The sequence below is a fragment of the Pantoea sp. y20 genome (assembly GCF_054903455.1).
In genome coordinates this window covers 2,763,409-2,878,751 of record NZ_CM142816.1, presented here as the reverse complement: position 1 = coordinate 2,878,751, position 115,343 = coordinate 2,763,409, and the positions used below count along the sequence as shown (strand labels likewise).

95 protein-coding genes and 1 tRNA gene (2 of these 96 only partly in view) are annotated in these 115,343 nt (G+C 54.7%); 52 read left to right on the top strand and 44 right to left on the bottom strand.

Annotated features, from left to right (window positions below; translation table 11 throughout):
- From ACYAC5_RS13385 to ACYAC5_RS13320, 14 genes are all read left to right on the top strand, one after another.
- A protein-coding gene (locus ACYAC5_RS13385) for an NADH-quinone oxidoreductase subunit A (RefSeq protein ID WP_007889316.1) crosses the window boundary here: on the top strand, positions 1-133 show its end. Its footprint begins 311 nt before the window's first position; only the last 133 of its 444 coding nucleotides appear in the window; its start codon lies beyond the left edge, outside the window; the stop codon is at positions 131-133.
- A gap of 15 nt (positions 134-148) precedes the next feature.
- Positions 149-829, top strand: coding sequence for a NuoB/complex I 20 kDa subunit family protein (locus ACYAC5_RS13380; protein WP_008105151.1), 681 nt, complete (start codon positions 149-151; stop codon positions 827-829).
- Between the two features lie 116 nt (positions 830-945).
- On the top strand, positions 946-2,745 hold the full coding sequence (gene nuoC / locus ACYAC5_RS13375; RefSeq protein ID WP_008105149.1) for an NADH-quinone oxidoreductase subunit C/D: 1,800 nt from the start codon (positions 946-948) through the stop codon (positions 2,743-2,745).
- 2 nt (positions 2,746-2,747) lie between these two features.
- The gene (gene nuoE / locus ACYAC5_RS13370) at positions 2,748-3,263 is read left to right on the top strand and encodes an NADH-quinone oxidoreductase subunit NuoE (protein WP_101763655.1); all 516 of its coding nucleotides are present in this window, start codon (positions 2,748-2,750) and stop codon (positions 3,261-3,263) included.
- Between the two features lie 2 nt (positions 3,264-3,265).
- Complete coding sequence (nuoF, locus tag ACYAC5_RS13365; protein WP_176519213.1) at positions 3,266-4,606, top strand: NADH-quinone oxidoreductase subunit NuoF; 1,341 nt, start codon at positions 3,266-3,268, stop codon at positions 4,604-4,606.
- A gap of 103 nt (positions 4,607-4,709) precedes the next feature.
- Positions 4,710-7,433, top strand: coding sequence for an NADH-quinone oxidoreductase subunit NuoG (gene nuoG / locus ACYAC5_RS13360; protein ID WP_462061904.1), 2,724 nt, complete (start codon positions 4,710-4,712; stop codon positions 7,431-7,433).
- On the top strand, positions 7,430-8,407 hold the full coding sequence (nuoH, locus tag ACYAC5_RS13355; RefSeq protein ID WP_008105140.1) for an NADH-quinone oxidoreductase subunit NuoH: 978 nt from the start codon (positions 7,430-7,432) through the stop codon (positions 8,405-8,407). The genes nuoG and nuoH overlap by 4 nt, the downstream gene beginning before the upstream one ends.
- A gap of 11 nt (positions 8,408-8,418) precedes the next feature.
- On the top strand, positions 8,419-8,961 hold the full coding sequence (nuoI, locus tag ACYAC5_RS13350) for an NADH-quinone oxidoreductase subunit NuoI (RefSeq protein WP_007889332.1): 543 nt from the start codon (positions 8,419-8,421) through the stop codon (positions 8,959-8,961).
- A 10-nt stretch (positions 8,962-8,971) separates the two neighbouring features.
- A complete protein-coding gene (gene nuoJ, locus ACYAC5_RS13345) occupies positions 8,972-9,523 on the top strand; it encodes an NADH-quinone oxidoreductase subunit J (protein WP_008105138.1) in 552 nt (183 codons plus the stop codon).
- Positions 9,520-9,822 (top strand): NADH-quinone oxidoreductase subunit NuoK, encoded by a 303-nt coding sequence (gene nuoK / locus ACYAC5_RS13340; protein WP_007889334.1) that lies wholly within the window; start codon positions 9,520-9,522, stop codon positions 9,820-9,822. Before nuoJ ends, nuoK begins: the two co-directional genes overlap by 4 nt.
- Positions 9,819-11,654, top strand: coding sequence for an NADH-quinone oxidoreductase subunit L (nuoL, locus tag ACYAC5_RS13335; protein WP_137386193.1), 1,836 nt, complete (start codon positions 9,819-9,821; stop codon positions 11,652-11,654). Before nuoK ends, nuoL begins: the two co-directional genes overlap by 4 nt.
- 84 nt (positions 11,655-11,738) lie before the next feature.
- Positions 11,739-13,259, top strand: coding sequence for an NADH-quinone oxidoreductase subunit M (gene nuoM / locus ACYAC5_RS13330; protein ID WP_101763660.1), 1,521 nt, complete (start codon positions 11,739-11,741; stop codon positions 13,257-13,259).
- 6 nt (positions 13,260-13,265) lie between these two features.
- The gene (nuoN, locus tag ACYAC5_RS13325) at positions 13,266-14,723 is read left to right on the top strand and encodes an NADH-quinone oxidoreductase subunit NuoN (RefSeq protein WP_008105131.1); all 1,458 of its coding nucleotides are present in this window, start codon (positions 13,266-13,268) and stop codon (positions 14,721-14,723) included.
- A 189-nt stretch (positions 14,724-14,912) separates the two neighbouring features.
- A complete protein-coding gene (locus ACYAC5_RS13320) occupies positions 14,913-15,365 on the top strand; it encodes a GNAT family N-acetyltransferase (protein ID WP_309833849.1) in 453 nt (150 codons plus the stop codon).
- Between the two features lie 29 nt (positions 15,366-15,394).
- Here ACYAC5_RS13320 and ACYAC5_RS13315 read toward each other — a convergent pair whose 3' ends face one another.
- Positions 15,395-17,053, bottom strand: coding sequence for a glucan biosynthesis protein D (locus ACYAC5_RS13315; protein WP_101763662.1), 1,659 nt, complete (start codon positions 17,051-17,053; stop codon positions 15,395-15,397).
- 291 nt (positions 17,054-17,344) lie between these two features.
- Here ACYAC5_RS13315 and elaB point away from each other — a divergent pair, with 291 nt between their 5' ends.
- Together elaB and ACYAC5_RS13305 are read left to right on the top strand one after the other, a co-directional pair.
- Complete coding sequence (gene elaB, locus ACYAC5_RS13310) at positions 17,345-17,653, top strand: stress response protein ElaB (RefSeq protein ID WP_008105125.1); 309 nt, start codon at positions 17,345-17,347, stop codon at positions 17,651-17,653.
- A 144-nt stretch (positions 17,654-17,797) separates the two neighbouring features.
- Positions 17,798-18,994, top strand: coding sequence for a nicotinamide mononucleotide deamidase-related protein YfaY (locus ACYAC5_RS13305; protein ID WP_309833863.1), 1,197 nt, complete (start codon positions 17,798-17,800; stop codon positions 18,992-18,994).
- A 37-nt stretch (positions 18,995-19,031) separates the two neighbouring features.
- Here ACYAC5_RS13305 and yfaE read toward each other — a convergent pair whose 3' ends face one another.
- The 4 genes from yfaE to ubiG form a co-directional block, all read right to left on the bottom strand.
- Positions 19,032-19,292: a class I ribonucleotide reductase maintenance protein YfaE gene (gene yfaE / locus ACYAC5_RS13300; protein WP_061717835.1), complete on the bottom strand. Its 261-nt coding sequence runs from the start codon at positions 19,290-19,292 to the stop codon at positions 19,032-19,034.
- Between the two features lie 2 nt (positions 19,293-19,294).
- Positions 19,295-20,425 carry a class Ia ribonucleoside-diphosphate reductase subunit beta gene (gene nrdB, locus ACYAC5_RS13295; RefSeq protein ID WP_192411476.1) on the bottom strand — a complete coding sequence of 377 codons (1,131 nt, stop codon included), beginning with the start codon at positions 20,423-20,425 and terminating at the stop codon, positions 19,295-19,297.
- Between the two features lie 53 nt (positions 20,426-20,478).
- Positions 20,479-22,764: a class 1a ribonucleoside-diphosphate reductase subunit alpha gene (nrdA, locus tag ACYAC5_RS13290; protein ID WP_101763666.1), complete on the bottom strand. Its 2,286-nt coding sequence runs from the start codon at positions 22,762-22,764 to the stop codon at positions 20,479-20,481.
- Between the two features lie 842 nt (positions 22,765-23,606).
- Complete coding sequence (gene ubiG, locus ACYAC5_RS13285; protein WP_462061901.1) at positions 23,607-24,332, bottom strand: bifunctional 2-polyprenyl-6-hydroxyphenol methylase/3-demethylubiquinol 3-O-methyltransferase UbiG; 726 nt, start codon at positions 24,330-24,332, stop codon at positions 23,607-23,609.
- Between the two features lie 176 nt (positions 24,333-24,508).
- Between ubiG and gyrA the strand changes: the two genes are divergently transcribed.
- Entirely contained in the window at positions 24,509-27,148 is a 2,640-nt protein-coding gene (gyrA, locus tag ACYAC5_RS13280) for a DNA topoisomerase (ATP-hydrolyzing) subunit A (RefSeq protein WP_110866580.1), read from the top strand.
- A 164-nt stretch (positions 27,149-27,312) separates the two neighbouring features.
- Complete coding sequence (rcsC, locus tag ACYAC5_RS13275) at positions 27,313-30,168, top strand: two-component system sensor histidine kinase RcsC (protein WP_462061899.1); 2,856 nt, start codon at positions 27,313-27,315, stop codon at positions 30,166-30,168.
- A 48-nt stretch (positions 30,169-30,216) separates the two neighbouring features.
- On the opposite strand, the gene rcsB is transcribed toward rcsC, so the two are convergent.
- The 3 genes from rcsB to ACYAC5_RS13260 are packed head-to-tail and all read right to left on the bottom strand — an operon-like array spanning position 30,217 to position 34,716.
- Positions 30,217-30,867, bottom strand: a complete 651-nt coding sequence (rcsB, locus tag ACYAC5_RS13270; RefSeq protein ID WP_007889370.1) for a response regulator transcription factor RcsB — start codon at positions 30,865-30,867, stop codon at positions 30,217-30,219.
- Position 30,868: 1 nt separating this feature from the next.
- Positions 30,869-33,538 (bottom strand): phosphotransferase RcsD, encoded by a 2,670-nt coding sequence (rcsD, locus tag ACYAC5_RS13265; RefSeq protein ID WP_277974932.1) that lies wholly within the window; start codon positions 33,536-33,538, stop codon positions 30,869-30,871.
- A 23-nt stretch (positions 33,539-33,561) separates the two neighbouring features.
- Positions 33,562-34,716, bottom strand: a complete 1,155-nt coding sequence (locus tag ACYAC5_RS13260; protein ID WP_110866581.1) for an MFS transporter — start codon at positions 34,714-34,716, stop codon at positions 33,562-33,564.
- A 562-nt stretch (positions 34,717-35,278) separates the two neighbouring features.
- Here ACYAC5_RS13260 and ACYAC5_RS13255 point away from each other — a divergent pair.
- The 4 genes from ACYAC5_RS13255 (at position 35,279) to ompC (ending at position 42,156) form a co-directional block, all read left to right on the top strand.
- Positions 35,279-37,063, top strand: coding sequence for an Ig-like domain-containing protein (locus ACYAC5_RS13255; RefSeq protein WP_192411478.1), 1,785 nt, complete (start codon positions 35,279-35,281; stop codon positions 37,061-37,063).
- 71 nt (positions 37,064-37,134) lie between these two features.
- Positions 37,135-39,267 carry a type I secretion system permease/ATPase gene (locus tag ACYAC5_RS13250; protein ID WP_192411479.1) on the top strand — a complete coding sequence of 711 codons (2,133 nt, stop codon included), beginning with the start codon at positions 37,135-37,137 and terminating at the stop codon, positions 39,265-39,267.
- Positions 39,264-40,433 carry an HlyD family efflux transporter periplasmic adaptor subunit gene (locus ACYAC5_RS13245; RefSeq protein ID WP_192411480.1) on the top strand — a complete coding sequence of 390 codons (1,170 nt, stop codon included), beginning with the start codon at positions 39,264-39,266 and terminating at the stop codon, positions 40,431-40,433. The genes ACYAC5_RS13250 and ACYAC5_RS13245 overlap by 4 nt, the downstream gene beginning before the upstream one ends.
- A gap of 598 nt (positions 40,434-41,031) precedes the next feature.
- A complete protein-coding gene (gene ompC / locus ACYAC5_RS13240; RefSeq protein ID WP_101763675.1) occupies positions 41,032-42,156 on the top strand; it encodes a porin OmpC in 1,125 nt (374 codons plus the stop codon).
- 24 nt (positions 42,157-42,180) lie between these two features.
- Here ompC and ACYAC5_RS13235 read toward each other — a convergent pair whose 3' ends face one another.
- Positions 42,181-42,744 carry a TetR/AcrR family transcriptional regulator gene (locus tag ACYAC5_RS13235; RefSeq protein WP_192411481.1) on the bottom strand — a complete coding sequence of 188 codons (564 nt, stop codon included), beginning with the start codon at positions 42,742-42,744 and terminating at the stop codon, positions 42,181-42,183.
- Between the two features lie 93 nt (positions 42,745-42,837).
- On the opposite strand from ACYAC5_RS13235, the gene ACYAC5_RS13230 reads away from it, so the two are divergent.
- The gene (locus ACYAC5_RS13230) at positions 42,838-43,293 is read left to right on the top strand and encodes a nuclear transport factor 2 family protein (protein ID WP_192411482.1); all 456 of its coding nucleotides are present in this window, start codon (positions 42,838-42,840) and stop codon (positions 43,291-43,293) included.
- Between the two features lie 3 nt (positions 43,294-43,296).
- Here ACYAC5_RS13230 and ACYAC5_RS13225 read toward each other — a convergent pair whose 3' ends face one another.
- Positions 43,297-43,455, bottom strand: coding sequence for a hypothetical protein (locus ACYAC5_RS13225; RefSeq protein ID WP_168197464.1), 159 nt, complete (start codon positions 43,453-43,455; stop codon positions 43,297-43,299).
- Between the two features lie 402 nt (positions 43,456-43,857).
- Here ACYAC5_RS13225 and apbE point away from each other — a divergent pair, with 402 nt between their 5' ends.
- From apbE to ACYAC5_RS13210, 3 genes are all read left to right on the top strand, one after another.
- Positions 43,858-44,895, top strand: coding sequence for an FAD:protein FMN transferase ApbE (gene apbE / locus ACYAC5_RS13220; protein WP_462061898.1), 1,038 nt, complete (start codon positions 43,858-43,860; stop codon positions 44,893-44,895).
- Between the two features lie 11 nt (positions 44,896-44,906).
- Complete coding sequence (gene alkB, locus ACYAC5_RS13215; protein WP_192411484.1) at positions 44,907-45,548, top strand: DNA oxidative demethylase AlkB; 642 nt, start codon at positions 44,907-44,909, stop codon at positions 45,546-45,548.
- Between the two features lie 514 nt (positions 45,549-46,062).
- Positions 46,063-47,715 (top strand): multidrug ABC transporter permease/ATP-binding protein, encoded by a 1,653-nt coding sequence (locus tag ACYAC5_RS13210; protein ID WP_192411485.1) that lies wholly within the window; start codon positions 46,063-46,065, stop codon positions 47,713-47,715.
- 156 nt (positions 47,716-47,871) lie between these two features.
- On the opposite strand, the gene ACYAC5_RS13205 is transcribed toward ACYAC5_RS13210, so the two are convergent.
- Both ACYAC5_RS13205 and ACYAC5_RS13200 read right to left on the bottom strand, forming a co-directional pair.
- On the bottom strand, positions 47,872-48,597 hold the full coding sequence (locus tag ACYAC5_RS13205) for a 4'-phosphopantetheinyl transferase family protein (RefSeq protein ID WP_350260922.1): 726 nt from the start codon (positions 48,595-48,597) through the stop codon (positions 47,872-47,874).
- A gap of 77 nt (positions 48,598-48,674) precedes the next feature.
- Entirely contained in the window at positions 48,675-48,878 is a 204-nt protein-coding gene (locus ACYAC5_RS13200) for a hypothetical protein (RefSeq protein ID WP_008105079.1), read from the bottom strand.
- A gap of 291 nt (positions 48,879-49,169) precedes the next feature.
- Here ACYAC5_RS13200 and ACYAC5_RS13195 point away from each other — a divergent pair, with 291 nt between their 5' ends.
- From ACYAC5_RS13195 to arsC, 3 genes are read left to right on the top strand one after another with little or no spacing between them, the layout of a single operon-like run.
- Positions 49,170-49,490 (top strand): metalloregulator ArsR/SmtB family transcription factor, encoded by a 321-nt coding sequence (locus ACYAC5_RS13195; RefSeq protein WP_462061896.1) that lies wholly within the window; start codon positions 49,170-49,172, stop codon positions 49,488-49,490.
- Between the two features lie 41 nt (positions 49,491-49,531).
- Positions 49,532-50,821 (top strand): arsenic transporter, encoded by a 1,290-nt coding sequence (locus ACYAC5_RS13190; RefSeq protein WP_309833890.1) that lies wholly within the window; start codon positions 49,532-49,534, stop codon positions 50,819-50,821.
- A 12-nt stretch (positions 50,822-50,833) separates the two neighbouring features.
- Positions 50,834-51,259, top strand: coding sequence for a glutaredoxin-dependent arsenate reductase (gene arsC / locus ACYAC5_RS13185; protein ID WP_354468160.1), 426 nt, complete (start codon positions 50,834-50,836; stop codon positions 51,257-51,259).
- 51 nt (positions 51,260-51,310) lie between these two features.
- On the opposite strand, the gene ACYAC5_RS13180 is transcribed toward arsC, so the two are convergent.
- From ACYAC5_RS13180 to ACYAC5_RS13170, 3 genes are all read right to left on the bottom strand, one after another.
- Positions 51,311-51,387, bottom strand: a tRNA-Pro gene (locus ACYAC5_RS13180).
- A gap of 70 nt (positions 51,388-51,457) precedes the next feature.
- Positions 51,458-53,212 carry an LPS biosynthesis-modulating metalloenzyme YejM gene (gene yejM, locus ACYAC5_RS13175; protein WP_101763685.1) on the bottom strand — a complete coding sequence of 585 codons (1,755 nt, stop codon included), beginning with the start codon at positions 53,210-53,212 and terminating at the stop codon, positions 51,458-51,460.
- A 22-nt stretch (positions 53,213-53,234) separates the two neighbouring features.
- A complete protein-coding gene (locus tag ACYAC5_RS13170; protein ID WP_036648480.1) occupies positions 53,235-53,462 on the bottom strand; it encodes a YejL family protein in 228 nt (75 codons plus the stop codon).
- Between the two features lie 158 nt (positions 53,463-53,620).
- On the opposite strand from ACYAC5_RS13170, the gene yejK reads away from it, so the two are divergent.
- The gene (gene yejK / locus ACYAC5_RS13165; RefSeq protein ID WP_462061895.1) at positions 53,621-54,625 is read left to right on the top strand and encodes a nucleoid-associated protein YejK; all 1,005 of its coding nucleotides are present in this window, start codon (positions 53,621-53,623) and stop codon (positions 54,623-54,625) included.
- Between the two features lie 35 nt (positions 54,626-54,660).
- On the opposite strand, the gene ACYAC5_RS13160 is transcribed toward yejK, so the two are convergent.
- The 3 genes from ACYAC5_RS13160 to ACYAC5_RS13150 all read right to left on the bottom strand — a co-directional run bounded on the left by ACYAC5_RS13160 (position 54,661) and on the right by ACYAC5_RS13150 (position 60,860).
- Positions 54,661-58,473, bottom strand: coding sequence for a S6 family peptidase (locus ACYAC5_RS13160; protein ID WP_462061894.1), 3,813 nt, complete (start codon positions 58,471-58,473; stop codon positions 54,661-54,663).
- A gap of 216 nt (positions 58,474-58,689) precedes the next feature.
- Positions 58,690-58,974, bottom strand: a complete 285-nt coding sequence (gene rplY / locus ACYAC5_RS13155; RefSeq protein ID WP_101763688.1) for a 50S ribosomal protein L25 — start codon at positions 58,972-58,974, stop codon at positions 58,690-58,692.
- Positions 58,975-59,105: 131 nt separating this feature from the next.
- On the bottom strand, positions 59,106-60,860 hold the full coding sequence (locus ACYAC5_RS13150; RefSeq protein ID WP_462061893.1) for a DEAD/DEAH box helicase: 1,755 nt from the start codon (positions 60,858-60,860) through the stop codon (positions 59,106-59,108).
- Positions 60,861-61,026: 166 nt separating this feature from the next.
- Between ACYAC5_RS13150 and rsuA the strand changes: the two genes are divergently transcribed.
- From rsuA to ACYAC5_RS13135, 3 genes are all read left to right on the top strand, one after another.
- Positions 61,027-61,749 carry a 16S rRNA pseudouridine(516) synthase RsuA gene (gene rsuA, locus ACYAC5_RS13145; protein ID WP_101763690.1) on the top strand — a complete coding sequence of 241 codons (723 nt, stop codon included), beginning with the start codon at positions 61,027-61,029 and terminating at the stop codon, positions 61,747-61,749.
- A gap of 12 nt (positions 61,750-61,761) precedes the next feature.
- Positions 61,762-62,955 carry a Bcr/CflA family multidrug efflux MFS transporter gene (locus tag ACYAC5_RS13140; RefSeq protein WP_192233314.1) on the top strand — a complete coding sequence of 398 codons (1,194 nt, stop codon included), beginning with the start codon at positions 61,762-61,764 and terminating at the stop codon, positions 62,953-62,955.
- A gap of 337 nt (positions 62,956-63,292) precedes the next feature.
- Positions 63,293-63,619 (top strand): YejG family protein, encoded by a 327-nt coding sequence (locus ACYAC5_RS13135; RefSeq protein WP_462061891.1) that lies wholly within the window; start codon positions 63,293-63,295, stop codon positions 63,617-63,619.
- On the opposite strand, the gene yejF is transcribed toward ACYAC5_RS13135, so the two are convergent.
- From yejF to yeiP, 9 genes are all read right to left on the bottom strand, one after another.
- A complete protein-coding gene (gene yejF / locus ACYAC5_RS13130) occupies positions 63,613-65,202 on the bottom strand; it encodes a microcin C ABC transporter ATP-binding protein YejF (RefSeq protein WP_462061890.1) in 1,590 nt (529 codons plus the stop codon). The genes ACYAC5_RS13135 and yejF overlap by 7 nt on opposite strands.
- Positions 65,203-66,225, bottom strand: coding sequence for an ABC transporter permease (locus tag ACYAC5_RS13125; protein ID WP_101763694.1), 1,023 nt, complete (start codon positions 66,223-66,225; stop codon positions 65,203-65,205).
- Positions 66,225-67,316, bottom strand: coding sequence for a microcin C ABC transporter permease YejB (locus ACYAC5_RS13120; RefSeq protein WP_137386169.1), 1,092 nt, complete (start codon positions 67,314-67,316; stop codon positions 66,225-66,227). The genes ACYAC5_RS13125 and ACYAC5_RS13120 overlap by 1 nt, the downstream gene beginning before the upstream one ends.
- A 10-nt stretch (positions 67,317-67,326) precedes the next feature.
- A complete protein-coding gene (locus tag ACYAC5_RS13115) occupies positions 67,327-69,135 on the bottom strand; it encodes an extracellular solute-binding protein (RefSeq protein ID WP_462061889.1) in 1,809 nt (602 codons plus the stop codon).
- 65 nt (positions 69,136-69,200) lie between these two features.
- Positions 69,201-70,766, bottom strand: a complete 1,566-nt coding sequence (locus ACYAC5_RS13110; RefSeq protein ID WP_271460832.1) for a cyclic di-GMP phosphodiesterase — start codon at positions 70,764-70,766, stop codon at positions 69,201-69,203.
- Between the two features lie 281 nt (positions 70,767-71,047).
- Positions 71,048-71,623, bottom strand: coding sequence for a bifunctional murein DD-endopeptidase/murein LD-carboxypeptidase (gene mepS / locus ACYAC5_RS13105; RefSeq protein WP_008105015.1), 576 nt, complete (start codon positions 71,621-71,623; stop codon positions 71,048-71,050).
- Positions 71,624-72,137: 514 nt separating this feature from the next.
- On the bottom strand, positions 72,138-72,845 hold the full coding sequence (locus ACYAC5_RS13100; RefSeq protein WP_101763698.1) for a phosphatase PAP2 family protein: 708 nt from the start codon (positions 72,843-72,845) through the stop codon (positions 72,138-72,140).
- A gap of 44 nt (positions 72,846-72,889) precedes the next feature.
- A complete protein-coding gene (locus ACYAC5_RS13095) occupies positions 72,890-73,864 on the bottom strand; it encodes a CobW family GTP-binding protein (protein ID WP_462061888.1) in 975 nt (324 codons plus the stop codon).
- Between the two features lie 106 nt (positions 73,865-73,970).
- Positions 73,971-74,546, bottom strand: a complete 576-nt coding sequence (gene yeiP, locus ACYAC5_RS13090) for an elongation factor P-like protein YeiP (RefSeq protein ID WP_008105009.1) — start codon at positions 74,544-74,546, stop codon at positions 73,971-73,973.
- Positions 74,547-74,698: 152 nt separating this feature from the next.
- Between yeiP and ACYAC5_RS13085 the strand changes: the two genes are divergently transcribed.
- From ACYAC5_RS13085 to fruA, 4 genes are all read left to right on the top strand, one after another.
- Positions 74,699-74,953 carry a YkgJ family cysteine cluster protein gene (locus tag ACYAC5_RS13085; protein WP_008105007.1) on the top strand — a complete coding sequence of 85 codons (255 nt, stop codon included), beginning with the start codon at positions 74,699-74,701 and terminating at the stop codon, positions 74,951-74,953.
- Between the two features lie 278 nt (positions 74,954-75,231).
- Positions 75,232-76,362, top strand: coding sequence for a fused PTS fructose transporter subunit IIA/HPr protein (gene fruB, locus ACYAC5_RS13080; protein ID WP_462061887.1), 1,131 nt, complete (start codon positions 75,232-75,234; stop codon positions 76,360-76,362).
- Positions 76,359-77,297: a 1-phosphofructokinase gene (gene fruK / locus ACYAC5_RS13075; RefSeq protein ID WP_101763702.1), complete on the top strand. Its 939-nt coding sequence runs from the start codon at positions 76,359-76,361 to the stop codon at positions 77,295-77,297. Before fruB ends, fruK begins: the two co-directional genes overlap by 4 nt.
- A gap of 16 nt (positions 77,298-77,313) precedes the next feature.
- The gene (gene fruA / locus ACYAC5_RS13070) at positions 77,314-79,011 is read left to right on the top strand and encodes a PTS fructose transporter subunit IIBC (protein ID WP_462061886.1); all 1,698 of its coding nucleotides are present in this window, start codon (positions 77,314-77,316) and stop codon (positions 79,009-79,011) included.
- Positions 79,012-79,065: 54 nt separating this feature from the next.
- On the opposite strand, the gene nfo is transcribed toward fruA, so the two are convergent.
- Complete coding sequence (gene nfo, locus ACYAC5_RS13065; RefSeq protein ID WP_101763704.1) at positions 79,066-79,911, bottom strand: deoxyribonuclease IV; 846 nt, start codon at positions 79,909-79,911, stop codon at positions 79,066-79,068.
- 57 nt (positions 79,912-79,968) lie between these two features.
- Complete coding sequence (locus ACYAC5_RS13060; RefSeq protein WP_377725738.1) at positions 79,969-81,012, bottom strand: YeiH family putative sulfate export transporter; 1,044 nt, start codon at positions 81,010-81,012, stop codon at positions 79,969-79,971.
- A gap of 138 nt (positions 81,013-81,150) precedes the next feature.
- On the opposite strand from ACYAC5_RS13060, the gene yieE reads away from it, so the two are divergent.
- The 4 genes from yieE to ACYAC5_RS13040 all read left to right on the top strand — a co-directional run bounded on the left by yieE (position 81,151) and on the right by ACYAC5_RS13040 (position 85,654).
- The gene (yieE, locus tag ACYAC5_RS13055) at positions 81,151-82,017 is read left to right on the top strand and encodes a DNA-binding transcriptional regulator YeiE (protein ID WP_101763706.1); all 867 of its coding nucleotides are present in this window, start codon (positions 81,151-81,153) and stop codon (positions 82,015-82,017) included.
- 136 nt (positions 82,018-82,153) lie between these two features.
- The gene (locus ACYAC5_RS13050; protein ID WP_101763707.1) at positions 82,154-83,620 is read left to right on the top strand and encodes an amino acid permease; all 1,467 of its coding nucleotides are present in this window, start codon (positions 82,154-82,156) and stop codon (positions 83,618-83,620) included.
- 169 nt (positions 83,621-83,789) lie between these two features.
- Entirely contained in the window at positions 83,790-84,869 is a 1,080-nt protein-coding gene (locus tag ACYAC5_RS13045; RefSeq protein ID WP_462061884.1) for a FecCD family ABC transporter permease, read from the top strand.
- Complete coding sequence (locus ACYAC5_RS13040; RefSeq protein WP_110866609.1) at positions 84,869-85,654, top strand: ABC transporter ATP-binding protein; 786 nt, start codon at positions 84,869-84,871, stop codon at positions 85,652-85,654. The genes ACYAC5_RS13045 and ACYAC5_RS13040 overlap by 1 nt, the downstream gene beginning before the upstream one ends.
- A gap of 193 nt (positions 85,655-85,847) precedes the next feature.
- On the opposite strand, the gene fghA is transcribed toward ACYAC5_RS13040, so the two are convergent.
- From fghA to ptrR, 3 genes are all read right to left on the bottom strand, one after another.
- Positions 85,848-86,690 (bottom strand): S-formylglutathione hydrolase, encoded by an 843-nt coding sequence (fghA, locus tag ACYAC5_RS13035; protein WP_137386162.1) that lies wholly within the window; start codon positions 86,688-86,690, stop codon positions 85,848-85,850.
- Positions 86,691-86,702: 12 nt separating this feature from the next.
- Positions 86,703-87,827, bottom strand: coding sequence for an S-(hydroxymethyl)glutathione dehydrogenase/class III alcohol dehydrogenase (locus ACYAC5_RS13030; RefSeq protein ID WP_064739274.1), 1,125 nt, complete (start codon positions 87,825-87,827; stop codon positions 86,703-86,705).
- 67 nt (positions 87,828-87,894) lie between these two features.
- Entirely contained in the window at positions 87,895-88,806 is a 912-nt protein-coding gene (gene ptrR, locus ACYAC5_RS13025) for a putrescine utilization regulator PtrR (protein WP_101763711.1), read from the bottom strand.
- A gap of 99 nt (positions 88,807-88,905) precedes the next feature.
- Here ptrR and ACYAC5_RS13020 point away from each other — a divergent pair, with 99 nt between their 5' ends.
- From ACYAC5_RS13020 to mglC, 7 genes are all read left to right on the top strand, one after another.
- The gene (locus ACYAC5_RS13020; RefSeq protein ID WP_210081368.1) at positions 88,906-90,033 is read left to right on the top strand and encodes a YbfB/YjiJ family MFS transporter; all 1,128 of its coding nucleotides are present in this window, start codon (positions 88,906-88,908) and stop codon (positions 90,031-90,033) included.
- Positions 90,034-90,150: 117 nt separating this feature from the next.
- Entirely contained in the window at positions 90,151-90,816 is a 666-nt protein-coding gene (gene folE / locus ACYAC5_RS13015; protein WP_049852430.1) for a GTP cyclohydrolase I FolE, read from the top strand.
- A 53-nt stretch (positions 90,817-90,869) separates the two neighbouring features.
- Positions 90,870-92,030: a DUF418 domain-containing protein YeiB gene (gene yeiB / locus ACYAC5_RS13010; RefSeq protein ID WP_101763713.1), complete on the top strand. Its 1,161-nt coding sequence runs from the start codon at positions 90,870-90,872 to the stop codon at positions 92,028-92,030.
- 142 nt (positions 92,031-92,172) lie between these two features.
- Positions 92,173-93,213 carry an HTH-type transcriptional regulator GalS gene (galS, locus tag ACYAC5_RS13005; RefSeq protein WP_192233338.1) on the top strand — a complete coding sequence of 347 codons (1,041 nt, stop codon included), beginning with the start codon at positions 92,173-92,175 and terminating at the stop codon, positions 93,211-93,213.
- Between the two features lie 303 nt (positions 93,214-93,516).
- Positions 93,517-94,512, top strand: a complete 996-nt coding sequence (gene mglB, locus ACYAC5_RS13000) for a galactose/glucose ABC transporter substrate-binding protein MglB (protein ID WP_101763715.1) — start codon at positions 93,517-93,519, stop codon at positions 94,510-94,512.
- A 70-nt stretch (positions 94,513-94,582) separates the two neighbouring features.
- Positions 94,583-96,103: a galactose/methyl galactoside ABC transporter ATP-binding protein MglA gene (gene mglA / locus ACYAC5_RS12995; RefSeq protein WP_110866613.1), complete on the top strand. Its 1,521-nt coding sequence runs from the start codon at positions 94,583-94,585 to the stop codon at positions 96,101-96,103.
- 18 nt (positions 96,104-96,121) lie between these two features.
- Positions 96,122-97,132 (top strand): galactose/methyl galactoside ABC transporter permease MglC, encoded by a 1,011-nt coding sequence (gene mglC, locus ACYAC5_RS12990; protein ID WP_007889502.1) that lies wholly within the window; start codon positions 96,122-96,124, stop codon positions 97,130-97,132.
- Positions 97,133-97,260: 128 nt separating this feature from the next.
- On the opposite strand, the gene sanA is transcribed toward mglC, so the two are convergent.
- From sanA to ACYAC5_RS12965, 5 genes are all read right to left on the bottom strand, one after another.
- Entirely contained in the window at positions 97,261-97,980 is a 720-nt protein-coding gene (sanA, locus tag ACYAC5_RS12985) for an outer membrane permeability protein SanA (RefSeq protein ID WP_008104952.1), read from the bottom strand.
- 134 nt (positions 97,981-98,114) lie between these two features.
- Positions 98,115-99,812, bottom strand: coding sequence for an NAD-dependent malic enzyme (locus tag ACYAC5_RS12980; RefSeq protein ID WP_462061883.1), 1,698 nt, complete (start codon positions 99,810-99,812; stop codon positions 98,115-98,117).
- 160 nt (positions 99,813-99,972) lie between these two features.
- Complete coding sequence (gene cdd, locus ACYAC5_RS12975) at positions 99,973-100,869, bottom strand: cytidine deaminase (RefSeq protein WP_462061882.1); 897 nt, start codon at positions 100,867-100,869, stop codon at positions 99,973-99,975.
- Positions 100,870-100,993: 124 nt separating this feature from the next.
- Positions 100,994-101,686, bottom strand: a complete 693-nt coding sequence (locus ACYAC5_RS12970; RefSeq protein ID WP_101763323.1) for a CidB/LrgB family autolysis modulator — start codon at positions 101,684-101,686, stop codon at positions 100,994-100,996.
- Positions 101,679-102,062, bottom strand: a complete 384-nt coding sequence (locus tag ACYAC5_RS12965) for a CidA/LrgA family protein (protein ID WP_110866616.1) — start codon at positions 102,060-102,062, stop codon at positions 101,679-101,681. Before ACYAC5_RS12965 ends, ACYAC5_RS12970 begins: the two co-directional genes overlap by 8 nt.
- A gap of 152 nt (positions 102,063-102,214) precedes the next feature.
- Between ACYAC5_RS12965 and ACYAC5_RS12960 the strand changes: the two genes are divergently transcribed.
- Complete coding sequence (locus ACYAC5_RS12960) at positions 102,215-102,571, top strand: endonuclease domain-containing protein (protein WP_462061880.1); 357 nt, start codon at positions 102,215-102,217, stop codon at positions 102,569-102,571.
- A gap of 136 nt (positions 102,572-102,707) precedes the next feature.
- Here ACYAC5_RS12960 and metG read toward each other — a convergent pair whose 3' ends face one another.
- Positions 102,708-104,741 carry a methionine--tRNA ligase gene (metG, locus tag ACYAC5_RS12955; protein ID WP_192411508.1) on the bottom strand — a complete coding sequence of 678 codons (2,034 nt, stop codon included), beginning with the start codon at positions 104,739-104,741 and terminating at the stop codon, positions 102,708-102,710.
- A gap of 161 nt (positions 104,742-104,902) precedes the next feature.
- On the opposite strand from metG, the gene apbC reads away from it, so the two are divergent.
- A complete protein-coding gene (gene apbC, locus ACYAC5_RS12950) occupies positions 104,903-106,015 on the top strand; it encodes an iron-sulfur cluster carrier protein ApbC (RefSeq protein WP_462061879.1) in 1,113 nt (370 codons plus the stop codon).
- Here apbC and ACYAC5_RS12945 read toward each other — a convergent pair.
- Positions 106,012-106,464, bottom strand: a complete 453-nt coding sequence (locus tag ACYAC5_RS12945; RefSeq protein WP_462061877.1) for an N-acetyltransferase family protein — start codon at positions 106,462-106,464, stop codon at positions 106,012-106,014. The two genes, apbC and ACYAC5_RS12945, sit on opposite strands and share 4 nt — an antisense overlap.
- A 325-nt stretch (positions 106,465-106,789) precedes the next feature.
- On the opposite strand from ACYAC5_RS12945, the gene ahpC reads away from it, so the two are divergent.
- Positions 106,790-107,353, top strand: coding sequence for an alkyl hydroperoxide reductase subunit C (gene ahpC, locus ACYAC5_RS12940; RefSeq protein ID WP_101763328.1), 564 nt, complete (start codon positions 106,790-106,792; stop codon positions 107,351-107,353).
- A gap of 67 nt (positions 107,354-107,420) precedes the next feature.
- A complete protein-coding gene (gene ahpF, locus ACYAC5_RS12935; RefSeq protein ID WP_192411512.1) occupies positions 107,421-108,989 on the top strand; it encodes an alkyl hydroperoxide reductase subunit F in 1,569 nt (522 codons plus the stop codon).
- 71 nt (positions 108,990-109,060) lie between these two features.
- Here ahpF and ACYAC5_RS12930 read toward each other — a convergent pair whose 3' ends face one another.
- From ACYAC5_RS12930 to ACYAC5_RS12910, 5 genes are all read right to left on the bottom strand, one after another.
- Positions 109,061-109,264, bottom strand: coding sequence for a hypothetical protein (locus ACYAC5_RS12930; RefSeq protein ID WP_462061876.1), 204 nt, complete (start codon positions 109,262-109,264; stop codon positions 109,061-109,063).
- Positions 109,265-109,449: 185 nt separating this feature from the next.
- On the bottom strand, positions 109,450-111,315 hold the full coding sequence (locus ACYAC5_RS12925; protein WP_462061875.1) for a GNAT family N-acetyltransferase: 1,866 nt from the start codon (positions 111,313-111,315) through the stop codon (positions 109,450-109,452).
- Positions 111,315-112,346: a UDP-glucose 4-epimerase GalE gene (gene galE / locus ACYAC5_RS12920; protein WP_462061874.1), complete on the bottom strand. Its 1,032-nt coding sequence runs from the start codon at positions 112,344-112,346 to the stop codon at positions 111,315-111,317. Before galE ends, ACYAC5_RS12925 begins: the two co-directional genes overlap by 1 nt.
- A gap of 56 nt (positions 112,347-112,402) precedes the next feature.
- Entirely contained in the window at positions 112,403-113,527 is a 1,125-nt protein-coding gene (locus ACYAC5_RS12915) for a sugar efflux transporter (protein ID WP_462061873.1), read from the bottom strand.
- 53 nt (positions 113,528-113,580) lie between these two features.
- Positions 113,581-115,343: the 3' portion of a family 20 glycosylhydrolase gene (locus tag ACYAC5_RS12910; protein WP_462061872.1), read on the bottom strand. Its footprint extends 901 nt past the window's final position; only the last 1,763 of its 2,664 coding nucleotides appear in the window; its start codon lies off the right edge, out of view; the stop codon is at positions 113,581-113,583.

The following is a 115,343-nucleotide window of genomic DNA, read 5'->3' as shown; positions in this document are numbered from 1 at the left end:
CATTTTGGTGCTCTTGGCAGGCCTGGTTTATCTGGTGCGCATCGGTGCGCTGGATTGGGCTCCTGCGCGTCGTCGCGTAGTGGTCAAATCTGTCCCGGTCAGTCACAGCCACACCAACCCTCATAAGCAGTAAAAGCGAGGCAATAAGATGGACTACACGCTGACACGCGTAGACCCGAACGGGGGCGGCGACAACGATCGTTATCCTCTGCAGAAACAGGAAACGGTTACCGATCCGCTGGAGCAACACGTTCACCGCAGCGTCTACATGGGCAAGCTCGAGCACGCCCTGCATGACATGGTGAACTGGGGTCGTAAAAACTCACTCTGGCCGTATAACTTCGGCCTTTCCTGTTGCTACGTGGAAATGACCACATCCTTCACCGCAGTGCATGACGTGGCACGATTTGGCGCCGAAGTTATGCGCGCCTCGCCACGTCAGGCTGACTTCATGGTGATCGCCGGTACGCCATTTACCAAAATGGCGCCGGTTATTCAGCGTCTATATGACCAAATGCTGGAGCCGAAATGGGTGATTTCCATGGGCGCATGCGCTAACTCGGGTGGCATGTATGACATCTACTCGGTGGTGCAGGGGGTGGATAAATTCCTGCCGGTTGACGTGTACATTCCTGGCTGCCCGCCGCGTCCAGAAGCGTATATGCAGGCATTGCTGCTGCTGCGCGAGTCGATTGGCAAAGAGCGTCGTCCACTGTCTTGGGTGGTTGGTGATCAGGGTGTTTATCGCGCCAATATGCAGCCAGAGCGTGAAAGAAAGCGTGGCGAGCGTATTGCCGTCACCAACCTGAGATCGCCAGACGAAGTTTAAGCTTCCCGTACACGGATGGAGCCACGGCCACAGCAAAACATCACAATTTAATGTGCGCCGCCATCCTGACGCCTTCTTTTGAGCGCCTGATTACAGGCCGGAATGGTGAGTAACGTATGACTGATTTAACCACGCAAGATCTCGCTCAGCCTTCATGGCAAACCCGCGATCACCTGGATGACCCAGTGGTCGGCGAGCTGCGTAACCGTTTTGGGCCGGATGCCTTTACCGTTCAGGCTACCCGCACCGGGATTCCGGTTGTCTGGGTGAAGCGTGAACAGCTATTAGAAATCGTTGAATTCCTGCGCAAGCTGCCAAAGCCCTATGTCATGCTGTATGACTTACACGGTTTTGATGAGCGTTTACGCACTAACCGCGCCGGTTTGCCCGCCGCGGATTTTTCCGTTTTCTATCACCTGCTTTCCATTGAACGCAACCGCGACATCATGCTCAAGGTCGCTTTATCTGAAAACGATCTGAATGTGCCAACCATCACCAAAATTTTCGCTAACGCCAACTGGTATGAGCGCGAAACCTGGGAGATGTTTGGCATCACTTTCAATGGTCACCCGCACCTGACGCGCATCATGATGCCGCAGACGTGGGAAGGCCATCCACTGCGTAAAGATTATCCGGCGCGCGCTACCGAGTTCGATCCCTTCGAGCTGACCAAGCAGAAAGAAGATCTGGAGATGGAGGCGCTGACCTTCAAGCCTGAAGATTGGGGCATGAAGCGCAGCACCACTAATGAGGACTTCATGTTCCTCAACCTCGGTCCGAACCACCCCTCTGCGCACGGTGCTTTCCGCATCATTCTGCAGTTAGATGGTGAAGAAATCGTCGATTGCGTTCCCGATGTCGGCTACCACCATCGTGGCGCGGAGAAGATGGGCGAGCGCCAATCCTGGCACAGCTACATTCCGTACACCGACCGTATCGAGTACCTCGGCGGCTGCGTGAACGAAATGCCGTACGTGCTGGCGGTGGAAAAACTGGCGGGCATTACCGTGCCGGATCGCGTCAATGTGATCCGCGTGATGCTGTCTGAACTGTTCCGCATCAACAGCCATCTGCTCTATATCTCCACCTTTATTCAGGACGTCGGCGCGATGACGCCGGTGTTCTTCGCCTTTACCGATCGTCAGAAAATTTATGATGTGGTGGAAGCGATTACCGGTTTCCGTATGCACCCGGCGTGGTTCCGCATCGGCGGCGTCGCGCATGACCTGCCGAAAGGTTGGGAACGTCTGCTGCGCGACTTCCTCGACTGGATGCCGAAGCGTCTGAAAGAGTACGACAAAGCCGCACTGCGCAATACCGTGTTGATGGGCCGTTCGCAAGGCGTTGCGGCGTACAACATGGATGAAGCACTGGCGTGGGGCACCACCGGCGCAGGTCTGCGCGCCACTGGTTTAGATTTTGACGTGCGCAAATGGCGTCCATATTCAGGTTACGAAAACTTCGATTTCGAAATTCCGGTTGGCGCTGGCATCAGTGATGCGTACACCCGCGTGCAGCTGAAAATGGAAGAGATGTGGCAGTCACTGCGCATTCTGGAACAGTGCCTGAACAACATGCCTGAAGGCCCGTTCAAAGCGGACCATCCGCTGACAACGCCGCCGCCGAAAGAGCGCACGCTGCAGCACATTGAAACCCTGATCACTCACTTCCTGCAGGTTTCGTGGGGCCCAATCATGCCGGCCAACGAATCCTTCCAGATGATTGAGGCGACCAAAGGGATCAACAGTTACTACCTGACCAGCGATGGCAGCACCATGAGCTATCGCACCCGCGTGCGTACGCCGAGCTTCCCGCATCTGCAGCAGATCCCATCGGTGATCCGCGGCAGCCTGGTATCCGACTTGATCGTTTACCTCGGTAGTATCGATTTTGTTATGTCAGACGTGGACCGCTAATTATGCACGATCAAAAAATTGCTATTCACACCATTGACCCTACTGAGGTCTTCGTGCTGAGCGAGGCCGAGCACCACGCTATCGAGCACGAGAAACACCATTACGAAGATGCACGCGCCGCTTCGATCGAAGCGTTGAAGATCGTGCAGAAACAGCGTGGCTGGGTGCCGGACGGCGCGATTAACGCCATCGCAGATGTTCTGGGGATTCCAGCCAGTGATGTTGAAGGCGTAGCGACTTTCTATAGCCAAATCTACCGTACGCCGGTTGGCCGTCACGTTATTCGCTACTGTGACAGCGTGGTGTGCCACATCACGGGTTATCAGGGGATTCAGGATGCGCTGGAGCAAAATCTGAACATCAAGCCGGGCCAGACTACGGCGGATGGACGCTTTACGTTGCTGCCAACTTGCTGCCTGGGTAACTGCGATAAAGGGCCAACCATGATGGTGGATGAAGATACCCACGTTCATCTGACGCCTGAAGGCATCGCCAACTTGCTGGAGCAGTATCAATGACCATTAAACAGATCATTCGTACTGCCGAAACCCATCCACTGACCTGGCGTCTCCGTGACGACAAGCAGCCGATCTGGATCGATGAATATCGCAGTAAAAACGGTTATGTCGGCGCAGAAAAAGCGTTGAAAGATTTCAGCCAGGACGAAATCGTCGCGGCGGTAAAAGACTCCGGCCTGAAAGGCCGCGGTGGTGCAGGCTTTAACACCGGCCTGAAGTGGAGCCTGATGCCGAAAGACGAATCCATGAACATCCGTTACCTGCTGTGTAATGCCGATGAAATGGAGCCGGGCACGTACAAAGACCGCTTGCTGATGGAGCAACTGCCGCACCAGCTGGTGGAAGGCATGCTGATCAGTGCGTTCGCGCTGAAAGCCTATCGTGGCTACATCTTCTTACGTGGTGAGTACATCGAAGCGGCCGTTAATCTGCGTCGCGCGATTGCTGAAGCCACCGAAGCGGGCTATCTCGGCAAAAATATTCTTGGTACCGGTTTTGATTTCGAGCTGATCGTCCACACCGGCGCAGGTCGTTATATCTGCGGTGAAGAGACAGCACTGATTAACTCGCTGGAAGGACGTCGTGCTAATCCGCGCTCTAAGCCGCCATTCCCGGCGAGTGCCGGCGTGTGGGGCAAGCCGACCTGCGTGAACAACGTGGAAACGCTGTCGAACGTGCCTGCCATCTTCCTTAACGGCGTTGACTGGTACAAAAACATCTCTACCAGCGAAGACACCGGCACCAAAATGATGGGCTTTTCTGGCCGCGTAAAAAATCCTGGCGTCTGGGAATTGCCGTTCGGCACCACCGCACGTGAAATTCTTGAGGATTACGCCGGTGGCATGCGCGATGGCCTGAAATTCAAAGCCTGGCAGCCAGGCGGCGCAGGAACTGACTTCCTCACCGATCAGCACCTCGATCTGCCGATGGAATTTGCCAGTATTGGTAAAGCTGGCAGCCGTTTAGGTACTGCGCTGGCGATGGCAGTCGATCACGAAATCAACATGGTTTCGCTGGTGCGTAATCTGGAAGAGTTCTTTGCGCGCGAATCCTGTGGCTGGTGTACGCCGTGCCGTGATGGATTGCCATGGAGCGTGAAGATCCTGCGTGCGCTGGAGCAGAAGAAAGGTCAGCCGGGTGATATTGAAACCCTGCAGCAACTTTGCCGCCAGCTTGGCCCAGGTAAAACCTTCTGTGCCCACGCACCGGGCGCCGTCGAGCCATTGCAGAGCGCGATTAAATATTTCCGTGAAGAGTTTGAAGCTGGCATTGCGCCGCAGGTGTTTGGCAATACCCGAGCCATCGGCGGTATTCAGCCCAACCTGCTGAAAGCGCGCTGGTAATCAGCCGCCGTACACGGAATTCACCTCATGCCGACATGGCGTGGGGAAAGAATTAGATGTTTAACGCTCGTCTTAGGGCGAGCCTTACGGAAGCATGTTCACTATGGCTACAATCCATGTAGACGGTAAAGAATATGATGTGAACGGAGCGGACAACCTCCTACAGGCGTGTCTCTCTCTGGGCCTTGATATTCCTTATTTTTGCTGGCATCCGGCGCTGGGAAGCGTAGGGGCCTGCCGCCAGTGCGCGGTGAAGCAATTCCAGAATGCCGAAGATACCCGCGGTCGCCTTGTCATGTCCTGCATGACACCAGCGTCGGACGGCACCTTTATCTCCATCGACGATGGCGAAGCGAAAGAGTTTCGTGAAAGCGTGGTGGAATGGCTGATGACCAACCATCCGCACGACTGCCCGGTGTGCGAAGAGGGCGGTAACTGCCATCTGCAGGATATGACGGTAATGACCGGACACAGTTTCCGTCGTTATCGCTTCACTAAACGTACTCACCAGAACCAGGACCTCGGCCCGTTCATTTCGCATGAAATGAACCGCTGTATCGCCTGCTATCGCTGCGTGCGTTACTACAAAGATTATGCCGACGGCAAAGATCTTGGCGTTTATGGCGCTCACGACAACGTCTACTTTGGTCGTCCGGAAGATGGCACGCTGGAAAGCGAATTCTCCGGTAACCTGGTGGAAATCTGTCCGACCGGCGTTTTCACCGATAAAACGCACTCCGAACGCTATAACCGTAAATGGGATATGCAGTTCGCACCAAGCATCTGTCAGCAGTGCAGCGTGGGTTGTAACACCAGCCCGGGCGAACGCTATGGCGAATTGCGTCGTATCGAAAACCGCTATAACGGCACCGTAAACCACTATTTCCTCTGCGATCGCGGTCGTTTCGGTTACGGCTACGTCAACCGCAAAGATCGCCCACGTCATCCGGTACAGCAACGCGGCAACGATTGGGTCAGCCTGAATGCTGAACAAGCGGTGAATGCGGCGGCGGATGTGTTGCGTCGGGCGAAAAAAGTGATCGGTATCGGTTCTCCGCGCGCCAGCATTGAAAGCAACTTCGCGTTGCGTGAGCTGGTTGGCGCAGAAAACTTCTCAACCGGTATGCCAGCCGGTGAGCAAGCTCGCGTTGAGCTGATGCTGAAAGTCCTGCAGGACGGCGGCATCTACACGCCATCACTGCGCGAAATTGAGAGCTACGATGCGGTGCTGGTGCTGGGTGAAGATTTGACTCAGGTTGGCGCACGCGTGGCGTTGTCTGTACGTCAGGCAGTAAAAGGTAAATCGCGTGAGATGGCTGCGGCACAGAAAGTGGCTGACTGGCAGATCGCGGCAATCCTTAACATCGGTCAGCATGCCAAACATCCGCTGTTCGTAACCAACGTCGACGAAACCCGCCTGGATGATATCGCTGCGTGGAGCTATCGCGCACCGGTGGAAGATCAAGCTCGTCTCGGCTTCGCGATTGCCAATGCACTGGATGAAAGCGCGCCGGCAGTCAGCGGCTTCGACAGCAAACTCAACGGCAAAGTTGATGTGGTGGTTCAGGCGCTGGCAGGTGCAAAAAAACCGCTGATTATCTCCGGTACCCATTCCGGTAGCATCGCGATGATTGAAGCTGCTGCTAACGTGGCAAAAGCCCTGAAAGCGCGCGGTGCCGATGTCGGTATTACCTTCCTCGCGGGTGCGGCGAACAGCTTTGGCCTCGGCCTGATGGGCGGTCAATCGCTGGACAGCGCGCTGGAACAGCTGAGCAAAGGCGAAGCCGATGCGCTGGTGGTGCTGGAAAACGATCTCTATCGTCATGCACCGAAAGCCAACGTGGATGCGGCGCTCGATACTACCGCTAACGTGATTGTGGTCGATCATCAGCGTACCGCAACGCTGGAAAAAGCCGGTTTGGTACTTTCAACCGCCAGCTTTGCGGAGAGCGATGGCACCTCAATCAACCACGAAGGCCGCGCGCAGCGCTTCTTCCAGGTTTACGATCCCGCTTATTACGATGACAGCGTAGTGATGCTGGAGAGCTGGCGCTGGTTGCGTTCGCTGCACAGCGCGGTTGAGAGCCGTCACATCGACTGGACTCAGCTGGATCACGTGATTGATGCCACCGTTGCGGCGCTGCCACAGCTGAAAGGCATTAAGGATGCCGCGCCAGACGCGAGCTTCCGTATCCGTGGTCAAAAACTGGCACGTTCACCGCACCGCAACAGTGGCCGTACTGCGATGCGCGCCAACATCAGCGTGCATGAACCGCGTCAGCCGCAAGATAAAGACACCATGTTTGCCTTCTCGATGGAAGGGAACAACCAACCCAGCGCACCGCGTTCGCAGATTCCATTTGCCTGGGCGCCGGGCTGGAACTCACCGCAGGCATGGAACAAGTTCCAGGCTGAAGTGGGCGGCAAACTGCGTCATGGCGATCCGGGCGTGCGTCTGTTTGAAGCCAGCGATCGTTCATTGCCGTGGTTTACCGCGATTCCTGAAAGCTTCGTTGAAGGCAGCCAGTGGCGCGTTGCACCTTACTACCAGCTGTTTGGTAGCGAGGAGATGACCCAGCGCTCAACCACCTTCCAGAAACGCATGTCCCCGGCCACGCTGGTGATCAACCCGGCTGATGCTGAGAAACTGGGCGTTAATAGCGGTGCTTCCGTTGAGCTGGTGTGTGCAGGCGAAACACTGCGCTTGCCGGTACGTTTCTCTGCGTCGCTGCAAGCAGGGCAGGTTGGTTTACCGCTTGGTATGCCGGGCGTGCCGCCGTTCCTCTCAGGTGCGCACATTGACAAACTGCAGGAGGCCGCGCAATGAGTTGGCTGACACCGGACGTTATTGAAATCCTGATCAACATCGGCAAAGCGCTGGTCATCTTGTTGGTGGTTGTCGGTTGCGGTGCTTTCATGAGTTTCGCCGAGCGTCGTCTGCTCGGCCTGTGGCAGAACCGTTATGGACCAAACCGTGTTGGCTGGGGCGGCTCGCTGCAGCTGGCTGCTGACATGATCAAAATGTTCTTTAAAGAGGACTGGGTTCCGCCGTTTACCGACCGCTTCATCTTTACGCTGGCACCGGTTATCGCCTTCGTATCGCTGCTGCTGGCTTTCGCCATTGTGCCAGTTTCGCCGACCTGGATGGTCACCGATCTGAACATCGGTCTGCTGTTCTTCCTGATGATGGCGGGCCTGGCGGTGTATGCGGTGCTGTTCGCTGGCTGGTCGAGTAATAACAAATACTCACTGTTGGGTGCGATGCGTGCATCGGCGCAGACGCTGAGCTACGAAGTGTTCCTTGGTCTGTCACTGATGGGCGTGGTGGCGCAAGCCGGCTCGTTCAATATGAATGCCATTGTCGAAAGCCAGGCGCATCTGTGGAACATCATTCCTCAGTTCTTCGGCTTCCTTACCTTCTGCATCGCGGGCGTAGCGGTATGTCACCGTCATCCGTTTGACCAACCAGAAGCGGAGCAGGAACTGGCGGACGGTTACCACATCGAATACGCCGGTATGAAGTTCGGCCTGTTCTTCGTCGGTGAATACGTGGCGATAACCACCGTTTCAGCGCTGATCGTGACGCTGTTCTTCGGTGGCTGGCACGGCCCGTTCCTGCCGCCATTCATCTGGTTCGCTCTGAAAACAGCGTTCTTTATGGTGATGTTTATCCTGATTCGTGCTGCGCTGCCGCGTCCACGCTATGACCAGGTGCTGTCGTTCGGCTGGAAAGTGTGTCTGCCGTTGACGCTATTGAACCTGCTGGCGACCGCCGCAGTGATTCTGTACACCGCGCAGTAAGGGACATTGAGATGACTTTAAAAGATATTGTCGTTGGCTTCGGCACGACAGTGCGCAGTATCTGGATGATAGGCATGCATGCCTTCGCCAAGCGCGAAACCCAAATGTATCCGGAAGAACCGGTTTATCTGCCGCCGCGTTACCGTGGCCGTATTGTGCTGACGCGCGATCCGGACGGCGCAGAGCGTTGCGTTGCCTGTAACTTGTGCGCGGTAGCTTGTCCTGTCGGCTGTATCTCGCTGCAGAAAGCCGAGACGCAGGATGGACGTTGGTATCCTGAGTTCTTCCGCATCAACTTCTCACGCTGCATCTTCTGCGGCCTGTGTGAAGAGGCTTGCCCAACCACCGCGATTCAGCTGACACCCGATTTCGAACTGGGTGAGTTTAAGCGTCAGGATCTGGTGTATGAGAAAGAAGACTTGCTGATTTCCGGTCCGGGTAAATATCCGGAGTACAACTTCTATCGTATGGCTGGTATGGCGATCGACGGAAAAGAGAAGGGCGAAGCGGAAAACGAAGCCAAGCCGATCGACGTCAAAGGGTTGTTACCTTAAGGAGCCAGGTATGGAATTTGCGTTTTATCTTTGCGGACTGGTGGCGGTGCTGACGACGCTGCGCGTCATCACCCACACCAATCCGGTACATGCGCTGCTGTACCTGATCGTTTCGCTGCTGTCGATTGCCGGCGTGTTCTTCTCAATGGGCGCCTACTTTGCCGGTGCACTGGAAATCATCGTCTACGCGGGTGCCATCATGGTGCTGTTCGTCTTTGTGGTGATGATGCTGAACCTCGGCAAAACGCAGCAGGATCAAGAGCGCGAGTGGCTCAAACCTTCGCTGTGGATTGGTCCGGGCATCGTCTCTTTACTGCTGCTGGCAGTGATGATTTACGCGATTAGCACGGCAACCGATCAGGGCATTGATGGCACCGTCATCGACGCGAAAGCAGTCGGTATCAGCTTGTTTGGTCCCTATGTTCTGGCGGTTGAATTGGCATCGATGCTACTGCTCGCGGGTCTGGTCGTGGCCTTCCATATTGGACGTGAAGAGCGTCACGGCGAAGTGTTGAGCAATCGTCAAGCTGATGCGCAAGCAAATAAGGAGGATCACGCATGATCCCGTTACAACACGGCCTGATGCTGGCCGCTGTGCTGTTTGTTCTCGGCCTGACCTCCGTGGTGCTGCGTCGTAACATCCTGTTTATGCTGATTGGTCTGGAAATCATGATCAATGCCTCCGCGTTAGCGCTGGTGGTAGCAGGCAGCTATTGGGGACAAGCTGATGGTCAGGTGATGTACATCCTGGCGATCAGCCTTGCGGCGGCGGAAGCGAGTATTGGTCTGGCGCTGTTGCTCCAGCTCTATCGTCGTCGTCAGACGCTGAACATTGACACAGTGAGCGAGATGCGCGGATGAATCTTCTCTATTTAACCGTATTATTTCCGCTGATTGGCTTCCTGCTATTGGCGTTTTCACGCGGTCGCTGGTCGGAGAACCTGTCGGCAGCAATCGGTATGGGTTCTGTTGGTCTTGCCGCATTAACCACTATTTATGCCGGTTTCGACTTCTTCAATCAGGGTCAGCAGCCGTTCACTCAGGCGCTGTGGACCTGGATTCACGTCGGCAACTTTGACATTAAAGTGAATCTGGTGCTGGATGGTCTTTCTCTGACCATGCTGTCCGTCGTCACCGGCGTTGGTTTCTTCATCCACATGTTCGCTTCATGGTACATGCGTGGTGAAGAGGGTTATTCGCGCTTCTTCGCTTACACCAACCTGTTCATCGCGAGCATGGTGGTGTTGGTGCTGGCCGATAACCTGATGCTGATGTATCTCGGTTGGGAAGGCGTGGGCCTGTGCTCCTATCTGCTGATTGGCTTCTATTACAGCAATCCAGAGAACGGCAAAGCGGCGATGAAAGCCTTTATCATCACCCGTGTCGGTGATGTGTTCCTCGCTTTCGCCTTGTTCATCCTCTACAACGAACTGGGCACGCTGAACTTCCGCGAACTGGTGGAACTGGCACCCGCGCACTTCGCTGCAGACAACCACATGCTGCAGTGGGCAACCCTGATGCTGTTGGGGGGCGCGGTCGGTAAATCGGCACAGCTGCCATTACAAACCTGGCTGGCGGATGCGATGGCCGGTCCAACCCCGGTTTCGGCTCTGATTCACGCCGCGACCATGGTAACCGCCGGTGTTTATCTGATTGCACGTACTCACGGCCTGTTCCTGTTGACGCCGGAAGTGCTGCATCTGGTGGGTATCATTGGTGCGATTACTCTGGTGCTGGCAGGTTTTGCTGCGCTGGTGCAAACCGACATCAAACGCGTGCTGGCTTACTCCACCATGAGTCAGATCGGCTACATGTTCCTCGCGCTTGGCGTGCAGGCATGGGACGCGGCGATTTTCCACCTGATGACGCATGCATTCTTCAAAGCCTTGCTGTTCCTCTCTTCAGGCTCGGTCATTCTGGCTTGCCATCACGAGCAGAATATTTTCAAAATGGGCGGCCTGCGTAAGAGCATCCCGCTGGTGTATGTCTGCTTCCTGGTGGGCGGTGCCGCGTTGGCTGCGCTGCCGCTGATCACCGCAGGTTTCTACAGTAAAGATGAAATCCTGTTTGGTGCGATGGCGAATGGTCACATCAATCTGATGGTGGCGGGTCTGGTGGGTGCATTCCTCACTTCGATCTACACCTTCCGCATGATCTTTATCGTGTTCCACGGTGAAGAGAAAATTCATGCCCACGCCGGTAAAGGCATTACGCATCACCTGCCGCTGATTGTTCTGATGGTGCTCTCCACCTTTATTGGTGCGCTGATCACGCCTCCTCTGGCGGGGGTTCTGCCGCAGAACGAGTTTGGTGAAGGCGGCAAAGTGATGCTGGAAATCACCTCAGGCGTGGTGGCCATTGTCGGTATCCTGATCGCAGCAGCTCTGTGGCTGGGTAAACGTCAACTGGTGACCAGTATTGCTAACAGCGCGCCGGGTCGTTTCTTCGGCACCTGGTGGTTCGCGGCCTGGGGCTTCGACTGGCTGTATGACAAGGTGTTTGTAAAACCTTATCTCGGCATTGCCTGGTTGCTGAAGCGCGATCCGCTTAACTCACTGATGAACCTGCCTGCGCTGCTGTCGCGTGTTGGTAATAAAGGTTTGGTGGTGAGCGAAAACGGTTATCTGCGCTGGTACGTGGCCTCGATGAGTGTGGGTGCCGTTGTGGTGCTGGCGCTGCTGCTGGTGATTTAAAGATTGATGAGCGGGGCGGGTTCGCTCGCCCAATTAGAATGTCAAAAATTGCCTGAAGTAAGGCAATAAAAAGGGAAGTTTGCCGTGTTATTACCTTGGCTAATTATCATACCTTTTGTCGGTGGCTTGCTCTGCTGGCTTGCGGAGCGTCTTGGCGCAAAAGTTCCGCGCTGGATTGCCATGATCACCATGGGCCTGACGCTAGCGCTTGGTCTGCAGCTGTGGTTGCAGGGAGGCTATTCACTGACGCAGGCTGCGGGCATTCCGCAATGGCAATCGACTTTCTCCGTACCGTGGATTCCGCGCTTTGGCATCAACTTCCATCTGGCAATTGATGGTCTGTCGCTGCTGATGGTGGTGCTGACCGGACTGCTCGGTTTGATGGCGGTGCTGTGTTCCTGGAACGAAATTGAGAAATATCAGGGCTTTTTCCACCTCAACCTGATGTGGATTCTCGGTGGTGTGATTGGCGTGTTCCTCTCCATCGATATGTTCCTGTTCTTCTTCTTCTGGGAAATGATGCTGGTGCCGATGTATTTCCTCATCGCACTGTGGGGCCATAAAGCATCCGACGGTAAAACGCGTATCAGCGCGGCGACCAAGTTCTTCATCTACACCCAGGCATCGGGTCTGATCATGTTGGTGGCGATTCTGGCGCTGGTCTTTGTCCATTACAACGCCACCGGCGTATGGACTTTCAGCTACGAAGAGCTGCTGAAAACTCCGATGTCGCACACCGTTGAATATCTGCTGATGCTTGGCTTCTTTATTGCCTTTGCGGTGAAAATGCCGGTGGTGCCATTACACGGTTGGTTACCCGATGCGCATAGCCAGGCACCAACCGCTGGTTCAGTTGACCTCGCAGGTATCTTGCTAAAAACTGCGGCTTACGGTTTGCTGCGCTTTAGCCTGCCGCTGTTCCCGAATGCGTCAGCAGAGTTCGCACCGATTGCCATGTGGCTGGGTATCATCGGCATCTTCTACGGTGCGTGGATGGCATTCTCACAAACTGATATCAAGCGACTGATCGCTTACACCTCTATTTCGCACATGGGCTTCGTGCTCATCGCCATCTACACTGGCAGCCAGCTGGCCTTCCAGGGCGCGGTGATTCAGATGATTGCGCACGGTCTCTCTGCTGCGGCACTGTTCATCTTGTGTGGTCAGCTGTATGAGCGTCTGCATACCCGCGACCTGCGTCAGATGGGCGGCTTGTGGTCACGTATCAAATGGATTCCGGGTCTGTCACTGTTCTTCGCGGTTGCAAACCTCGGTATGCCGGGCACCGGTAACTTTGTTGGCGAATTTATGATTCTGACCGGCAGCTTCCAGGTGGTGCCGGTGATTATCGTCATTGCAACCTTTGGTCTGGTGTTTGCTTCGGTTTACTCCCTGATCATGATGCAGCGCGCTTACTTCGGCGAAGCAAAGTCGAAAGATCCGCTGCCAGGCATGTCACCGCGTGAGTTCATGACTATCGGCGTATTGGTGGTGTTGCTGGTGCTGCTGGGGATTTATCCTCAGCCGATCCTCGACACATCCCATGCTGCGATGAGCAATATTCAGCAGTGGTTTACCGCTTCAATTTCAACTACAAGGCCGTAATTCGCCATGACAATAACTCCTCAACATCTGATCGCGTTACTGCCGCTGTTGATCGTCGGATTGACGGTGGTGGTGGTGATGCTGTCCATTGCGTGGCGACGCAATCACTTTGTTAATGCCACGCTGACGGTGATCGGACTTAACATTGCGCTGTTTTCTCTGTGGTTTGTAGGCCAGGCGGGAGCGATGGACGTCACGCCGCTGCTGCGCGTTGATGGCTATTCGATGTTCTACACCGCGCTGGTGGTGCTGGCGAGTTTAGCCACCTGCACCTTCGCTTATCCGTGGCTGGCCGGTTTCCCGGACAACAAAGATGAGTTCTATCTGCTGGTGCTGATTGCAGCACTCGGCGGGATCGTGCTGGCGAGCGCCAATCATCTGGCAGCGCTGTTCATCGGTATCGAACTGCTGTCACTGCCGCTGTTTGGTTTGATTGGTTATGCTTTCCGCCAGAAACGTTCGCTGGAAGCGTCGCTGAAATACACCATTCTGTCGGCGGCGGCCTCATCGTTCCTGCTGTTCGGTATCGCGCTGATTTATGCTGATTCCGGCAGCCTGAGCTTTGTGCAGCTGGGTAAAAGTCTGAGCGATAGCATGATTCAGGAGCCGCTGTTGCTGCTCGGTCTGGGCATGATGATTATCGGACTGGGCTTTAAACTGTCGCTGGTTCCTTTCCACCTGTGGACGCCAGACGTTTATCAGGGGGCGCCAGCGCCGGTTTCAACCTTCCTCGCTACCGCCAGCAAGATCGCCATCTTTGGTGTGATTATGCGCCTGTTCATGTACGCGCCCGTCACTGACAGTGAAGCGGTGCGTACCGTGCTGGGTATCATTGCCTTTGCGTCGATTCTGTTCGGCAACCTGATGGCGATTTCCCAGAGCAACATCAAGCGTCTGCTCGGTTACTCCTCTATCGCGCACCTTGGTTATCTGTTGGTGGCGCTGATTGCGGTGAAAACCCATCAGCTGTCGCTGGAAACCGCAGGCGTTTATCTGGCCGGTTACCTGTTCAGCAGCCTTGGCGCGTTCGGCGTAGTGAGCCTGATGTCGAGCCCATATCGCGGTCCGGATGCCGATACGCTCTATTCCTATCGTGGTCTGTTCTGGCATCGTCCGATTCTGTCTGCGGTAATGACGGTGATGATGTTGTCACTGGCGGGTATCCCAATGACGCTCGGCTTCATCGGTAAGTTCTACGTTATCGCCTCGAGTGTGAACGCACATCTGTGGTGGTTGAGTGGTGCGGTGGTAGCGGGTAGTGCGATTGGGCTTTATTACTATCTGCGTGTGACGGTGAGTCTGTATCTCAGTCCGCCGGAACTGCACAACCGCGATACGCAAGCCAATTGGGCATTTACGGCCGGCGGCGTTGTGGTGCTGATCTCTGCGATTCTGGTGCTGCTGCTCGGTGTTTATCCGCAGCCGCTGATTACACTGGTGCAGATGGCTCAGCCGCTAATGTAAGACAGTTACGCGTCATCACTGAATCAGGCCTGCGGGCCTGATTTTTTTTGCCTGCAGTTCACAGCGTAGTGAGAGGTTGAGCACAGAGTCACCACGAGGTTTTCAGCTGCCGATGCTGTTCACTGCGTTTGGCATAGCCGGTGTGATATTCTCATCGGATCCCTTTTTTCGCTCAGACAAGGAAGCACCATGGAAATGCTTTGGCTTGATTGCCACCACAGTGAACTGACAGCGCAACAACTCTACACTTTGCTGGCACTGCGCAATCATGTCTTCATCGTGGAACAAAACTGTCCTTATCAGGATATTGATGGCCAGGATCTAGCTGCCGAAAATCGCCACATTCTCGGATTTCTCGACGGTAAGCTGCTGGCCTATGCGCGCGTGTTAACGCCAGCGCTAGACTCTGCGCCGGTAATGATTGGTCGTGTGATTGTTTCTGAAGAAGCACGCGGTTTGAAGCTGGGCTATCGCTTGATGGAGAAGGCGCTGGAGAGCTGTGAAAAGTATTGGTCGCAGCGCGCTATTTATCTCTCTGCGCAGGCACATCTGGAAGGTTTCTACGGTCGTCTGGGCTTTGAAGCGGTGACCGAAGTGTATATGGAAGATGAGATTCCCCACATCGGCATGCAGAAAGCATAACGGCGAGGATTGCTCCTCGCCGTCAATCATCAGCCTGGCGTCATCTGCCGGTCATCAACGTATTTACGTTGATCTGGCGGCGGCGGGAAGTACTGATAAAGCCAGGTTTCACTCAGCGTCTCATCTTTGGTACGCAGGAACAGGCGCATATCAACCGGTTTGGTCGAGTCGCTGTTTGGATACCAGTCAAACAGAATGCGGTAACCGTTGAGTGGCTCGACGTAAAGAATCTCAACCTGCTTGAATGTGCCTTCTGAAACGGTAATCACCGGCTCAATACCTTTCGGCGCTGCGGCTTTCAGATCGCCACCAACAAAATCAATGGCAAAACGACGTGACCAGGTATCCGGGAAGTGTTCGCCTGGCGCCCAACCTTCCGGGAAGCCGCCGATACCGGTGCGCGTGGCATCGACACGCGCCAAACCACTGCGCACTGGTGGCAACTGGCTCCAGTAGAGTTTGTACTGGAAGCTGAACTCGCTACCGGCTTTCACCGGTTCTGAAGGCTGCCAGAAGCACACCACATTATCGAGCGTTTCACCAGTGGTTGGAATCTCCATCACGTTAATGGCGCCTTTGCCCCATTTACCAATCGGTTCCACCCACAAGCTTGGACGTTTGTCGTACCAGCCAATCACATCCTGATAATTTTTGAAGTCATGATCGAGCTGCAACAGGCCGAAACCACGCGGGTTTTCGTCCTGATAGGCGTTGAACTGCAAACGCTGCGGGTTGTTCAGCGGACGTGCAATCCATTCGCCTTCACCGGTCCACATCGCCAGACGATCGGAGTCGTGGATTTGTGGATGGTAAGTGTTGCACATGCGGCGCTCGTTGGTGCCACAACTGAACATGCTGGTCATTGGCGCAATGCCAAGCTGGCGGATGTCGTTACGTGCAAACAGATGGTTTTCCACCTCCATCACGACGCGTTTCTCCTCGCAGTGAATGGTGAACTTGTAGGCACCGGTGACGCTCGCGCCATCCAGCAGGGCGTAGACCACGAAAGTAGTGTCATCCGCTTTTGGTGTTTCGAACCAGAACGCGGTGAAGTCCGGGAACTCTTCTTTGCCGTTGCTGAAGGTGTTGACCGCCACGCCGCGCGCGGAGAGGCCGTACTGGAAGGTTTCATCAACCGCACGGAAATAGCTGGCGCCAAGGAAAGAGACGATATCGCGGCGCGCCAGTTCAGGCTTCTTAAACGCACGGAAACCGGCAAAGCCGAGATCGGTTTTACCGACCAGCTGCCTGGTATCAACGTTGGCGTTGTGATAATTGAACAGCTCCGGACGGAAGTGGATCTCACGCGCTTCACGGCTCTGGGCATCGACCGAGAACATGCGGATGCGGCGCTTGAAGCCCATACCGACGTGGAAGAATTGCACGTCCAGCTGACGATCGGGGATGTTATTCCACAGCGAGTGATTGGCGTCGTACTGAATTTCGTTATAGGCCTGCGGAGTGAGATTGGCCAGGGTGTCGGGCAAGGGGCCGGGGGCGCCGCCCCAGGGCTGTTTTGCCAGCGCGGAGGCTTTCTTTTTCAGTGAGTCGAAATCGAAGCGAACCGCGGTACCGTCGGCGATACCATCATCGGCCCAGGCGGATTGTGCAAACAGCGTGGAGAGACCCGTCATGCCGCTAACAGCGGAGAGGGCCATGGACGCTTTCATAAATTTTCTACGATTCATGCCGGAAATCTAATCCTTAGCTGCTCGGGTGTATTTTGACTCTCGTAAGACGAGAAGCGTCTGACTACAGGGGGTTACGACAGTCGTGAAAATAAATAATTCAGTCTGCGGAAAATTTATCAGATTAATCAAATAAGCGAAGCAGAATTCGCGTAGCGGCAGCGTACATGACACAACTTTGCACTGCGGTGGATGAAACTCGGTGAAAACCTTGCAATCGCCACCCAGCAAATCTGCAATTTATGACTATAGTTAAACCACAACGAGCAAGGAACATGGAGGAACTACATAGTGTCATCTTCAGATCAATTTGAAACGCACCTTGACGACGACCTGGCGCTGCTAACGGAAACGCTGGAAGAAGTGTTACGCGCATCAGGCGATCCGGCCGATCAGAAATATATCGAGCTGAAACTCAAAGCTGAACAAGCGCTGGAAGACGTGAAATCGCGCGTTAGCCAGGCGTCAGACAGCTATTACTATCGTGCCAAGAATGCGGCCTATCGCGCCGATGATTATGTGCATGAAAAACCGTGGCAGGGGATTGGCATCGGTGCTGCCGCTGGCCTGTTTGTCGGTTTACTGCTGGCTCGACGTTAAGTTCCAACGGGCGCGACACGCTTCGCGCCCGCTTCCTGATTGCCTCGCCGCTTTTCCCGCTAAATCCCTGTTTCGCATCATCCGCAATTGTGTTTCGCCTGCGCGCTTCCTACAGTAAAGCGACAGGGAAAAGGAGAACGCAACGTGATACGTGTAGAAATGCTCTCAACGGGCGATGAAGTGTTACATGGGCAGATTGTCGATACCAACGCCGCGTGGCTGGCCGATGTGCTGTTCCAGCACGGTTTGCCGATGACCAGCCGTAGTACCGTCGGTGATGCAATGACCTCGCTGGTGGAGGCGCTGCAGAGCCGCAGCCAGATTGCTGACGTGCTGATCGTGAATGGCGGTTTAGGACCGACCAGTGACGATCTCAGCGCGCAGGCCGCAGCCATTGCCAGCGGCAGCGAGTTAGTTATCCAGCAAGCCTGGCTGGAAAAAATGGAAGACTGGTTCGCCAGCCGCGGACGTGTGATGGCGCCGAGCAACCGCAAGCAGGCAGAAATCCCCGCCATTGCTGAGATGCTCGATAATCCGGTCGGCACCGCATGCGGCTTCGCGCTGCAGCTCAATCGCTGCTGGATTTTCTTCACCCCTGGCGTGCCGTCGGAATTTAAAGTGATGGTTGAGCAGGAGATTATTCCGCGCCTCAAAGCACGCTTTGAACTGCCTGAGCCACCATTGTGTTTGCGCCTCACCACCTTTGGGCGTGGGGAAAGTGACATTGCCGCCGAGTTGGAGCCGCTCCTGCTGCCGGAAGGCGTGGTGATGGGCTATCGCTCATCGATGCCGATTATTGAAATTAAACTCACCGGACCCGCCAGCCAGCGCGTGGCGATGGAGCAAGTGTGGCAGCAGGTAAAACTGTTGCTGGCTGAATGCACCATTTTTGAAGGCACCGAAGGTTTACCGGCGCTGCTGGCGCGCGAGTTGCAGCAGCGTGGCTTCCATTTGGCGCTGAGCGAGCAGTTCACCGCCGGCTTACTTAACTGGCAGCTGGCCGCTGCGGACGTGGCGCTCAGCAAAGCAGAGATTCTGCCGCCGCAGCATGAAGATCTGGAAGCGCAGGTTGCGCGCACGCGTGACTGGGCGAAACAGCAGGGCGCGGCGCTGGCGTTGTCGGTGGGAAATTTAGTGGAAGGCGAAGTATCGATTGCGCTGCATACGCCGGAAGCCAGCTGGGGCCAACGCGTAAAGTTCACTCATGGACGTCATAACGTGGAAACGCGGCAGAAAGTGGTGGCGATGATGGCGATGAACATGTTGCGTCGCTGGCTGCACGGCAGTGAAGTCAGCACCGGTCACGGTTGGATTGATGTGCTGGAAACGGTGAAACGCTGATTGGTCACCAGGTCGCCATCAATGGCGGCCTGGTCAATCACAGCTCGATCTCAATCTCCCCTTTGGCGCGACAGCAGCACGGCAAAATCTCGCCTTGCTGCACAAACGCCAACGGGGTTTCGGCATAATCCACTTCGCCTTTCAGCAAACGCATGCGGCAAGAGCCGCAGTAGCCTTCGCGACACTGAAACTCAACGCACAGATTATTGGCTTCCAACGTCGCCAGCAGATTAGGGTGATCTTCTGCGCACTCCAGCCTGGAGCCGGAGCTACGCAGAATAACAACAGAGCGGCTCATGCTTACAGCTGGAAGCCGTCGAAATCGTCTTCGCCCACTTCAGAATCAATCTGACCGACCAAATACGAGCTCACTTCAACTTCCTGCGGTGCAACCTGTACGTTGTCCGACACCAGCCACGAGTTGATCCATGGAATGGGGTTGGAACGCGTCTGGAACGGCAGATCAAGACCCACCGCCTGCATACGGATGTTGGTGATGTACTCGATGTACTGGCACAGAATGTCTTTGTTCAGGCCAATCATCGAGCCGCCGCTGAACAGGTAGTCTGCCCACTCTTTTTCCTGCTCGGCTGCCTTCTTGAACAGATCGAAGCATTCATCACGACACTCCGCGGCGATGGCTTTCATCTCTGGATCGTCTTCACCGGTGCGCAGCAGGTTCAGCATATGCTGGGTGCCGGTCAGATGCAGCGCTTCATCGCGTGCAATCAGCTTGATGATTTTGGCGTTGCCTTCCATCAGCTCGCGCTCGGCGAAAGCAAATGAACAGGCGAAGCTGACGTAGAAGCGAATCGCTTCCAGCGCGTTGACGCTCATCAGGCAGATATAGAGCTGCTTTTTCAGATCGCGCAGGTTAACGGTAACGGTTTTACCGTTGACCTGATGCGTACCTTCACCCAGCAGATGCCAGTAACTGGTCATCTCGATCAGGTCATCGTAGTACTTCGAGATATCTTCGGCGCGCGCCAGAATCTGCTCGTTGGTGACGATATCGTCAAACACCACCGCCGGATCGTTAACGATGTTACGGATGATGTGCGTGTAGGAGCGCGAGTGAATGGTCTCGGAGAACGCCCAGGTTTCAATCCAGGTTTCCAGCTCAGGGATGGAAATCAGCGGCAGCAGCGCCACGTTCGGGCTACGACCCTGAATCGAGTCCAGCAGCGTTTGATACTTCAGGTTGCTGATGAAGATGTGCTTTTCATGCTCCGGCAGCGCCTGGTAATCGATGCGATCGCGCGAGACGTCCACTTCTTCCGGACGCCAGAAGAAGGAGAGCTGCTTCTCAATCAGCTTTTCAAAGATGTCATATTTCTGCTGATCGAAACGGGCAACGTTGACGGACTGGCCAAAGAACATCGGCTCTTTTAGCTGGTCATTTTTGTTCTGCGAGAATGTGGTGTAAGCCATTTTGAGTCCAAATGTGAAGAGGGCCGACCAATGTCGGCCCTGACAAGATGAGATTAGATCTTACATGCGCCGCTTTCGCAGCCATCATCCTGAATGGAAGGTGCCAGATCGTCCTGTGCATCTTCTGCACCGTCGCGGGTGTTTTGATAGTACAGGGTTTTCACGCCGAACTTGTACGCGGTCAGCAGGTCTTTCAGCAGCTGTTTCATCGGCACTTTGCCATTCGCAAAGCGGCTCGGATCGTAGTTGGTGTTCGACGAAATCGCCTGATCGATGAACTTCTGCATCACGCCAACCAGCTGCAGATAACCGTCGTTGGACGGCATTTCCCACAGCAGTTCGTACTGGTCTTTCAGACGCTCATACTCTGGCACCACCTGACGCAGAATGCCGTCTTTCGATGCTTTGATGCTGATGTGTCCGCGCGGCGGCTCAATGCCGTTGGTGGCGTTCGAAATCTGCGAAGAGGTTTCAGACGGCATCAGCGCAGAGAGCGTTGAGTTGCGCAGACCGTGCGTGGTGATTGACTTACGCAGGCCTTCCCAATCCAGATGCAGCGGCTCGTTGCACACCGCGTCGAGATCCTTTTTATAGGTATCGATCGGCAGAATGCCCTGCGAGTAAGTGGTCTCTTTAAACCACGGGCACGCACCTTGCTCTTTCGCCAATTCGTTCGAGGCTTTCAGCAAGTAGTACTGAATGGCTTCGAAAGTTTTGTGCGTCAGATTATTGGCGCTGCCATCAGAGTAACGCACGCCGTTTTTCGCCAGGTAATACGCGTAGTTGATCACGCCAATACCCAGCGTACGGCGGCCCATGGCGCCGCGTTGTGCTGCCGGAATGGGGTAATCCTGATAATCCAGCAGTGCATCAAGCGCACGCACCGCAAGGGTGGCCAGCTCTTCCAGATCGTCAAGGCTGTTAATCGCGCCCAGGTTAAAGGCAGACAGCGTACACAGGGCGATTTCGCCGCTTTCGTCATTGACGTCGTTCAGCGGTTTGGTCGGCAGTGCGATCTCGAGGCACAGATTCGACTGACGAACTGGCGCGATACTTGGATCGAACGGGCTGTGCGTGTTGCAGTGATCGACGTTCTGAATGTAGATACGGCCAGTTGACGCACGCTCCTGCATCATCAGTGAGAACAGCTCAACGGCTTTCACGCGCTGTTTGCGGATGCTGTCGTCTTTCTCGTATTTGGTGTACAGACGCTCGAACTCGTCCTGATCGGCGAAGAACGCATCGTACAGGCCAGGCACGTCAGACGGGCTGAACAGCGTGATGTCTTCACCTTTCAGCAGGCGGGTGTACATCAGTTTGTTGATCTGTACGCCGTAATCCATGTGACGCACGCGGTTGCCTTCAACACCGCGGTTGTTTTTCAGCACCAGCAGGCTTTCAACTTCCAGATGCCACATTGGGTAGAACAGCGTCGCTGCGCCGCCACGTACGCCGCCTTGTGAGCAAGACTTCACGGCAGTCTGGAAATGTTTGTAGAACGGAATACAACCGGTGTGGAACGCTTCGCCACCGCGAATCGGGCTACCCAGCGCACGAATGCGGCCGGCGTTGATGCCGATACCGGCGCGCTGAGAGACGTATTTCACAATGGCGCTGGAGGTGGCATTGATAGAGTCGAGGCTGTCGCCGCACTCAATCAGTACGCAAGAGCTGAACTGACGCGTTGGGGTACGCACGCCGGACATGATTGGCGTTGGCAGCGAGATTTTGAAGGTTGAGATCGCATCGTAGAAACGCTTCACGTAATCCATACGGGTTTCGCGCGGATAGCCAGAGAACAGGCACGCCGCCACCAGAATGTAGAGGAACTGGGCGCTTTCGTAGATTTCGCCGCTGACGCGGTTCTGCACCAGATATTTCCCTTCCAGCTGCTTAACCGCTGCGTAGGAGAAATTCATGTCGCGCCAATGGTCGATAAACGCGTCCATCTGCTCGAACTCTTCGGTGCTGTAATCTTCCAGCAGATGGCGGTCGTATTTGCCCATCTCAACCATTTTCACCACCTGATCGTACAGCTTCGGCGGCTCAAACTGGCCGTAGGCTTTTTTACGCAGGTGGAAGATAGCCAGACGCGCAGCCAGGTATTGGTAATCCGGCGCATCACGCGAGATCAGGTCTGCGGCAGCCTTGATGATGGTCTCATGAATGTCAGAAGTTCTGATGCCATCGTAGAACTGAATGTGTGAGCGCAGTTCAACCTGTGAAACTGAAACATTGTTCAGCCCTTCGGCTGCCCAATCCAGTACACGATGAATTTTGTCGAGATCAATGCGCTCCTGGCGGCCATCGCGTTTAGTAACGAGCAGACTTTGGTTCATGTCGCGTTTTTACCTGTCCATGCATGAATGACGTATTTATCCCCCATGTATGCACAAGGTTTATGCACAAGCCGCTCGTTGTGAGTAAGCCTGTGGATAAACACTATATATAGGGGGTGCGGGAAGTTTGAACAACAATATGGTGAGTATTCTAGTCAGCAATCTCTTCTTAACAAGAGTTGATTTTCACTAAAAAATCGTCATTACCGGCTGGCTAAAATCCTGGATCCGCATGCCGCAAGGCCTGCACTTAGTGTCAACCGCTCAACACTTTTTTTTCACTTTATGATCGGACGCGTGTTTCTTGCTCAACCACCGCGCCTCAGGAATTTTCTTAGACAAAAAAAGCCCCGACAAGGCCGCCAGCAGCGAACTTATCTAAAAGTGCTTATGAATTTTTTGTGACTTGCTTAGCCTATAAAAAAGGCTGGTACGCGTCTAAAAGGAAATTGATCTGGATAGGGCCAAAATTAGGGGATAAGAGGTCGCCATGAATGACGTAATGTTTGTTAGTTAAGCCAACGACGAGTGCGCTGGCCGGGGCCACTTTTGGGCCGGCGGTCCTCGCGCCGCTAGCGCAGTACCTTCACTTCGTTCGTCTGCCTGACGGACCGGCGGAGACGGGACTTCCATGTCCCGGCTCCGCCTTTCGCCCGCGTCCTGCGGGCTCTCCTGGCTTCCTCGCTTCGTTCAGCGCTGCGGATTGCCGGACCAAAAGTGGCCCCGGCCTGCTCGTAAGCTCCAGTGCGTGTTGTTGAAAAGGGCTCATTTGCCCGTGAAGCAGATGTGCAAGGGCCCGCACGTATGATGAACGTACTTTCTGAAATCTAAGCTGGCAGTCATCACTCCTGACGATGCGTATGAATAATGTAGTTCACATCGACACCGCGACCCAGACGGAACTGGTTGGTCAGCGGATTGTAGTGCAGGCCAATCATATTTCTTTCACGCAGCGGCGTTTCATCCACCCAGTTCAGCAACTCGGCGGGACGGATGAATTTCTTCACGTCGTGCGTCCCGCGCGGCACCATGCGCAGCACATACTCGGCACCAAATACCGCCAGCAGCCAGGCTTTTGGATTGCGGTTGATGGTGGAGAAAAACACTTCGCCGCCGGGCTTCACCAGCTGCGCGCAGGCTAAGACTACCGAGCGCGGATCCGGCACATGCTCCAGCATCTCCATGCAGGTCACCACATCATACTGCCCGGCGTGACTTGCGGCGTGATCTTCCACGGTTTTCTGCACGTAGTTAACGCTAACGCCGCTCTCCAGCGCATGCAGACGCGCCACTTCCAGCGGCTCAGCGCCCATATCCAGGCCGGTAACCTCAGCGCCTTCACGCGCCATGCTCTCCGCCAGAATGCCGCCGCCGCAGCCGACATCGAGCACTTTCTTGCCGAACAGGCCATTACTATGCTGCGCTATCCAGCCAAGTCGCAGGGGGTTAATACGGTGCAACGGCTTAAATTCACCCTCTAAATCCCACCAGCGGGATGCCACGGCCTCAAACTTGGCGATCTCGGCGTGGTCGACGTTCTGGCGGCTTTCCTGCGGTTGTTCACTCATTGAATCATCACTCCAGACAAAATATTCCCTCAGTATAAACGCTTAACTCACGCGAACGCATCTCTCACGCTCAAGGAAAAGCGGGATTAAGGCCTGGTTAACGTTCACCGAAGGGAAGCAATGTGATATACTTTCGCACCTTTAAATCCGGGATTATGTAGAGGGATAGCGGCTCCATGAGCGACCTTGCGAGAGAAATTACACCGGTCAATATCGAAGAAGAGTTGAAAAACTCCTACCTCGATTACGCCATGTCGGTCATTGTTGGCCGAGCCTTACCCGATGTGCGTGATGGTCTGAAGCCGGTACACCGCCGTGTGCTTTTTGCCATGAGCGAACTGGGCAACGACTGGAATAAACCCTATAAAAAATCCGCCCGTGTGGTCGGTGACGTCATCGGTAAATATCACCCGCACGGCGATTCCGCGGTATACGAAAGTATCGTGCGTATGGCCCAGCCATTCTCCCTGCGCTACATGCTGGTTGACGGTCAGGGTAACTTTGGTTCGGTCGACGGCGACTCCGCCGCAGCGATGCGTTATACCGAAGTCCGCATGGCAAAGATCTCTTCGGAGCTGCTGGCTGACCTGGAAAAGGAAACCGTCGATTTCGTGCCGAACTATGACGGCACCGAGCAGATCCCTGAAGTCCTGCCAACTAAAATTCCTAACCTGCTGGTAAACGGCTCTTCCGGTATCGCCGTTGGTATGGCAACCAACATTCCACCGCACAACCTGACGGAAGTGATCAACGGCTGTCTGGCGTTTATCGAAGATGAAGACATCACCGTTGAAGGTCTGATGGAGCACATCACCGGGCCAGATTTCCCGACGGCGGCCTTCATCAATGGTCGTCGTGGTATTGAAGAAGCCTATCGCACCGGGCGCGGTAAGATTTACATTCGCGCACGTGGCGAAGTGGAAACCGATGCCAAGACCGGCCGTGAAACCATCATCGTGCACGAACTGCCGTATCAGGTGAACAAAGCGCGTCTGATCGAGAAGATCGCCGAGCTGGTGAAAGAGAAGCGCGTGGAAGGCATCAGCGCACTACGTGACGAATCTGACAAAGACGGCATGCGTGTTGTCATTGAGATCAAACGCGATGCGGTGGGTGAAGTGGTTCTCAACAACCTCTACTCGCTGACACAGCTGCAGGTCTCTTTCGGCATCAACATGGTGGCGCTGCATCAGGGCCAGCCGAAGATCATGACGCTGAAAGGCATCATCGAAGCCTTCGTGCGTCACCGTCGTGAAGTGGTTACGCGTCGTACCATTTTCGAACTGCGTAAAGCGCGCGATCGTGCTCACATCCTTGAAGGCCTGGCGATTGCGCTGGCTAACATCGACCCGATCATCGAACTGATTCGTCGTGCACCAACGCCAGCCGAAGCGAAACTAGGCCTGCTGGCGCAGTCGTGGGATCTGGGTAACGTTGCCGCGATGCTGGAACGTGCCGGTAATGACGCTGCACGTCCGGAATGGCTGGAAGCCGAGTTCGGTATTCGCGATGGTCAATATTATCTGACTGAACAGCAAGCGCAGGCGATTCTGGATCTGCGTCTGCAGAAACTGACCGGCCTCGAGCACGAAAAGCTGCTCGACGAATACAAAGAGCTGCTGGATCAGATTGCTGAGCTGCTGCACATCCTGCAAAGCGCTGAGCGCCTGATGGAAGTAATCCGTGAAGAGCTGGAGCTGATGCGCGATCAGTTCGGCGACGCACGTCGTACTGAAATTACCGCGAACAGTGCAGACATCAACATCGAAGACCTGATCAATCAGGAAGACGTTGTGGTGACGCTGTCGCATCAGGGTTATGTCAAATACCAACCGCTGACCGACTATGAAGCCCAGCGCCGCGGTGGTAAAGGCAAATCCGCCGCACGTATTAAAGAAGAAGACTTTATCGATCGTCTGCTGGTGGCCAACACCCACGACACCATTCTGTGCTTCTCCAGCCGCGGCCGTCTCTACTGGATGAAGGTCTATCAGCTGCCGGAAGCCAGCCGTGGTGCGCGCGGTCGTCCCATCGTCAACCTGTTGCCGCTGGAAGCCAACGAACGTATCACCGCCATTCTGCCGGTGCGTGAATACACCGAAGGCTTCAACATCTTCATGGCTACCGCGAGCGGTACCGTGAAGAAAACCGCGCTGCAGGAGTTCAGCCGTCCGCGTAGTGCGGGCATCATCGCCATCAACCTGCGTGAGGATGACGAGCTGATTGGCGTGGCGCTGACCAACGGTAGCGACGAAGCGATGCTGTTCTCTGCCGCCGGTAAAGTGGTGCGCTTCGCTGAAACGGCGGTACGTGCGATGGGCCGTTCGGCTTCGGGCGTTCGCGGTATCAAGCTGGCTGAAAGCGACAAAGTGGTGTCGCTGATTGTGCCACGCGAAGAGGGCGCGATCCTCACCGTGACGCAGAACGGTTACGGTAAACGTACCGCCAACAGCGAGTATCCAACCAAGTCGCGTGCGACCCAGGGCGTGATCTCGATTAAAGTCACCGAACGTAACGGACCGGTTATCGGCGCGGTACAGGTGGTGGATGGCGATCAGATCATGATGATCACCGATGCCGGTACGCTGGTGCGTACTCGCGTATCGGAAGTCAGCGTGGTAGGCCGTAATACTCAGGGCGTGATTCTGATCCGTACAGCGGAAGATGAAAACGTGGTGGGTCTGCAACGCGTCGCGGAGCCGGTGGAAGAGGAAGAACTCGATGCCATCGACGGTAGCGTAGCGGAAGGCGAGGAAGATATCGCGCCGGAAGTGGACAGCGACGACGAAGCACCAGAAGCTGACGACGAAGAGTAATTCGTAACGGCTTTATTAAGCGGCAGGTCAGGAAACTGGCCTGCCGTTTTTTTATCTGAGTTTTCCCCTAAAGGTGCGGGCTAGCTGGCTTTTTAGGACCGATAAAGCTAGTGTATGGAAGCTTTTCAACATCCTGATAACCTCTTACCGCCAGTGAGCCTCTTTTGAAATATCTTGTCTCCTTTCGCACTACGCTTCGAATTTCGCGCTATCTGTTTCGTGCGCTGGCGTTGCTGCTCTGGGCGCTGGGTGCGCTGCTGACCACTTTCTACATCATCAACGTGCTGCACGAGAAAGAGAACGCGGTGCGTCAGGAGTTTGCCGCCAATTATGGTCAGGCTGAGTGGTACGTGCGCCATTCGGCGGACGTGATGCGCGAGCTGAAATACATCACCGAAAATCGCCTGAGCAGCAGCGCTAATGGTCTGGATGTGCTCAACGGTTTGCCGCCGGGCAAAGGTGCGCTGCCGCAGTTCACGCCGCTGTTTTCCGATGGCGACTGCACGTCAATGAGCAATACCTGGCGTAACTCGCTGGACTCGCTCAGCTACTACATCAATTACTGGAAAAGCAATTTTGCCTCGGCGTATGAATTGAACCGCGTGTTCTTCATCGGCGGAGAGAATCAGTGTCTGGCTGATTTCACCATCGGCAGCAACAATTCGGTCGATCGTGAACGTAGCCTGAAAGCGCTGCGCGAACGCGTGCTGCATTATCGCAACGGCAATGAAGAAGAGCGCCGTCAGCCGATGTATTGGATCACCAGCAGCGCGCAGCCGGGCGTCGGCAACTTCTATATGGTGATGCCGGTATATGTGGCGAACAAGCTGCAGGCGCTGCTGGGCGTGGAGCAGAATATTCGCCTTGATGAGTTTATTCAGCCGGGCGGTTTGCCGCTGGTGGCCACCATCACCGATGAAAACTACCGTCCGCTGATCAGTTCGCGTCGCGGCGGGCCGGGCTACTCGCTCGACGATCTGCCGGATAACAGCACCTGGTTCGGCTATCTCGACAGCTATCGCCAGCTGGTGCTGAAAAAGCCGCTGCCGCCGTCGAATCTCAATGTGGTGTGGTCGCTTTCCACCGACGTGTTAACCGATCAGCTCAAGCTGATGCTGATCAACGCGCTGCTACTCAATATCTTAACCGCGGTGATTTTGTTCACGCTGGCGTGGATTTTTGAGCGCCGCATGTTCCTACCGGCCGAGGAGAATGCGCATCGGCTGGAGGAGCACGAGCAGTTCAACCGCAAGATTGTCGCCTCGGCGCCGGTCGGCATCTGTATCCTGCGCACCAGCGACGGCACCAACATTCTGAGTAACGAACTGGCGCACAACTATCTGACGCTGCTGACGCAGGAAGATCGCCAGCGTCTGAATGAAATTATTGGCGGTCAGCAGGTCAACTTTGTCGATGTGCTCACCGGCAGCAACACCAACCTGCAAATCAGCTTTGTACATTCGCGTTATCGTAATGAAAACGTGGCGATTTGCGTGCTGGTGGATGTTTCGGCGCGCGTGCGTATGGAGCAGTCGCTGCAGGAGATGGCGCACTCGGCCGAGCAAGCCAGCCAGTCGAAATCAATGTTCCTCGCCACCGTCAGTCATGAACTGCGCACGCCGCTGTACGGTATTATCGGTAACCTCGATCTGCTGCAAACCAAAGTGCTGCCGAAAGGCGTCGATTCACTGGTGACGGCGATGAACAACTCGTCGAGCCTGCTGCTGAAGATCATCAGCGACATTCTCGACTTCTCGAAGATTGAATCCGAACAGCTGAAAATTGAACCGCATCCGTTCTCGCCGCGTGAAGTGGTCAATCACATTGCCAGCAACTATCTCTCGCTGGTGGTGCGTAAGCGCCTGGCGCTGTATGTGTTTATTGAAAACGATGTGCCGCTGATTATGGATGGCGACGCCATGCGTCTGCAGCAGGTGATCTCCAACCTGCTGAACAACGCCATTAAATTCACACATACCGGCTGCATCATCCTGCATGCTTACGTCAAAGAGGGTTATCTGGCATTCCGCGTACGCGATACCGGCGTCGGTATTCCGGCCAAAGAGGTAACGCGCCTGTTCGATCCGTTCTTCCAGGTGGGTTCTGGCGTGCAGCGTAACTTCCAGGGCACCGGCTTAGGGCTGGCGATCTGCGAAAAGCTGATCAACATGATGGACGGCGACATCGAAGTCGACTCCGAACCGGGCATGGGCAGCCAGTTTATCGTGCGTATTCCGATCTATTCCGGTCAGCTGGCGGCGCCACCGCTGCTCGACGGCTTGCAGGAAAAAGCCATCTGGCTGGATATGCGTAATGAGTATCTCGCCAGCTTCCTGCTGCGTCTGCTGCAACAGCAGGGCATTCAGGCAGCGTATTACCACGGCCAGGCGGCGGCTGATGATGTGATCATCAGCGACCACGATGAGCCTGCCGCGCAAACTGGACGCGCACGTATTCGTATCTGTGGTGAGCACATCGATATGCCGCACGAAACCGCCCCGGGGCAATGGATTCAGAGCAGCGCGATGCTCCACGATCTGCCGCAGCTGCTGGGCCGCATCTACCGCATCAACATTAATAGCCAAACCGCCACGCCGCTGCCGTTAACCGCGCCAAAAGCCGCCGCGACCTTCGAAGATATTATCGTGCTGATTGTTGATGACCATCCTATCAACCGCATGCTGCTATCAGAACAGCTCGGCACCGTCGGCTATCAAACCAAAACCGCGCAGGATGGCGTTGATGCGCTGAACGTGCTGAGTCGCAACCATATCGATATCGTGCTGAGCGACGTGAACATGCCGAACATGGATGGTTATCGCCTGACGCAACGTCTGCGTCAGCTGGGACATACTTTCCCGGTGATTGGCGTCACGGCAAATGCGTTAGCGGAAGAGAAGCAGCGCTGTATGGATGCGGGTATGGATAACTGTTTGTCGAAGCCGGTCACGCTGGATGTGTTGAAAAGCACGCTGGCGGTGTATGCGGAACGCGTCAGAAAGGGCAGGGTAGAGGCGTAAAGCGGATACTAAAAAATGGGCGGTGTCAGAAGACGCCGCCCATTCGTATTACTCTTTGTCGACCTGAGTGGCGCTGACAGAAGAGAGATAGTTCAGCAGCGCGATATCGTTTTCCACGCCCAGTTTCATCATGGCTGATTTCTTCTGGCTACTGATGGTTTTGATACTGCGGTTAAGTTTCTTAGCGATCTCAGTCACCAGGAAACCTTCTGCGAACAGACGCAGTACTTCACTCTCTTTCGGCGACAGACGTTTGTCACCGTAACCACCGGCGCTGATGCGCTCCAGCAGTTTTGCCACGCTTTCCGGCGTATATTTTTTGCCTTTCTGCAGAGCCGCGAGTGCTTTTGGCAGATCGGTTGGTGCGCCTTGCTTCAGTACGATCCCTTCGATATCCAGATCCAACACCGCGCTCAGGATCGCTGGGTTATTGTTCATGGTCAGAACGATAATCGAGAGGTCCGGATAGTGACGTTTGATGTATTTAATCAGGGTGATACCGTCACCGTACTTCTCGCCTGGCATGGAGAGGTCGGTAATCAGGACATTAGCGTCCAGTTTGGGCAAGCTGTTTACCAGTGCTGTTGAGTCTTCAAACTCACCTACAACGTTAACCCATTCAATCTGTTCCAGTGACTTACGGATACCGAACAGAACGATCGGATGGTCATCGGCAATAATTACGTTCAAGTTATTCATCTTATTGGTTACCTTGCTGCAGCAGTTGGCTGACGTAAGCGTCAATTTCACTGGTGGTATTTTTAATGGTTAAATCGTCACATACTTTAATGTGTTGTTCTAACGCTTCACAAAGCTGTTTACCTGAACCCAGATTGAGCATGGCAAACACGCCTTTCAGGCGATGTGCTGTCTGAGCAAGCGAGGGATAATCCTTTTCCGCCGCTTCAGTATACAGTCTCTTCACATCTGGCGGTACTGTCTCGGTAAACAGCTGGAAATAGCCTCCGCTCATTAGCGGCGTGGCTTCTTCATCTTCGCGACTCTCCTCTAACAAATCATGAGAAAGTTGCTTTTCAATCAGGGCCAGCAGCGCATCAAGCAGTGCATTACTGAGATTGAAGTTGACCCGGAATTGCTGATCGTTCAACGCGTGATGACCCATTTCGTCACCGGCCAGAAGCAGCGCCCAGCCGTTCAGGCGCGCCGGATCGTCGGTCACCAGCACATCATGATCCTGACCAGTTAAACGCTCATCCGAGGTCAGGCATTTCGCTCCCCAGTTTTCGAGGTGGCGACAAACGATCTTGTGTACGTCTTCTACGGCGATATCCACCAACGCGGTCACACCTTCCAGCAGTTTCTCTTCCTGCTCGCCTTGCTGCTCTAACGCCAGCGGCAGCTGAATATTGTAGCGTGTGCCGATATCGGGTTTAGCGATGATCTCCAGCTGGCCGCCCATCTGTTTGCACAGCTGCTTACAGAGGAAAAATGCCATGCCGGACGCCTGGCCAAAACGATCTTGCGTGGTGTCGCCGAGATAGGGGAAATCGACATTCGCCAGTTCATCGACGCTCAAGCCGGAGCCGGTATCCACCAGCTGCAGCAAGACCTGATTGGGCTTGTCTTCACTGGTTTTGATCTCCAGCGAAATCTTGCCCCAGCGCGTGGTGGTCAGCGAATAGTGCATCAGCGTGGTCAGCACTTTACGCAGCGCACGACGATCGCCAAAACGCATCTCGTCATTGGCTAAATGGTTATTCACCACCAGCGCTAAACCTTTGCGACGCAGCAGCGGCAGGCTTTCCAGCGCGATTTCGTCCAGCATATCCTGCAGGTTGAACACGCTGGCATCAGGCGACCAGTCATGCGCTTCCAGGCGATTAAGCAGCACAATGTCATCCACCAGGCGCGCCAAACCCTGGCTCTCGTCGAGCAGATCGAGCACGCTTTCGTCATCGTCACGCTGGCTAAGTTGTACTAGTTGCTTAACCATGCTTTGCAGTGGACCATTGAGGGCGTGACCGAGGTTATGCATTAACTGCTGACGCATCTGGTGATTACGATCCAGCACCTGTTGCGCCTTCTGCAACTTCTTATTTACCAGTAATTCGCGGTCCTGATCGCGCATCATAAATAGCTGAGTATGCGGCGACAGCACGCTGCGCGCGTGACGAATTTCATACACTTCGTTATTGATGGTCGCCTGCAATACGCCCTGATGTTGATCGGACATATTGATGATTTTCTGCAGATTCAGGTGCGGCAACAGATGTTCAGCGATTTTATTGCTGAGCAGCGTGCGGTTAGTGGCGAAGTCGTACACCAGCAAGCCGACCGGCAAACTGGCGACGATCTCTTCGTTAAGCATGCGCAGCGAATCCAGCTCGGCGCTCTGATTCTCGTTCGGGCGCAGCGATTGCTGACGCAGCAGCGTAATGCCCGCAATCGACAGTAAAAACAGCACAAGGTTGATCAGCAGCGGCCACATCAGATTATGCAGCGTATCCAGCGCCAGGCTGGTGAGCGGCACGCGATACACCAGCTGCAGCGAAGTGCTAGGCAGCGAGGCGGCGATCTCCAGATTCGGGTTTACCAGCGCCACGTGCGTGCTTTCGCTGCTAGTGTCGTCGCTGGTGGTGGTGGTGGTGGTGGTCGACGTTTGCGTCGCGTCCTGACGCAGTTGGAAGTTCTCCAGCGGCATATTACGCGGAATCAGATCGTTAACCGGCAAATCAAATGCCACCACGGTGGCTAAATGGCCCGGCTGATTGAAAGTGGTGCGCAGGGTAAAGTAGTGATCGTTCTGCCAGGCGAAGTGACGCAGCGGCGAGAAGCTTTCGCGCTCATCCAGCGCATTGGCCTGCTGCAGCATCTCGGCGCGGCGGCTATCAACCAGCGAATTGATCGCACTCTCTTTGTAACGCGTCGCCATGTCTTTCAGCGGCAGCGTGGAGATCATAATCAGGCTGTTATCCTGACCATTGAGGAAGTACATCGACCAGGTCGGATTTTCCGCGCCCCACAGCGTATCGAGATAGTTGGACATGCGCATGGTCATATCCAGCGTGCTGCTATCGTGCGAACCGAAAATCAGTGCTTCGGTTTTGCGGCGGGTTTTTTCCAGATAATAGACATCCGGGCGCAGGCGGGTTTCCTGAAGATTACTGTTCGGCGACGAACCGGCGGCGCTGGTGGCCAGGTTCTCATAGATCTGCCACGTAGCGAAGCGCGACGCATCGATGCGTTTCTGCATCGCACGCGCCAAATCGGTCATCGCATAGCGCTTCTCTGTCATCCAGGCATTCACGCTGTTGTGCACCATCGCGCCCAGCGCCAGAAAAAGCACCAGGTTAAACACCACGAAAAAGCGCGTTACATTGCCGGATGTCAGTGGAAATTTATAAGGCAGCATAGTGTCTCAGGATCATGGAATTAGCGCGCAACCCGTCGGGCACTGGCAGCGACGGCCAGCAGCAGCAGAGCGATAAGCAAAAATGCACCACTCAGGCTGATCCACTGGGAAATTAATCCGATTAAAGCCGGACCTGAAAGAATACCTGCATAGCCTAACGTTGTCATGGCCGAAATCGCCAGATTCGACGGCATATCGTGTTGATTCCCGGCAGCATTGAACAACATCGGCACCGTATTGGCGAGGCCAAAACCCACCAGCAGGAAAGCCAGCAGCGCAATTTGCGGCCACGGCAGCAACACCGCCAGCGTCATGCCTGCGGCAGCGGCTAACGCACCGGTCAACATCACCGGATAACGTCCGAAGCGCTGAATCACTTTATCGCCGGTCAGACGACCAATGGTCATTGCCACCGAGAACACCGCATAACCTAAACCAGCGTGCGCCGGGCTCATCTCCGGGCTTTGCAGCAGCAACAGCGCGCCCCAATCCAGCACCGCACCTTCGGCAAGAAACAGAATAAAGCAGAGTAAACCGAGGAATGCCACCCAACCGCGCGGAATAACCAGCCACGGCTGATCGGGCTGATGCAGGCGTTCGGTCATCAGCGTCGGCAGGCTCCACACCAGCAGCAGCACAATCAGCACCATCACCGCGCCTACGGCTTGTAACGGCGTCAGGCCGCTGCCGAGTAACAGGCTGACGGAACCGGCGCCGATAATCCCGCCGAGGCTAAAGAAGCCGTGGAAACCGGACATCATCGGCTTGCGTGCGGCTTTTTCCACTTCGACCGCCTGCACGTTCATCGCGACATCCAGCATGCCGAGTCCGGCACCAAACACCATTAAAGTGGCGGCCATCAGCCACATCACATCAAGCGTTGCCAGCAGCGGTAACATCGCCAGCACCACCAGCGTGGAGCACAACATCACCCGACGACCACCGAAGCGCGCAATCAAACCGCCGGTAATCGGCATCGCCGCCAGCGAGCCAATTCCCAAACACAGCAGCAAACCGCCCAATGATGCGCCGCTCAATGCCAGACGCTGGCTGGCGAACGGCACCAGCGGTGCCCATGCGGACATGCCCAATCCAGCGATAAGGAAAACGATACGTGTCCCGAGGTTGACACGGTGATGCAATTTATTTTGCGGCGCGGCGTCCAGTGCTGTCATAAAGAGTAGTTTTCATTAGCGGGTGAAGCGACGAAGTTTAGCATCAAAGCGCATGTCACACCGCGCATCAGACCCTATCAGATGGCAGCGATTAAACGCCAGAAACAGGCATATTACCGATTTTTTACGCATCGCTGCGCTTTTCCAGAACTTTCCTGGCATGTGCCAATGATTACTGGAGTGACTTAAGTAAAATTTTTTCTGCCGAATGATGCAGTATACTGATGAAAGATTCCGCGCCACATGCGGCCTGGACGTCAATTTTTTGGCGCTGTCGCAAAGCATGCATTTCCGGATTTTCGCCAATAGGCAGCGACCACGTAAAACCGATATGTTAGTCATCCCATCAGCTCCCGATGCGGAATATAGCGAGATCGAGATTATTTCTCCCCCTTTGGGAGAATTTTGCTGTGCCTTATTTTAGTCCTTGTTACCTGCGGGTAACCCGTTTTCATCAGGCGAAGCGGGCCATTGATTAATGGCCTGTATGGCGCACCGGTACGCTTAAAACATTAATAAGCTTAATGACCGTTGCAATACCTTCCCTGTAACGAGGTTACCTATGTCTTCACGTCAATCCGAACAACAATTAGCGGCGATTCTGCACTCTGCGGTCACTCTTTATCCGCTGGCAGACGACACATCATCTTTGCAAACGCGCAGCGTGGATACTACGCCGCCCGCGCCGTTACGTCCTTATGAACCTATTGCACAAGATGGCGTGATTGCCGCATGGGAATCCGGCAGGAATATTCACCTGCGAGGTCGCGCCGAATCTGAGCCAGGCGCCACCGTAACGCTGACCTTTAACGGCGAAGTCTGGCACAGCACGGTAAATAAATGGGGTTACTGGAATGCTTCGATGCCGCCGTCGGTGCTCAACGGATTGTCCGACGGTGCTTATTCGCTGACGCTAACCCTCACCGACAAAGCCGGTAATAGCACCGATACGCAGGTGGGCTTTGGGGTTTACGTAGATAAAACCATCAAGCCTACGCTGACGTTGGATCCGATCAGCGGTGATAACGCGGTCAGCGTGGCAGAAGGCATTTACGGCGTGGAGGTGCACGGCAGTGTTACGCACATGCCGGCGAACAGCCATATCACGGTGATTTTAGCCGGGAAAAAATACTCTGGCGGCGTTAACGATAAAGGCGAATGGACCGCCGCTATTCCTTCACAGGATCTTCAGGCGTTACAGGATGGCGTCTACAGCCTGAAAGTCAGCGCTACCGATCCTAACGGCAAAACCACCGCTTATCTGCAGGATGTCACCTTAATTACCCACGTTAGCAGCCTGCCGCACATCAGCTTCGATAAGGTCACAGTAGACAACGTGATCAATAAAGAAGAGAGCCAAAACGATCTCACCTTTAGCGGCGATCTCTCGGTGGTGGTACCGGGCCAGCAGCTGTTGCTGTGCAGTGGAGATGCGGTCTATCACGCGCAGATTGGCAGCGACGGTCACTGGCAGGTAACGATTCCGGCCAGTGAAGTGGCGAGCTTTATTTCATTGGGCGAAATCCGGGTGTATGCGCAGGATGGCGCTGGCAACAGCACCGACGCAATGCTGGAACTGAACGTGGTTACCCAACTGCCAGACATCTATTACGAAATCAATATTGGCGGCGATACCACGCTGAATCAGCAGGAAGCGCAGCACGATCTCAGTTTCTATCTCGAAGGCGTGAAGGAGCTGACGCTCAACGGCAAAAACTACACGCCGGTCAACGGCATGGTCACCATCAGCGCCGAAGATCTGCAGGCGCTGCCGGATGGCGAAGTGTCGGCGCTGGCCACGCGCTGGGATGAGTACGGCAACCACGACACGCAGATTATTGAGAACCTGTTCAACGTTGCCACGCATCAGGTGCCGACCATTACGCTGAATCAACCGTTTGGCGACGGGGTGCTGGATGCGGCGGAGCTGAATAGCTGGCATCTGATTCAGGGCAGCAGTAGCCATCTCGATCAGGGCAGCCTTGTGACGTTGACGCTGGGCGATCAGAGTTACACCGCCACGGTTAAAGCCGACGGCAACTGGGCGCTGACCATTTTGGCGGGTCAGCTGGCACCGCTGGATGATGGCAGCTACCAAATGAAGGTCAGCGCGCAGGACAAAGCAGGCAATGTGGCGATGGCGACGCAGCCGGTGACCATCGATAGCCATGAGGCGGCCGCCAGCGTCAGCAGCGAGCCACTGAATACGCAACTGGTCGACGCAGGCGACAGTGCCGCCGCTCAACCCAGCGATGCGCGCGCCACGGAGAGTCACTACAACGCCAGCGATAGCAGTTACACCCTCGGCGACCATCTGCAGCAACATCAGGTTCAGAACCTGGCGTAATCCGCCATCAACCGCTAGCAACATCGGCTAGCGGTTGCCAGCCCACTCTCATTGCTCACGGGACAACAGGGATGACAGCACAACCCTTTAACAGCGACAACGGCATCGCGGCGATGCTGCGCGTGGCGGCACGCTTCGGTAAACCGGCGGACGGCAGCACGCTGCGCCAGCAGATGCGCTGGTTTCAACATCTGGCCCCGACGCAACAGTTAGAACGTTTAGCCCGGCTGTTAGGCCTGCATTTGATGCTGGTGCCGCACAGCAAACTGCGCTGGCGGCAGGAAATTGTGCCGGTATTGCTGCTGCTGGAAAACGGCAGCGTGGCGTTGATAGAAGAGGTGGATAGCAACGGTGGCGTGCGTTACTGGCTGAGTGAAAGTGGTGATGTGGTGCGCGCAGGTCAGCTGCAGGATTTGCTCATGCAGGCCGACATACAGGTTGGCGTCGTTGGTGTGGCGGCGCGGGCGCGTGATGCGCGCATCGACGAGTTTGTACAGCCGTATCAGCCGCACTGGTTCTGGCATCACTTTCGTGGCATGAAGCGGCGCATCGCGGAGATCAGCCTGGCCTCGCTGGTCGGTAACGTGCTGGCGCTGGCGGGCATTCTGTTTTCTATGCAGGTGTACGATCGGGTGATTCCGGCGCAGTCGCTGCCAACGTTGTGGGTGTTGTTCGCCGGCGTGGTGCTGGCGGCCGCCATTGAGTATCTGATTCGCCTCATGCGCACCCAGGTTTCTGATCTGATGGGCAAACGCATCGACCTGAAAATATCCGCCATGCTGTTTGCGCGGGCGATGAACATCCGCAACGAAGCGCGTCCGCGTTCCACCGGCTCCTTTATTGCCCAACTGCGTGAAATTGATCAGGTCCGCGAGCTGCTGACGTCCACCACGGTGAATGCCGCCGCCGACCTGCCGTTTGTGCTGCTGTTTCTGCTGATCATGGCGTCGATTGGCGGCTGGCTGGTGCTGATTCCGTTACTGGCAATCCCGCTGATCGTCATTCCTGGCTTACTGGTGCAGATCCCGATGGCGCGGCTGGCGCAGGAAGGGTTGCGGGAAAGCGCGCTGCGTCAGGCGGTGCTGGTGGAAACCTTAGAAGGTGTAGAGGATATCAAAGCGCTGCAAGCGGAACCCTATTTTCAGCGCCAGTGGGAGCAAACGCACGAAGTTAGCGCGGCCATCAGTAATCAGCAACGTTTATGGGGCGCGCGCCTCACCGGTTGGTCGGCTAGCGTGCAGCAGCTCACCTATGCCGGCATGTTGGTGTTCGGCGTCTATCTGGTGCTCGACAATCAGATCACCACCGGCACGCTGGTGGCGTGCAGCTTGCTCTCATCACGCACCATCGCGCCGCTGATGCAGCTCACCATGGTGTTTTCGCGCTGGCAGCACGCGAAATCGGCGATGAAAGGGCTGGATGAACTGTTAAAGAAGCCGCTCGACCAACCCGATCACGCCACGCTGGCGCACTGTCCGGTGCTCAGCGGCCACTATCTGCTGCAAAATGTACATTACCGCTACGAAGAGGAGAGCGGTAATAGCGTGCTCAACATTCCGCAGTTGCAGATCGCGCCCGGCGAACGCGTGGCGATTCTCGGTAAAGTCGGCGCGGGCAAATCGACGCTGCTGAAGATGCTGGCCGGTCAGGCGCGCGCCAGCCAGGGCAAAGTGCTGGTGGACGGCGTCGATCTCACCTGCATCGATCCGGTCGATCTGCGGCGTCAGCTTGGCTGGCTGTCGCAGGATGCGCGGCTGTTTTTCGGCACGCTGCGCCAGAACCTGCTGCTCGGTAATCCGCACGCCAGCGAGCAGGAGATGCTGCAGGCGCTGCGCATTAGCGGCGCGTTAGCTTTGGTGCAGCAGGACGCCGCCAGCCTCGATCGCATTATTCATGAAGGCGGACGCGGCTTGTCCGGCGGCCAGCGGCAAATGGTGCTGCTCAGCCGGTTGATTCTGCGCCAGCCGCAGGTGGTTTTGCTGGACGAACCGACCGCGGCGATGGATGAACAGCTGGAAGCGCAGGTGATTCGTCAGCTGGCGCAATGGGTCACCGGGCGCACGCTGGTACTGGTCACGCATCGTCCCGCGCTGCTGCGCATGGTTGATCGCATTATCGTGATGGATAACGGCCGCATCGTGGCCGATGGCGCGCGCGACGAGATTCTGCGTCACGCCGCCAGTAAAAAAGGAGATGCGGCATGAGCGTGGTGCTGTTGGATAAAGATCTGACGCGGCGTGAGCGTCGCACCTCGGCGATCATCTGGCTGTGCGTGGTGGCGCTGCTGCTATTTCTGCTGTGGGCGTACTTTGCGGTGCTGGACGAAGTCACGGTCGGCATCGGCAAAGTCACGCCTTCCAGCCGCGCGCAGATCATTGATAGCCTTGATGGCGGCATCGTCAAACAGCTCAATGTGCACGAAGGCAATATTGTGCAGCGCGGCGAGGTGCTGGCAACACTCGATCCCACGCGCTTTCAAACCAACTTTGGTGAGGCGATTGCGCGGGTGCGCACGCTGCGTGCCTCCTCTGAACGTTTACAGGCCGAGCTCAGCGACACGCCGCTGAAGTTCAGTGCCGATATCCTGCAACATCCCGAACTGGTGGCGCGTGAAACGCAGCTCTATCAGGCGCGGCGACAAAATTTTGTCGAGACCATCGGCAATTTACAGCAATCTCTTGCGCTGGTGCAGGCAGAACTCAACGTGACGGAGCCGCTGATGCTGCGCGGCGCGGCGGGCAAGGTGGATGTGATTCGCCTGCGTCGCCAGGTTAGCGATCTGCGCGGCAAAATCGACGAAGCGCGCAACGATTATTACGTGCGCGCCCATGAAGAGCAGGTGAAAAACAACGGTGAACTGGATGCGCAGCTGCAGGTGGCGGCAGGGAAGCAGGATCTGCTGACGCGCACTACGCTGATTTCGCCGGTGCGCGGCATTGTGAAGGATGTGCGCGTCACCACGGTGGGCGGCGTGCTGGAGCCGGGGGGCAAGTTGATGGAGATTGTACCGCTGGAGGATCAATTGCTGATTGAGACGCGCATCAATCCACGCGATATCGGCTATATCCGGCCGGGTTTACCCGCGGTGGTGAAGATCACCGCCTACGACGCGTCGATTTATGGCGATCTGCACGGGGAAGTCGAAACCGTTTCGCCTGATACGCTGCAGGACGAGGTGCGGCACGACGAGTTTTACTATCGCGTCTATGTGCGCACGCAAAAAGCCGAGCTGACCAATAAAAGCGGACGCAGATTCGCCATCATGCCCGGCATGGTGGCGAATGTTGAGATTAAAACCGGTCAGAAAACCGTGATGGATTATTTGCTTAAGCCGCTGAATAAAGCCAGGGAATCACTGCGTGAGCGTTAACAATATGCACCGGCTATTATTGCAGCGATCTTTGTTATGTGCCGAAATTAACATTGCCGATTTAAGGCTATGAATTGAACAAAATGTGCGAAAAGAGACAAATAATGCGCGGCAGTTATTGTGGTTAATTTAACCCGTGTAATTAACTTTACGCAATATAAGGCGATGTCTGAATTGCGGGCAAAAAAATGCCGGACCATCTGGTCCGGCGGGAAATTAGGGTAAATCAAAACATTCGGGGCGAATGAAGGTAATAATGAAATAAATGATGATAGCGGAGATGATTGTATGCTCTGGATGGGTTTGAGTTTTGTCATTCAGTGCGGAAATGTAACTCATGTAATTTGATGTTTTTAAACAATTAAAATATGTGTTGTCAAAAAGTGCTATATTTTTTACCTATCTGTGCTGGTTATTAGTTCCCCTGAATTTACATCCTGAAATAACTATTTAATACACTGAAACAGTTTTGGAAATTTAGTAGCATTTTCGTGATAGATTATTGCCCAACATAAAATAACAATGGCTTGCCGGCTGAATTTTTAATCATTCAGTTCGCAGTGGCAAAAATAAAGGCACATTAAAGAGGGTAATAAAAATGAAACGTCGCGTTCTCTCCCTGATGATTCCTGCATTGCTGGTGGCAGGATCAGCAAGCGCAGCTGAAATTTACAATAAAGATGGCAACAAATTAGACCTCTACGGCAAAGTGGACGGTCTGCATTATTTCTCTGATAACTCTGGCTCAGACGGTGACCAGTCTTACCTGCGTTTTGGCTTCAAAGGTGAAACTCAGGTGACCGATCAGCTGACCGGTTACGGCCAGTGGGAATACCAGGCTGCACTGAACACCGCAGAAAGCGAAGGCACCGCGAACAGCTATACGCGTGTTGGTTTTGCCGGTCTGAAATTTGGTGATGCGGGTTCATTCGATTACGGCCGTAACTACGGCGTGATGTACGATCTCGGCGCATGGACTGACGTTCTGCCAGAGTTCGGTGGCGATACCTACGGCGCGGACAACTTCCTGTTCCAGCGCAGCAACGGCCTCGCAACCTATCGTAATACCAACTTCTTCGGTTTAGTCGATGGCTGGAACTTCGCGGTTCAGTATCAAGGCAAAAACGATAACCCAACCGAATCTACTGGCTCTGGTCGTGATGTGTTGGGCGAGAACGGTGACGGCTACGGCCTGAGCACCACTTACGATCTGGGTTCAGGTTTCGGTATTGGTGCAGCGATGTTCCAGTCTGACCGTACCAATAACCAGAACGGTAACAATCCACGTACCGCCAACATCCTGGGTCGCGGTGATAAAGCCGAAGCTTACAGCGGTGCGCTGAAGTATGACGCTAACAATGTTTACCTGGCCGCAATGTACAGCCGTTCATACAACGCGACGCGTTTCGGCGCCAGCGATAGCGGCACCGTTTACGGTTACGCCAACAAAGCGGATAACTGGGAATTGGTGGCACAGTACCAGTTCGACTTCGGCCTGCGTCCATCTCTGGCGTTTGTCTCTTCTCGCGGCTCTGACATCGAAGGTTACGGCAGCCAGAACCTGAAGAAATACATTGATGTAGGCGCAACTTACTACTTCAACAAAAACATGTCGACCTACGTTGATTACCAGATCAACCTGCTGGACGACAACAACTTCACCGACGCAGCCGGTATCAATACCGATGACGTCGTAGCACTGGGCTTGGTTTACCAGTTCTAAGGGTGATGGAGCGTGACTTGCCGGTCACGCTCCCGTTTTCAGCAGCGCATCCAGCGCGGCACGCAGCACGTCGACCACCCGTTCCGCCTCCTCGCCAATCTGTACCTGCACAATCGCGCCCTCAACCAGCAACACAATCTGCGCCGTTTTGACCTGCTGATCGGGCATCAACTTGTCGCTGATCGCCTGCGCCATCTCACGCTTATGTTGACGAATCAGTTCGCTGGCTTCTGCTAACGTGTCGCCCAGCTCCGCAGCGGTATTGATAAACGCACAGCCGCGATAATCGTCATCCCTGAACCAGCTCAGTAACGCCGCGGGCAGCGCATCGATCAATGCCGCATGTGGATTCAGCGCATGGCGAAACGCCAGCATCCAGCGCTGATGGCGCTGCTGTAAAAACGCCAGCACCAGCGCATTCTTCGCCGGAAAGTGACGATAGAAAGTCACTTTGGTCACGCCCGCTTGCGCAATCACCTTATCCACGCCGGTGGCGCGAATGCCTTGTTGGTAAAACAGCTGCTGCGCGCATAGCAAGATACGATCGCGCGCGGAGGCGGTGGCATCAAAGATCAGAGGCTCAAGCATAAAAATTCCTGCGTTTGTATGTAGACAGAATTGTCTACATACGGCAGGATGAATCAAGTAGACAGACCTGTCTACATAATAGGGAGAAATAACATGCTGGTGCCACCGTTCAATCAACAAACCGCGTTACAGAAAGTCCGCATGGCGGAAGATGCCTGGAACAGCTGCGATGCGCAGCGTGTTTCGCGGGTGTACAGCGAAGATACGCGCTGGCGCAATCGCAGTGAATTCGTCAATGGACGCGCAGAAGTCGTGACTTTCCTGCAACGTAAGTGGATAAAAGAGTTGGATTATCGACTGATCAAAGAGCTATGGGCGTGGCATGAAGATAAGCTGGCGGTACGCTTTGCCTATGAATGGCATGATGACAGCGGTAACTGGTTTCGCAGCTATGGCAATGAGAACTGGCACTTTGGTGCCGATGGTTTGATGATTCAGCGATTCGCCTGCATCAATGATCTGCCGATCAGCGCAGATCAGCGTCTGTTCTACTGGCCAGCCGGCACGCGCCCGGACGATCATCCGGGCCTAAGTGAGTTGGGACTGTAGCGATTATTGCATACCGCGCCATTTTTTGGCTTTGGGTGCCGGTTGCGGCGGCGGGTTGGTGATGGCGCTCAGGCTGCCTTCCATCGCGACACCCGCCAGCGTAAAGGCCGAGAAGCTCAGCCAGTGCTGCCATTTACTGTTTTGTGTTTTGCTATTTTCCATTCTGCACCTCGCTGAAGTTCAACTCATCTTCAACAATGCAGCATTCATGCCAGCGCACCGCTCTCCGCGCCACGCGGCTTGTAGCGACTTTGCTACACTGCGTCAGCGCTGAAGCGGTGCAGAAGGGTGATTTTCTGGTGCAATAATTTAACGTCGGCGTGCAGGATAGTGCTGAATCAGGCGATGGCGGTAAGTCTGCCAACATTTGAAACTGCCATAAATAAACAGCCCGGCGGTTACGGCAATAATCATATAAATCATCTGATGCTCCTGTAGGCATAACGTTGCAGGAACCGGTTATCCTGTGTCAGCGTTTATCGAACATCAAGCAGCTTTAGACTGCTTTACAAGCGAGTTATGCTTTGTAATTGGCTGTAGTAATGGGTTACAGATGAGGAATTGATGCGTTTTCAGAACATTCTGCTAATTAGCCTGCTGGCATTAGGTCTCAGCGGTTGCGAAAAAAACAGCAGCCAACCTGCGATGGTACTGGAAGGCAAAACCATGGGCACCGTGTGGCGCGTCAGCGTCGCCGGCGTTGATCCGCAGCGTAAAGCGGCGTTGCAACAGTTGATCCAGCAACAGCTGGATCGCGATGACGGCGAACTCTCGACGTGGAAAAGCGATTCGGTGCTGTCGCACTTTAATCAGTATCAAGGCAACGCACCGCAGCCGGTAAGCGCTGACATGGCGGACATCGTTACTGAAGCGCTGCGAATCGGGCATAAAACGTCGGGTGCGATGGATATCACCGTGGGCCCGCTGGTCAATCTGTGGGGTTTTGGCCCGACGAAGCAACCGGCGCATACCCCCAGCGAGGCAGAAATCGCCGCCGCTAAAGCGCTGACCGGTTTGCAGCATCTGCGCGTGATTCAGGGCGTGGACGGTCAATGGCTGCAGAAAGATCTGCCCGGCCTGTATGTCGATCTCTCCACCATGGGCGAAGGCTATGCCACCGATCATCTGGCGCGTCTGATGGAGCAGCAAGGCATCACTGATTATCTGGTTTCAGTGGGCGGCGCAGTATTGAGCCGTGGCGTCAATGCTAATCTGCAGCCGTGGCGCGTGGCGATCCAGAAACCCACCGATCGCGAAAACGCGGTGGAAGCGCGCGTCGATCTGCAAGGACACGGCATTAGCACCTCCGGCAGCTATCGCAACTATTATGAACTGGATGGCAAACGCATTTCGCACGTCATCGATCCGACTACCGGAAGACCGATTGAGCACAAGCTGGTGTCGGCAACGGTGATAGCCACCACCGCGCTGGAAGCGGATGGCTGGGATACCGGTTTGATGGTGCTCGGCAGCGAACGCGCTAAAGCGTTAGCGGTGAAAGAGCATCTGGCGGTCTATTTGATCAGCAAGCAGGGCGACGGTTTTACTCACTGGATGTCGCCGCAGTTTAAAACCTTCCTCATCGATCAGGCATCTCAATAAAGGAAGCGCACATGCTGGATTTATTTAGTGACGAAGCGCCGTGGCAGGAACCGCTAGCGGATGGCGCGGTGATTCTGCGACGTCGTGCCCGCGAACAGGCCGACGCGCTGCTGGCGGCGATTCACGATATCGCCGCGAAAAATCCCTTTGCCCATCGCATCACGCCCGGTGGCCATCGCATGTCGGTGGCGATGACCAACTGTGGTGATTTTGGCTGGTCCACCGATTCGCGCGGCTATCAATATACCGAGCAAGACAGCAACAGCGGACACCATTGGCCGCCGATGCCCGCGCTGTTCCGCGAGCTGGCGCAGCAAACTGCGCGCGAAGCGGGCTTTGCTGGTTTCAATCCGGATGCCTGCCTGATTAACCGCTATGAACCCGGCGCAAAACTGACGCTGCATCAGGATAAAGATGAGAAGGATCTGCGCCAGCCGATTGTGTCGGTTTCACTGGGATTGCCTGCGGTATTCCAGTTCGGCGGTTTCGAACGCGGCGACGCCACCCAGCGCGTGCTGCTGGAACATGGCGATATCGTGGTGTGGGGCGGGCCATCGCGCCTGCGTTATCACGGCATTCTGCCGCTCAAACCTGGTATTCATCCGCAGGCAGGCGCGTTCCGCTACAACCTGACCTTCCGCCGTGCTTTTTAGCGCATTTTCGTCTCGGCGCAATTAATTTGGAATGCATGTTGTTAAGCCATTGATGAAGGCGCTGGCCGGTGCCACTTTTGGTCCGGCGGTCCTCGCGCCGCTTACGCGGTACCTTCACTTCGCTCGTCTGCCTGACGGACCGGCGGAGACGGGACTTCCATGTCCCGGCTCCGCCTTTCGCCCGCGTCCTGCGGGCTCTCCTGGCTTCCTCGCTTCGTTCAGCGCTGCGGATTGCCGGCCCAAAAGCGGCCCCGGCCTGCTCATCAACTTCAGTGCTTATTATTGAAAAGGGCTCATTTGCCAGAGGCGCAGACGTGTCAGAGCCCGCACAGATAATGCATTTTCAAAACAAAATACCTTCTTATCTGACAAGCATTTCGCAATAAATCGCGCCGCTACCAAACGAGCGGCGAGAAACATTTTACTCAGGCAAATTTGAGATGAGAATTATTCTTGCTATCAGCCAAGGCGACATTAAACTGCAGGCTGCTTTATTGACCGCTGGAACCCTTTGATGGCATTGCTGCAAGTCGTTTTTCGCCAGTACCGCTGGCCTTTTATTGGCGTCATTCTTCTTACATTGTTAAGCGCCGTGCTTGGTATTGGTTTGATTGCCTATATCAATAATGAGCTGATCGTCGCGGTGAATACTTCGATTTCGGTGCTGCCGAGTTTCCTTGGCCAGCTGTTCCTGCTAATGGCGGTGACGCTCGGCTCCCAGCTGGCGCTGACTATGCTCGGCCATCACTTTGTCTGGCGGCTGCGCGGCGAATTCATCAAACGGATTCTTGATACGCGCGTGGAGCGCATCGAACAGATTGGCAATGCCCAACTGCTGGCCGGTCTCACCAGCGATGTGCGCGCCATCACCATCGCCTTCGTGCGTTTACCCGAGCTGATTCAGGGCATCATTATTACGCTCGGTTCGGCGCTTTATCTCGCCTGGCTTTCGCCAAAAATGCTGTTGATCACCTGCCTGTGGCTGCTGGTGACGCTGGTTGGCGGCTGGTTGCTGGTATCACGCGTTTATCAGCACATGGCTAAGCTGCGTGAAATCGAAGATGACCTGTATCGCGATTTCCAGACCATTATCGAAGGGCGTAAAGAGCTGCAGCTTAACCGCGAACGTGCGCAGCTTATTTACGACAGCGTTTATCAGGAGAATGCCAAAAGCTATCGCCACCACATCGTGCGCGCCGATACCTTCCACCTCAGCGCGGTGAACTGGTCGAATATCATGATGCTCGGCGCGATTGGCATCGTGTTCTTTATGGCGAACGGGCTGGGCTGGGCAAATACGGCGGTGGCGGCAACTTATTCGCTGACGCTGCTGTTCCTGCGCACACCGCTGTTGGCGGCGGTCGGCGCCTTGCCGACGCTGCTCAGCGCGCAGGTGGCGTTTCGCAAGCTCAACAGGTTTGAACTGGCGCCCTATGAAGAAACGTTCAAGGCGCTGCCAAAAGTCAGCGACTGGCAAACGCTGGAGCTGCGCGACGTCTGCTTCCACTACGGCGAGCACGGATTCCGGGTTGGGCCGATCAATTTGACGCTACGCCGCGGCGAGCTGGTGTTCCTGATTGGCGGCAACGGCAGCGGAAAATCGACGCTGGCGATGCTGCTCACCGGCCTCTATCAGCCGCAATCGGGCAGTTTGCTGCTGGATGGCAAGGTGGTGGATTGGCAAAACCTCGATGCTTATCGCAAACATTTCTCGGCGGTGTTTACTGACGTGCATCTGTTTGATCGCCTCATCGGCGATCAAGGGCAGCCAGCCAATCCTGCGCTGGTGCAGCAGTGGCTGGAGCGTCTGAAGATGCAGGACAAGCTCAAGCTGGAAGGCAACAGAGTGCTCAATCTGCAACTGTCGAAAGGGCAGAGCAAACGTCTGGCGCTGCTGCTGGCAGCCGCCGAAGAGCGCGATATTCTGTTGCTCGACGAATGGGCGGCGGATCAGGATCCGCATTTCCGTCGCATCTTCTATCGTGAGCTGCTGCCATGGTTACAGGAATCGGGTAAAACGGTGTTCGCTATTAGTCATGACGATCACTACTTTATTCACGCCGATCGCTTGCTGGAGATGCGCGAAGGTCAACTAAGTGAGTTAACCGGTAACGAACGCGAGATGGCAACGCTGGATGCGGTGCAACGTACCGATACCGGCCATTAACGCCAGCCGGGAAAGCTTAGCAAAAACCCTTATTGGGCAAGAAGTTGCGGAGTGAGTAAAGTCACTCCCAGCAGAAATCCTCGTTTCTGCGTCCCTGGAACACTTTTCTGTCGTCTTGTGTTGTCACCGGCTCAGGTTTATTTCTGAGCCGGTTTTTTATTTTGTCGGGAGTGGATGCGTCAGCAGCGTAATCACGCGATCTCCAGCCAGCCAAAAACGCGCCTGCAGCAGCGCTTTGGTGGTGAAATACTCATCAAAATCCTGACACAACCGCAGCGTTGCACGGCCTTGCTGCACGTCCAGTTCCAGCACTTCCGCCTGAAGAAAATCCATTGGCTGATGCAATTGCGGCCACAGCGCTTTGTACACACTCTCTTTCAATGAAAACAGCAGTGTAGCGGCCTGGGCAAAGGGCATAGGCCGCGCCAGCAGGCGCTGTTTTTCCGCCGGGCTCATCAACATCCCAGCGGTTTCATCGGCGGTTTCCTCCGCCATAATCTGCTCAACATCCACACCCACGCACAGTGGCTCGCGCGTCGCAGCCATCACCGCAACGCTGTGCGTATGCGACAGCGACGCCTGAATGCCGGCGGGCCACAACGGTGAACGATCGGGCGCATTACACAACACAAAGTGCGGTAAACCGAAGTGCGCAAAGTTTTGCTGCACCAGCCAGCGACTCGCCAGATGCTCGGCTTTGCGTTTCGTCACCGCGCTCTGTAGCGACGCGGGCAGCGGCAGTTGCCACGCCTGGTGCAATTCAGCATGCCAGTGATGTTGATCGAATTCGCACCAGGCGATCGGCAATGTATCCAGCGACATGCCAGCAGCGCGGATAAACGGGGAAGAGGGCAGGGCAAGCGGCGTTTCAAAGGCGAACATAAAAAATCACGGCTGACGGAAAACGTAGTTTTACCAGCCAGCCGGATGGAGAGCAAGCCAAAGGGGCTCGCCTACTTTTAGTTATTTGGCGGAATAGCCATGCCTTTAATCTGCACCACGAAGTGCTGATGGCCTTTGGTGATGCGCGCACCGCGATCGCACCAGCGCGAGGCGAGACGGAAGAAATCGTCGCTGCCGATATCGTAAGCCAGTTCAACTTTATTGATACCCGAGTGCAGGAGTTCTTCCGCATCCTGCAGGTTTTTTGCTTTGATGACCATAATGGTTTCCATCGAAAAAACAAGAGCCATAAGAGTAAGAGAAGTCTGTGACAGTTTTGTTTCAAATTGATGAAGCGCTGTCATATTTATCCAGAAATGTGATCTGGCTCGGGTTGAGTTGCTTTCGGTAAGTTACTGATTAAAAGCCAATAATCAGCATTTCTTTGGCGATAATCTGAGAATGCTTTATTGCATGGAAAACATATGAAATCGCCAGACTTTATATTCTGCCTTTACTTCCAACACATATGAATTACCATATGTAATAGATTTTTACTGGAACCTGGCCCAATGCTTCCTGTTCAACTTTTCAAGCTGCTTGCCGACGAAACGCGTACGACGATCGTTTTATTATTACGAGAGGCCGGAGAGTTGTGTGTCTGCGATCTCTGCATAGTTACCCAACAATCACAGCCAAAGATTTCACGCCACATTGCCTTGCTGCGCGATGCTGAGCTGATTGTGGATCGACGTGAAGGCAAGTGGATACACTATCGCCTTTCTCCGCATATGCCGGCCTGGGCTGCATCGATTATCGATACGGCCTGGAATAGCCAGCGTGAGGAAGTGCGTGAGTCGCTGAAGAACGCCGCTGCTACGGGTTGTGAATAATCATTAAACACATTCGATTATTCGAATGCATTGGAGGCGTGATGTTTCTGGCAGGCGCAATATTTGTTTTGACCATCGTGTTTGTCATCTGGCAGCCGCGCGGCCTGAGCATTGGCTGGACAGCAACGATAGGGGCTTTACTGGCGCTGGTGACCGGCGTTATCCAGTTAAACGATATTCCCGCTGTGTGGCATATCGTCTGGAATGCGACAGCGGCTTTTATCGCCGTCATTATCATCAGCCTGTTGCTGGACGAATCCGGTTTTTTTGAGTGGTGCGCTTTGCACGTAGCGCGCTGGGGAAGTGGGCGAGGGCGGCTGCTTTTCACCTATATCGTGTTGCTCGGTGCATGCGTTGCCGCGCTTTTCGCCAATGATGGTGCGGCTCTGATATTGACGCCGATCGTCATCGCAATGCTGCTGGCACTGGGCTTTAGTAAAGGTGCAACGCTGGCTTTCGTCATGGCAGCAGGATTTATCGCCGATACCGCGAGTTTGCCGCTGATCGTATCCAATCTGGTTAACATCGTTTCCGCAGATTTCTTCAAATTGGGATTCAACGCTTACGCGGCGGTGATGGTTCCGGTTGATATTGCCGCTATTATCACCACGCTGATAGTGCTGCACCTTTTCTTTCGCAAAGACATTCCCGCCAGCTATGAGGTTTCACGCCTCAAACTACCAGCTGAAGCCATAAAAGATCCCGCTACCTTTCAAGCCGGTTGGCTGGTGCTGTTATTGCTATTGGTGGGATTTTTCCTGCTGGAACCGCTGGGCATTCCAGTCAGTGCTATCGCCGCACTGGGCGCGTTAATTCTGTTTATCGTTGCCAAAAGAGGTCAGGCGATTAACACCGGTAAAGTGTTACGCGGCGCGCCCTGGCAGATCGTGATTTTTTCGCTCGGCATGTACCTGGTAGTTTATGGCCTTAAAAATGCCGGGCTGACGCAACATCTCTCTGACTTACTCAACCTCATTGCCAGCCACGGCTTATGGGCCGCCACCTTGGGTACCGGTTTGGTGACGGCACTGCTTTCTTCAGTAATGAATAATATGCCAACGGTGCTGATTGGTGCGCTGTCGATTGATGCCAGCAGCGCGCAGGGCGTGATAAAGGAAGCGATGATTTATGCCAATGTTATTGGTTGCGACCTGGGGCCAAAAATTACGCCGATTGGCAGTCTCGCCACGTTGCTATGGCTGCACGTACTCGACCAGAAGAACATCAACATTAGCTGGGGTTATTACTTCCGCGTGGGTGTCGTGATGACATTGCCCGTGCTGCTCGTCACCCTTAGCGCGCTGGCCCTGCGCCTGACGTTGTCCCATTAAGAAGAGAGCACCATGACTGACATCACCATTTATCACAATCCCGCTTGCGGCACATCGCGCAACACGCTGGCGTTAATACGCAATAGCGGCGTTGAACCTACCGTTATTCTTTATCTTGAGACTCCGCCAAATCGTGAGCAACTTAAGGCGTTGATTAGCGCGATGGGGATCGATGCGCGCGCTTTATTACGCAACAATGTCGAACCCTACGAAAAATTGGGTTTGGCTGAAGAGCGTTTTAGTGACGAGCAACTCATCGAGGCGATGTTGAATTATCCCATCCTGATTAACCGTCCAATTGTTGTCTCCCCGCTGGGAACGCGTTTGTGCCGGCCTTCAGAAGCCGTGCTCGATATTCTTCCCGATGCGCAGCAGGGCGAATTCAGAAAGGAGGATGGTGAGAAGGTGATAGATAAGCAGGGTAATCGAATCGTTTAGACCGAATTAGAAACAATAAAAAAGCAGCCATAAGGCTGCTTTTTTGGATTTTGGTCGGCACGAGAGGATTTGAACCTCCGACCCCGGACACCCCATGACCGTGCGCTACCAGGCTGCGCTACGTGCCGAACGTGGAAGAATATTACTGTTTCTACGCACGATTGCAATATGAGCCGCATTTAACTGCCTCATAATTAATCAGTTTGCGACGAAACGCTTCTCTTCCGTCAGCACCTGCAGCAACAACGCCAGCTGCGGTTTATGATCTTTCAGTTTGTTACCCTGTGCATCGTAAGCGCTGTAGCTGCCATTGTTATTCAGCACCAGCGTCACGGTTGGCGTGGTCACTACCAGCTTGCCATCTTCGCTGCTCGCCACCCAATCGTGGCTGCGTTGTGCGGCAAACAGATCTTCACCCTGCGAGAAGTTAGCGGGATTAGTGCGCACGTGCAGTAAACGCTGCATCAGCGTGGTCATCACATCCTGCTGATCGGTCAGGCGATCGATGGTTTGCGCTGGCGTATTCGGCCAATGCACCACCAGCGGCACCTGTAACGTCGCACGATTGCCTGGATTGTCATCGTTGCTATCCAGATTGACCGCACGCTGCGCCGTGATCACCACCACGGTATTTTTCAGCAAATCGCGATCCTGCAAGGTTTGCAGCACCGCCTTAATCTGCTCGTCGACACCGCTTGCCTGACGCGTATAGCTACGCTGGCGCGCTTTTAGGTTGTCGCCATTGACCGTCACACCGTTAAGGGCAATCCACGAGAACCACGGCGCATTGTTTGATTTGTGGCCATTGAGCCAGTTCTGCCACTGCGTCACCGTGGTGCTATTCGGTTGGGTATCGGCCTGCGGCAGCGAGTAATCGGCTAATAAAGCCTGACGATACAGCGGTTGGCTGAAGCCGTCCGATGAGAACAAGCCAAACTGATAGCCTTGCGCGTTTAGCGCATTCAGCAGCACGGAAGGCGTACGCGACGCTAACACGCCATCCATATAGCTGGAAGAGATGCCGTAGAACAGGCCAAATAACCCTTTTTCCGGCTGTAGCCCCGCGCTGAAGTGCTGGGTGAAGCGCACGTTCTCACTGGCGAATTGATGAAGCGACGGCAGTGCTTTTTCCACCGTGGCGTTGTTCAGACCATCAACAGTTAGCACCAGCAGATTGTGGCGCGTACCGCCATCGCGGAAGGTAATGTCACTCAGTGGATACTGCACTGACAACGCTTCCGGATCACCCTGTTGCACCAGACGGCGCTGATACTCTTGCGCATCCAGCAAACCGTGACGCTCAAGGAAGCGACGCGCGGTCATTGGATAGGAGAGCGGCAGGTTGGCGCGCTGCATGGTAATTGGGCGATAGAAATTGGCATCGGCCCAGATATAGAGCAGATGACTGGCGAAGAAGGCGCTGATAAACAGCGCAGCCAGCGGCTTACCGAACGAGCGCCGATTAAGGCTGCGCAGCTTTTGCCAGCTCCAGGTCGCGAACAGCATTTCGACGAGGAAAATCAGCGGCACGCTGATAAACATCAGCTGCCAGTCGCGCGCCATCTCGCTTTGATCAGGGTTTATCACCAGCTCCCACACCACCGGATTGAGGTGCAAGTGGAAGCGGCTGAACACCGCGCTGTCGACCATAATCAACGTCAGCCCGGCGGTGGCGACAATCGCCGACAACACCCTAAGCAATCGCTGTGACATCACCACGAAAGTGAGCGGGAAGATGATCAGCAGATAACCGGCGAAGACGATGAAACTGAAATGACCGATCCAGCTGGTATAGGCATAGATACGTCCCGCGAGTGACGCGGGCCAGTCGGCAACCAACAGGTAGCGGCTGCCTAAAATTAACGCGAAGATAATATTAAACAGGGCAAACCAATGCCCCCAGCTGATCATCTGGGAGACTTTTTCACGGTAGCGCTGCCGGTTGGTTACCATATTATGAGGTCAAATCTGCATATTAATGAGCGTTATCATCGCGTACGGATGACTGCAACGCATCCGCGAAAGATCGAGCCAGTGTGCGGCGTTGAGCCGGTGAAACGCTGGTATTGATCAAGTTAGTTACCATGTTACCCAATACCATCAGGGAAAGGTCGGTTGGCGCTTTGTCTTTTTCAAGAATCTGCGCCATCTCTGCGAGGAGCTTTTCCACGCGTTCGTCACTGTAACGGGATGATTGTGGCATATCGTCGTCTAATCAAGGGTGAAAAGGCGGTATATTACCGTAACAACGCATTTTTTTCCGCAATTTTATCGCAAGCAGAGCGATCAGTTTGTGCTGGCAGTTGAAAGCGGCTGCGGGCGGTGTTTGAATACGCGCCTGAGCTAAAAGGAGAGTCTACCATGAGTCTGGATATCGACCAGATTGCCCTGCATCAGTTAGTTAAACGTGATGAAAACCAGCTTGAACTGGTACTGCGCGACACCTTGCTGCCTGCAACCCGCGCGGTTGAAGAGATGGCAGAAGAGTTGCACCGGGTTTATAGCGCCAAAAGCAAAGCTTACGGCCTGTTTAACGAAGATAGCGAACTGGCCGATGCGTTGCGTAACTGCCGCAAAGGGGAAGATGACTTTCTGGCGTTTAGCCGTGCGGCAACCGGACGTTTGCGTGATGAACTGAGCAAATATCCGTTTGCGGAAGGCGGCGTGGTGCTGTTTTTGCACTATCGCTATCTGGCCGTGGAATATTTGCTGATTGCGGTTCTCAACAGCCAGTCGAGCATGCGCGTTAACGAGCAGCTGGATATCAGCAGCACCCATTATCTTGATATCAATCATGCGGATATTGTGGCGCGTATCGATCTCACCGAGTGGGAAACTAACCCGGAATCCACCCGTTATCTGACCTTCCTGCGCGGTCGCGTGGGGCGTAAAGTAGCGGATTTCTTCATGGATTTCCTTGGCGCTAGCGTCGGTCTGGACACCAAAGCGCAAAACCGTGGGCTGCTGCAAGCGGTTGATGATTACTGCGCCGAATCGGATCTCGATAAAAACGAGCGTCAGAACTATCGTCAGCAGGTTTACAGCTACTGTAACGATCAGCTGCAGGCCGGCGAAGAGATTGCGCTGCACGCTCTCTCCAGTGAATTACCGCCGCTGGGAGAAAAAACGTTTCAGGCCTTCACCCAGGAGCAAGGTTACGAGCTGGAAGAGACCTTCCCAGCGGATCGTAGCACCTTGCGCCAGTTGACCAAGTTTGCGGGTAGCGGCGGCGGATTAACCCTGAACTTTGATGCCATGCTGCTCGGCGAGCGTATCTTCTGGGATCCCACCACCGACACGCTGACCATTAAAGGCACGCCACCGAATTTGCGCGATCAGCTGCAACGCCGCACCAGCAGTAAATGAAAAAAGCCGGGTCACCAAAGTGCCCGGCTTTTCTATCAGAACGAATAGTTTATGCCACTGCTGATGAGGGAATCGGTGCGGAACTTGCCACCAAAGCTATGCTTCGCGCCAATATTCGCTGACCAGTTGTCGCTGATTTTCCCTTCTAAACCCAGATGAACCCGATAACGATCGTCGTCCAGCGCGCCATAAACGCGTCGGCTGTGGCGATCCTCAAGGGTTAATGAAGAGCCAGAACGGCCCGGTGAAAATTGTTTTTCAACGGTGGCGCTGAATCGCACGCGTGGCAGCAGCGTACCGAGCCCCTGCTTGCTGACTTCAATACCCGGCGCGAGTCCCCACGGCATGGCTGAACTCAGGACAATGCTGGCCTCTCTGCTTTCCAGCGTGTAACCCGGTAAATAGCCTGCGCTGGCTTTCAGGTAAGGCGATAGCGTGAAAGACGCATCCAGCAGAGGGTAGGATTTACCCCATTTTGCACTGCCTGCCAGCATATGGCTGGTTTTTGAGGTGCTTTTTACTCCCAATACCGGGTCAAGGTGAATGTCCTGACGCAGATGCAGGTAGCTGGCAGCAAGATCCATAAACCATCCTTCATCGCTCATTCCGCTTGCATACAGGCCCAGAGTGCTCAGTTTATGGCTAATGCTGGCTTCGTCCCCGGCATTTCCCTGGCTGTAACTGGCGGTCACGCCATAAAGCCAGGCATCCGCTTGCGCATCGGCGCCGATCTCTAGCCTGCTGTCTTTTAACGTTACGCTATCCATTCTGCCGCGATTTTGGCTGAGGCTGGCCCATGCGCCGCTATTTTCATGGTTACCGCGCAGGAGCTGAGCGCGATCGGTCAGCATATTGCTGATTTCACTGAACAGGTAGTGGCGCGAAGCGAGCAGGGCGCGAGTACTCTGCACCAGCGGCTGATTATCAATGACCTCAAACCAGTCTTCTGCAGTACCCGGATTTGGCGTGATCTCGGGCTCAGGTTTCACTTCTGGTTCAGGCTTAACTTCCGGTTCAGGCGTAATGTCGGGTTCGGGATGAGTCTCCGGATCGGGGTCGATTACCGGATCGGGTGGTAACACCGGATCCGGCGTTTTGGCAATGATCCATTTCACGCGACCATTCTCTTCCACAACCTGATAATCAGCGGTATAGAGCGAGAACCCGCGTTTGACCGGAGGTAGCGTGAAATAGTCGTGCGCGGTTCCGGCGGGCGCGTTCACCAGCACGATCTCTTTCGCGATGCGGTTGGGGAAGGTTTCACCCAGCATAAAACCAAGATCGAGGGTGTTGCTGCCGCCCTGCACGCTGGACCCAATGTATAAACTGTCGCTAATGGCGGACTGCGGCGCGATGCCGAAACCAAGCTGCAGATGATTTGCCGTCAGATGTTCCACAGAGAGCAGCTTCGGCGTCCAGGCCATTTCATCTGCAGAAAGAAGCGAGATGATACCGCCTTTACCTGCATCCATCCGATGCACGCGGCTGTTACCATTCATGTTCCAGAATGTTTCACTGCTCAGGGTGACTCGCGCTGAGTGACTGTCGTTGATGTGGCCGTGGTAATCGACTTTGCCAAGATGAAGCAATGCGTTATCGCCCAGCGTGATATTGCCCTCAACCGAGCTGGCGGGAAGGAAACGTAACTCTTCCGCGTTTCGCTGTGCAACTTTGCAGCTGCCCTTAGTGCTTTGCACCGGCGAGGTGCAGCGTAAAATTTGCTGCTCATCAGCAGCGTCGGGATGGTAGCCAAGGATAACCTGGCTGTTGTCGCCCGCCTGGATATCGGCTTTAACCTGCGCGTATTCACCGACCTGTAAACGTGCATTGTCATTGACTACAATGTTATTGGCGGTGAAAGAGGAAGTGTACCAATCGTTGTCAATGATCAGGCCGCCGGCATGAGGAACGGGTTGCCCGGACAGCAGAAGAGTCCCCTTATTGACGCTGATATTTCCATTTAAATGGATATTACCGGTCAGTGCGAAATGTGTATTTCCACTCTCCGGAGATAAATTCACATCTAATGCACCATTATTTTTATCCGACGAGCGCGTGCCAATGTCTCCGCGGAAAACTAAATCATTTAACTGTGATAGTCGATAATCGACGGCTTGAACCAGATCATATCCCAGATACTTCCAGTCTTCATTGTCCTGCTGATTTGTGGGGAAGTACCAATACTTCTCTTTTTTTAATTGAAAATACTCTTTACGTTGCGTTCTCGAATTATAATATTCATAAATATCACCAATATTACCAATGTCGACACTGCTCCAGGTGTTAATGTTGATATCGCTACGTGAGTACCCTGTAAGCGTTAGACTGGCCGAGGTTAACTCACTCTGATTGATCACTGCCGCACCGCTATCCGTGTGATTAATCTTTCGCATTATGAGATTATTACCATTAAGATCCAATGTCCCCCCACGATAACCAAAATAAATGTTATCAGGATTAACCTGGTCTTCGCTCGCTAAAATAACGGTAGGCCGACCGCTCGCTAAATACAGTCGAGAAAATGCCTGGCGATTTCCTTGCGCATCTTTTTGTTGATCCAGAATAACGGTCCCATGGCCGATATTCAGTCCGCCTTCATTGACACCCGTAGCATTAATATGTAAGACGCCACCGCCAATTTTGTGTAAATCATCATCTTTTAGTCCATTCACTTGCCAGATGACTTTTTTTCCTTCATCGATTTCAACGCCGCCGCCCACCCAGGTTGCGCCCAGATTCTCTGCAGATTTCAGGGTGTAGTTATTAGAAAACTGTAGTTTGCCTGCTCCCAGATTAACGGCCTCATTAAGAATAATGTCTCCGCCCGCGCCGTTAAAGCGAATATCTTTGGTTGCATCAAGTTCAATAAGGCTGGCTTTGCCTGGCGCCAAGTGACGATATGTGTTGTCTAAACCTTGCCAACCCCAGTTTTTACTGCCCTGAACCAGCTTATCTGCATTCCAGTAAATCGGGCCATTATTCGCAAAATCAGTGACATCGGGAGAGATATTGTTGGCAATAATCCCATTAAAATATTCTTCATTAAAACGCGTTGAGATAACTTTGCGACCATAAGGCGTTGCGCTACCATAACCACCATAATGTACACCAGCAAGTTTCCATTTTTTATCAACATTGTCGTAGACATAAATAGGGCTGCCACTGTCACCGCCGCCGGTTGATATTGATAAAGCGGATGAATATTGATGGCCAGGTTCATATTGAATCCAATAGAAATCGTCATTTTTTTCTTTGTTGAAGGTAATGGTGTCAATATTAATTGTTCCACCCGCTAACCATTTATAGGCACTGGCCAGGAACTCTTTCTCAGTGAGGTCATTCGAGATCTGTGTCATTTCACCAGCACCCGCGCGCACATAAGCAATATACCGAGAGCCATGTCCTTTCTGAAGCTCATTACGTTCCACATAATCTATTGGCGCTACTTCGGTTACAACTTTGTTTAACCGTGGCAGAATATTATCCTGAACGGCGGATTGATTGCGGTTAATAAAAAGATAACGGGTGGAATAAGCAGAAGGACCGCCAAAATAAACGCTACCCAAAGCGGTTACGTGCCGTGTGGTGGTTACATAGGATGGATTAATTAATGTGGCAAACCCGCGACGAGATACACTGCTAAGGTCGGGCATGGCAAAATCAAGATAACCACTCAGCTCGCCATCTTTTTTAAAAATGGGAATATTGCTTAAGCCGACACGATATTTACCCATATTTTCGGCAAAATCACGGTATTCTTGCACGTTAATGTCATGACGCATTACGCCCGCATAGCCAGAAAATGAGATGAGTATGATGCCATAGCCCAAGGCAGTTATTTTTTTCACTTGAAGTCCTTGCAGACAAATTCTGGAGAAATGTTAAAACGGCATTCTCCATGGTTTGTGAAAGCTTCACGGTAAAGAACAGTCTCAAATAAACGAAAGCAGAGAGAAATGAAAGACAGGGGTTTTTAGGAAGGGAAGATATCGGGTTATTTTTTATGCCTAAAATAAAAGGGCCGGTTTCGCAACCGGCCCTTCTACCTTCAACTCATTCAGCGATTAAGCGCGAACGAAGTCGATGTGGAAAAGTTTTGGCTTGAACGGATGACGCTGTACCGCCTGAGCTTTAACTTTAACTTCTTTGCCATCAACCGCGATGGTCAGCACTTCGCTGTAGAACTCAGGTTTAACCTGTACGTTCATCACTGCATCGTGGTCGAGTTCGATAGCAATTGGTGCTTCATTTCCGCCATAGATGATGGCCGGGAATTTGTTTGCTACACGCAGGCGGCGGCTCGCACCCTTACCCTGGTCTTTACGTACTTCAGCGTTAATAGTGAACATTTGATGTCTCTTCAATAGTTCCTGCTACAGGCGACCCAGCAACAGGACGGTTATTCAAACTGCTTTTACGGATGCAAAAGCGGGCGGCATTATAGCCCCAATGATGCTGCAGGGGCAAATGATTCCGCCGCTTAACGCAGCTCATTGGCACGGCGATAACGGCCCTGATAATCAAACATTTTTTCGCGAATCTGCCAGAAATGGCCTTTTGCGCGTGCCACCACAAAGTCCGGATGACGCAATAAAGGCTGTAAGGCGATGACATCCGCTGCGGTTTGCCAGCCAAGTTCCACGCCCGGCGCGCGCTGATGCGGGCGCATAAACAGCTGCTCAAAGGCTTTGCGTTGTGCTGGCGTTTGCAGGCGAAAACGCTCGCTGACGCTGGTGCCATCTTCATCGAAATAGGTGGCTTTCAGCCATTCGCCTTTATCATCGCGTCCTTGCTCCAGCGTCATGCCGGCGCAGCGCAACACGCGCGCATCTTTCAGTTTCAGCGCCGCTTTCAGCATGTCATCCGGATCGACCAGAATTTTGTCGCATTGATGGCAGCGTCGCGCGGCGATGTCATTCTCGGCGCCGCAATCCGGGCAGCTTTTGAAGCGAAAGCGATAATCACACTGTTCGCGCTCGCCTTCATCATCTTCCAGTACGCCCTGACAGCGGCGGCCAAAATGCTCGATGATGTGTCCATCTTCGGTGGTTTTGCCCCAGAAGGTATTGGCGAAACCGCAGGCGGGACAAAACACCTGCACCGGCTGATTGTCGCTGGCCCCTTTCGGCGCGCCGACTTCGGGGGTGAAAAGATCGTGTGGATTACCGGCGTAATCCAGCACCAGACAATCGGTTTTGCCGGGTGACAAGCGTAAACCGCGACCGACGATCTGCTGGTAGAGGCTAACGGATTCGGTAGGGCGCAAAATGGCGATCAAATCCACGTGGGGCGCGTCAAAGCCAGTGGTCAGAACGGCAACGTTGACCAGGAACTTCAGCTGCTGCGCTTTAAATGCACCAATTAAGCGGTCACGATCCTTCACTGCCGTTTCCGCCGAGACCAGCGCGCTGTTTTCAGGCAGCAGCGTGAGGATTTCACGGGCATGTTCCACGGTTGAGGCAAACACCATCACGCCACGGCGATCTTCAGCAAACTCAATAATCTGGCGAATAATATGCGGCGTTACGCGATGCTGTTGTTTCAGCTCGCGGTTGAGATCGGCTTCGCTAAACAGGCCATTATTTTGCGGGATCAGGCGGCTGAAATCGTACTGTACCACCGGCATATCTAAGCGCTCCGGCGGCACCAGAAAGCCATGTTTGATCATATAGCGCAGCGGCAGCTCATAAATGCAATCGCGGAACAGTGCTTTCTCATCGCCGCGCACCATGCCGTGATAGTGGTATTGGTAGATCCAGCCTTTGCCGAGACGGAAGGGCGTGGCGGTCAAACCCAACAGGCGCAACTGCGGATTGTGCTGCCGCAGGTGGGCGAACAGCAGCTGATACTGGCTCTCTTCGTTATCACTGATGCGGTGACACTCATCAACGATCACCAGTGAAAAGGCGCTATCGAAGCGGTTGAGATTGCGCGCCACCGACTGCACGCTGCCAAACACCACTTTGCTTTCGCTCTGCTTGCGCTGCAAACCCGCGGCGAAGATGTCTGCTTCAAGTCCATAAGCCTGATATTTGCTGTGATTCTGCTCCACCAGCTCTTTGACGTGAGCCAGCACCAATACCCGTCCACGCGCTAGCCGCGCCAGTTCAGCGATCACCAGACTCTTACCCGCACCGGTCGGCAGCACAATCACCGCAGGCGTGGTATGGCGACGAAAGTGGTTGAGGGTGGCGTCAACCGCCTCTTGTTGGTATGGGCGCAGGGAGAATGACATTGGGGCAAACTTTTTTCTGGAACGGACGCGCATTATGCCATGAAAGCCAGTTAAACGCAGGTTCACTACTGTTAGCACTCTAAGGATCAAGCTATACTGCCCACACTTTCTTAACGGACAAAAACACCGTTTCAGTTTCCCCCGCAGTAACAGGCAAAGCGAATTCATGCGACTCGAAAAATTCATATCTCAGCAACTGGAAGTTAGCCGTGCTATCGCCGGACGCGAAATCCGCGCCAAAAAAGTCACCATTAACGGCGAAGTTGTGCGCGATGCGGCATACAAAGTACAGCCAGACGATGAAGTCGAATACGACGGCAATCCGCTGGTGGTGCAGCAAGGACCGCGCTATTTCATGCTGAATAAGCCGCAGGGTTACGTCTGCTCAACCGACGATCCCGATCATCCCACCGTGCTGTTCTTTATCGAAGAACCCGCGGCGTTCAAGCTGCATGCGGCGGGCCGTCTGGATATCGACACCACTGGTTTGGTGCTGCTGACCGACGATGGCCAATGGTCACACCGCATTACCTCACCGAAGCATCACCTGGAAAAAACCTATCTGGTGGAAGTGGAGGAGCCAATCGATCCTGTCCTGGTTGAGAAGTTCGCTGCGGGTGTACAGCTGCACAATGAAAAAGAGCTCACCAAGCCGGCCGTGCTAGAGATTCTCGATGAGAAAGCCGCCCGTTTGACTATCAGCGAAGGGCGTTACCATCAGGTCAAACGCATGTTTGCGGCGATGGGTAACCATGTCTCAGCGCTGCATCGCGAACGTATTGGTGACATCGAGCTGGATGAAGATCTCGGCGAAGGTGAATATCGTGAACTGACCCAGCAAGAGGTCGACAGCATCGGCCTGCCAGAAGAACTCAAACAACGTAAATAGCGGGAGAACGCGGTGCGCAAGGAAAAGAATTCACCGGTCGGTTTAGTGGTCATCCTCGGATTGCTGGCAATGCTGATGCCGCTCTCTATCGATATGTATCTGCCGGCCATGCCGCAAATCGCCCATGAGTTTGCGGTTTCAGCGGGCAGTGTGCAGATGACGCTCAACCTTTACATCCTCGGTTTCGCCATTGGCCAGTTAGTTTATGGTCCACTGGCAGACAGCTACGGACGTAAACCGGTGATTGTGCTGGGAACGCTAATTTTTGCCTGCGCCGCCGCGGCTTGCGCGCTGTCACAAACCATCGATCAGCTGATCTTTATGCGCTTCCTGCACGGCTTATCGGCCGCCGCTGCCAGCGTGGTGATCAACGCCTTGATGCGCGACACCTACTCGAAAGAGGACTTCTCGCGCATGATGTCATTCGTGATGCTGGTGACCACCATCGCGCCGCTGCTGGCACCGATTATCGGTGGCTGGCTGCTGTTGCTGTGGAACTGGCACGCCATTTTCTGGACGCTGGCAGGTGCCGCGCTGTTCACCACCATGCTGGTCGTGACGCAAATTCGTGAAACGCTCAAGCCCGAACAGCGCCAGCGCTTTCATCTGCGGACCACGCTGGGCAACTTTGTGGCGCTGGTGCGCCACAAGCGCGCCTTCAGTTACATGCTGGCGAGCGGTTTCTCCTTTGCCGGATTATTCACCTTCCTCAACGCCGGTCCGTTTGTCTACATCGAAGTAAACCACGTTTCCCCGCAGAACTTTGGCTATTACTTTGGCCTGAACGTGGTGTTCCTGTTCGTGATGACGTTGATCAACAGCCGCGCCGTGCGCCGTTTTGGTCCGGTGAAAATGTTCCGCATGGGATTGTTGATTCAGTTCGCGATGGGCGTTTGGCTGTTGATTTCCAGCGCGCTGGATTTGGGCTTCTTGTCGCTGGTGTTTGGCGTGGCGATGTTTATTGGCTGCGTCTCGACGGTGTCGTCGAACGCGATGGCGGTGATTCTGGATGAGTTTCCGCATATGGCGGGCACCGCTTCTTCGCTGGCGGGAACGCTGCGTTTTGGCGTCGGTGCTTTAGTCGGCGCGCTGCTCTCATTAGTCAGCATTAACAGCGCCTGGCCGATGGTTGCCACCATTGCGCTGTGCGCCACAATTTCGATTGTGCTGTTCACCTATGCTTCGCGGCCTCAACAGCCGGCGTGACATCCCCAGGGTCGTCATAAATGGCGACCTGGCCTCTCTTAATTCTTCTCCCTCACTCGCTAATCCCCATTCATTCGTTATGCTTAATGTTTCCATTATGTGAAAATTTAGAGATAAAAAAGTAACGATAATGCGTCTAAAATGATTGTTAACCGCAGCCGAACACGGTAAACATAGGCATAAATGTGAGAAGCCTCGCAAATTATAAATTGGCTACACGCTTTGTGTTTAAAACGAGAAGGCAGACTGAATTGGTATTCAGAGCTAATCAGGTTGGGATTCACCACGTTGTGCCGTCGTCGTGAATAAAGTTAACGTCTCTGGGGGCCGTATAACTATGCTGCAACTTTCCGTTGTGCATCGCTTGCCACAACATTATCGCTGGTCGCTGGAACATGCGGGTGAAATTGTGCGTCAGGAAGCAGCGAATGGCGCGCATGCCGAAGATTTAGTGGTGCTGCGCCTGCTGAGTCATGATGGTCATCCGGCGCTGGAAATTCTGCACCAGCTGAAGGAGACGCTGGCGCAGATACAGGTCGAGTGCAAAATCGCCGAGTGTGAAGGGCAGCCTTGCCTGCTGATTCAACGTGATGACGAAAGCGCGACCAACTGCTGCCTGAAAAATCAGGGTGTCGCTATCGCCGAAACCTTTGATGGTCACTGACTCAGATCTTTTCCCTGCGCAGACGCCAGTAGCTGGCGCGTGTAATCGGCTGCTGGTGCGTTAAACAGCGTTTCGCAATCACCTTGCTCCACCACTTCACCCTGACGCAGCACAATCAGCTGATGACAGAGCGCGCGCACCACCTGCAAATCATGGCTGATAAACAGATAGGCGAGCTGATGCTGCTGCTGCAAACGGCGCAGTAAGGTGAGAATTTGCTTCTGCACCGAGCGGTCCAGCGACGAGGTGGGTTCATCCAGCACAATCAGCTGCGGCTCCAGGATCAACGCGCGGGCGATCGCGATGCGCTGGCGCTGACCGCCTGAAAACTCCGCCGGATAGCGCGAGCGGCTGTCGGCATCGAGCCCCACTTCCTGCATCACCGCAATCACTTTGGCTTCCTGCTCCGCACTGCTCAGTTCCGGGCGATGCACCGCTAAACCTTCCGCAATCACCTGTTGCACCGTCATGCGCGGATTGAGCGACGAATTGGGATCCTGAAACACCACCTGAATGCGCTGGCGCAGCGGCAATAACTGCTTTGGCGACAGCTGATGCAGCGGCTGATCCTCGAACCAGATTTCACCGCGCGCGCTAATTAAACGCAGCAGCGCCAGGCCCGTTGTACTCTTGCCCGAACCCGATTCGCCCACCAGTCCGAGGCTTTCGCCACGCCGCAGGGTAAAGCTAAGATCCTTCAGCGCCATCTTCTCTGCCACGGTGCGACGCAGCAATCCCCGCCGGATCGGGAAACCAACCTGTAAATTCTTCACCTGCAACAGCGATTGCGCATCCAGCAGCGGCACCGGTTCGCCATCCGGCTCGGCGGCGATCAGTTCGCGCGTATAGGGCTGCTGCGGCTGGCTGAACAGCATATCGCAGCGATTGTGTTCCACAACGCGGCCATTGCGCATCACCGTGACGCTGTGCGCCAGCTGACGCACGATATTCAGGTTATGGGTGATGAACAACATGCCCATGTTGAGTTCACGCTGCAGTTCGCGCAGCAGTTGCAGAATCTGCGCCTGAACCGTCACATCCAGCGCGGTGGTCGGTTCATCGGCGATCAGCAGCTTCGGCTGGGTTAGCAGCGCCATGGCGATCATCACGCGCTGTCGCTCACCACCAGAAAGCTGGTGCGGAAAATCTTGCAAGCGCGATGCCGCATGGCGAATGCCGACGCGATCCAGGCAGCTCAGCATTTCGCCACGCGCGGCTTCGCGCCGCATGCCGCGATGCACCGACAGCACTTCATACAGCTGCTTCTCCACGTTATGCAGTGGATTGAGCGACACCATCGGTTCCTGAAAAATCATCGCCATCTGGTTGCCACGCAGCCCGCGCAGGGTGCGTTCGCTGGCTTGCAAAATATCCTGGCCGTTAAACAAGATTTCGCCTTGCGGATAGTTGACCGGCGGTTGCGGCAATAAGCGCATGATCGACAGCGCAGTCACGCTTTTACCTGAACCGGATTCGCCCACCAGCGCCAGCGTTTCGCCGGCGTCAATCTGCAGCGAAATGTCTTCTACCACGCGGCGATCCTGAAAGGCCACCGCCAGATGATTCACCGTTAACAGGCTCATTTAGCGTCCTCGACTCGGGTCAAAGGCATCGCGTACCGCTTCGCCGATAAATATCAGTAACGACAGCAGCAGGGCGAGGGCAAAGAAGCCCGCCAGTCCAAGCCACGGCGCCTGTAAATTGTTTTTGCCCTGTAACAGCAGCTCGCCGAGCGATGGCGATCCCACTGGCAAACCAAAACCCAGGAAGTCCAGCGAAGTTAGTGTGGTGATTGAGCCGCACAGAATAAACGGCAAAAACGTCAGCGTGGCGACCATAGCGTTGGGCAGCATGTGGCGCAGCATAATGCGGCTATCGCTGACGCCGAGCGCACGCGCCGCACGGATATAATCGTAGTTGCGCGCACGCAGGAATTCGGCGCGCACCACGCTTACCAGGCTCATCCAGCCAAACACCACTGTTACCAGCAGCAGCCACCAGAAGCCGGGCTGAATCACGCTGGAGAGCAGAATCAGCAGGAACAGCGACGGCATGCCGGACCACACCTCAATCAGGCGTTGACCCACCAAATCGATGCGGCCGCCAAAGTAGCCTTGCACCGCGCCAACCACGATGCCAATCACGCTGGAGAACAGCGTCAGCATGATGCCGAACAGCAATGAGATGCGCGTGCCATACAGCAAGCGTGCCAGCACATCGCCACCGTTAGCATCGGTGCCAAGCCAGTTTTGTGCCGAAGGTGGCGAAGGGAAGGGCACATCGGTGGCGAAGTTGATGGTGCTGTCGCTGAAGCGAATCGGTGCCCAGATCGCCCAACCTTGTTGATCGATGCGCTGCTTCAGCCAGGGATCCTGATAATCAGCGGGTGTGGAAAAATCGCCGCCGTAATCACTTTCGCTGTAGTTGAACAGCAGCGGCACGTACCAGCGCTGCTGATAATGCACCAGCAGCGGTTTGTCGTTGGCCAGCAACTCAGCGCCCAACGACAGGACAAAAATGATCAGGAAAATCCACAGCGACCAGTAACCGCGACGGTTATGGCGAAAACGCTGCCAGCGCTGCTGGTTAACCGGAGATAAGCGCATCAGCGTCCCTCAAAATCAATGCGCGGATCGACCAGCGTGTAGGTCAGATCGCTAAGAATGTTCATCAACAGGCCAATCAAGGTGAAGATATAGAGCGTGCCAAACATCACCGGATAGTCGCGCTGAATAGTGGCGTCATAGCCGAGCAGGCCCAAACCATTGAGTGAGAACATCACCTCTATCAACACCGAGCTGGTGAAAAACATGCTGATAAAGGTGGCGGGGAAACCGGCGATCACCAGCAGCATGGCGTTGCGGAACACGTGGCCGTACAGCACGCGCTTCTCATCCAGCCCTTTGGCGCGCGCGGTGACCACATATTGTTTGCGGATCTCATCAAGGAACGAGTTTTTAGTCAGCATGGTCAGCGTGGCGAAACCGCCAATCACCGTAGCCAGCACCGGCAGCGTGATGTGCCACAGATAATCGCTGATTTTGCTGTACCACGGCAGCGCATCAAACTGCGGTGACGTCAGGCCGCGCAGCGGGAACCAGTCGAAATAGCTGCCGCCGGCGAACAGCACTATCAGCATGATGCCGAACAGAAATGCCGGGATCGAATAGCCAATGATGATAAAAGTGCTGCTCCAGATATCGAAAGCGCTGCCGTTACGCACCGCTTTTTTGATGCCCAGCGGAATTGATACCAGGTAAATGATCAAGGTGCTCCACAATCCCAGGCTGATGGAGACCGGCAAACTCTCTTTGATCAGCTGCAGCACCGATGCGCTGCGGAACAGGCTGTCGCCGAAATCAAAACGAATGTAGTTCCACAGCATTTCACCGTAACGCTGCAGCAGCGGTTTATCGAAGCCATAGCGATGCTTAATTTCCGCGATCACTTCCGGATCGAGTCCGCGAGCGCCGCGATATTGGCTGTCGCCGGGATTGTCACGCATCAGCGCACCGCGCGCGCCGCTGTCGCCGCCGCCTGAGCCGGGAATGCCGGTGCTGTGACCAAACTGCACGTTGGCTAACGCCTGATCCACCGGTCCACCCGGCGCAATCTGCACAATAAAGAAGTTCAGGGTGATGATCGCCCAAAGTGTCGGGATGATCAGCAGTAACCTGCGAAGAAAATAGGCTGCCAAACCGTGCTCCTCAGCGTCGATTGGCCGGCAATCGCCCGGCTTTGTTCACATCGTACCACCAGTTTTCCAGACCGGTAGCAAACGCGGGTTTAATCTCGGGATGGGAAAACTTGTCCCAATACGCCATGCGATCTTCCGCGCTGTACCACATCGGAATCATGTAGGCATTCCACAGCAGGATGCGATCCAGCGCCTGGCCGAGCGGCAGCAGCGCTTTCTCATCGCCCTGATGCTCAACGATCTGCTGCACAAAATGGTCGACGATGGGATCTTTCACGCGCGGCCTGTTCCAGGAAGAGTCAATAAATTGAGATTGCCAAATCGTTTGCAAGCTGGTCGAGGGCCATGGCATGGCGTAATAGAGCGATGGGATCATGTCGTAGTCGCCTTCGCGCATACGGCGGAGATATTGCGAGCTGTCAATCTGGCGCAGCGAGACCTGGATGCCAAGCCGTTGCAAGCTGTGCTGGAACGGCAACGCCCAGTCGTTTTGCGTACCGCTGCGCATCAGTAATTCGAAACGGAACGGCTGGCCGGATTTCACATTCACCAATTGCTGATTTCTGATTTCCCAACCCGCCGCTTTCAGCAAGTTCATGGCTTGCAACAGGTTGCCGCGATCGAAACCGCTGCCGTCAGAACGTGGCGGGGCATACTCATTGTTGAACACTTCGGGCGGCAGCTGCGCTTTGTAGGGCGCCAGCAGGATCAACTGCTCGGCTTTGGGATAGCCAAGCGCTGCATATTCAGTGTTCTGGAAATAGCTGCGCGTGCGTTTATAAGCACCATAGAACAAGGCTTTGTTCATCCACTCGAAATCGAACGCCAGCGTGATGGCTTCACGTACGCGACGATCGGCGAACAGCGGTTTTTCGTTGTTAAATGCCAGCCATTGCGTGTCGGTGGAAACGGTGTTGGGAATGGTCGATTTGACGATGGCGTGACTGTCAAAGTTGCGACCGCGATATTGTGTCGCCCATTTCTTCGCTGAACTCTCTTCGCGCAAATCGTAAGCGCCGGCTTTAAAGGCCTCAAACGCCACGTTGTCATCAAGATAATAGTCATAACGCAAAGTATCGAAGTTAAAACGCCCGCGATTCACTGGCAGATTGGCGGCCCAGTAATCTTTCACCCGGCTGTACTGGATAAACTGACCCGATTTATAGGAGGTGACGCGATAAGGCCCGCTGGCCAGCGGCGGATAACCAATCGGCTCGTTAAAGTTTTTGTTTTGCCAGAATTTTTCCGGGATGACCGGCAGCGTTAGCCAGCTGAGAATCCGATCTTTGTCCGGTTTCGGCATGTCGATACGCACGGTGAGACGGTTTAGCGCTTTCACTTGCACGTCACGAAACGCCACGCGGAACTGCGGCACACCTTCCGTCATGAATTTCTGGAAGGTGAAAGCCACATCCTGCGCGGTAATCGGTGTTCCGTCCTGAAACTGTGCATGAGGATTGATCGACACTTCCATCCAGCGATAGTCGTCGGGATAGCGCGCTGATTCCGCGATCAGCGGATAGTAGCTGCCAGGTTCATCATCGGAGGTGGTAAACAAGCCGTCATACAGCGTATCGGTACCGATGCCGGGATTGCCGCGCGAGGCGAAACGGTTGAAGTTGTCGTAGGTGCCCACCACCGCCAGCGTGATCTTGCCGCCTTTGGGCGCGGCGGGATTGGCGTAATCGTAGTGAGTGAAATTCACCGCATATTTCGGCTCGCCCAGCTTAGCGAAGGCATAGCTTTCATTGATGGTGGCGGCATGCAGCGGCGCAGTGGCGCTACAAATGAACAACGCTGTGACAAGACGCAGCAGCATAAGTGGGGCGATCTCCTGTGGTGTTCCGCACTTTATGGTAGCAGTTTCATGGGGTTCGCGTGATGTTAACTCAGCGCGCGCTGGCGTTGATAATAGCTGACGAGGTTTTCGGGGCGTAACGGACGACTAAACAGATAGCCCTGCAAATGCGTCACGCCGCGATTCACCAGCCACGCCGCCTGATCGCCCGTTTCGACCCCTTCAGCGACGGTTTTGAGATTGAGTTTTTTCGCCAGCAGCAGCACTGCATCAAGCACCGGTGAGGTGACGGTTTCTGTACCAATACTTTGCACAAAACCGCGATCGATTTTCAGGTAATCGAACGGATATTTTTCCAGATAGATCAGCGCGCTATGCCCGGTGCCGAAATCATCAATCGCTATTTTAAAATTGTTCTCATGTAGCCAGGCGAAGATTTCTCCCGCGCTTTTTTCACCGACCATGCTGCGTTCGGTAATTTCAAACACATAGTTGAAGTGATCGGTGGGCATGATGTTAATCCATGCCTGGACATCGCGCCGGAAGCTCTCTGAAGCGAGATGCAGCGGCGAGAGATTGAGGCTCAGGCGCGTGCCGCGCGGCAGCTGTTTACAGAGAAACTGGGCATCGCGCGCCACCAGCGTGAACAGATGCTGAGTGAGCGGAATAATCAGGTTTTGCGCTTCGGCGTAGCTGATAAAGGCATCCGGCGGAATCATGCCTTCAGTGGGATGCGTCCAGCGCAGCAGCGCTTCCACGCCGTAGGGTTGTCCATCGTGCGCGGTGACCAGCGGCTGGTATTCAACATGAAACTGGCCGCGTTTAATGCCCTGCATGATCTCTTTGCCCGGCCGCTGATGTCGCGTCAGCAACAACCCGCTTAGCGCGGAAATCAGCAGTGAGAAGAGGATGCCGGTCAGCAACGTCAGTGAGTAATCGCGAGGCGCTAAGGTGGTGCCAAACAGCACGAAGTGCAGATCGCTGTTATTAAAGGCTATTTCATGCAGCGATGCCGGTAAATCACTCGCGCGTACCACGTTGTTGCTGCCGCTCAACAGCGCTTTGTTGCCGACCACCAGCGCCATGCCGGTGATTTCGGGATGATAAGAGGCCAGCAGCTGATAAGGCGTCAGGCTGATGTTCATGGTGGCGAAAAGGCCGGTCTCGGCTGAACCTGGATTTTTCACCCATAGCACCAGCGCCGGTTTCTTCGGTAGCAATGGCGTGCCTTCCAGCAAGCGCATATCGCGATCGCGTTCCAGTTCAGACTCAGGTGAAATATCGTTGGCTGGCATCAGAAACGCGCCGGTGGCAGAAGAGCAGTAAGCGTTGCCATCACGCACCAGCAGGATGGCGCGGATATTACCGGCAAAGGCGGCGCGAGAAGTGAGCTCACGACTGACGTTGTTGCAGGCTAACTGGGTGTATTGCTGTAAGGGATAAAGTGTATCGACCAGGCTTGCTATCACCTGTTGTAAATCGTCGCGGCTGTGTGCCAGAAGCTGTTCGTGTTGTTGTACGCGTTTTTGCCAGGTGAGTGTTAATAGCACGGTGACAAAAAGCAGAAAGAATGCCGCGCCGATAATCGCGCTATGCCAGGCGATACGGCGTGAATAACTGCTGTGGTGTTTTAATGTCCCTGACAGTGGCATGGAGTGCATTCCCCTTGTCTTGCCATTTTTTATTATGTTTATCGTTTGGTCACTACCCACTTCAGACCGCAGCCACGGTGATAACGGTGTCTGCAGCGCAATATCTGGGTATCAGGAAGTCAACGAGAATATAACGAGAGCGCGAAGAATGTCTCGTTATATTTTTGATTCTCAATTACTTTTTATCGGTTGGATTTGAGTTAAAAACTACGGGCGAAAAAAAAACGCTGCCGGGGCAGCGTTTCTGATTCTCTGGCTGAGAGGATCATCAAAGAAATACGTTAGCTTGGGTTTTTAGCAAGAACCCGACGCGCTTCGCGGTAACGATTTTTCCAATAACTGTCATTCAGGTTGGAAATCATTACGCCACTGCTGGTGGACGCGTGAACAAAGTTATCGTTGCCAAGATAGATGCCCACGTGGCGACCGGTAGAACCGGCGCGGAACAGCACTAAGTCACCTGCGCGCAATTTATTGCGTGAAATCTCTTTACCGGTGTCTTGCTGTTCAGACGTTGAGCGTGGCAAATCTAAACCGAACTGCTCGCGAAAGGTGCGCTGAACAAAAGCAGAACAATCAATGCCGCGTTTGGTGTCGCCGCCTAAGCGATAACGTACACCTTTCCAGTCACTGTACTGTTCCATGATGCGGGACTTAACGTCCACGTTCTGCACCATCTGTTCAAATTCGTCCTGAGACGCTTGAAGTAAAAAACCATTCTGGTTGTTAACTTCATGATTCTCGTTATTCGCGTTCTGACCGTTATGGGTACTGCTGCATGCTGATAAAAGTGTTGCGAGTGCTACCGCGGGAATGATCCGCCTGAGGTATCTCAGAATTGGTTGAGACTTGACCATTGTACGTGTTTTCCTTCGATTTCCTTACGACAGAATGTCGTCAGCCAGATGACAAAACGGGTTGAGATTAATAAGTACGACCGTCTAAGACAAATCCTTAATTACTAAAATGTGTTAATGCACACATTTTTGTCGCTTTCAGCACCGCATTTTATGCTGTTGCTTACTAATCGGATTTGAGGTTAACCGATTACAGACCGCGTGGCGAGTGCTTTTATATAAATATTCAAAGGTTTTTTCGATGTGAAATCAATCTGTAACACAATGGCGAGTTTATCAACAATTGGCAGCTATTTAATAGCCAAACAGCGGTGCAATAAGGGGGTAATTCTGGCGCTAAGGCCGATTTTAAGAGGGTTCGGGCTGGACAACTTAGGATTAAGGCTATTGTTCCGCGTTTTTCATCATAATCTTTTCTTTTACCTGAATAATGTTAGTTTGCTAATAGTTTATTCAGGTTTTAAATAAGCGCGAGCGACTGACTTTTTGTTCTATGATCACTCGCGCTTAACAATTACGTGCGCGGCTTATATTTGCCCGGCAACGAACGGTTCAGCCAATTCACCAGCTTGTCGCTGAAGGGCGTTAACAGGCACCAGCTCATGCCAACCAGCACCACTGACAACGAACCCACAGCGATATCAGTAAACCAGTGCGCACCCGCCATCACACGTGGCAGAGCAAACACCACGGTAATCATCAAACCCACCAGAAACGCGCGGAAGCCGAAATAGCGCCACATAAAGCAGGTGAAGATCATCAGCATCATGCCGTGGTCGCCAGGGAAGCTATCTTTCGAGGCATCTTTGGCCGGGATGCCGGTCAGTTCGCTTACGCGATGCACATTCTCAAAGAACAGCGTTGGGCTGGAGTGCTGTACCGGCAGCAGATGACCGAGTTGGTTCAGTACTACCGCGCTCAGCAGCATCGTGATGCCAATGGCCAGCAAACGGCGACGACCTTGCGGTGTCTCGCGACGCCAGTAGCTTAAATAGAGCAAACCCATAGCCAGCAGCGAAACCACATCGAAACCGCGGAAGTTAGTGATGGCCACTAACAGTGCGAAACCGTGATGATCAACCATCTGGTCATTGAAGCCATAAAAGATGGCTTTATCGATACCAAACCAGAACCCGTGATCCGGCGGCAGGTACCATGAAAGGAAAAGCATCACACCCAGTGCATTCAGCAGCAGGATGGTGACTAATCGAGAAGCGCGCATAGAAAATAGACTCAAAGTGAAAATAACGGGGCAACCTAACGCATCTAATTTAAACGAATCTTCAACAAAGCGGTCTGCAAAAGGTTCCAGTCAGCAGGCTGATGATGAATCAATTCGATGCGGCTATCCGGCGGTGTAGTAGGGCGAGTTTCTATAAACAGATCGTCGCCCTGGCGATTGATATTCACTAAACCATCGGCAGTACGCAACACACCTTTAACGCGATCAACCGGCGCATGCCTTGCCCACTCTAGCGCTTTGATCGTATCAAACACGGTTTCACCATCGAAAATCCAGCCACAGGAAGCATAGCCCTGGCCTTCATTTAGCGCACGACGCCAGCGCGCCTGGCCATCCAGTTTCAGCGCGGCCAAGCCTTGTGGACGTGAATTCTGGTGGTGATGTGCTGCATCGGGAACCGCACGATCCGCCAAGGCGGGTTGAGTCAACAGCGCGGGATCGATGCGTCCCCACGCCGCTTCCACCAGCTGACGCTCGCCCAAAAATTGCTGTTGCCAGGTGTGTAAACGCTGACGATCATCATCGTTCCAGCGGTCGCTTTTGTTCGCCACGATGATATCGGCCGCCACCAGCTGATCGCGGAAATTCTCATTCTCCACTACGCGTGCGTCGGCAAGCTGGCGCGGATCGAGCAGCGTTAAGGTGGCATCCACCTGAATCCAGGGTTGATAGACGGCAGCACGCAGCATATTCAGCAGCTGTTTGGGATGGCCAAGGCCGGTGGGTTCGATAATCAGACGATCGGATTTAGCCTGTTTTAGCAGCATGTTCAGCCCAACCTGCAGCGGCAAGCCGTTAACGCAGCACATGCAGCCGCCGGGAATCTCTTTCAGCGTGGCACCGCGATCGGCGAGCAGTGCGCCGTCGATGCCAATTTCGCCAAATTCGTTGACCAGAATCGCCCAGTTTTCATCGGCGGGTTTATTGGCTAACAGATGCAGCAGAGTGGTGGTTTTTCCGCTGCCGAGAAATCCGGTGATGAGGTTTACGCGCGTCACAAAAGGGCTCCCAAAAAAAGAGAATAAATCGCGCGTGGATGAGAGGCATCCGGCGCGCACGGCCTTGTTATACTATAACAATCACCGGCCGCCGGACGGAAGCACGTTATGAATCAGCGCGTCCCATATAACGACGTTCCGCAATATGAATGCGGATGCGATCGCCATTGCTCAGGTATTCCGGCACCTGAATGGATAAGCCGGTGCTCATGCCTGCGGGTTTGGAGCGAGCGCTGGCGGAGGCGCCTTTAATGCCCGGCGAGGTATCAACAATTTCCATATCGACGGTTTGTGGCAGCTCAAGCGCCAAGACCTGGCCATCCATCGTCAGCACCTGAATGCCTGGAATGCCACCTTCAGGAATAAACAGCAGCTCTTCTTCAATTTGCTCTTTTTTGAAGTTGTACGGCGTGTAGTCTTCGTCATCCATAAACACATACTCATCACCATCTATATAAGAGAAGGTGACGGCGCGGCGGCTAAGCGAAATGGCGTCAATAATATCGTCGCCTTTGAAGCGTTCTTCCACTTTCAGGCCGGTGCGGACATCGGTGAAACGCATCTTATAGAGCGTCGCGGCACCGCGAGCACTTGGGCTCTGTACATCAATGTCTTTCACCAGCAACAGTTTGCCGTTCCAGGTGACAGCCATCCCTTTTTTGATCTCATTTGCCTTTGGCATGGTGGTTTTCTCGCTGACAGGAGGTTAATGCGCGTCACGTTACTCGCGCGGCGAAAAACTGGCAAGTCAGCCAATGTAAAATTGTTGCCGGTGCATGGCATTCGCGGTCTGGGACTGTTATTGTCGCGGCGAATTGTCTGCAGGAGCGCATGATGTTTTGTCGTGACCAGTGCGGTGCCTGTTGCACAGCCCCCTCAATCTCGTCCCCGATTCCTGGCATGCCGCACGGCAAGCCGGCCAACACGCGTTGCGTGCAGCTTGATGAGCAACAGCGTTGCAAAATCTTTGGTTCACCGCTGCGTCCGGCGGTCTGTGCCGGCTTACAGCCCAGCGCCGAAATGTGCGGCAGCAGCCGTGATAGCGCCATGACATTTCTGCTTAAACTGGAAGCCGATACGGCGCCCTGAAGCACTGCTGACGCATAGCTGAAGAATTGGGCTTAGTGCCGTTGGTCTGTACAGCAAAAGCATCAGCCTGCCTGCCGGTAAAAATCTTAAATCCAACATGAAGTGTGCGGAACGTCAAAAATCTGCTACTCAGATCGCGCATTTTCTTGCCTGCTGTACGTGGCTGTACCATATTCCCTGAAACGTTTCAGCGTTGTCACTCCGGCTAAGTCCGCGATGCACAGCAGCTTTTTTCACCATCTAGCTGAAACGATTCAATACAGCAAGCGAGGAGAGATATGTTCCAGCTCAAAGTTCAGGCCATTCATACCGGTGCTAGCGCACAGAATAAAGAAGAGGCCATTCGTCAGGTTGCCGCTGCGTTAACCGCTGCAGGCAATGTGGCCGAAGGCTACGTTAACGGCATGCTGGCGCGCGAACAGCAAACCACCACTTTCCTGGGTAACGGCATCGCCATTCCGCACGGCACCACCGACACCCGCGACCTGGTGCTGAAAACCGGTGTCCAGGTTTATCAGTTCCCGCAGGGCGTGGATTGGGGCGAAGGGCAAACGGCGTATGTGGCGATCGGTATTGCCGCTAAATCGGATGAACACCTCGCGTTGCTGCGCCAGCTCACTCACGTATTAAGTGATGACAGCATTGCTGAACAGCTGAAAACCGCCTCGGCGGAAGATCTGCGTGCGCTGCTGATGGGCGAAAACCAGGCCGCAGAATTCAAATTCGATACCTCGCTGATTGCCGTTGATGTGGCGGCCAGCGATTTAATCATGTTACAGGCACTGAACGCCGGACGTCTGCAGGCTGCAGGCGCGGTGGACGCGTCATTTATTGCTGACGTGATTTCCCGCGCCCCGCTGAGCCTCGGTCAGGGCATCTGGCTGAGCGACAGCGCCAACGGCAATCTCGGCAGCGCAGTGGCCGTAAGCCGCGCGGCAGCGCCATTCCAGCATCAGGGCGAAAACGTCGCGCTGCTGCTGACCGTGGCGGCTAACGATCAGCGTCCGCTGGAAGTGCTGGGCTATCTCAGCAATCTGCTGCTGAGCAACAAAGCTGAACGTCTGCTGAAAGCCGATGCCGCCGGTATCCTGGCGCTGCTGACCAGCGAAGTCGATGAAGCTGCCGAGCTGCTGACCGCTGAATTCACCATCCGCAACGAACACGGTCTGCATGCGCGTCCGGGTACGGCGCTGGTGACCGTCATTAAACAGTTCAACAGTGACATCACCGTAACCAATCTCGATGGCAGCGGTAAGCCTGCTAACGGCCGCAGCCTGATGAAAGTCGTTGCGCTCGGTGTGAAAAAAGGCCATCGCCTGCGCTTTACCGCCAGCGGCGAAGATGCACAGCAGGCGCTGAACGCAATTGAAGAAGCGATCAATTCTGGTTTAGGCGAGGGGGTTGCATGAGCCGTCGTGTCGCAACAATTACCTTAAACCCGGCTTACGATCTGGTCGGATACACGCCAGAAATTGAGCGCGGCGAAGTCAATCTGGTGAAAACCACCGGCCTGCACGCGGCGGGTAAAGGCATCAACGTTGCCAAAGTGCTGAAAGATCTCGGTATCGATGTCACCGTCGGCGGTTTCCTCGGCAAAGAGAATCAGGACGGCTTTCAGCAACTGTTCAGCGAACTCGGCATCGCCAACCGTTTTCAGGTGGTGCAGGGCCGTACGCGTATCAACGTTAAGCTGACCGAAAAAGACGGCGATGTGACCGACCTGAATTTCTCTGGCTTTGAGGTCACCGCGCAGGATTGGGAGCGCTTCACCGCCGATTCTCTCACCTGGCTCGGCCAGTTCGACATGGTGTGCGTCAGCGGCAGCCTGCCAGCCGGCGTGGCGCCAGAAGCCTTCACCAAATGGATGAGCGATCTGCGCACGCTGTGCCCGTGCATCATCTTCGACAGCAGCCGCGAAGCGCTGGTCGCCGGTCTGAAAGCCGCGCCGTGGCTGGTGAAACCGAACCGCCGCGAGCTGGAGATTTGGGCTGGTCGCAAACTGCCTGCGCTGCAGGACGTGATCGGTGCTGCACATGAACTGCGTGAGCAAGGTATTGCGCACGTGGTGATTTCTCTCGGTGCGGAAGGTGCGCTGTGGGTGAATGCCTCCGGCGAATGGATCGCCAAACCGCCTGCCTGCGAAGTGGTCAGCACCGTCGGTGCCGGCGATTCGATGGTCGGCGGCCTGATTTACGGCTTGCTGATGCGTGAATCCAGCGAGCACACGCTGCGTCTGGCGACGGCAGTGGCGGCGATGGCCGTCAGCCAAAGCAACGTTGGCGTGAAAGATCGTACCCAGTTGGCCGCGATGATGGCGCGCGTCGACTTACAACCCGTTAACTAACAGCAGGAGAGCGATAATGAAAACGCTGCTGATAAAAGATTTTTCACTGGGACTGGCGTCAGGACATCTGGCGCTGGAACGTTTACGCGCGACGGCGGCACAAGCTGGCCTGACTCTGACCGATAATGCCGCCGAAGCTGAACTGGTGCTGGTTGCTGGCCACAATGTGCCGCACGACGCAGAGCTGGTCGGTAAATCGCTGGCGCTGGTTGATGTGCAGCAAGCGCTGCGCGATCCGCTGGCGGCAATCAATCAAGCCAAAGCGAGTGCCAAAACCTGGCAGCCTGCGGCTGCAACCGCTGCCGCGCCAGTAGCTGCGCAGAGCGCTGCACAGAAACGCATTGTGGCGGTGACCGCCTGCCCAACCGGCGTGGCGCATACCTTTATGGCTGCTGAAGCTATTCAGGCCGAAGCGACCAAGCGTGGCTGGTGGGTGAAAGTTGAAACCCGTGGTTCTGTGGGCGCAGGCAACGCGATTACCCCAGAAGAAGTGGCGGCGGCCGATCTGGTGATCGTCGCGGCTGATATCGATGTGGATCTGGCGAAATTTGCCGGTAAGCCGATGTACCGCACCTCAACCAGTCTGGCGCTGAAGAAAACTGCACAGGAGCTGGATAAAGCGCAGGCCGAAGCGAAAACCTATCAGCCGAGCGGCAATCAGGCTGCCAGCGCACAGGGCGACAGCAAAGAGAAAGCCGGTGCCTATCGTCACCTGCTGACTGGCGTGTCCTACATGCTGCCGATGGTGGTTGCCGGTGGTTTGAGCATCGCGCTGTCATTTGCCTTTGGTATCACCGCATTTAAAGAGCCGGGCACCTTAGCGGCTGCACTGATGCAGATCGGTGGCGGCAGCGCCTTCGCGCTGATGGTGCCGGTGTTAGCCGGTTTCATTGCCTTCTCGATTGCGGATCGTCCGGGTCTGACGCCTGGTTTGATTGGCGGTATGATCGCCACCAGCATTAACGCCGGTTTCCTGGGCGGTATCATCGCCGGTTTCATTGCCGGTTACGCCGCGAAGATGCTCAGCAGCAAAGTGAAACTGCCGCAGAGTATGGAAGCGCTGAAGCCGATTCTAATCATTCCGCTGGTGGCGAGTTTAATTACCGGTTTGCTGATGATTTACGTGGTAGGTAAGCCGGTGGCGGGCATCATGACTGGCCTGACAACCTGGCTGGCCAATATGGGTACCGCGAACGCAGTGCTGCTGGGCGCGATTCTCGGTGGCATGATGTGTACCGACATGGGCGGTCCGGTGAACAAAGTGGCCTATGCGTTTGGTGTTGGTCTGCTGAGTTCACAAACCTACGCACCGATGGCGGCCATTATGGCAGCCGGAATGGTGCCACCGCTGGCGATGGGCCTGGCGACGCTGGTTGCGCGTCGTAAGTTCAACAAAGGTCAGCAGGAAGGTGGTAAAGCGGCGTTGGTGCTTGGGCTGTGCTTCATCTCTGAAGGTGCGATTCCGTTTGCGGCGCGTGATCCAATGCGTGTGCTGCCGTGCTGTATCATTGGCGGCGCGGTAACCGGTGCGATTTCCATGGCGATTGGCGCGAAACTGATGGCACCGCACGGTGGTCTGTTCGTCCTGCTGATTCCAGGCGCGATTACCCCAGTATTGGGTTATCTGCTGGCGATTGTGATTGGTACTGCGGTAGCGGGACTTGGCTACGCCATCCTGAAAAGACCGGAAGAAGAGCTGGTTAAAGCCGCGTAATCTTCGTCACACATAAAAAAGGGAGCTGCGGCTCCCTTTTGTTTAATCAGATAATTAACCCTGCTGCTCCGACTTCAACCACGCAATCTCATCCTTCCAGATATCCGGATTAATGGTTTCCAGAATCATGGGAATGCCGTCAAAACGTTTATCTTTCATCAGCCAGCTAAACGCGGTTTTGCCAATATTGCCTTCGCCCAGACTGTGATGGCGGTCGACGCGACTGCCCAGCGTGCTCTTGGCATCATTCAGGTGCATGCCGCGCAGATACTGGAAACCAACGATGCGCTCAAAGTCGCTGAAGGTCTCGGCGCAGGCTTCTTCGGTACGCAGATCGTAACCGCCAGCAAACGCGTGGCAGGTATCAATGCACACGCCAACGCGCGACTTATCTTCTACGTGTTCAATAATGGTGGCGAGGTGCTCGAAGCGGAAACCGAGATTGCTGCCCTGACCGGCGGTGTTTTCGATCACCGCCACCACGCTGCTGGTTTTATCCAGCGCGATGTTGATCGATTCGGCGATACGCTTCAGGCAGGCTTCTTCTTCAATCTGCTTCAGATGGCTGCCTGGGTGGAAGTTCAGCAAGGTCAAACCCAACTGCTCGGCACGCTGCATCTCATCGAGGAAAGCCTCGCGCGATTTCTCCAGCGCTTCCATCACCGGATGGCCGAGGTTAATTAAATAGCTATCGTGCGGCAGAATCTGCGCGGAGGTGAAGTTGTAACGATCGCAGGCGGTTTTGAACGCATCGATCACTTCTCCTGACAGCGGTGCGGCTTTCCACTGGCGCTGATTTTTGGTGAACAGCGCAAAGGCTGTGGCTTCGAGTTCGTGGGCACGGATAACTGCCTGGTCCACGCCGCCTGATGCACTGACATGTGCGCCGATATATTTCATGCCGCTCTCCTGATTGGGCGATTGCTGCTGCAAAGCTGCCCATCATAGCGGATGCGGTTACGCCATGAAATGTTGCACCAGCACATTGAGTGCTCCGCCGCCGAGAATTAACCAGCCAAACATCACCAATCCCAGCAGCAAGGGTTTACAGCCAGCCTGTTTAAGGGCGCTGAAGCGCGTAGTCAAACCCAGCGCAGCCATCGCCATCGCCAGCAGCAGATTGGCCAGCTGATTCAGCGTGCTAACAATATTGGCAGGCAGCAGATGCAGCGAGTTAAACAGCGCCACCACAATAAACAGCAGCGCGAACCAGGGAAAACGAATCGCTTGTTGCTGTGCGTTGTGGCTACGCTGACGTTTCAGCCAGCTTCCCAGCATCAGCAAGAAGGGCGCTAACATCATCACGCGCAGCATTTTGGCAATCACGGCGGTGTTTTCGGCCTCGGCACCCATCGCGTGTCCTGCCGCAACGACCTGCGCTACTTCATGCAACGTCGAACCCGTGAAGATACCGAAATGTTCCGCGCTGACCGTTGGCAGCAGCGACCACAACATCGGATACAGCACGATGCCAACGGTACCAAACAGCACCACAGTCGCAACAGCCACCGCCACTTTTGACGGCGCAGCCTTAACGATAGGTTCACTCGCCAGCACCGCCGCCGCGCCGCAAATACTGCTGCCCGCTCCAATCAGCCACACGGTTTCGCGATCCATCTTCAGCAGACGAATGCCGATAAAACAGGTCAGCAGGAAAGTGGAGCTGAGAACCATCACATCAATCAATACGCCGCTAAGACCGACATCAGCAATCTGCTGCACAGTAATACGAAAGCCATACAGGATGATGCCGAGGCGCAGCAAACGCTGTTTCGCCAGCATTACGCCGCTGTCACAGGCGCCGGCCATCTGCGGATAAAGGGTGTTACCGAGCACGATGCCCAAAATAATCGCTAACGTCAGCGCACCGAATCCGGCCCCGGCCAACCACGACTGATTGCTTAACCACGCCGCGGTACCGGCAATCGCCACGGTCAACAGTAAACCCGGCAGCCAGTGATGTAGATGAAACGGGGTTTTATTCACGCTTAACTCAGCCATACTTTTCTCCTGTAGGGGCACCATTCCTGGCGACCTTCTAACATTCAATCTCTGCCTCAAGCCTGCGCTGTGCTGGTATAAAAGTAAAATTGATAATATATTTATAATTAACCAGAATAAGTAATATAAGGAAACCGCATGCACATCACGTTGCGCCAGATTGAAGTGTTTACCGAAGTGCTGAAGAGCGGCTCGACGACGCAGGCCTCGCAGGTGCTGGCGCTGTCGCAGTCGGCGGTGAGCGCCGCGTTAGCAGATTTGGAAAACCAACTCGGTGTGCAGCTGTTTGACCGCGTCGGTAAGCGGCTGGTGGTGAATGAGCATGGCCGTTTACTCTATCCGCGTGCCGTGGGTTTGATGGAGCAGGCGGGCGAAATCGAACAGCTGTTTAAGGAAGATAACGGGGCGATTCGCCTGTTCGCCAGCAGCACCATTGGTAATTACCTGCTGCCGGGCATGATCGCCGCCTATCGCCGCGATTTCCCCGCGTTGCCGCTGGAGCTGAGCGTCGGCAACAGTCAGGATGCGATTAATGCGGTGGCGGATTTTCGCGTCGATATCGGTTTGATCGAAGGTCCGTGCCACGAGCTGGATATTATCAGCGAGCCGTGGCTGGAAGATGAGCTGGTGGTGTTTGCCGCGCCGGATGCCGCCATCCTGCAGCAGCCGATTACGCTGGAAGCGCTCGCCGCCGCGCCGTGGATTCTACGCGAGCGCGGTTCAGGCACGCGCGAGATCGTTGATTATCTGCTGCTGTCGCATCTGCCACAGTTTCAGCTCGGCATGGAGTTAGGCAATTCAGAGGCGATTAAACACGCGGTGCGTCACGGCATGGGCATCAGCTGTTTGTCGCGGCGGGTGATTGAGGATCTGCTGGAAGCCGGCACGCTGGTGGAAGTCGCGATCCCATTGCCGCGCCTGACGCGCACGCTGTATCGCATCCATCATCGACAGAAGCATGTGTCCAAAGCTTTAAGCCGTTTCCTGTCGTATTGCCGTGAATAATCACAGCGCTGATCACGCTGCGGCTAATAATTCCCGGCCGATCATGAAGGTAACTAATAACCCGACGTGAATGCTATACAGCTTGGGGCTAGCTGCTACAATCTCGCCTCATTTTTATCCAGCATAGCGTTTACACATGCATAATGACTCAAAAACAACACAACAACCTGGATTGCGCCGTGAATTAAAAGCGCGTCATCTCACCATGATCGCCATTGGTGGTTCCATCGGTACCGGCCTGTTTGTCGCCTCGGGTGCCACCATTTCTCAGGCCGGACCCGGCGGCGCGCTGCTCTCCTATGCGCTCATCGGCCTGATGGTTTACTTCCTGATGACCAGCCTCGGCGAACTCGCGGCCTTTATGCCGGTTTCTGGCTCCTTCTCCACCTACGGTTCAAAATATGTTGAAGAAGGCTTCGGCTTCGCGCTGGGCTGGAACTATTGGTACAACTGGGCGGTGACCATCGCCGTTGACCTCGTCGCCTCGCAGCTCGTCATGAACTACTGGTTCCCGGACACGCCCGGCTGGATCTGGAGCGCACTGTTCCTTGGCCTGATGTTCCTGCTCAACTACATCTCAGTCAAAGGCTTCGGCGAAGCGGAATATTGGTTCTCGCTGATCAAAGTGACCACCGTCATCATCTTTATTGTGGTTGGCGTGTTGATGATCACCGGCATCATGCGCGGCGCAGAAAACGCCGGCTGGCATAACTGGACCGTGGGCGAAGCGCCGTTCGCCGGTGGTTTTGCTGCGATGATAGGCGTGGCGATGATCGTTGGCTTCTCCTTCCAGGGCACCGAGCTGATCGGTATCGCGGCCGGTGAATCTGAGGATCCGGCGAAGAACATTCCGCGTGCGGTGCGTCAGGTATTCTGGCGAATTCTGCTGTTCTATATCTTCGCTATTCTAATCATTAGCCTGATTCTGCCGTACACCGATCCGAAGCTGCTGCATAACGATGTCACCGATATCGCCATCAGCCCGTTCACGCTGGTGTTCCAGAATGCCGGTCTGCTCTCGGCGGCAGCGGTAATGAACGCGGTGATTCTGACGGCGGTACTGTCAGCGGGTAACTCCGGCATGTACGCCTCAACGCGTATGCTGTTCAACCTGGCACGCGAAGGTAAAGCGCCACGCATTTTCGGCAAGCTGTCGAAAGGTGGCGTGCCGCGTAACGCGCTGATTGCTACCACTGTGGTGGCGGGATTGTGCTTCCTGAGCTCGAAATTTGGTAACCAGGAAGTTTACCTGTGGCTACTGAACACCTCAGGCATGACCGGTTTCATCGCCTGGTTGGGTATCGCCATCAGCCATTACCGTTTCCGTCGCGGTTATATCGCGCAGGGTCACAACCTGGCCGATTTGCCGTACCGTTCGGGCTTCTTCCCGCTGGGACCGATCTTCGCTTTCATTTTGTGTCTGATCATTACGCTGGGACAGAACTATCAGGCGTTCCTCGCTGACCGCATTGATTGGTATGGCGTGGCCGCAACCTACATTGGTCTGCCGCTGTTCCTGATTATTTGGTTGGGCTACAAGCTGACACGCGGTTCGCGCTTCGTGAAATACAGCGAGATGGAATTCCCGACGTTTAAAGAGTAGTCATACCCTTGCGCGATAAATCGCGCCGCTACGAATAAGGTGCACGTGTAGTAGCGGCGCAATTTATTGCGCGTTGTTTTGGATTTTGTTACTCAGATTGAATTGATAATTATTATCACCTGCACTATTGTGGCTGCCGTTATGATTTCGACAAGAAACGGGTAGAACAATGCGTACCACCGACGCCACGCTGCTGGCGGAAAACGGCCTCGAAACCGACACCATGACGCGTTATCGTCAGGTTCTGCGCCAGCGACTGATGTTAATTGTCGTGCTGGTGCTGGCGATATTAGCGTCAGTGATTCTTGATTTCACCCTCGGCCCGGCTGGGCTCTCCCTTGACACCTTATGGCAAACGCTGACGCATCCCGATGCGGTCGATGCGGGCACCCGCGTGATTGTCTGGGATATTCGTTTACCGTACGCCTTGATGGCGGTGGTGGTGGGCTTCTCGCTTGGCCTCGCCGGTGCAGAGATGCAAACCATCCTGAATAACCCGCTTGCCAGCCCGTTTACGCTCGGCGTTTCGTCGGCGGCGGCCTTTGGTGCGGCGCTGGCCATCGTTCTCGGTATCGGCATTCCTGGCGTGCCGGATCAGTGGTTTATCTCCGCCAACGCGTTTGTTTTTGCGCTCTTTGCCGCCTTAATGCTGGATGGCGTGACGCGCTGGACCAAAGTTTCGACCTCTGGCGTGGTGCTGTTTGGTATCGCGCTGGTGTTCACCTTCAACGCATTAGTCTCAATGATGCAGTTCATCGCCAGCGAAGATACTTTGCAGGGCCTGGTGTTCTGGACCATGGGCAGCCTCGCGCGCGCCTCGTGGGAAAAGCTCGGCGTATTAACCGCTGCTTTTGCCATCCTGATTCCGTTCTCGATGCTCAGCAGCTGGAAGCTGACCGCGCTGCGCCTCGGTGAAGATCGCGCGGTGAGTTTCGGTATCGACGTGCGCCGTCTGCGCCTGGCAACGCTGCTGCGCATCAGTATTCTCTCTGCGCTGGCGGTGGCGTTTGTCGGCCCAATTGGTTTCATCGGTCTGGTCGCGCCGCACATTGCGCGCATGATGTTTGGTGAAGATCACCGCTATTACCTGCCAGCCAGCGCGCTGGTCGGTGCGCTGGTGCTGTCGCTGGCTTCGGTGGCGTCGAAAAACCTGATTCCCGGCGTGATCATTCCGGTGGGAATTGTGACGTCGCTGGTCGGCGTGCCGTTCTTCCTCAGCATTATTCTGCGTCATCGGGGGACGGTGTAATGGAGCAGGGATTACGTCTCAAGCATTTCTCCGCCGGTTATCCGAAGCGCAAGGTGATTGACGATCTCAACGTGCCGGAACTGCCGCAGGGCAAAATCACCGTGTTGCTTGGCCCCAACGGCTGCGGCAAATCAACGCTGTTGCGCGCGCTGGCTGGCTTGGGCAAAGGGCAGGGCGAGCTGTGGCTGAACGGTGAAGAGCTGATGAGCCAGCCGTTTGCGCGCCGGGCGCAGCGTGTGGTTTATCTGCCGCAAAGTTTGCCGGCGGGCGTGCATCTGCACGTGCTGGAGTCGATTATCGTGGCGCAGCGTGCGTCGGGTGGCTTGCACAGCGCCTCGAGCGAAGCGGAGATCATGCATCTACTCGAGCAGCTTGGCATCGCGCATTTAGCCATGCGCTATCTCGATCAGCTTTCGGGCGGGCAGAAGCAGTTGGTGGGTCTGGCGCAATCGCTGATTCGCCGTCCGGAACTTCTGCTGCTGGATGAACCGCTCAGCGCGCTGGATCTTAACTACCAGTTCCACGTGATGGATCTGGTGCGTCGTGAAACCCGGTTGCGCAATATTGTGACGGTGGTGGTGGTGCACGATATCAACATCGCGCTGCGTCATGCGGATCACGCGCTGATGCTGAAGGATGGCAATCTGCTGGCGGACGGCGAGCCGTCGCAGGTGATTACGCCGGAGACGCTGGCGCAGGTGTATGGCGTGCGCGGCCGTATCGAGCACTGCTCACGCGGCATGCCGCAGGTGATGATCGACGGGCTGGCGGAGACGTTGGTGTAGTTAAGCAGGTGCACGCTGTCCCCCATCCCGGCCTTCCCCCGCAAGCGGAGGAAGGAGACGCTGCCACATGCAGCTTCATCACTGACATGTGGCAGCATCTTCCTCCCCCATTAATGGGGGAGGACCGAGGAGGGGGACAGCCAGCACATACCGAGAGGACAGCCAGCACATACTGAGAGGCCAGCCAGCACCATCACACCAACAAATGCTTCGCGTGGAAACGCAGATGATCTTCCACGAAGCTGGCGATAAAGAAGTAGCTATGGTCATAACCTGGCTGAATGCGTAGCTCCAGCGGGAAACCTTGCTCACGCGCCACCGCTTCCAGTCGCTCTGGACGCAGCTGATCGGCGAGGAACTGATCGCTATCCCCTTGATCAATCAGAATCGGCAAGCGCTGTTCCACGTCACGCATCAACAGGCAACTATCCCATTCACGCCACGTCTGACGATCTTCACCCAGGTATGCGGCAAAGGCCTTCTGCCCCCAAGGCACTTCGGTAGGATTGACGATTGGCGCGAAGGCAGAAGCAGACGCAAAACGTCCGCCAAGACGCAATGCCAACACCAGCGCACCGTGACCGCCCATTGAATGACCCATCACCGACTGACGATCGCTCAGCTTAAAGTTATCCGCCACCAACTCCGGCAGCTCCGCGCTGAGGTAATCGAACATGCGGAAGTTCGCCGCCCACGGCTGCTGCGTGGCGTTGAGGTAGAAACCTGCGCCCTGGCCGAGATCGTAACCGCTGTCGTTCGCCACCTCGTCACCGCGCGGGCTGGTGTCTGGCATAATCAGCACCAAACCCAGCTGCGCAGCCACGCGCTGGGCGCCGGCTTTGGTGGTGAAGTTCTCATCGCTGCAGGTCAATCCGGCGAGAAACCACACCACTGGCGGCGGTGCGTCACTCTGCGGCGGCGGCAGAAAAATGCTGAAGGTCATCGGACAGTTCAGCACGGCCGACTGATGACGCCAGCGCTGCTGCCAGCCACCAAAAATGCGATGCTCTTCTAACAGCTCCAAAGTGGAAGCCATAACGTCTCCTGATTACTTAGTAAAATGCACCACCGTACGGATGGATTTCCCTTCATGCATCAGATCAAAGGCGTCGTTAATCTCTTCCAGCGGCAGGTTGTGGGTGATGAAATCGTTCAGGGCGAATTTACCGTCGAGGTAATCCTGCACGATGCCCGGCAACTGTGAACGGCCTTTAACGCCACCAAAAGCGGAACCACGCCATACGCGACCGGTCACCAGCTGGAATGGACGGGTAGAAATCTCCTGGCCCGCGCCAGCCACGCCGATAATCACTGATTCGCCCCAACCTTTGTGGCAGCACTCCAGCGCCGAACGCATCACGTTAACGTTACCGATGCACTCGAAGGAGAAATCGACGCCGCCGTCGGTCAGTTCAACGATCACATCCTGAATCGGCTTATCGTGATCTTTTGGGTTGATCAGATCGGTGGCACCCAGTTTGCGCGCCAGATCGAATTTACTGGTGTTGAGATCGATACCGATGATGCGACCGGCTTTCGCCATCTTCGCGCCGATAATCGCCGACAAACCAATGCCGCCGAGGCCGAAGATCGCCACGGTGTCGCCTTCTTTTACTTTGGCCGTGTTCATCACCGCGCCCATGCCGGTGGTGACGCCGCAGCCCAGCAGGCACACTTCTTCCAGAGGCGCTTCTTTGCTGATCACCGCCAGCGAGATTTCCGGTACCACGGTGTATTCAGAGAAGGTTGAGGTGCCCATGTAGTGGAAAATCGGCTTGCCGTCTTTGAAGAAGCGGGTGGTGCCGTCTGGCATCAAACCTTTGCCCTGGGTGGCGCGAATCGCCTGACACAGGTTGGTTTTGCCCGAGAGACAGAACTTACACTTGCCGCACTCTGGGGTGTAAAGCGGGATCACGTGGTCGCCGACGGCCACGCTGGTCACGCCTTCGCCCACCGCTTCCACCACGCCGCCGCCTTCGTGGCCGAGGATCGCCGGGAATACGCCTTCCGGATCTTGTCCCGACAAGGTGTAAGCATCGGTGTGGCACACGCCGGTGGCCACGATGCGCACCAGCACTTCACCTTTTTGCGGTGGCATCAGATCCACTTCTTCGATTTTCAGCGGTTCGCCAGCTGCCCAGGCAACGGCGGCGCGGGTTTTAATCATGTTCATGCAATCCCTCTTCCTGTAGATGCGGGGTAAGTGGCCCCGATGGTCGTGATGTCGATAAAACAGAAATTCACTCGGCAACGTGCAGCGGATGCCGTAACTCGTCGTTAACCGGGCGATCGTCAAACAGTTCAATAATCAAATATTTCAGTGCTTCCACATTGGGTGTAAACGCATCGCGCCGCCACATCAGCCAGGTGGCGGTATCGCGGTAAGCTGGCGGTAACGCATGCTCCTGCACGCGGGCGCGGGCTGGCATTTGCGCCAGCACCGAGGCGGGAATCATCGCCACGCCCGCGCCGCCGGCCACACACGCCACCATCGCGTGGTAAGACTGTATCTCCATTACGCTGCTCGGCGCGGTCTGGCTTTCGCGATACCAGGCTTCCAGCTTGGTGCGATAGGAACAGCTGTTGCGGAAAGCAAACAGCGTGTCGCCTTGCACATCGCGCGCGCTGGCAATCGGCGCATGTTCCGGGCTGGTGATCAGCACCATCTGCTCATTAAAGGCAATGCAGCCGTTGAGATCGTCGTGCGCCACAGGGCCATCCACCAGCGCAGCGGCCAGCGTGCCTTCCCGCACTTTGTCGATGATTTCACCGGAAGTATTGGTGATCAGTGACAGTTCCACGGCGGGAAAACGCTGGTGATAGGCCGCAAGGAGGGCAGGGAGGCGCGTCGCGGCGGTGCTCTCCATCGAACCGAGCGCGAAGTTACCGCCCGGCTCACCGGCGCGCGCCATGTTCAGCGCTTCATCGCTCAATGCCAGGATGCGCTGCGCATAGTTAAGAAAATTGTGGCCCATCGGCGACAGGCGAATGCGTTGCTTCTCACGAATAAACAGATCAACGCCAATTTCATCTTCCAGCTGGCGCAGACGCGTGGTGAGATTAGAAGGTACGCGATGGAGTTGCTCGGCGGCACGCGCCAGCGAACCGGATTCGGCGACGGAGCAAAACATGCGGAGCTGTACTAAATCCATATTCTCTTCTCGTAAGCAACTTGGTTAGTATTATTCACTTTTCGTGAGTTTAAACGTCATGCATGCTAGTGACAAGTGATAAAAAATTCTGAGGTCGGTATGGCGTTTCGTGTCGCGCTTAGCGCGTTCTTAAGTTTAGTGGTTGCGATGGGGATTGGGCGATTTGCTTTCACGCCGCAGGTTCCGCTGATGATTCAGGACCATCAACTGACGCTCACCAGCGCCAGTCTGGTGGCGGCACTCAACTATCTCGGCTATCTGTTTGGCTCGTTTGATGCGATGCGTGCGCGCAACCGCGTCGAGTGGCGTTTACAGGCGGGCGTGTGGGGCGCAGTGATTTTAACGCTGCTCTCGGCCTGCGTCAGCGGTCCGTGGTTACATGGCCTGATTCGTTTCCTGATTGGCTGGGCCAGCGGCTGGGCGATGGTGTTGCTGGCGGCATGGGCCAGCGACCAGCTACATCATCACGGACGTCCCGGCTTGCTGGCGGCGGTGTTTGCCGGACCCGGCACCGGCATCTTTATCAGCGGCATGCTGGCGGTGGCGCTGCACGCCAGCGGTGTCAGCGCGGCCTTTGCGTGGGCGGCTTACGGTTTGCTGGCACTGTTGTTGATTGCCGCGATTGCGCGATTCCTGCCGCGCACCGGCCAGTTACATCGCCCCGATCAAGCTGCATCGCCGCTGGTGCTGAATGGCAATCTCAAGCGCCTGGTGCTGAGTTACAGCCTCGCCGGCTTTGGCTACATTCTGCCCGCCACTTTTCTGTCGCAAATGGCGGCGGCGCGTTTTCCTGACAGCGCGTTTGCCCAGTTTGTCTGGCCGGTGTTTGGTGGCGCGGCGGTGATCGGCATCGTGTTAGGTATTCTGACGCGTCACTGGGGCAGCAGCCATCTGCGGCTGGCCATAGTGTTGTGGGCGCAGGCGCTGGGCGTTATCGCCGCGATTGTGCTGCCCGGCTTGAATGGCCTGATGCTGGGCGCAGCGCTGATCGGCGGCGGCTTCCTGTGTGTGGTGCAGCTGACGCTGCAATATGGGCGCGAGCTGGCACCACAGCATGCGCGCTATCTTGCCGGTTTGCTCACCACCGGTTATGCGGTCGGGCAATTGGGCGGTCCGCTGCTGTCGTGGATTTCCAGCATGCTATGGCATCAGCTGGAACCCGCGCTATGGGTAGCGGGCGCCAGCTTAATCCTTGCGGGAATGCTGGTTTTACGTCGCCGTACGTGATGAAAAGCTTATCAGAATGATTACTGGATTAAGGGCGCGGAGTATTTCACAATACGCGCTCAGAATTTCCCCCGTGGGCGAAAACCCGCGGGCGCATCACCTGTCGGAGAAGAGTAAATGAGCACCTTAAGTCAGGAAGCCGCCCTGGTTCACGAAGCGCTGTTGGCGCGTGGTCTGGAAACACCGTTACGTGCCCCGGTGCGTGAAATGGATGACGCCGCGCGCAAACGCGAAATTGCCGGTCACATGACGCAAATCATGCAGCTGCTGAACCTGGATCTGGAAGATGACAGCCTGATGGAAACGCCGCACCGCATCGCTAAGATGTATGTGGATGAGATTTTCTCAGGTCTGGATTACGCCAACTTCCCGAAAATCACCGTCATCGAAAACAAGATGAAAGTGGATGAGATGGTAACGGTGCGTGATATCACGTTGACCAGCACCTGCGAACACCACTTTGTGATTATCGATGGCAAAGCCACCGTGGCCTATATCCCGAAAGAGAAAGTGATTGGCTTGTCGAAAATCAACCGTATCGTGCAGTTCTTTGCCCAGCGTCCGCAGGTGCAAGAGCGCCTGACGCAGCAAGTGCTGGTGGCGCTGCAAACGCTGCTCGGCACCAATAACGTTGCGGTGTCGATTGATGCGGTGCATTACTGCGTGAAAGCACGTGGCGTAAAAGATGCTACCAGCGCCACCACCACCACTTCACTGGGTGGCTTGTTCAAATCCAGCCAGAACACGCGTCAGGAGTTTTTGCGCGCGGTTCGTCACAGCTAATCTGTTTGGGCAACAGCCTGTTGCCCGATTTCCTCTCTCCGTCAGGGCACTCGATGCAACGCTATCTCGCGCTGGATTTCATTCGTGGTTGCGCCATTCTCGGCATCTTGCTGCTGAACATTGTCGGCTTTGCGTTGCCATCGGCCGCCTATCTCAATCCGGCGTGGCGCGGCGAGGCTGCTACGTCTGATGCCTGGACGTGGGCGATCATGGATGGCCTGGCGCAGCTGAAATTCCTCACGCTGTTTGCCTTGCTGTTTGGTGCCGGCCTTTATATGCAGGCGCCGCGCGGTAGCCGCTGGATGTCGGCGCGTCTGACGCTGCTGGTGCTGCTCGGATTTATTCACGGCATCTTTTTTTGGGAAGGCGACATCCTGCTGGATTATGGCCTGATTGGGCTGATTATCTGGCGCATGCTGCGTGATGTGCCTTCCGACCGCGCGTTGTTACAAACCGGCGCATTACTCTATCTGGTCGGCTGCGGCGTGCTGCTGATTTTCGGCGCGGTCTCCAGCCCCAATCCCACGCGATCCTGGCTGCCGGGTGCGGCGGACCTGCAGTATGAAAGCTACTGGAAACTGCTCGGCGGCTGGGAAGCGGTGCAGAACCGGCTGGATCATCTGTCATCAGGCCTGATGGCACTGGCGTCACAATATGGATGGCAACTGGCGGGTTTGATGCTGATTGGTGCGGCATTGATGCGCAGCGGCTGGCTCAGCGGGCAATTTAGCGTGCAGCACTATCGCCGTTCGGCGGCGCTGCTGCTGACTATCGGCTGGCTGATCGCCATTCCCGGCATCGCCGCGCAGTGGATGATTGGCTGGGAATTCCGCTGGACCGGCTTTTTCCTGCAGGTGCCGCGCGATCTCGCCAGTCCGTTTATCAGCCTCGGTTATGCCGCGCTTTGCCTGGGATTCTGGCCGCAAATTGCGTCAACGCGCGTCAGCTACGCCATTCAATGCGTTGGCCGCATGGCCTTGAGCAATTACCTGTTACAGACGCTGATTTGCACCACGCTGTTCTACCGCTTTGATCTGTTCCTCAGGTTCGATCGACTGCAGCTGCTGGCCTTTGTACCGGCTATCTGGCTGGTTAATATCCTGTTTTCCGTGCTGTGGCTGCGCGTCTTCCCGCAAGGCCCAATGGAGTGGATCTGGCGCAAACTGACACGTCTTGCCGCGGGAAAAGCTGATCCTTCCTCCTCGCTCAGATAATGATGTTCATCACAAAGGTTGCAGAATTGTATGTAACCGTTTTCATTGCTGTGACGTGATTCACGTAGTCGTTTCACATGCCCTGACAGAATAGCGCCGTTACGCGCTTGTCGCGCATTTTCAGCCTCTGTGGAACAGCTGCATGATAACGATTCGTGATGTCGCCCGTCAGGCCGGTGTGTCAGTAGCCACCGTGTCGCGTGTGCTCAACAACAGCAGTGCAGTCACCGCCGATACCCGGGAAGCCGTGCTGGCCGCCGTTGACGCGTTAGGCTATCGCCCGAACGCCAACGCGCAGGCGCTGGCTACGCAAATCAGTGACACCATTGGTGTGGTGGTGATGGATGTTTCCGATCCCTTCTTTGGCGCGCTGGTGAAAGCGGTGGATACCGTGGCGCAGCGCGTGCATAAACACGTGTTAATCAGCAACTCCTGGCATCAGGAAGAGAAGGAACGTCACGCAATTGAGGTGCTGATACGTCAACGATGTAACGCATTGGTGGTGCACGCGAAAACGCTTTCAGACGCCGAACTGACGCAGTTTATGGATCAGGTTCCCGGTATGGTATTGATTAACCGTACAATTCCCGGTTATGAACACCGCTGCGTCTGCCTGGATAACGTTACCGGCGCTCAGGTAGCCACGCGCATGTTGTTACAACAGGGACATCAACGCATCGGCTTTCTTAGTTCCAGCCACCCGATTGAGGATGTAACGCAACGACGTGAAGGCTGGCTGCAGGCCTTGTCAGAACAGGGAATTCGCCCGCAGGAGTCATGGATTGCGCATGCTGAACCTGATATGCAAGGCGGCGAAGCAGCGATGGTGGAGTTGCTGGGGCGTAACTTACATTTAACCGCGGTGTTTTCCTACAATGACGGCATGGCGGCGGGTGCATTGACCGCTTTAAAGGACAACGGCATCCAGGTTCCGCAGCATTTCTCTGTCATTGGCTTTGATGATATTCCCATCTCCCGCTATACCGATCCGCAGTTAACCACGGTCCGGTATCCTATTGTTTCTATGGCGAAACTCGCCACAGAATTAGCGCTTAAAGGCGCCGCAGGCGAGCTGGATCAGCTGGCTGTACACTGCTTTATGCCAACGCTGGTGCGTCGCCATTCTGTCGCTCAGCGGCAAATTGTGGAGTCGGTCACTAATTCAGGCGATAGCGCAGTGTAACCGTTTCCAATCTGTGATTGCATTCACAGTTAATTAACATGCCGCTCACTATGATGGCAGCGTCTTACCGGACTGAAACATCATGTAACGCTGGGAAATCCTTCTCCTAGCCGGTTTCAGTAGCCGATTGAAATAGTTCACAACACTCTTCAGGAAGCGTTTACCTACAGGGAAGTCAGGATTGCGATGGTGGCCCGGCTTTGCGTTACGCGTCCGCCCATTATCAGGTTTACAACCGACGGCGCTGTTTGCCCGCAGGCAAATAGCGCAATGAAATGCCCTACATAAAAAACCGGAGATACCATGAATAAGAAGGTTTTCACGCTCACAGCACTGGTTGCCAGCATGATGTTTGGTGCAACTGCGCACGCCGCCGATACCCGCATTGGCGTGACCATCTACAAATACGACGACAACTTCATGTCGATGGTGCGTAAGGACATTGAGAAAGAAGCAAAATCATTGGGCGGCATTCAGCTGTTGATGAATGACTCCCAGAACGACCAGTCTAAACAGAACGACCAGATTGACGTGCTGATGGCGAAAGGCGTGAAAGCGCTGGCCATCAACCTGGTGGATCCGGCTGCTGCGGCAGTGGTGATTGATAAAGCGCGTGGCAACGATGTGCCGGTGGTGTTCTTCAACAAAGAACCTAACGCCAAAGTGCTGGCCAGCTACCCGAAAGCGTATTACGTCGGTACCGACTCTAAAGAGTCAGGCATCATCCAGGGTCAGCTGATTGAGAAGCACTGGAAAGCCACGCCAGCCTGGGATCTGAACAAAGACGGTACCATCCAGTTCGTGCTGCTGAAAGGCGAGCCGGGCCATCCGGATGCCGAAGCGCGTACTAAATACGTGATCGATACCCTGAACAAAGACGGCCTGAAAACGCAGCAGCTGGCGATGGATACCGCGATGTGGGATACCGCACAGGCAAAAGACAAAGTTGACGCCTGGCTCTCTGGCCCGAACGCCAACAAGATTGAAGTGATCATCGCTAATAACGATGCGATGGCGATGGGTGCGGTTGAAGCGCTGAAAGCGCACAACAAAACCAGCATTCCGGTGTTTGGTGTCGATGCACTGCCAGAAGCGCTGGCGCTGGTGAAATCAGGCGCGCTGGCCGGTACCGTGTTGAACGATGCGGAAAACCAGGCGAAAGCGACGCTGGATATTGCTAACAATCTGGCCAATGGCAAAGAGCCAACTGCAGGCACTAACTTCAAGATGGACAACAAAATCGTACGTGTTCCTTACGTACCAGTAGATAAAGAAAATCTGTCGCAGTTTGTGAAGTAATTCATCCTGGGCGCGGCATTTCGCCGCGCCTTATTGCATCTGACCAACGCTTTATTTAGCCAGGTAAATTATGGCCAGTGAGAATCCGACCACACAGCGTGAATATCTGCTGGAGATGACGAATGTCTCGAAATCATTTCCAGGGGTTAAAGCCTTAGATAATGTGAATTTAAAAGTGCGGCCGCACTCTGTTCATGCATTAATGGGCGAAAACGGCGCCGGGAAATCTACATTACTAAAATGTCTGTTTGGGATTTATAAAAAGGATACGGGGAGCATCCTGTTTCAGGGTGAGGAAATTGATTATAAGAGCTCCAAAGAGGCGCTGGAAAATGGCGTTTCCATGGTGCATCAGGAATTAAACCTGGTTCTGCAACGCAACGTCATGGATAACATGTGGCTTGGCCGTTATCCACGTAAAGGCGTGTTTGTCGATCAGGATAAAATGTATCGCGATACCAAAGCGATCTTTGATGAATTAGATATTGATATCGATCCGCGCGATAAAGTTGCCACCTTATCGGTGTCGCAGATGCAGATGATCGAAATCGCCAAAGCCTTCTCCTATGACGCCAAAATCGTCATTATGGATGAGCCGACATCATCGCTGACCGAAAAAGAAGTGAACCACTTGTTCACGATTATTCGTAAGCTGAAAGATCGTGGCTGCGGCATTGTGTATATCTCGCACAAGATGGAAGAGATATTCCAGCTGTGTGATGAGATCACCATTTTGCGTGACGGACAGTGGATCGCCACCCAGCCGCTGGAAGGTCTGGACATGGACAAAATCATCTCGATGATGGTTGGCCGTTCATTGAACCAGCGCTTCCCGGATAAAACCAACGTGCCGGGGGAAACCATTCTTGAGGTGCGCCATTTAACCTCACTGCGTCAGCCATCGATACGTGATATCTCGTTCGATCTGCGTAAAGGTGAAATTCTTGGTATTGCCGGTTTGGTGGGCGCTAAGCGTACCGACATCGTCGAAACCCTGTTTGGCATTCGCGAGAAGTCAGGCGGTACGATTAAGCTGCACGGCAAGAGTATTAATAACCACAGCGCCAACGAAGCCATTAACCACGGCTTTGCGCTGGTGACGGAAGAGCGTCGCTCCACCGGTATTTATGCGTATCTGGATATAGGCTTTAACTCGCTTATCTCCAATATTAAAAAGTATAAATCCAGCATGGGGCTGCTCGATAATAAACGCATGAAAAGCGATACCCAATGGGTCATTGATTCGATGCGCGTGAAAACGCCGGGTCATCATACGCAAATTGGTTCGCTTTCCGGTGGTAACCAACAAAAAGTGATTATTGGTCGCTGGTTATTAACGCAGCCGGAAATATTGATGCTTGATGAACCGACGCGCGGGATTGATGTGGGCGCGAAATTCGAAATCTACCAACTTATTGCCGAGTTGGCGAAGAAAGAGAAGGGCATCATTATTATCTCTTCTGAAATGCCAGAGCTGTTGGGTATTACCGATCGTATTTTAGTGATGAGTAATGGCCAGGTAGCAGGCATTGTTGATACCAAAACGACCTCGCAGAATGAAATCCTGCGTTTAGCGTCATTACACCTTTAATGAAGCAAGGGCTTTAACATGAAAGCGACTACTAAAAAGAATGCGCTAACCTGGTTAAAAGAGGGCGGCATTTACGTTGTCCTGTTTGTACTGCTGGCAATTATTATTTTCCAGGATCCAACCTTCTTAAGTTTAATGAACCTGAGTAATATTCTGACCCAATCTTCGGTGCGTATTATCATCGCACTCGGCGTGGCCGGTTTGATTGTCACCCAGGGTACCGACCTTTCAGCGGGTCGTCAGGTTGGCTTAGCGGCGGTGGTGGCAGCTACGCTGCTGCAGGCGATGGATAACGCCAACAAGGTGTTCCCGCATCTGGATACCGTGCCCATTCCGGTGGTTATCCTGACCGTGTGCATCATCGGCGGTGTGATTGGTCTGGTGAACGGGGTGATCATCGCTTACCTCAAGGTAACGCCATTTATCACCACGTTGGGCACCATGATTATCGTTTACGGTATCAACTCGCTCTATTACGACTTTGTGGGTGCATCGCCAATTGCCGGTTTCGATCCTGGCTTCTCCAAATTTGCCCAAGGCTTCCTGCGTTTTGGTGATTTCAAACTGTCGTTTATCACCTTCTACGCTGTGATTGCCATCGTCTTTGTTTGGGTGCTGTGGAATAAAACTCGCTTCGGTCGCAACATTTTCGCTATCGGTGGTAACCCGGAAGCGGCGAAAGTGTCTGGCGTGAACGTGCCGTTCAACCTGATTCTGGTGTATGCCTTGTCTGGCGTGTTCTACGCGTTCGGCGGGATGCTGGAAGCAGGCCGTATCGGCAGCGCCACCAATAACCTCGGCTTTATGTATGAGCTGGATGCGATTGCGGCTTGTGTGGTCGGCGGAGTGTCGTTTGCCGGGGGCGTGGGTTCGGTGGCGGGCGTGGTGACCGGTGTCATCATCTTCACCGTGATCAACTACGGTTTGACCTACATCGGCGTTAACCCTTACTGGCAGTACATCATCAAGGGCGGCATCATCATCTTCGCCGTGGCGCTGGATTCATTGAAGTACGCACGCAAGAAGTAGTGGATTTCCCCTCACCCCAACCTTCTCCCGCTCGCGGGAGAGGGAGCAGACCGAGTTCTAACTTAAAACCTGCATGACACGGTTCCCTCTCCCGCAGGCGGGAGAGGGCCAGGGTCAGGGAGCAAACGTCACTTCTGCAGTTTCTCTTCTAACTCCAAAAGCTGCTCCGGCGTCACCGCCGGATAACTCTGCGCATCCTCCGGCACTTCATGCACCGCAGGAATCGGCACTAACGGGCCAAGGAAGCGCGGCTCGCGCTTCATCAAATACAAATCCGCCAGCGCACCCAAACGCGCACCCACTTCGCGGAAACGCACCGACAACATGTTTTTCGGCGACGGCACCGCATAGCACTGCGCCTGAATGCCCAAATGCTGCGCGATATACAGCGCTCGCTCGCAGTGGAAGCGCTGAGTAATGATGATGAAATCGTTGGTATCGAACACTTTGCGCGTGCGCACAATCGAATCCAGCGTGCGGAAGCCAGCGTAATCCAGCACGATGTCCGACGGCGCGACGCCCGCTTTGATCAAATCGCGGCGCATGGTCATCGGTTCGTTATAGCTTTGCTGCGCATTATCACCGCTCAGCAGCAGGTAATTGACCTTGCCGCTGTTATAAGCGTTCAACGCGCCCTGAATGCGATAGAGGTAATACTGATTGATAACGCCCGTGCGGTAGTACTTCGCCGTGCCCAAGACCACGCCGACCTGACGATGTGGCAACGAGGTGACATCTTCATATATAAAGGGCGCGGTTTTCCAGCTGATCCAGCGATCCAGGCCGAGCGCGGTCGCCACCATCAGTAAGATGATGAAAAACAGACCAAAGAAAACGCGTTTAATCATGCGCGCGGGCACTCGGTTGGCAGAATTCAGAATGGATAAAGGCTACTTGAGGCGGGCGGGGGAAGCAAGTAAACGCCCGTTGGCTGACGTTTTTTTAAACGTTGCCGGATCTAAATGATCCGGCAACGGATTTATCAGATCGAAGTACGCCGATAGTTACGATACTGCGGCAGCCAGAAGTTGTTGCTGACGGCTTTCGACAATACATCTTCCGACGTCACCACCGCCACGCCCGCCAGCTGCGCGGCTTTACCCACCTCGATGGCAATCAGCTTGGAAACGCCCTGAATGTCTTTGATCTCCGGCAGAACCGGACCTTCGCCATCGTTAACCAGCGGCGAGCAGTCGGCCAATGCGCGGCTGGCGGTCATCAGCATCGAATCCGTCACGCGACTGGCGCCCGCGGCGATAACCCCCAAACCGATGCCAGGGAAAATATAGGAGTTATTGCACTGGGCGATGGGATAGGTTTTCCCTTTCCAGGTGACCGGCGAGAACGGGCTGCCGGTGGCAACAAGCGCGGCGCCGTCAGTCCAGGCGATGATGTCGGCTGGCGTCGCTTCAACGCGTGAAGTCGGGTTCGACAGCGGCATAACAATTGGACGCTTAGTGTGCTTGTGCATCTCGCGAATGATCTCTTCGGTGAACAGGCCAGGTTGGCCAGACACGCCGATCAGAATATCCGGCTTGGCGTTGCGTACCACGTCGAGCAGAGAAATGGAGTCGCTACAGGTGTCCCAATCTTTCAGGCTGTCGCTCTTCTGCACCAGCTTGCTCTGGAAATTGAGCAGGTTCGGCAGCTTGTCGGTGAGCAAACCGAAGCGATCGACCATCATCACGCGGCCACGCGCTTCATCATCGCTCAATCCTTCTGACTTCATCTGCGCGATGATCTGCTCGGCGATACCGCAACCGGCAGAACCGGCACCAAGGAACACCACTTTCTGCTCACACAGGCGGCTGCCCGCAGCGCGGCTGGCGGCGATCAGGGTGCCGACGGTCACTGCGGCGGTGCCCTGAATATCGTCGTTGAAGCAGCAGATCTCATCGCGATAGCGCTCCAGCAGCGGCATGGCGTTTTTCTGCGCGAAGTCTTCGAACTGCAACAGCACGTTCGGCCAGCGCCGATTCACCGCCTGAATAAACTCATTGACGAACTCTTCATACTCTTCGCCGGTAATACGCGGATGACGCCAGCCCATATAGAGCGGATCGTTTAACAGCTGCTGGTTGTTGGTACCGACATCCAGCACCACTGGCAAGGTATAAGCCGGGCTGATGCCGCCACACGCGGTATACAGCGACAGCTTACCGATTGGGATGCCCATGCCGCCGATACCCAAATCGCCGAGGCCGAGAATACGTTCGCCATCGGTCACCACGATCACTTTGACATTCTGCTTGGTGGCGTTCTGCAGCATGTCTTCAATGCGGTCGCGATTGTTATAAGAGATGAACACGCCACGCGCGCGACGGTAGATTTCAGAGAAGTGTTCACAGGCGGCGCCGACCGTTGGGGTGTAGATAATCGGCATCATCTCTTCCAGATGATTGTCGAGCAGGCGGTAGAACAGGGTTTCGTTAGTGTCCTGGATGTTGCGCAGATAGACGTGCTTGTCGTTGTTGTTTTTAAAATCCAGGAACTGGCGCCAGGCACGTTCTGCCTGCTCTTCGATGGTTTCTACCGCTTCGGGTAGCAGACCGTTGAGGTTAAATTCGTTACGTTCTTCGAGGGTGAAGGCGCTGCCTTTATTCAATAGCGGAAATTCCAGCAGGATCGGACCCGCATAAGGAATATACAGCGGGCGTTTACTTTCGTAGTCGAGTTCCATGCAGTGCTTGCTCCGGTTGCAGTGTTTTCTGACGTATCGCCGGGAAAAGGTAACGCCAGTCCATCTTGAAGTGAAGAGGTTCTGGCGCCCGATCCTATGAAAATTCCTGCAGATGTACAGCTTTTGTTAACAGGAGGTCACAAAAGCGGTAAAAGGATCACTAAACTGATGTTTTCGAAACTAAAGTAAGTGAGAAATCCTCACATCCTAACGCCTTAAGCGTCGCGCGGGTCGCGTCAAGCTGACTCAGCGTGCTGTCCTGACATTCCGCCAAAACCGCTTGCTGAATTGTCTCCAGCGCTTCGTTGCTCATGTTCATCAAAATCAGTGCAGCCTGCAGCGGCGGCAAGCTGGGGTTGAAGGCGGCGTTTTCCGCATAGCGACCGGTAAAGACCTTGCCGCTCTGGCTGCGCAGCGCCACGCCGCTGTAGCTTTTGCTGTATGGCGCGTGACTGTGATTGGCGGCGGTTATGGCAGCCTGTTGCAATGCATCGCCTGCAACCGCAAAACCATGATCGACCGGCGTCAGCAGACGTTCGGTGATGTTCAGATCGGCAGGGCCAAACGCATCCGGCAGGTAGTCGCCCAGCGTGCTAACCGCACGTCCCGGCAGGCTGATGCGAATCGCTGTGCCGCTGTTCAGCTCGTTCATAAACTGACGGCAATGTCCGCACGGCGTGTAGTTGACGGTAATCGCCGCCAGCTTCTCTTCACCGCGCAGCCAGGCGTGCGTAATGGCGCTCTGCTCGGCGTGCACCGTCTGCTGCAGCGGGGTATGCAGAAACTCCATGTTAGCACCGAAGTACCAGTGGCCGCTGACGCCGCGAGAAATCGCGCCGACATTAAAGTGAGACACCGTTGCCACGGCGCAGCTCGCCGCCAGCGGTAGCAGTTCCAGCGCCAGCGCATCATCATCCAGACCGGTAAGCTGTTTCAGTTGCGCGACATCCTGCGGACGCAATACGCCATGGAAATCCGGCGCATCCAGCAGCGGCTGAATCGCAGCTTGCAGCGCAGCGGGCAGGGCAGAAAAAGCAGTTAGGAATCGTGAATGCATGATGGGATGACCTCAGTTACGCGTTAGCGGCGATGCGCCGCCTGACGTTTTATATGTGATCCAAGTCGCTCTGACAATGCAAGCTGATTGGGTTGTTTCAACTTTGCGAGATCTCTCGCAAGTTTTAGCCCCACCAATGCATTAATAGCGGAAAAAGCAGCGGCGCCAGTAACGAGGTGATGATGCCGCAAATCACCAGCGCAAGGGAGCTGAACGCGCCTTCCTGATAATCGATCTCGGCTGCGCGCGCGGTACCTAACGCGTGCGATGCGTTACCAATTGCTAACCCGCGCGAGGATTTGTTTTTCACCTTAAACAGATTGAGCAGCATATGGCCAAACACCGCACCCAGCACGCCGGCGATAAGCACGCAGATGGCGCTGATGGCAGGAATACCGTGCAGCGATGCGGAGACCGCCATCGCAATTGGCGTGGTGACAGATTTCGGCATGATGGTGGCGGCAATTTCCGGCGTTGCGCCCATCCACAGCGCAATCGCGGTGCCCGACACCATTGCCGTGATGCTGCCGATGAAGCAGACGCTGATGATGGTTTTCCAGCGCGCACGAATCTGATGCATCTGCTCATACAGCGGCAACGCCAGCGCTACGACTGCCGGTTGCAGCAACTGATTGAGCAGGCTGCTGCCGGCAAAATAGCGCGTGTATGGCAGGTGAGTCAGCAGCAGAATCGGAATGACAATCGCCATCGCCACTAACAATGGATTAACGATGGAGATATTGATTTTCGCCGCCAGTTTACGCGCCAGGAAATAGGCGATCACCGTCAGCGGCAGCGACCACCATGCATCACTCATTCGGCTTCTCCTGCGGGCGCTGCAGGCGCTCTGCGCTGAGCCCGACAATCAGCAGCACCATAAAAGTACTGACAATGCATGACACCACAATCGGCCCAAACTGCGCGGTGAGGATATCGGTATAGCCCATTACACCAACGCTAATCGGCACAAACAGCAGTGCCATATAGCGAATCAATAAATGGCATCCGGGTTTCACCCACTCAACCGGCATGATTTGCAGACCCAGCAGCAGGAATAGCAGCAGCATGCCGATGATACTGCCGGGAATGGTTATTGGGAGCAGGGCAGAAATCCCCATTCCAGCGTAAAGCGCCGCATAGATGATGACGAAGGCGCGCACATAGCGCCAACAAGCAGTGAGAACGGCAGGCATGTCAGGCTCCTGTTTTCGTAGCGCTTTATCATACGCATTAAGCGATTAGCGTGCTAGCGATCACATTGGAATGCAGATTCCAGCTTTTTCATCGCGTTATTTTCCTCCTGCAAACATGGCGTAGGGTAAGCCGATATCGCGAAAGGGAGGCGATGATGAAAGCGATTACGCGGCGGCGACAACTGCGCCAGGCAATGCCTGAAGCGGAGCATCTTTTGTGGCGTTTTTTACGTAATCGGAATTTATGCGGAGTGAGGTTTCGGCGTCAGCATCCGACTGGCGGTTATATCGTGGATTTCGCCTGTATTGAAAGGAGGGTGATAGTTGAGCTAGACGGCGGGCAGCATAACGAAGATGAAGCGAAGATTTATGATCAACAACGAACGGCTTTTTTAGAGCGAGGTGGCTGGAGAGTGATTAGATTCTGGAATCATCAGGTTTTCGAAGAGTTTGATGCGGTGATGGAGGAGATATATCGGCAGTTGATGTTGCCTGAGCCCTCACCCTAGCCCTCTCCCGCCAGCGGGCGAGGGAATGGTTAGGTGGAGCAGGCTAACAAAAATGGAGTGAAAAATTAAATGGCTGCTTTGAACGGTTCCCTCTCCCGCGCGCGGGAGAGGGTTAGGGTGAGGGCAACGAAATCCGTTACTTAACCGGCATGCCCGGTACTGCGCCGCTATCAACCGACAGCACAAACAGGTCTTTGCCGCCCGGACCCGCTGACAGCACCATACCTTCGGAAATACCGAAGCGCATTTTACGCGGCGCGAGGTTGGCGACGATGATGGTCATCTTGCCGACCAGCACCGACGGATCCGGATACGCAGCGCGAATGCCAGAGAAAATCTGACGCTTCTCACCACCCAAATCCAGCTCCAGACGCAGCAGCTTGTCAGAACCCTCAACCAGCTCCGCTTTCTCGATCAGCGCCACGCGCATGTCGACCTTGGCAAAATCATCAATGGTGATGGTGTCGCCAATTGGCGCATCAGCCAGCGGACCAGTTGCTGCAGGCTTATTCGCCGCCGCCGCATCTTCTTTCGAGGCCTCAATCAGTGCATCAACTTTGGTCATTTCGATACGGCCATACAGCGCTTTGAACGGCGCCACTTCATGATCCAGCAGCGGTTGGGTAATTGCATCCCAGCTCAGCTCGCTCTGCAGGAAGGCTTCGGCACGCTCGCTCAAAGATGGCAGCACTGGCTTCAGCCAGGTCATCAAGACGCGGAACAGGTTAATGCCCATGGAGCAAATCGCCTGCAGGTCGGCATCGCGGCCTTCTTGCTTCGCCACCACCCAAGGTGCCTGCTCATCGACATAGCGGTTTGCCAGATCGGCCAGCGCCATGATTTCACGGATCGCGCGGTTATATTCGCGGCTGGCCCAGGCTTCGCCAATCTTCTCTGAGGACGCCACAAAGGTTTGATACAGCGCGGGATCGGCCAGTTCACTCGCCAGCTTGCCGCCAAAGCGTTTGGTCAGGAAGCCGGCATTACGTGACGCCAGGTTCACCACTTTGTTCACCACGTCTGCATTCACGCGCTGCACGAAATCTTCCAGATTCAGGTCGATGTCGTCGATGCGTGAAGAGAGCTTAGCTGCGTAGTAATAACGCAGGCTATCGGCATCCAGATGCTGCAACCAGGTGCTGGCTTTAATAAAGGTGCCGCGCGATTTAGACATCTTCGCGCCGTTCACCGTCACATAACCGTGTACGAACAGATTGGTTGGCTTGCGAAAGTTGCTGCCTTCCAGCATCGCTGGCCAGAACAGGCTGTGGAAATAGACGATGTCTTTACCGATGAAGTGGTACAGCTCAGTAGTGGAATCTTTCTTCCAGAACTCGTCGAAATCGATATCGCCGCGTTTGTCGCACAGGTTTTTGAATGAACCCATGTAACCGATTGGCGCATCCAGCCAGACGTAGAAGTATTTGCCCGGCGCGCCAGGGATTTCGAAGCCGAAGTAAGGTGCATCGCGGGAGATATCCCACTGCTGCAAGCCAGACTCGAACCACTCTTGCATCTTGTTAGCCACCTGCTCTTGCAGTGCGCCTGAACGCGTCCACGCCTGCAGCATCGCGCTGAAAGAGGGCAGATCAAAGAAGAAGTGCTCGGAATCGCGCAGCACCGGCGTCGCGCCAGAGACCACCGATTTCGGGTCGATCAGCTCGGTTGGGCTGTAGGTCGCGCTACACACTTCGCAGTTGTCGCCATATTGATCCGGTGACTTACATTTCGGGCAGGTGCCTTTGACGAAACGGTCCGGCAGGAACATGCCTTTCTCAGGATCGTACAGCTGCGAAATGGTGCGGTTCTTAATGAAGCCGTTCTCTTTCAGACGACCATAAATCAACTCGGACAGTTGACGGTTTTCGTCACCGTGCGTCGAGTGATAGTTGTCGTAGCTAATATTGAAGCCAGCAAAATCCGTTTCGTGCTCCTGTTTCATCTCCGCGATCATCTGCTCCGGCGCGATGCCAAGCTGCTGAGCTTTCAGCATGATCGGCGTGCCGTGAGCGTCGTCTGCACAGATGAAGTGAACCTGGTTGCCACGCATTCGCTGGTAACGGACCCAAATGTCAGCCTGAATGTGTTCAAGCATGTGACCGAGATGGATTGAACCGTTTGCGTACGGCAGTGCGCACGTTACCAGAATTTTTTTAGCGACTTGAGTCATGTTTGCGTAGCGTTCCGTTGAAGAAAAATCGGTGTTAGATGTTAACCGAAGCACCCTCTGGCGTAAACACAGCTGGACATCCACGTCACTTTTAGCGCCTATCTGATATTATTGAACAGACACCGCCGCAATCTGGCGTGATGAATAAACAAGGAGAGGGGATGACTTCACAATCCCAGCAATATCATTCACCTGAGGCGCTGCGTGCATTGGTTATTGGCGTGTTGAGTGACTTTGAACATCCGACGCTGCAACATAACCTGACCACGCTGAAAGCCCTGCGCCATGTCGCGCTGCTGGATGACAAGCTGCATATCGAGCTGGTGATGCCATTCGCGTGGGCCAGCGCTTTTGAAGAGCTGAAAGCGCAAACCAGCGCCGAACTGCTGCGCCTGACGGACGCCAGCGCCATTGACTGGCGACTGCGCCACGACATCGCCACGCTGAAGCGGGTGAAAAACCATCCGGGCGCAACCGGTGTGAAGAACATCATCGCCGTGAGTTCTGGCAAAGGTGGCGTGGGCAAATCCAGCACCGCTGTGAACATGGCGCTGGCGCTGATCGCTGAAGGGGCGCGCGTGGGGATTCTCGATGCGGATATTTACGGTCCGTCGATCCCTAACATGCTCGGCACCGAAAATCAGCGTCCCACCTCGCCGGATGGCACGCACATGGCACCGATTATGGCGCACGGCCTGGCAACCAATTCGATTGGTTATCTGGTCACCGACGACAACGCCATGGTGTGGCGCGGTCCAATGGCCAGCAAAGCCCTGATGCAGTTGCTCAACGAAACCCTGTGGCCGGATCTCGATTATCTGATCCTCGATATGCCGCCAGGTACCGGCGATATTCAGCTGACGCTGGCGCAAAACGTGCCGGTGACCGGCGCGCTGGTGGTCACCACGCCGCAGGACATCGCCTTGATTGACGCGCGTAAAGGGATGGTGATGTTCGAGAAAGTCAGCGTGCCGGTGCTGGGCGTGATCGAGAATATGAGCATGCACATTTGTAGCCAATGCGGACATCATGAGCCGATTTTCGGCACCGGCGGTGCGCAGAAGCTAGTGGAAGATTACAGCACCCGTTTGCTGGCCCAGTTGCCGCTGCACATTACGCTGCGTGAAGATCTGGATGATGGCGAACCGACCGTGGTGCGCCGTCCGGAAAGTGATTTCACCGCGCTCTACCGCCAGCTGGCGGGTCGCGTTGCGGCGCAGCTCTATTGGCAGGGAGAAATTATCCCTGGCGATATCGCGTTCCGCGCCGTTTAACGGCGTCCATTTCCGCTGGTGCGCGTCGCCAGCGGAAAATGCATCAGCACATATTTTCCCTGCTCGCTCTCGCCAACCGCTTCGCGCCGCCAGCCGTGTTTGAGATAGAAATCCATCGCCGCCTGATTCTGTTGCAGGCATTTCAAGGCGCCCGTCGAGCTAAATCGCGATTGCACTTTTTCTAACAGCGCGCTGCCCACGCCTTGTCCCTGCGCATCGGGGGCGACATACAGGCTATGCAGGAAGTTGTCATTATCCAGCACCGCCGCAAACCCCACGCGATGCCCATTCAGTTCAGCGACCAGCACGGTTTCGCCCAAAATCACCGCATCGAAATCTTCTAACTGCCAATCATCGCCATCCAGCCACGTCCAGTTATGGCGTCGCGCGGCAAGATAGAGCGTGCGCAGAAAAGGCCGATCGGCTTCGTCAAAAAAACGTATATGCACCTGAGAGCTCCATTATGTGAGATGCGCAGAGGCCGTAGCGGCGCAATTTATTGCGCACAATTGACGATTGTTCCGTCTGAATGACGCGCGATAAATCGCGCCGCTACAAATCCGTGCGATAACGCAGCTTAAACTAGCAGTTTCACCGCAAAAAGATAAAGCCTGACAGAACCGCGCCCTTTTTGTGTAGAATGCCTCCGCGAGCCGCATGAAATCAGGTGTCGGCGCTTTGATAGCTTTTGGTTATCTGATTGATAACGTCTGCATATTAGAAGTTGGCCCGAAAATTCTGTAGCCTGCATCACATCTTTTAACGGAGGTCACCATGTCCATCATTAATACCAAGATCAAACCATTTAAAAACGCAGCGTTCAAAAACGGCGAATTCATCGAAGTCACCGAGAAAGACGTTGAAGGTAAATGGAGTGTTTTCTTCTTCTACCCGGCTGACTTCACCTTCGTATGCCCAACCGAACTGGGTGACGTTGCAGACCATCACGAAGAGTTCCAGAAACTGGGTGTAGATATCTACTCTGTTTCTACTGACACGCACTTTACCCACAAAGCCTGGCACGGTTCTTCTGACACCATCGCGAAAATCAAATACGCAATGATCGGTGACCCAACTGGCGCGCTGACCCGTAACTTCGAAATCATGCGCGAAGACGAAGGTCTGGCAGACCGCGGTACCTTCATCGTTGACCCGCAAGGCATCATCCAGGCGATCGAAATCACTGCAGAAGGCATTGGCCGTGACGCATCTGACCTGATCCGTAAAGTGAAAGCCGCTCAGTACGTTGCTTCTCACCCAGGTGAAGTTTGCCCGGCAAAATGGAAAGAAGGCGAAGCAACGCTGGCTCCATCACTGGACCTGGTTGGCAAAATCTAAGTTAGCTGCCATTCGATCTTTCTCTATCGGGTGCTACGGCACCCGATTTTCATGACAGGAACTCACTATGCTCGACACCAATTTAAAAACCCAACTCAAGGCTTACCTTGAGAAACTAACGAAACCGGTTGAGTTGATTGCCACATTGGATGATGGCGCCAAATCGGCAGAGATTCGCTCTCTGTTGGCCGATATCGCGGGCTTGTCAGACAAAGTCAGCTTCCGCGAAGAGAACGATCGTCCGGTGCGTAAACCCTCTTTCCTGATCACTAACCCAGGCAGCCAGAGCGGTCCGCGTTTTGCCGGTTCGCCAATGGGTCACGAATTTACTTCACTGGTTTTAGCCCTGCTGCAAACCGGTGGACACCCTTCGAAAGAAGCGCAGAGCCTGCTGGATCAGGTTGTGGCTTTGGAAGGCGACTTCCACTTCGAAACTTATTATTCCCTGTCGTGCCACAACTGTCCTGACGTGGTACAGGCGCTGAACCTGATGGCGGTGCTGAACCCGCGTATCAGCCATACCGCGATTGACGGCGGTATGTTCCAGAACGAAATCACCGAGCGCAACGTGATGGGCGTGCCGGCGGTGTTCCTCAACGGCAAAGAGTTCGGTCAGGGCCGTCTGAGCCTGGCGGAAATCGTCGGTAAAGTGGACACCAACGCCGACAAGCGCGCGGCGGAAGAGCTGAACAAACGTGAAGCCTACGAAGTATTGATCGTCGGCAGCGGCCCGGCGGGCGCAGCAGCGGCCATCTACTCGGCACGTAAAGGCATCCGTACTGGCCTGATGGGCGAGCGTTTCGGTGGTCAGGTGCTGGACACCGTAGACATTGAAAACTACATCTCCGTACCGAAAACCGAAGGCGCGAAGCTGGCCGGTTCTCTGCGTGCCCACGTTGATGATTACGATGTTGATGTGATTGATACCCAGAGCGCCATCAAGCTGATTCCTGCGGCGAAAGAGGGCGGTCTGCACGCAATTGAAACCGCATCTGGCGCAGTACTAAAATCCCGCAGCATCATCATTGCTACCGGCGCACGCTGGCGCAACATGGGCGTACCTGGCGAAGAGCAGTATCGCACCAAGGGCGTAACCTATTGCCCGCACTGCGACGGCCCGTTGTTTAAAGGCAAACGCACTGCGGTGATCGGCGGCGGTAACTCAGGCGTGGAAGCGGCAATCGATTTGGCCGGTATTGTTGAGCACGTGACGCTGCTGGAATTTGCCAGCGAAATGCGCGCCGACAAAGTGCTGCAGGACAAGCTGCGCAGCCTGAAAAACGTCGATGTGATTCTGAACGCACAGACCACCGAAGTGAAAGGCGACGGCAGCAAAGTCACCAGCCTGACCTACATCGACCGTAACAACCAAAGCAGCCACGAAATCGCGCTGAGCGGTATCTTCGTGCAGATTGGTTTGCTGCCGAACACCACCTTCCTGGAAGGTGCGGTTGAGCGCAACAAGATGGGCGAAATCATCATTGATGCCAAGTGCGAAACCAGTCTGAAAGGCGTGTTCGCCGCAGGCGACTGCACCACGGTGCCGTACAAGCAGATCATCATCGCCAGCGGTGAAGGCGCAAAAGCCTCACTCAGCGCCTTTGATTATCTGATTCGCACCAAACCGGCTGAATAAGTTTTGCGATAGCCACGCAATAGCCCTGCAACGCATGTTGCGGGGCTTTTTTTTTATTAAAAAAACAATGATTAGCCTAACCAGCGTATGGCTTGCGCATCGCTAATATCGCGGTAATAGATTTTATGCAGCCGTTCGCCACAGCTTTTACATTGTGCTTCAACATGAGTTGAGAAGTAGGCTCGCCCGGTGGGAGAAATAGCGCCTTTGCGGGAAATACGGATGTTATGCCATTTGTGTGCATGCGGAATAAAGCTGAAGAATTTTAATTTCATTATCGCTACCGGAATGGAGGGGGCGGTGTTTATCTTCAAATCCGGAGCGCAATTAGGCCCGTTTTCTGGCGTAATAAATTTGATAAGTATCAAGGTGATTAAAACTTTGCTTATTTCACCGCGCTTCTGTTGCTTCCGGTGCGAATAAAAATAGATTCGCACCGGATTATTTGATCGCGGAAGGATTACAGCGTTAGCGCCATAAACACGATTTCATCACTAAACCGTGCAACCTCCTGTTTCATACTGCTCACCACCTTAAAACCTTTCTTGCGATAGATCATAGCTGCCGGGTTCGATTGCCAGACGCATAAGGTGATGCGGCGCATTTTTTGCTGTTTGGCTTGATCCTTAAGCTTTGACAAAATTTGATTGAAATAGCCTTTTCCCTGTTCCTCTGGCTGCAGCGCCACGCTGCAAATGAAGAAATCATCCGGCTGGCGGTGCTGATTCACGAAACTGTCGTAAGCCACATCCAGTGGAAAAACCTCCTGACGATAGCCATATTGCACCTTGATGCGATCGTAATCCTGAATCGGCGCAGCGTTAACGAAACCCACCATTTTTCCCTGCGGATTATAAATCACGGCAATCTGTTGCAGGAAAGGCTGGATATTTTGCCGCAGCTGTAGGGTGGTTATATCAGTGGCATAAATATTATCGACCGAGCAGTATTCCAGATAGCTGGTGGTGAAAATTAATTCCGCCATCGCGAGCTGTTCTTGCTTGTCTGTAATACTTCCCGGTTTGAAGATCAGTGGCGACGCTTTCTGACCATCAATCGGCTGCCAGAAATCACCTGCTTTAATATTCTTTGCGGTAAGCGCAATTAAAAAATCGCTGAATAATGCATTCACTTTATCCAGTTGCGGATCCTGAGAGAGCACGCCGTAATAGTGATAATAGGGAATTTCAGCGCGCAGCTGCGGTGCATAAGCAATTTGCAGGATATCGCATTCAGAAAGCAAAGGTACCAGTTCACCCAACTGCAGAGGATCGCTTAATTGCCAGTCGCGTTGTGCTAGCTGAGTAATCGTATGCTGATAATACTGCTGCTCTTCACCACTTAGCGGGCGACGTTCACCGCTGAGAATATCCTCCGTCAGGCGCATGCCTTTAATCCCGCTCACGCGATGCTGCTGAACATCAAAACCCCATACGGCAAACCGGCTGAAATCCTGATGGCTGAGCTGCGTGACCTGCAATTGCTCGCACCATAACTGGTAAAAAGGTTCGAAGATGGCGCGTTCGCTTTCCGGCGTTTTTGCTGGAATTGGCTGAGGCCAGCCGCGATACACCGCACAGAGCCGCCGTTGTAAGTTCTGCAACACCGGATTGTTTTGATGACTGATGATCATGCCGGTTTCATCGGTGAAGAGATTCAGCCAATTTATTTGCTGCTGTTCTGCCGTAAAATCAGGCAGTTCAGGATGACAGAGAAACAGCGTCGCAGGCCGAGCAGGAAGTGTATCGGCATCCAGATAAACGCCGCCGCACTGATTGAGAATCGCCAGGCGGAAGAAGTCAGAGAGCGTGGCGTAATAGCGCTTGTCATGCAGTTGCTGCAGCACATCGATCAGCGCGCCATCAAATGACTGCATCAGTGCGCTCAGGCTGTTGACCTGCACCAGCGCATCAGGCAGAAACAGCGTGCCAGCATGAAAGGGGCTGTTTCCCTGCTGAGCGACGAAGCGATCCTCTGCCGCCAGCTGCTGTGCATTCCACACCCATAGCGTTTGCCGGAAATCACTGCGACTGGCTTCTATCGCGCGTTGCCATTGGGCAATGGTGCGGTTGATGTTGAGTGGTGATGGTCCGCCGAGCCAGACGCGATGGAGCGTGCATTCATTACCTGTCAGTCGGCTGGTGGGCACCGCGAACATCGAAGAGAGTTCCGCAACGCACACCTCGTGCGGCTGATGTTCCACTTGCCACTGTTTAAACTGCCGTAATGCTTGTTGCCAGTCTGCTGTCGCGGGATAGGTAAAGCGCTTTTTAAGCGCGGCGAGTTGGCGTTCGTAGTGAGGTAAAAACGTTTCGCGCGTCATCATCAGATTTCGCTCCCGGTTGGTTGAGCAACATAGCCTTGCGGATTCTGCGTATGCCAGCGCCATGCGTCGCGCAGCATGTCTTCGAGGCCGCGAGTTGCTTGCCAGCCCAGTTCTTTTTTCGCCTGCCCGGGATCGGATAAGCAGATGGCGACATCGCCGGGACGACGCGGGCGCATATCGAGCGGCACGCTTCGGCCGCTCACCTGTTCAAACATCTGCACGATTTCCAGCACCGAGTAGCCTTGTCCGGTACCCAGGTTGTAATGGCGATAGCCCGGTTTGAGATGATTTAGCGCCTGAATATGTCCTTCGGCTAAATCCATCACGTGGATGTAGTCGCGCACGCCGGTGCCGTCGGGCGTTGCATAGTCATCACCAAATACCGGCAGATGGCTTCTTAGTCCATTGGCAACCTGAAACAGATAGGGCAGCAAATTGTTGGGAATCCCTTCAGGATGCTCACCAAGCTGGCCGGAGGGATGTGCGCCGGCAGGATTGAAATAGCGCAGTGCGGTAATGGCTAACTCAGGTTGTGCATCAACCACTTCACCCATGATCTTCTCCACCATATATTTGGAGGCGCCATAAGGGTTGGTGGTATTGCCGGTATCACAGTTCTCACACAGCGGAATCTTTACCGGAATGCCATAAACCGTGGCGGATGAGCTGAAAATAAGTTTTTTCACCTGATGCTGCTTCATGGTTTCCAGCAGCATTAGCGTTCCGGCAATATTGTTTTGATAATACTTCACCGGTTTCTGCAGCGATTCATTTACCGATTTCAGCCCAGCCATATGAATAACCGCATCAATCGGCTGATGGCTAAATACCAGATTTAGATCGGCGCGGCGGCGAATATCGCCCTGATGAAACGTCATTTTCTTTCCGCTTAACGCTTCGACACGCGTTAAGGCCAGCGGTGAGCTATTACACAAATTATCCAGCACGATCACACGATGGTTTTTCTGCAGCAGGCTAAGGGCAATGTGTGAGCCAATATAGCCCGCACCGCCAGTAATTAAGACATTCATTTACGTACACTCCATGTGTTTTGTTGCGCGCAGCGGTGCGCGACGAATGAGGGTGTTTAAACATTGTCGACCTTTGTTATCAGTAGTAATGACATCACCAACAGCACACAGGCTGCCGGCCAGATGGCCAGCGGTGAGACGGTGGTGATAATTCCCTGTAAAACGCCAGCCAGCAGCACGCCGATGGACATCGAATTGGTATACAGCGTGGCCGCCATTCCCTGACGATGTTGCAGTAAATCCTGAAACCAGAACATGCCAACGGTAGCGATGATAGCGATGAAAATGGCATTGAAAATTTGCAGTAACATCAGTGGGATAAAACTTTGACTGAAGTAAATTCCCACATAAAACATCATGCCGCACAGCATGGCTGCCTGCATTTGCGTTTTCTTACCCCAGCGTTTGAGCATGCTGGCGCTGAGCAGCATGATCGGTATTTCCAGCGCCGCGGCGAGGCCAAAAAGCACGCCACTCCAGTCGGCAGACAAGGTTGGCTGCTCTGCCAGATGCAAAGGAAACGCAATCAGATAGAGTGCGCTGCAGCTCCATACCAGCAAGGTGGCAAACATCAGGAAGCAAAGGTTTTGCCCCAGCGGCTGCCGGTCCGGTTGCTTTGCAGGAGTAGCGCTTGCCAGCCGCTCGCCAGGCGGCAAGGTGACAGCCAGCAGCGTCACGCTCAGTAACAGCACGAACATGACGGCATACAGCCAGGTGAAGCCGGCCAACTGAACAATCCAGAATGCCAGCGGTGGGCCGAATACCCACGCCAGCGAAAATTGCGCGCGTAAAATGGCGCTGAAAGCATTGTCACTGCGGGTTTGCCGTGCCAGCGCGAACAGTTGCGGTATCGCCGCACTGCCGCAAGCATTGAGCAGCGAGCCGAGCGAAATTAACAGCAGATAATCGCGGCAGAAGATAAACAGCAGCGCATTGAGCGCCTGTGCGAATAAGCACAAGAGCAGTAGCGGGCGACGCTGCGTGACACGATCTGAATAACGGGCAATCAGTAAGCTCATCGCAATACCGCTGAGCGCATTAACGCTGTAAAAGGCGCCGATTCTCCAAGCTGCTACGTTGAGTTCAACTGCCAGAAATAAGCTGAGCGTCGGAATGAACAGGGCGCCGCTTAAACCGGCACCCAGCGCAACAACATAAAAAGAGAAGGTTGAGTGTTTCATCGACATCCTTGTCAGTGTTCGCCCCAGGCACTCCAGCGAGGGGCAGAAAGTTTTTAAAGTGCTTCAGCGCGGCTGAAGCGTTTGCCATCCGGACTCACGCTACGCACCCAGACTTTATCGCTAGCCGTAATCGCCGGTTTAGCATGCGGTTGATAACGCTGCCAGCGCTTACCCTTATCCAGGCTATACTCCAGCGGCAGACCCGGCAGCGCAATGTTCATGGTCAGTGTGCCATTCTCGACGCGCGCACCCGGCACCGGTAAACGGTAGTGAATACCGGCTTTATCCATCTTGCCTAGCTCACGCTGGCCTAACAGGTTGGCGAAACGCTGCCAGTCCTGATTGCGCTGCTGCTGGTTAACGAAGTGGGTTTCACCTCCTTTAAAGGTGCGACCTTGCTGATAATTCAGCTCCCACTCCGCGCGATGCCAACCGCGTTCGGCCACCGACAGCAGGCGCGGGAATACCATGTAATCCATCTGCTGATCGGTACGCGTGGTTTCACTCCACAGCTGTACTGAAATGCCGTATGCGCCTGACCACGGCTTATTCGAGGTGGCATCAAAGGTCTTCCCGTCGCGATCCACCGAGGTTTCAGCGTTCTGCGGCAGGTTGTCCGGCGCGAAGCCAAACATCTTGCGCTCATCGCTGAAGCGTGTGCCCCAGTAATAGCCGCGCTCGTTAGGATTCACCTCATACGGGAAGTCCATGTAGACGTAATCCGGATTGGAGATCACCACTTCATAATCTTTCAGCGTCCAGTCGTTGGCGGTGTCAAAGCCGCCCCAATAGAGCGTGTCCCAGAAGTTAACGCGTACGCGCGAAGTGGCGAAGGCGTGCGCGTCAGTGGCATCTTTCAATCCATCCTGCCAGGCCTGCATCACCGGAATGCCGTGCGCTTTCACCATCTTGCTCACTTCCAGCGCGAAGTGACTTGGCAAGTGCTCCAGATCTTCCACCTTGCCGGATTTCACCACCGCCTGGCAGACCTGAGATTTTGCCCAGGGTTTGTCCTCTTTGCTTTGGTCTAAAATGCCCGTTCCCGCTTTCGGGTTCTTAGCATCGCTGTAGCCGCTACCGAGGCGAATGTTTTTCGCTTCATCACCGCCAAAGTGCCAGGTGGTCAACGGTTGGCCGGCTTCGCGGTGCATCGCCTGCACTTCACCCATTACTTTATCGACAAAGCGCTTCGAGGAGTCGAGACAAGGATTGAGATAGCTGGTGCGGTCGTACAGCTGCACGGAACGGGTATTCGAGGTATCCGTAGGATCCACCAATCGATATTCACTGGCCTGCTGCGGTTTACCTGCTTTCATCAGTTGCTGATATCGCGCCTCCATAGAGATCACCGCCGCGCGTGCATGCGCGGGCATATCGATTTCCGGGATCACTTCGATGTTGCGCGCCTGCGCATATTTGACGATCTCGATATAATCGGCGCGGCTGAAATGTCCGGTTCCGTTGTTATTCGTGAACGGGCCGGAGCCCAATTGCGGCAGCAGGCATTGCTGCTCAGTCAGATCGTGACAACGCTTACTGCCCACGTCGGTCAACTCTGACAGACCGGGAATTTCGATACGCCAGGCTTCGTCATCGGTCAGGTGGAAGTGGAATTTATTCATCTTCCACGCCGCCATTTGATCGAGCATGCGCAGCACCGCTTGCTTGCTGTGGAAATTACGCGCCACATCGAGGAAGGCACCGCGATAGGCAAAGCGCGGTGCATCTTTCGCTTCGAGCGTGGCGATAATCGGTTTACCTTCAGCCGGCACCAGCGACAGTAACGACATTAAGCCGTAGTAAACGCCAGCCTGAT

What these genes read in the sequence shown, in the direction of transcription:
- ahpC (WP_101763328.1), top strand. Translation starts at nt 106,790, where the DNA reads ATGTCCATCATTAATACCAAGATCAAACCATTTAAAAACGCAGCGTTC.
- ACYAC5_RS13200 (WP_008105079.1), bottom strand. Translation starts at nt 48,878, where the DNA reads ATGGTCATCAAAGCAAAAAACCTGCAGGATGCGGAAGAACTCCTGCAC.
- nrdA (WP_101763666.1), bottom strand. Translation starts at nt 22,764, where the DNA reads ATGAACCAAAGTCTGCTCGTTACTAAACGCGATGGCCGCCAGGAGCGC.
- fghA (WP_137386162.1), bottom strand. Translation starts at nt 86,690, where the DNA reads ATGGCTTCCACTTTGGAGCTGTTAGAAGAGCATCGCATTTTTGGTGGC.
- ACYAC5_RS13225 (WP_168197464.1), bottom strand. Translation starts at nt 43,455, where the DNA reads ATGGAAAATAGCAAAACACAAAACAGTAAATGGCAGCACTGGCTGAGC.
- ACYAC5_RS13235 (WP_192411481.1), bottom strand. Translation starts at nt 42,744, where the DNA reads ATGCTTGAGCCTCTGATCTTTGATGCCACCGCCTCCGCGCGCGATCGT.
- ACYAC5_RS13255 (WP_192411478.1), top strand. Translation starts at nt 35,279, where the DNA reads ATGTCTTCACGTCAATCCGAACAACAATTAGCGGCGATTCTGCACTCT.
- fruB (WP_462061887.1), top strand. Translation starts at nt 75,232, where the DNA reads ATGTTCCAGCTCAAAGTTCAGGCCATTCATACCGGTGCTAGCGCACAG.
- mglC (WP_007889502.1), top strand. Translation starts at nt 96,122, where the DNA reads ATGAAAGCGACTACTAAAAAGAATGCGCTAACCTGGTTAAAAGAGGGC.
- ACYAC5_RS13115 (WP_462061889.1), bottom strand. Translation starts at nt 69,135, where the DNA reads ATGCTGCTGCGTCTTGTCACAGCGTTGTTCATTTGTAGCGCCACTGCG.
- nuoC (WP_008105149.1), top strand. Translation starts at nt 946, where the DNA reads ATGACTGATTTAACCACGCAAGATCTCGCTCAGCCTTCATGGCAAACC.
- ACYAC5_RS13190 (WP_309833890.1), top strand. Translation starts at nt 49,532, where the DNA reads ATGTTTCTGGCAGGCGCAATATTTGTTTTGACCATCGTGTTTGTCATC.
- arsC (WP_354468160.1), top strand. Translation starts at nt 50,834, where the DNA reads ATGACTGACATCACCATTTATCACAATCCCGCTTGCGGCACATCGCGC.
- alkB (WP_192411484.1), top strand. Translation starts at nt 44,907, where the DNA reads ATGCTGGATTTATTTAGTGACGAAGCGCCGTGGCAGGAACCGCTAGCG.
- fruA (WP_462061886.1), top strand. Translation starts at nt 77,314, where the DNA reads ATGAAAACGCTGCTGATAAAAGATTTTTCACTGGGACTGGCGTCAGGA.
- yeiB (WP_101763713.1), top strand. Translation starts at nt 90,870, where the DNA reads ATGCAACGCTATCTCGCGCTGGATTTCATTCGTGGTTGCGCCATTCTC.
- nuoN (WP_008105131.1), top strand. Translation starts at nt 13,266, where the DNA reads ATGACAATAACTCCTCAACATCTGATCGCGTTACTGCCGCTGTTGATC.
- ACYAC5_RS13045 (WP_462061884.1), top strand. Translation starts at nt 83,790, where the DNA reads ATGCGTACCACCGACGCCACGCTGCTGGCGGAAAACGGCCTCGAAACC.
- yejK (WP_462061895.1), top strand. Translation starts at nt 53,621, where the DNA reads ATGAGTCTGGATATCGACCAGATTGCCCTGCATCAGTTAGTTAAACGT.
- nfo (WP_101763704.1), bottom strand. Translation starts at nt 79,911, where the DNA reads ATGAAATATATCGGCGCACATGTCAGTGCATCAGGCGGCGTGGACCAG.
- galE (WP_462061874.1), bottom strand. Translation starts at nt 112,346, where the DNA reads ATGAATGTCTTAATTACTGGCGGTGCGGGCTATATTGGCTCACACATT.
- ACYAC5_RS13320 (WP_309833849.1), top strand. Translation starts at nt 14,913, where the DNA reads ATGGAAATGCTTTGGCTTGATTGCCACCACAGTGAACTGACAGCGCAA.
- ACYAC5_RS13230 (WP_192411482.1), top strand. Translation starts at nt 42,838, where the DNA reads ATGCTGGTGCCACCGTTCAATCAACAAACCGCGTTACAGAAAGTCCGC.
- metG (WP_192411508.1), bottom strand. Translation starts at nt 104,741, where the DNA reads ATGACTCAAGTCGCTAAAAAAATTCTGGTAACGTGCGCACTGCCGTAC.
- yejM (WP_101763685.1), bottom strand. Translation starts at nt 53,212, where the DNA reads ATGGTAACCAACCGGCAGCGCTACCGTGAAAAAGTCTCCCAGATGATC.
- ACYAC5_RS13030 (WP_064739274.1), bottom strand. Translation starts at nt 87,827, where the DNA reads ATGAACATGATTAAAACCCGCGCCGCCGTTGCCTGGGCAGCTGGCGAA.
- nuoI (WP_007889332.1), top strand. Translation starts at nt 8,419, where the DNA reads ATGACTTTAAAAGATATTGTCGTTGGCTTCGGCACGACAGTGCGCAGT.
- nuoJ (WP_008105138.1), top strand. Translation starts at nt 8,972, where the DNA reads ATGGAATTTGCGTTTTATCTTTGCGGACTGGTGGCGGTGCTGACGACG.
- ubiG (WP_462061901.1), bottom strand. Translation starts at nt 24,332, where the DNA reads ATGAGTGAACAACCGCAGGAAAGCCGCCAGAACGTCGACCACGCCGAG.
- yfaE (WP_061717835.1), bottom strand. Translation starts at nt 19,292, where the DNA reads ATGAGCCGCTCTGTTGTTATTCTGCGTAGCTCCGGCTCCAGGCTGGAG.
- ACYAC5_RS13315 (WP_101763662.1), bottom strand. Translation starts at nt 17,053, where the DNA reads ATGAATCGTAGAAAATTTATGAAAGCGTCCATGGCCCTCTCCGCTGTT.
- gyrA (WP_110866580.1), top strand. Translation starts at nt 24,509, where the DNA reads ATGAGCGACCTTGCGAGAGAAATTACACCGGTCAATATCGAAGAAGAG.
- nuoE (WP_101763655.1), top strand. Translation starts at nt 2,748, where the DNA reads ATGCACGATCAAAAAATTGCTATTCACACCATTGACCCTACTGAGGTC.
- rplY (WP_101763688.1), bottom strand. Translation starts at nt 58,974, where the DNA reads ATGTTCACTATTAACGCTGAAGTACGTAAAGACCAGGGTAAGGGTGCG.
- cdd (WP_462061882.1), bottom strand. Translation starts at nt 100,869, where the DNA reads ATGCATTCACGATTCCTAACTGCTTTTTCTGCCCTGCCCGCTGCGCTG.
- ACYAC5_RS12965 (WP_110866616.1), bottom strand. Translation starts at nt 102,062, where the DNA reads ATGCCTGCCGTTCTCACTGCTTGTTGGCGCTATGTGCGCGCCTTCGTC.
- ACYAC5_RS13125 (WP_101763694.1), bottom strand. Translation starts at nt 66,225, where the DNA reads ATGCGCTTATCTCCGGTTAACCAGCAGCGCTGGCAGCGTTTTCGCCAT.
- ACYAC5_RS13210 (WP_192411485.1), top strand. Translation starts at nt 46,063, where the DNA reads ATGGCATTGCTGCAAGTCGTTTTTCGCCAGTACCGCTGGCCTTTTATT.
- nuoL (WP_137386193.1), top strand. Translation starts at nt 9,819, where the DNA reads ATGAATCTTCTCTATTTAACCGTATTATTTCCGCTGATTGGCTTCCTG.
- ACYAC5_RS12960 (WP_462061880.1), top strand. Translation starts at nt 102,215, where the DNA reads ATGATGAAAGCGATTACGCGGCGGCGACAACTGCGCCAGGCAATGCCT.
- ACYAC5_RS12925 (WP_462061875.1), bottom strand. Translation starts at nt 111,315, where the DNA reads ATGATGACGCGCGAAACGTTTTTACCTCACTACGAACGCCAACTCGCC.
- ACYAC5_RS13040 (WP_110866609.1), top strand. Translation starts at nt 84,869, where the DNA reads ATGGAGCAGGGATTACGTCTCAAGCATTTCTCCGCCGGTTATCCGAAG.
- ACYAC5_RS13060 (WP_377725738.1), bottom strand. Translation starts at nt 81,012, where the DNA reads ATGGCTGAGTTAAGCGTGAATAAAACCCCGTTTCATCTACATCACTGG.
- ACYAC5_RS13205 (WP_350260922.1), bottom strand. Translation starts at nt 48,597, where the DNA reads ATGTTCGCCTTTGAAACGCCGCTTGCCCTGCCCTCTTCCCCGTTTATC.
- mepS (WP_008105015.1), bottom strand. Translation starts at nt 71,623, where the DNA reads ATGGTCAAGTCTCAACCAATTCTGAGATACCTCAGGCGGATCATTCCC.
- nuoH (WP_008105140.1), top strand. Translation starts at nt 7,430, where the DNA reads ATGAGTTGGCTGACACCGGACGTTATTGAAATCCTGATCAACATCGGC.
- ACYAC5_RS13245 (WP_192411480.1), top strand. Translation starts at nt 39,264, where the DNA reads ATGAGCGTGGTGCTGTTGGATAAAGATCTGACGCGGCGTGAGCGTCGC.
- ACYAC5_RS12930 (WP_462061876.1), bottom strand. Translation starts at nt 109,264, where the DNA reads ATGAAATTAAAATTCTTCAGCTTTATTCCGCATGCACACAAATGGCAT.
- ACYAC5_RS13135 (WP_462061891.1), top strand. Translation starts at nt 63,293, where the DNA reads ATGCTGCAACTTTCCGTTGTGCATCGCTTGCCACAACATTATCGCTGG.
- yejF (WP_462061890.1), bottom strand. Translation starts at nt 65,202, where the DNA reads ATGAGCCTGTTAACGGTGAATCATCTGGCGGTGGCCTTTCAGGATCGC.
- nrdB (WP_192411476.1), bottom strand. Translation starts at nt 20,425, where the DNA reads ATGGCTTACACCACATTCTCGCAGAACAAAAATGACCAGCTAAAAGAG.
- rcsB (WP_007889370.1), bottom strand. Translation starts at nt 30,867, where the DNA reads ATGAATAACTTGAACGTAATTATTGCCGATGACCATCCGATCGTTCTG.
- mglB (WP_101763715.1), top strand. Translation starts at nt 93,517, where the DNA reads ATGAATAAGAAGGTTTTCACGCTCACAGCACTGGTTGCCAGCATGATG.
- ompC (WP_101763675.1), top strand. Translation starts at nt 41,032, where the DNA reads ATGAAACGTCGCGTTCTCTCCCTGATGATTCCTGCATTGCTGGTGGCA.
- folE (WP_049852430.1), top strand. Translation starts at nt 90,151, where the DNA reads ATGAGCACCTTAAGTCAGGAAGCCGCCCTGGTTCACGAAGCGCTGTTG.
- ACYAC5_RS13170 (WP_036648480.1), bottom strand. Translation starts at nt 53,462, where the DNA reads ATGCCACAATCATCCCGTTACAGTGACGAACGCGTGGAAAAGCTCCTC.
- ACYAC5_RS13085 (WP_008105007.1), top strand. Translation starts at nt 74,699, where the DNA reads ATGTTTTGTCGTGACCAGTGCGGTGCCTGTTGCACAGCCCCCTCAATC.
- apbC (WP_462061879.1), top strand. Translation starts at nt 104,903, where the DNA reads ATGACTTCACAATCCCAGCAATATCATTCACCTGAGGCGCTGCGTGCA.
- apbE (WP_462061898.1), top strand. Translation starts at nt 43,858, where the DNA reads ATGCGTTTTCAGAACATTCTGCTAATTAGCCTGCTGGCATTAGGTCTC.
- ptrR (WP_101763711.1), bottom strand. Translation starts at nt 88,806, where the DNA reads ATGGATTTAGTACAGCTCCGCATGTTTTGCTCCGTCGCCGAATCCGGT.
- rsuA (WP_101763690.1), top strand. Translation starts at nt 61,027, where the DNA reads ATGCGACTCGAAAAATTCATATCTCAGCAACTGGAAGTTAGCCGTGCT.
- ACYAC5_RS13150 (WP_462061893.1), bottom strand. Translation starts at nt 60,860, where the DNA reads ATGTCATTCTCCCTGCGCCCATACCAACAAGAGGCGGTTGACGCCACC.
- fruK (WP_101763702.1), top strand. Translation starts at nt 76,359, where the DNA reads ATGAGCCGTCGTGTCGCAACAATTACCTTAAACCCGGCTTACGATCTG.
- nuoK (WP_007889334.1), top strand. Translation starts at nt 9,520, where the DNA reads ATGATCCCGTTACAACACGGCCTGATGCTGGCCGCTGTGCTGTTTGTT.
- ACYAC5_RS13195 (WP_462061896.1), top strand. Translation starts at nt 49,170, where the DNA reads ATGCTTCCTGTTCAACTTTTCAAGCTGCTTGCCGACGAAACGCGTACG.
- yieE (WP_101763706.1), top strand. Translation starts at nt 81,151, where the DNA reads ATGCACATCACGTTGCGCCAGATTGAAGTGTTTACCGAAGTGCTGAAG.
- galS (WP_192233338.1), top strand. Translation starts at nt 92,173, where the DNA reads ATGATAACGATTCGTGATGTCGCCCGTCAGGCCGGTGTGTCAGTAGCC.
- ahpF (WP_192411512.1), top strand. Translation starts at nt 107,421, where the DNA reads ATGCTCGACACCAATTTAAAAACCCAACTCAAGGCTTACCTTGAGAAA.
- nuoG (WP_462061904.1), top strand. Translation starts at nt 4,710, where the DNA reads ATGGCTACAATCCATGTAGACGGTAAAGAATATGATGTGAACGGAGCG.
- ACYAC5_RS13100 (WP_101763698.1), bottom strand. Translation starts at nt 72,845, where the DNA reads ATGCGCGCTTCTCGATTAGTCACCATCCTGCTGCTGAATGCACTGGGT.
- ACYAC5_RS13250 (WP_192411479.1), top strand. Translation starts at nt 37,135, where the DNA reads ATGACAGCACAACCCTTTAACAGCGACAACGGCATCGCGGCGATGCTG.
- sanA (WP_008104952.1), bottom strand. Translation starts at nt 97,980, where the DNA reads ATGATTAAACGCGTTTTCTTTGGTCTGTTTTTCATCATCTTACTGATG.
- ACYAC5_RS13050 (WP_101763707.1), top strand. Translation starts at nt 82,154, where the DNA reads ATGCATAATGACTCAAAAACAACACAACAACCTGGATTGCGCCGTGAA.
- ACYAC5_RS12980 (WP_462061883.1), bottom strand. Translation starts at nt 99,812, where the DNA reads ATGGAACTCGACTACGAAAGTAAACGCCCGCTGTATATTCCTTATGCG.
- ACYAC5_RS12915 (WP_462061873.1), bottom strand. Translation starts at nt 113,527, where the DNA reads ATGAAACACTCAACCTTCTCTTTTTATGTTGTTGCGCTGGGTGCCGGT.
- mglA (WP_110866613.1), top strand. Translation starts at nt 94,583, where the DNA reads ATGGCCAGTGAGAATCCGACCACACAGCGTGAATATCTGCTGGAGATG.
- ACYAC5_RS13110 (WP_271460832.1), bottom strand. Translation starts at nt 70,766, where the DNA reads ATGCCACTGTCAGGGACATTAAAACACCACAGCAGTTATTCACGCCGT.
- ACYAC5_RS13020 (WP_210081368.1), top strand. Translation starts at nt 88,906, where the DNA reads ATGGCGTTTCGTGTCGCGCTTAGCGCGTTCTTAAGTTTAGTGGTTGCG.
- yeiP (WP_008105009.1), bottom strand. Translation starts at nt 74,546, where the DNA reads ATGCCAAAGGCAAATGAGATCAAAAAAGGGATGGCTGTCACCTGGAAC.
- ACYAC5_RS12970 (WP_101763323.1), bottom strand. Translation starts at nt 101,686, where the DNA reads ATGAGTGATGCATGGTGGTCGCTGCCGCTGACGGTGATCGCCTATTTC.
- ACYAC5_RS13260 (WP_110866581.1), bottom strand. Translation starts at nt 34,716, where the DNA reads ATGACAGCACTGGACGCCGCGCCGCAAAATAAATTGCATCACCGTGTC.
- ACYAC5_RS13380 (WP_008105151.1), top strand. Translation starts at nt 149, where the DNA reads ATGGACTACACGCTGACACGCGTAGACCCGAACGGGGGCGGCGACAAC.